The following is a 114,461-nucleotide window of genomic DNA, read 5'->3' as shown; positions in this document are numbered from 1 at the left end:
GCATGCAGGCGGCGGCGTCTTCATCGCGCTCCATCTTGCCGCCCAGCCCGTTGTACTTGCCCAGGTGCAGGTCACCGGGGCGGGCGTTGCGGTGGATCATCAGCACTTGCTTGCCGTCGGCGGACAGCACGTAGCCCAGGGTGGCCACGATGGGGGTATAGGGCATTTCGCACAGGCTCGGGGGAACACAGACCCCCGATTATGCGTGATCCGCCAGAGGGCGGCTCAGGGCACCAGGGTGGTGCGACGGGCATCCGCGGGTGCCGCCACCGCGCCATCGCGGCGCAGGGTCGCCACGCCGTGGCCGCGTTCGGCCAGGTATTCCAGCCATTTGCCGAGGAAGGTGTTCATCCGCATGCGGTGGCTGATCAGCTCGGCCGGCGGCGGGTACATGCCCATCACGTCCTGCCAGCGGCGGCCCACGTAGCAATGGGTGGTCTCGGCCTGGCGGGCATCACGGTACAGGCGCACATAGGCCGACGGATCCGGCTGCCCGGTGACCGGGTCGGCGAAGTCGTAGGTCAGCCGCAGCTCGACCGTGTAGCGGTGGCACTCGATCACGTCCAGGCGCACATCCAGCCCATCGCCGATCGAAGAGACATAGCTGCCGGGGACGAGCTCGGCGGGCGCGAACAGGCGCACCAGGTGCTGATAGTTTTCGGCGTACAGACCCATCAGCCAGCTCAGGCGGCTGAGCCGGGGAATGCGTTCGATACGGGGCGATGCCTGGGCCATGGGTCGATCCTACACGTTGATCTCCCAACGTGGGGGCGGCGGCAGCCCGGCCAAAGGGGCCGTTCCTTCGCGTATCGACCAACGGTCGATACCTACCGCGGTCGGCCGCGCCCCATCCCGGGTAGGCCACGACCGTTGGTCGTGGCGCGCGGCCCAAGGCACGAAGGTCAGTACATCTCGCGCTGCAGCCCCAGCGTTCCCAGCACCTTGCTCGAGATTTCCTCGATCGATGTGTGGGTGGTGCTCAGGGTCGGGATCCGCTCCATCCGGAACATGGTCTCGGCCGCGGCCACTTCGCGGCGGCAGGTCTCCAGGTTGGCGTAGCGCGAATTAGGGCGGCGCTCCTGGCGGATCTGCTGCAGGCGGTCCGGGTCGATGGTCAGGCCGAACAGCTTCTTGCGGTACGGACGCAGCCGGGGCGGCAGCCGGTCCTGCTCCAGATCCTCGTCGGTCAGCGGGTAGTTGGCCGCACGGACCCCGTAATGCAGGGCCAGGTAGATGCAGGTGGGGGTCTTGCCGGCCCGCGACACGGCCACGAGGATCACGTCGGCATCGTCGTAATTGATGGCGATGCCGTCGTCATGGGTCAGCGCGAAGTTCATCGCGTTGATGCGGCGGTGGTAGGTCTCGAAGTCGACCATGCCGTGCGCCTGGCCGACCCGGGAATGCCGGTTGACCGCCAGTTCGCGCTCCAGCGGCTCGATGAAGGGGGCGAACACGTCCAGCATCAACCCGCCGCTTTCGGCCAGGATGATGCTCAGCCCGCTGTCCACGCAGGAACTGACCACGATGGGCCGAACCTGGTACCGCTCCCCCGCTGCACGGATCCTTTCACAGGCTTCCCGCGCTTTTTCCGGATCATCGATGAACGACATTCGGTCGGTGATGAAGCTGAACCCGGAGAACTGGGTCAGGAGGCTATGCCCAATGGTTTCAGCGGTGATACCGGTTCCATCGGACACGTAGAACACCGGACGGATCGTCGACATACGGCTTTTACCCCCTCCGAAGCTTAAAAAGGCTGTCGATACAAGCTTGTGCCGACAGCGGTCTGCCCGGCATCATATCGGCTTCTTCCTACGGACGTGGCCATCCAGCCCGCCTCGGGCGATGGCCAAACGGAGCATCGCGCTTGAACGAGAACATCCTGTGGTTGCACGAACTGCGCCTGGCCGATCTGGCCCGCGTAGGCGGCAAGAATTCGTCGCTTGGCGAAATGATCGGCAATCTGGCCGGTCTGGGGGTGTCTGTCCCCGGCGGTTACGCAACCACCTCTGAAGCCTTCAAGGACTTCATCGCCCACAACGATCTGTCCAAGCGCATCTTCGACAAGCTGGCCACGCTGGACGTGGAAGATGTCGGTGCCCTGACGATCGCCGGCAAGGAAATCCGCGGCTGGGTGATCGATGCCCCGCTCCACCCGGCGCTGGACCAGGACATCCGCACCGCCTACGCCAAGCTGTGCAGCGAAAACGGCGGCGGCGACGTCGCGGTCGCGGTGCGTTCCTCGGCCACCGCCGAAGATCTGCCCGATGCGTCCTTCGCCGGCCAGCAGGAGACCTTCCTCAACGTGACCGGCGCCGACGATGTCGTGCTCAAGGTCAAGGAAGTGTTCGCCTCGCTCTACAACGACCGCGCGATCGCCTACCGCGTCCACCACGGCTTCAAGCACGAGGACGTGTTCCTGTCCGCCGGCGTGCAGCTGATGGTGCGCTCGGGCGTCGGTTCCTCCGGCGTGCTGTTCACCCTGGACACCGAGTCCGGCTTCCGCGACGTGGTGTTCGTCACCTCCTCGTTCGGCCTGGGCGAAATGGTCGTGCAGGGTGCGGTCAACCCGGACGAGTTCTACGTTTACAAGCCCACCCTGAGCGCGGGCAAGCCGGCGATCCTGCGCCGTTCGCTCGGCAGCAAGGCCATCCGCATGGTGTATTCGGATGTCCCCGGTGAGCGCGTGCGCATCGAAGACACCCCGGCCGACCTGCGCAACACCTTCTCGATCAGCGATGAGGACGTGCAGGAACTGTCCAAGCAGGCGCTGGTGATCGAAAAGCATTACGGCCGCCCGATGGATATCGAGTGGGCCAAGGACGGCGTCAGCGGCAAGCTGTTCATCGTGCAGGCGCGCCCGGAGACGGTGAAGTCGCGTGGCCATGCCACCCAGATCGAGCGTTTCGCGCTGAACCAGAAGGACGGCAAGGTGCTGGCCGAAGGCCGCGCCGTCGGTGCCAAGATCGGTGCCGGTACCGCCCGCGTGGTGCGTACCCTGGACGACATGGCCCGCGTGCAGCCCGGCGACGTGCTGATCGCCGACATGACCGATCCCGATTGGGAGCCGGTGATGAAGCGCGCCTCGGCCATCGTGACCAACCGCGGCGGCCGTACCTGCCACGCGGCGATCATCGCGCGTGAGCTGGGCGTGCCGGCCGTGGTCGGCTCGGGCAACGCGACCCAGCTGATCCAGGATGGCCAGGAAGTGACCGTCAGCTGCGCCGAGGGCGATACCGGCTTCATCTACGACGGCATCCTCGAATTCGAGCGCACCACCACGGACCTCGGCAACATGCCGCCGGCGCCGCTGAAGATCATGATGAACGTGGCCAACCCGGAACGTGCCTTCGACTTCGGCCAGCTGCCGAACGCCGGCATCGGCCTGGCCCGTCTGGAAATGATCATCGCCAGCCACATCGGCATCCACCCGAACGCGCTGCTGGAGTACGACCGCCAGGACGCGGCGACCAAGAAGAAGATCGACGAGAAGATCGCCGGTTACGCCGATCCGGTCAGCTTCTACGTCGGTCGCCTGGCCGAAGGCATCGCCACGCTGACTGCGTCGGTCGCCCCGAACCCGGTGATCGTGCGTCTGTCGGACTTCAAGTCCAACGAGTACGCCAACCTGATCGGCGGCAGCAACTACGAGCCGCACGAAGAGAACCCGATGATCGGCTTCCGCGGCGCCAGCCGTTACGTCGACCCGAGCTTCTCGGCCGCCTTCGCCCTGGAGTGCCAGGCCGTGCTGCGCGTCCGCAACGAGATGGGCCTGGACAACCTGTGGGTCATGATCCCGTTCGTGCGCACCCTGGAAGAAGGCCGCAAGGTCGTCGAGGTGCTGGAACAGAATGGCCTGAAGCAGGGCGAGAATGGCCTGAAGATCATCATGATGTGCGAAGTGCCGTCCAACGCACTGCTCGCCGATGAGTTCCTGGAGATCTTCGACGGCTTCTCGATCGGCTCCAACGACCTGACCCAGCTGACCCTGGGCCTGGACCGCGATTCCTCGATCGTCGCGCACCTGTTCGACGAGCGGAACCCGGCGGTGAAGAAGCTGTTGTCGATGGCGATCAAGTCCGCGCGCGCCAAGGGCAAGTACGTCGGCATCTGCGGCCAGGGCCCGTCCGATCATCCGGATCTGGCCGAATGGCTGATGCAGGAAGGCATCGAATCGGTGTCGCTGAACCCGGACACCGTGGTGGATACCTGGCTGCGCCTGGCCAAGCTCAAAGCCAAGGGTTGATCCCTTCGGCAATGCGATGAAGAACAAAACCCCGCGCAAGCGGGGTTTTGTTTTTGAGACGAGGCATTCGGTCCCAGAGGTAGAGCCACGCCATGCGTGGCTGCTTTTCGTTGGACCGCCATTCGGTGGGCATCCAATGGACGGAAGGTCCGCGCTGCCACGCATGGCGTGGCACTACCGTCAGGCTTCGCGCGTTGCCACGCTTGGGCGTGGCGGCAAGGACCGTCAGGCTTCGGCGGTCTCGGCCACCTCGGCCACCGGGTAATCGGTGAACCCTTCCGCTCCACCCCCGAAGAACGTCGCCTTGTCCGACGGGTTCAACGGCAGGCCCTGCCGCAGGCGCTCCGGCAGGTCCGGGTTGGCGATGAACGGCCGGCCGAACGCGATCAAGTCGGCCCAGCCCTTGGCCAGTGCTTCCTCCGCACGCGCCACCGTGTACTTGCCGGCATAGATCAGCGTGCCGCGATAGATCATGCGCAGCGCCTCCTTGAAGGCCACCGGCATCACCGGCGCGTCCTCCCAGTCGGCTTCGGCGATATGCAGGTAGCCCACGCCGATCTGGTCCAGCAGGTGCGCGGCGGCCAGGTAGGTGGCCTGCGGGGTGTCGTCCACCGCGCCCTGCAGCGTGGTCAGCGGGGCCAGGCGCACGCCGACGCGCTCGGCACCGATCTCCGCAGCCACCGCTTCGGTTACCTCGCGCAGGAAGCGCAGGCGGTTCTGCAGCGAGCCACCGTAGCCATCCGTGCGCTGATTGGCCTGGGAGTCGATGAACTGGTTGATCAGGTAGCCGTTGGCGCCATGCAGTTCGATGCCATCGAAGCCTGCCGCGATCGCATTGCGCGCGGCCGCCGCGTATTCGCGCACGATCCCGGCGATCTCATCGATGGCCAATGCGCGCGGCATCGAGTGCTGCACCATCTCGCCGACGCCGCTCTGCGGGCCGCGCCCTTCCGGATCGACGAACACCTTGACGCCCTCGGCCAGCAGCGCCGAGGAGGATACCGGCGCAGTGCCCCCTGGCTGCAGGGCCACATGCGAGACGCGGCCGACATGCCAGAGCTGGGCGACGATCCGGCCACCCGCAGCGTGGACCGCGTCGGTGACGCCGCGCCAGCCGGCGATCTGGGCCTCGTCATGGATGCCCGGGGTCCAGGCGTAGCCCTGGCCCTGCTGGCTGATCTGGGTACCTTCGCTGACGATCAGGCCGGCCGAGGCGCGCTGGGCGTAGTACTCGGCCATCAACGGCGTGGCAACGTTGCCCGCACCGGCCCGCGAACGGGTCATCGGCGGCATCACGATACGGTTGGGCAGCGTCAGCGCGCCACGGGTGTAGGGGGAGAACAGCATGGGAATCCTTGATCGGGGGGGCGCCGCCGAAGCGGTGATGCCGACAAGGATGGGCACCGCACCGCCCGCTCAACAGCCCTGCGGCGGCAAAACAGTTGTGCCGCCCGTGCAACGATCGATCAGGTACGCTCGGCCGCCAGCATCGAGTAGGCGGCCCGCACGGTATCGTAGCCGTAGGTACGTTCCAGCCGGCGCACGATGAAGTGCCCGCGCGCCACGTCCTGGTAGTAGTCGGTGAACATGGTGTTGAGCGTTGCACCGGCCACCGCCCCCACGATCGGCACCGCCTGCGCGGCGAACTTCTCGGTGACCACCACCCCGAAGCGCGCGGCGACCTTCTCCACGAGCTTGGCCAGCCACTTGCCGGCCTCCTTCGGGGTCAGCCCGATCATCACCGGGCTGCCGCCGACCGCGCGCCCGGCCAGCTCGGCGGAGAGGTGGCGCATCACTTCGGCGGTGAAGCCACGGGTGATGTAGTAGCCGGTCTCGCTGGCGTCGTCCTTGCCCGAATTGCCACCCAGCGCGAACACCTCCAGGCAGGCGTGCCGGGTGCTCATGTCACGCAGGTCGAAGCCCTCGCTGCGGGCGACGTCGGCCACCGAGCGCATCATGATGGTGGTCGACACCGGCAGTTCGATGAACAGCGTGGTGAACCCGAACGCGCCGCCGACCGCACCGGAGGTGGCCGCGGCCAGTTTGTGCCAACGGGTGGAGGCCGCCTTGCCGGGCGTGTTGTCCATCGTCCACAACGCGGCCTGCGCGGATTTGAACAACGCCGCCTCGACCGCACCATGGATGCGGCGCGATACCGAATCAGGCAGCCGCTTGACCGCGAACTCCAACGGCGAGCCGATCAGGTTCGCCATCTTGGCGGTCAGCGTGGGCGATTCAAGCAGGTCCACCGCACGCTGCAGGTCGCGCCAATCCTGCGAGGTCGGCAGGATCGAGGACGACAGCGGCGGCGGTTGCGGCGAGGTGATGGCGTTCATGGCCGCGATCATAGCGCCGCCGATGTCTACCGCTTGTTGCCTCGCCTGCCGGTGGCTGAATGCCCCGGTGGGCTCAGGCCGGCAGGCCCGACAGCGCGCCCATGAACTGCCGGTAGTGGCGCAGCTCCGCGATGGAATCGTGCACGTCGCTCAGCGCGGTATGGCTGGCGGTCTTGCCGACGCCGGCGGCGACGCCCGGGGCCCAGCGCTTGGCCAGTTCCTTGATCGTGGAAACGTCCAGGTTCCGGTAGTGGAAGTACTTCTCCAGGCGCGGCATTTCACGGTGCAGGAAGCGACGGTCCTGGCAGATCGAATTGCCGCACATCGGCGAGGCACCCGCCTTGATCCACTGCTGCAGGAACGCGATGGTCTGCGCCTCGGCCTGGCCCAGCGTCACGCTGCTGTCGACCACACGCTGCCACAGCCCGGATCGGCGGTGCTGGTTGCGGTTCCATTCGTCCATGGCCTCCAGCCGCTCCACCGGATGATGGATCGCGAACTCCGGACCTTCGGCCAGCACGTTCAACTGCGCATCGGTGACCACCGTGGCGATCTCGATGATGGCATCGTTGTCGGTGTCCAGACCGGTCATTTCCAGATCGATCCAGATCAGTCGCTCGCCTTCTGCGCCGTTGTCCGCCATGTGTTCGCCTTGTGCTGGGTCGCTGCCTGCGCCGCGACCGGGAATGGATAAGGCCCACATGATACCGCCAACCCGTCACGACCCTGTCGCTGCGGCGCCCTTATTCCAGCAGCAGCGGCGGCTTGCCACGCTTGGCGCGGAAGTAGTTGGTCAAGCGGGTGCTGGCGTCCTTGGCCAGCACGCCGCCGTGGAGCTCGACACGGTGGTTGTGCCGCGGGTCGCCGATCAGGTCGAACACGCTGCCGCAGGCACCGGTCTTGGGGTCGGTCGCCGCATACACCAGCCGCGCCACGCGTGCGTGCACGATCGCCATGGCGCACATCGCACACGGCTCCAGGGTGACGTACAGCGTGCTGCCGACCAGCCGGTGGTTGGCCAGCGCCCTGCCCGCCTGCCGCATCGCCACGATCTCGGCGTGCGCGCTGGGGTCGTGGTCGGCGATATTGAGGTTCCAGCCTTCACCGAGCACGGCGCCGTCGGCACCGACCAGCACCGCGCCGACCGGAATCTCGTTGAACTCACGCTCGGCACGCTCGGCCAGGCCCAGTGCATGGCGCATCCAGTGCTCGTCCTGGTCGTGCACCGGCACGCCCAGCGGGGGCGGCGGCGCGAGGCGCTCAACCATGGCCGTTGGCCTTGCGCACGAATGCCTCGAACGCAGCCAGGGTGGCCTCGCTGACGTGGTGCTCGATGCCTTCGGCGTCGCGGCGCGCCGAGTCGGCGTCCACGCCCAGTGCCAGCAGGAACTGCTCCACGGTCTGGTGGCGGGCACGCATCTCCACCGCCAGCTGCTCGCCGGCCGGGGTCAGGAACACGCCACGGTACGGTCGCTGGATCGCCCATCCCTCCTTGACCAGTCGCTTGAGCGCCTTGGCGACCGTCGGCTGCGCCACCCCGAGCCGGCTGGCGATGTCCACCTGGCGGGCCTCACGGCCATCGGCGATCAGGTCCGCGATCAGCTCCACATAATCCTCGACCAGCTCGGACCGGCGCGCCTCGCGCACCTGCACGAAGCCCTCGACGTGCACCTGGGCATCGATCAGGGGCGTGGTGGCTTTACGGCTCGACGACGGCATGGTGGCTCCAGCAATGGCCGGTGGCGAAGGGCTGCGGCGCCCGGACAGTTTACCTCACGGGGGTTTGCGACTGGCCGGGCGGTCCGGCGACTGCGGAGCGCCCCCGATCGTGTTTGACAAATGATTTTTGTTGCCGGATATATACCGCACCTACTCAGCCATGGACCCGGCCGAAGGCCAAGGAGCAGCATGGACGCATCCGCACTACGGAAGTACGGCCCCCTCGCTCTGATCGTCGTCCTCGCCGCGTTGATGACCACGCTGGCCGTGCAGAACCGCCAGCTCCGCCAGCAGCAGGCCGTGCTGGTGAGCAAGGTCGAACAGATTTCCAAAGCCGTGCACGGCCTGCCCGAAGGCGCCCGGCCGGAAGCATTCGACGCCACCGCACTCGACGGCCAGGCACTGACCTTGGCCGGCCCCGCCAGCGGCCGCCAGATCCTCTACTTCTTCTCCCCTGCCTGCAGGTTCTGCCTCGCCTCGGTACCGCAGATCCAGGCGCTGGACGCCGCCGGCCGGAACAACGGCAACCGCGCCTTCGAAATGGTCGGCGTCAGCCTGCCGCCCCATGAAACCGCCGCGGACTACGCACGCCAGCATGGCTTCGACTTCCCGGTGGTGAACGATACCGATGACCGGATCACACAGCGCTATAGCGCCACGATGGTGCCGATGGTGGTGGTGATCCAGGACGGCAAAGTGATCTATCGGTACGTGGGCCAGCTCAAGGACAGCTCGGTCAATGCCATCACCGGCGCCTTCGTGGTGAACGCCGCGCGCAGTGCGATGCCGCCGCCGCCGGCAGGCTGACCCCCCAGGCGCCACCCGTGCGCGCCGCACCCAGGTCTCTCCGCACCCGTCCGTGGGCGCGGATCGGCAGTTGCATCGGTTTTCCTTCCCATCCAGGAGTTGAACGATGACCTCGAAACACACGCTGTCCCTGCTTGGCGGCCTCGCCGTCGCCGGCATGCTCGCCTTCGCTTCCGCCCAGGCCTTCGCGACCTCCGCCTCGCCCGCCACGCTGTCGGGCTGCAAGGCCGCGCCGCACTGCGACTACGGCGCCAATCCGGACGGCACCTGCTGCCCGCTTACGGATCCGCCGGCCCGGTAAACCGCTTCGCGCACCACCCGTTGCATCCGTCCCATCCACTCAAGGAGAAGCACCATGAAGTCGAAGAAACTCGTCTCGGTCTTTGGTGGTATCGCCGTTGTCTGCGCATTGGCGTTCGCCTCCAGCCAAGCGCTGGCCACCTCCAGCCAGCCCACGCCATTGGCGGGATGTGCCGAGCAGCCGAACTGCACGTATGGCGGGCACGGCGTGCACCTCTGCTGCGATCCGCTGTAAAAAGCACTCGACCATCCCGGCACAGTGCCGGGATGGTTCCGCCGCGATCAGCGCGGCCGTCGCTGCAGCAGGGTTTCAAACAGGACCGTGCCGTCCTGGTTCGCGGCCACCAGCGTGCCGCCATGCGCGCGCGCGAACTCGCTGGCGATGAACAATCCCAGCCCCAGCCCGCGGCTGTCGTGGAAACTGGCCTTGAACGGCTCGAACAGGCGCGGCAGCAACGCCTCGGGAATCTGCCCGGCATTGCGCACCTGCAGGCGCAGCGGCGCGCTGCGCTCACCCTCCAGGCGAACCAGCACGGGCGCATCGCCGCCATGCAGCACTGCATTCCCGATCAGGTTGGACAACAACTGCGCCAGCCGATCCGGATCGCCCTGCAAGTGGGCATCGCCCTGGACCTGCAGCTCGATGCTCGCCTGCGGATGCGCGCGCCCGATCTCGGCCACGACCGTTGCGGCCACGTCGGCCAGATCGCACTCGGTGCTGTACAGGCGCAACCCGCCGGTACGGATCTTCGAGAAATCCAGCAGCTGCTCCACCATCCGGGCCATGCGCTGGGCACTGTTCTCCAAGTGACCGAGCGTGCGCTGCACCTGGCTGTCGTCCGGCAGGTCCAGCGCCAGCTTGTCGGCGCACAGCAGGATCGAGGCCAGCGGCGTGCGCAGATCGTGCGTGAGCACCGCCATCATCGTTTCGTTGAGCGTGAGCGCATGCTCCAGCGCCTCGTTGCGCGTCTTGAGCAGCTGCTTCTGCTGGTAGAGCTCGATGAACACATTGACCTTGCTCATGATCACCTGCGGCTCGATCGGCTTGTGCAGGAAATCGACCGCCCCGGTCTCGTAGCCCTTGAACGCGCGCACGGGGTCGTTCGGCGAGGCAGTCAGGAAGATGATCGGCACATTGCGGCTGCGCTGCGAGCCGCGCATCAGTTCGGCGAGCGAAAAGCCGTCGATCTCCGGCATGTGCACGTCCAGCAGCGCCAGCGCCACCTCATGCTCGAGCAGTAGTTCCAGCGCCTCGGCACCGGAGGGGGCACACAGGATCTCCAGGCCCGGGCGACGCAGCAGCGCTTCCATCGCGACCAGGTTCTGCGGAATGTCATCGACAATCAGCAGCTTCACGCAATCGGTGGTGGCAGTCGACCCGGCGGGCTCGATCAGGTTCATCGGGTAAGACCTTTCATACGCGTGCAGATGGAGGTGAGCGGGAGTACCGCATCGGCACCGGCGTGCGCCAGGGCCGAAGCGGGCATCATCGAGGAATAGGCCTCCTCAGGGCATTGGATCCAGGCTTCGCCGCCGGCGTGGCGCACGGCGGCAACACCGTCACTGCCGTCGGTACTGGCACCGGTCAGCAGGATCGCCAGCACGCCATCGCCGAACACATCGGCGGCGCTTTCGAACAGGGGATCGATTGCGGGGCGGGAGAACAGCACCGGCGGATCGACCGACAGCGCCAGCGTGGCGCGGTCCTCGACCAGCAGATGGTAGTCCGGCGGCGCGAACGTCACCGTTCCGGGCTGCAGGGGTTGTTTGTCCTCGGCTTCGCGCACCGGCAACGGGCAGCCGGCGTCGAGCAGGTCGGCGATGCGGCTGGGGCGGTCGCGCGGCAGATGCAGCACCACCAGCACCGGCAGCGCCAGCGCGGACGGCAGCGATGACAGCAGGGCCTGCAGCGCACTGACGCCGCCGGCCGACGCACCGACGACCACCAGATCGAACCGGCTGCGTTGCGATGCCGCGATCATCAGGCCAGCTTCCGGTAAAGGCGCTGTTCGCGCGCACAGGCTTCGAACAGGTCCGCGTGCGCGCCGAACTGCAGCGACTCCTTGCTGCCCAGGCCCAGGAAGCCCCGGTGCACCAGCGCCTCATGGAACAGGCCGATGGCACGGTCCTGCAGCGGCCGCTGGAAATAGATGAGCACGTTGCGGCAGGACACCAGGTGCACTTCCGAGAACACGGTATCGGTCGCCAGGCTGTGGTCGGCGAACACGATGTTGCGCTTCAGGCGACGGTCGAACACCACGCTGCCGTAGCCGCTGCTGTAGTAATCCGAGAGCGACCCGGTGCCGCCGGCGGCGAGGTAGTTGCGGCTGAACTGCGCCAGCCGGTCCAGCGCGAAGGCGCCGGACTCGGCCGCCTGCAGCGCTTCGGGGTTGATGTCGGTGGCGTAGATGATCGCGCGGTCGAGCAGGCCTTCCTCATGCAGCAGGATCGCCAGCGACCAGACCTCCTCGCCGGTACTGCAGCCGGCGATCCACAGTTTGATCGATGGATACGTGCGCAGCACCGGTACCGCATGCTCGCGCAGCACCCGGAAATACGGCGGGTCGCGGAACATCTCCGAGACCTGCACGGTGAAGTACTGCATCGCCTGGGCGAACGTGTCCGGCTCGTGCAGCAGCCGGTGCTGCAGCGCGCCCATGGTCGGGCAGTCGAAGCGCGCCATGGCATGCCGCATCCGCCGCCGCAGCGACGCCAGCGCGTAGTCACGGAAGTCGTAGTGGTAGCGCTGGTAGACCGCCTCGAGCAACAGCTTCAGCTCCAGGTCGAACAACTCCGTTTCATTCATCGGCGCGAGCACCACACGCGGCACAGCGAGACCAGCTTGTCCACGTCGATCGGCTTGGCGATGTAGTCGTTGGCACCAGCCTGCAGGCAATGCTCGCGGTCATCGGGCATCGCCTTGGCGGTCAGCGCGATGATCGGCAGGTCGCGCCAGCGGTTGTCCGCGCGGATCTCGCGCATGGCGGTCAGCCCGTCCATTTCCGGCATCATGATGTCCATCAGCACCAGGTCGATCTCCGGGCGCAGCTTCTCCAGCGCCTCGCGACCGTTGCGGGCGATGTCGAGGGTGACGCCGAGCGGCTCGAGCACGCTGGACAGCGCGAAGATGTTGCGCACGTCGTCCTCGGCCAGCAGCACGGTGCGGCCATCGAGCACCGCATCGCGGCGGCGCGCCTCGCGCAGCAGGCGCTGCTGGTCGGTCGGCAGCGAGGCCTCGACACTGTGCAGGAACAGGGTCACTTCATCGAGCAGGCGCTCGGGCGAGCGCGCGCCCTTGATGATGATGCTCTTGGAATAGCGGCGCAGGCGCTGCTCTTCATCGCGGGTCAGCGCGCGGCCGGTGTAGACGATCACCGGCGGGAACGCCACGGCCTCGTTGCCGGCCATGCGCTCGAGCAGGTCGTAGCCGGTGCCGTCGGGCAGCGCCAGGTCGGTGACCATGCAGTCGAAGGTCGATCCGGCCAGCTCGGCCATCGCCTCGGTGATGGTGCCCACCGCGGTGATCTCGAGCTGGTCGCGGCCGAGCAGCAACTGCAGGTTGGAGCGCAGCTCGCTGTCGTCTTCGACGATCAGCAGGCGGCGCATGTCGCGCTGGCTGGTGGCCTCCAGCTGCTGGATCGCCCCGACCAGGCGCTCACGCGTGGCCGGCTTGATCACATAGCCGATCGCGCCCAGCTCCATCGCCACCTGCGAACGCTCCAGCCCGGACACCACGTGCACCGGGATGTGGCGCGTGGCCGGGTCGCGCTTGAGGCGCTCCAGCACGCTGAGCCCGGAGACGTCGGGCAGGCCGATATCGAGAAGAATGCCGTTGGGCCGCAGTTCGGTTGCCAGGGCCAGCGCCTCCTCGGCGGTGCCGGCGACCACACAGTCGAAGTCCAGTTCATGCGCCATCGACACCAGCGCGCTGGCGAAGGTCGCATCGTCTTCGACCACCAGGATCATCCGGCCCGCGCGGCTGCGACGGCCGCGGTCATCGATCACCTTTGCCGCAGGCGCCGGCGGCGGCGTCGACCCGGCATGCGCACGGCCGAGCGGCGCGGCGGCAGGCAGCGCCGGCGCCGCGACGGCCGCGGGGCGGACGTCATGCACGACGTGCTGGGCACTGCCGGTGCCGCCGCCAGCCAGCAGCGGCAGTTCGAGGGTGAAGCAGCTGCCGCGGCCCGGCTCGCTGGAGACGGAGATGCTGCCCCCCATCCGGGCGGCCAGATCGCGCGAGATCGACAGGCCCAGCCCGGTGCCACCATAACGGCGGCGGGTACTGCCATCGGCCTGGCGGAACGCTTCGAAGATCACCGCCGTCTGCTCTTCGGGAATGCCGATGCCGGTATCGGACACGGCGAACTGGATCCGCCCTGCGCCGGCACTGCGGACCTTCAGCGACACGCTGCCGTGCTCGGTGAACTTGATCGCGTTGGCCAGCAGGTTCTTCAGGATCTGCTGCAGGCGCTGGCTGTCGGCCAGCAACTGGGTCGGCGCATCCGGCGCGGCGCTGATCTCCAGGCTCAGGCCCTTCTGCACCGCCATCGGCTCGAAGGTCTCCTTCAACCGCTGCAACACGCTGGAAACGGCCAGGTTCTCTTCGACCAGCTCGACGTGGCCGGCTTCGATCCGCGACAGGTCCAGGATGTCGTTGATGAGCGACAGCAGGTCGTTGTTGGAGGAGTGGATCGCCTGGGCGTACTTGACCTGCTCGGCGGTCAGCGTGCCGTCCTTGTTGTCGGCCAGCAGCTTGGCCAGGATCAGCGCGCTGTTGAGCGGCGTACGCAGCTCGTGGGACATGTTGGCCAGGAATTCGGACTTGTAGCGCGAGCTGGCTTCCAGCTCGTTGCTGTTCTGCACCAGCTGCGCCTGCGCCAGCAGCAGGGCCTGCTGGCGCGACTCCAGCTCGTGGGTGCGCTCTTCAAGCTGCACATTGGTCTGCTCCAGCTCGGCCTGCTGCTGCTCCAGGTTGGCCTGGGAATGCAGCAGGCTGCGGCTCTGTTCCTCCAGCTCCTCGTTGGCCACGCGCAGCTCTTCCTGCTGGGTCTGCAGCTCTTCGCTCTGGCGCTGGGTTTCCTCCAGCAGTTCCACCAGCTGGGCATTGAGCAGCGACGCGCGCAGCGCGATGCCGATCGGCTCGGCGCACTGCAGCAGCAGCGCCATCTCCAGGCCGCGTGCGGGCGATACGCCGGCACGGCCCAGCTCGATCACGCCGATCACCACGCCATCGGCGAGGATCGGTCCCAGCAGGCGCTGGTGCACGGTAGTGCGGCCCAGCGGGGTGTCGATATCCAGCGGGCTGTCGCTGTCCTCCAGCCGGCGGGCACGGCCCTCACGGATGATCTCGCCCCATTGCCCGGCATTCGCCGGCAGCGTCTCCGGCAGCTGCGACGGCAGCGCGGCGCCACCGACCAGCACCAGCCGCTCGCCCTGCAGGCGGTACATCGCGCCGACATCGGCATTGAGCTGCGCGCACAGGGCGCGCATGGCTGCTTCGGCCAGTTCACGCGGAGTGGGATCCCCTTGCAGGCTGGTGCCGACCACGTTCTCGCCGGCCTGCAGCCACAGCGCGTCGGCCGCTTCACGGCGGGCGCCGATGGCCTTCATCACGGTCAGCGCCATCATCAGGAAGGCGACGCCGCCAATGCTGCGGTTGACGAAGGAAAACGCCGAATTGCTGCTGGCCGGCGCAACGTTGTAGCCGACCGCCAACAGGATGCAGGACCCGATCGCCACCAGCAGGGGCACTTCCATGCGGCGCTGGAACAGCGTGATGCCGACCGCCATGAAGTAGGTCAGCCAGACAGCATAGCCCAGCGGCACCACCATCTCCGTGCCCAGCGTGGCCGCCATCAAGGCGGCCGACGCAAGCCAGATCCAACGGTCACGGGCGGTAGGCGCAGAATTCATGCCGTGTTCCAGCTCAGCTAAAAAGGGGGCTGATGGTACCTGAGCGGTAAACGGCTGTTAAGCGCCAGAAGTCAGCGCGTTTGGCGCACGTTCTTGACACGTTCTTCACACCATGGCCCCTACGGTTCGGTCCCTTATCGGGGAGTCGATAACCGTCGTGGTCCAGGCCGTATCCAGCGTTGCACCGCTCGCCGACGAAAGCCGGCAGCTGAAGCTGTTGATCGACAACGTGAGCGATCACGCGATCTATCTGCTGGATACCCAGGGCAACATCTGCAGCTGGAACCGCGGCTGTGAACGGGTCAAGGGCTATGCCGCCGAAGCGGTGATCGGCAAGCACGTCGGCCTGTTCTATACCCCCGAAGACCAGCAGCTGGGCGTGCCCCAGCAGGCGCTGGAATACGCCCGCGACCATGGCCGCTTCGTCGGCGAAGGCTGGCGCGTGCGCCGCGACGGCGAGCGGTTCCGGGCCGGCGAAGTGATCGAGCCGGTGCGCGAGGACGGCTGCCTGCTCGGCTTCGTCAAGGTCACCCAGGATGTCACCGAGCGCTACCAGGCCCAGCGCCTGCTGCAGGATGCGCAGCGCGCGCACGTGCAGCAGCGCCAGCTGGACAATGTCGGCCGGCTGACCCGGGGCCTGGCCCATGAATTCAACAACCTGCTGACCACCATCGGCAACGCGCTGGACCTGATCGCCCTGCGCCCCGGCGCCGACGGGCGCACCCAGGAGCTGGTGGACCTCGCCCAGGCCGCTGCCGACCGCGGCTCGCTGCTGACCCGCCAGCTGCTCGCGTTCTCCTCGGATCAGACCCTGGTGCGCGAGCCGGTGGTGGTGCAGGAGTTCCTGCGCGATGCCCTGCCCGTGCTGCGCCGCGCCTGCCCGGCTGGCATCGAGGTGCACCTCGATCTGACCCCGGATCTGCCCCCGATCGTCACCGATGGCGTACAGTTGCACAGCGCCGTGTTGAATCTGGTGCTCAATAGTGGCGAAGCGATGCCCCAGGGCGGCACGGTCACGATCACGGCCGAGGTCGAACAACGACTGGCACCGGATCTGTCCCAGCCCATGCGCCGCCACTATGTGGCCATCTCGGTGACCGACCAGGGCGATGGCATGCCCCCGGACATCGCCGCGCGCGCCAGCGAGCCGTTCTTCACCACCAAGGAAATCGGCAAGGGCAGCGGGCTGGGCCTGAGCCAGGTGTTCGGCTTCGTTTCCCAGTGCGACGGCTTCGTCGACGTACAAACCGCCCCCGGCCGGGGTACCACCGTCCGCCTGTTGTTACCTGTCATTGAGGAAGTCGAGCATGTCTGAGCCCCTACGCGTATTGATGGTCGAAGACCAGCAGGACCTGCGTGAACTGATCGGCCAGGCGCTGCAGGACTTCGGCATCGAAATCCACACCGCCGACGACGGCCCGGCCGCGCTGCGCCTGATGCAGGATCCCGGCGGGTTCGATGTGGTGTTCAGCGACATCAGCATGCCCAACGGCATGAGCGGCGTGGAGCTGAGCGAACATGTGGCCGACGTGCTGCCCAAGGCGCGCATCATCCTGGCCTCCGGTTACGCACGCTCGCAGCTGCCGCCGCTGCCCGAGCATGTCGAATTCCTGCCCAAGCCGTATCGCCTGCGCCAGCTGGTGACGTTGCTCCAGTCTCCCGTCACGCCCTGCTGAGCCGGCACTCCGCCGCCAGCGTGAACGCTTCATCCGCGGCGCCCCTGCTTCACATCGATGCCGCAACCCACCCCGGATAGTGAGGGTGAAGTCGGGACAGGGTGCGGTACATGCAGGACAGAGCTGAGGATCTGGATCGGATCGCGTTGATCGAAGCACTCAACGTGATGGACCCTGCGTTGGGGACGGCGCTGGACCCTATCACCGAACTGGTGGCCTTTACCTTCGGCGTTCCGATCGCGCTGGTGTCCATCTTCGATGCCGTCCACCAGCACATCATCTCGCGCGTCGGTCTGGCGCTGACCCGCCACGAACGGCATTCCTCGATCTGCGCGCTGGCGTTGGGTGCCCCCGACGTGGTCCAGCTGGCCGACCTGCGCCTGGACCCGCGCTTTGCCGACAACGCGCTGGTGACCGGCCCCGAACAACTGCGTTTCTACGCGGGCGCCCCACTGATCACCAAGGCCGGCATCACGCTCGGCACGCTGTGCATCATGGGCCGCGAGCCGCGCCGGCTGTCCGCGGAAGAGCAGCTGCAGCTGCAGACGCTGTCACGCGTGGTGATCGCGCAGATGGAACTGAAGATGTCGCTGGGCCGCCGCGAGCAGGTCAGCGGCCTGCCCAACCGGCAGCAGTTCCAGGCCGACCTCAACGCCCTGTCCCGTGGCGGCGAGGCGCGCGCGTTCACGGCAGTGCTGCTGGATGTGTTCGATCTGCAGAGCGCCAACGATGCCGGCCAGGCGCTGGGCATGAAGCCGGTGGAAACCCTGCTCCGCCAGGCGGCGCTGCGCGTGCAGGACGTGCTGCGCGATATCGCGCAGGTGTATCACGTAGGCGTGACCCGGTTTGCTTTCCTGCTGCCGGAGCAATCGCATGACCAGACCGAGGCCCTGCTTGATCGCCTGCGCGTGCGCACGCGCCGGCCGCTGATGGCCGGCAGCATTCCGATGTCCCCGCAGTTCCACGCCGGGGTCTGCGACTTCCGCGCCGTTCCGGAACAGACGGCCGATCTGATCCGCAAGTGTCTGGTCGCCATGCATCACGCCCTGCAGACCGACGCCTGCCTGTGCTGGTACTCGCAGGAACGCGACGATGCACTGCGCCGTCGCTACCGATTGGCCTCGGACGCCGGGCGCGGCCTGGCCCAGCACCAGTTCAGCTTGGTCTACCAGCCTCGATTCAATCTGATCGACGGGCTGCCGGTCTCGGCCGAAGCCCTGCTGCGCTGGACCCACCCGATGCTCGGTCCGGTCAGTCCGGGCGAATTCATTCCGGTCCTGGAGCGGACCGCGCTGATGCCCGCAATCAGCCGCTGGGTCATCGATCACGCCCTGGCCCAAGCCGCGCAATGGCAGCAGAGCGTGCCGGGGTTCAGCCTGTCGCTCAATCTCTCGCCGCGCGACTTCGACGACCAGTGTGTGTGGAGCGTGCTGTCCGAACGTTTGGACGCGCATGGGCTGCCGCCCGGCCTGGTCGAGATCGAAATCACCGAGGGGCAGTGGCTCAACCACCATCCCGCGGCGCTGCCCCAGCTGCGGGCAATGGCCGCCGCCGGCGTGCGCATCGCCATCGATGATTTCGGCAGCGGCTACAGCAACTTCGGCTACCTCAGCGAGGTGCCGATCAGCCATATCAAGATCGACCAGACGCTGGTCACCGGACTGGCGCGTTCGCGTACCGCGCGGCTGAAGGTCGAGGCCATCATCAAGCTGTCCCGGCAGCTGGGGTACCGCACGGTGGCCGAGGGCGTGGAGAGCGAGGCCGAACTGTCCCTGCTGCGTCTGTGGGGCTGCGATGAAGCGCAGGGCTATCACCTCGCTCGGCCGATGCATCCTGACGCGGTGCTGCAGCTGGTCAGCGCCTGCCGCGCCGGTCCGCTGCCGGATGCGGGCTGACACCGCGGCGACGCGACGCAGTCTGCAGCACGGGCGATAATGCCCGCCCGTCCCACCAACTGCCGACCATGTCCGATCTCGCCCCGCTGCCCATCCTGCCGCTCGGCCATTACCGCCACTTCAAGGGCGGCAACTACGAGGTGCTCGGCGTCGTGCGCCACAGCGAAACGCTGGCACCGATGGTGCTGTATCGGCCGCTGGACGCGGACATCGGACTGTGGGTCCGCCCGTTCGAGATGTTCGTCGCGCAGGTGGAGGTGGAGGGCCAGTGGCGGGCGCGCTTTGCGCGCGTCGAATCCGGGACTTAAGGTGCTCCGCACGCCCAAGTATTCCAGCCCTTGTCCTCCACATATTTGAGGGTCATGAGACCTGTGCTTCCATCGCGTTGGCGAAACAGGCAGAAACGCGCCGAGTGAAACTGCGTAGGGTCTCTCCCCTGCGTGCGCCTGATGTTCATGAAAACTTCGTATGGCACCCCAACGCGCAGTGGCCGCACCGGTTCCTGCGCTGCATTGCCCTGCGCATCGCCGTAGCGCAGGCAGCCAGCGGGATCCAGGGACCGTAGGGCACGCCCCGGATAGTCATCCAGCCAGATTGGCACGGACTTCGAACGCTCCGACTCGTAAATACTGACCGATTGGAGATCGACCACCCCCTTCAGTCGCCGCAGCTCTCCGCGTGGCAACCCGAAGCATACAGTTCCCTCCATCCACCGCACTTCGAGCTCGCCCCTTCGGGATACCGCCTCCGCGGAACCGTTTGTTAGAAGTGCCACTAAAGTCAGCAGGGCGACCACGACACGCGGCGCGGTGCAGAAGGATGGACGCGACATGGCCGACGCTGTTCGAGAGGGTCCGCCAAGTCTAGCCAGACGTGTCCGCATTCGGCCTACGCCGTCATGCGGCGTCGGAGATGACCCATATGATTCAGCTGGCCACGACGCGTCGCGCGTCGACCAGTGCACGCAGGCGCGCGGTCACCGCGCGGAACGGCTCCGGCAGCCTCGCCGCCTCCAGGGCATCGACCTGGCCCGACAGCAGCGACAGCGCCTCGCTCACGCTGACCACGTCCTGCCCAGCGTCCACGGCAGCCTCCGGCACCTCCAGATGCGCGCCGATGACGCCCGCCAGGACCTCGAACGCTTTCACCGTAGCTGCGTCGAGCTTGGATGGTTGCGGGTCCAGCGCGCACAGGGTGCCGTGGAAGCCACCGTCGCGGCGGAACATCGGCACCGAGATGTAACTCTCGAATCCGTACAGCGCAGGCGTGGGATGGCGGGAGAACACCGGGTGGGTGCTGGCCTGGTCGAACTGGACCAGATGGCGATGCTCGCGGATCTCATCGCAGATGGTGGTTTCCAGCACCAGGTCGTCGCCCGGCCGCAGGCCGAAATCCAGGCGATCATGCACGGCGCAGGCGGTCCAGCGATCCGCGGTCACCCGCGCCACCGCGACGAAGCGCATGCCGGTCATCGCACTGGCCAGCTCCAGGATGCCCGGCACGGCCGGCATCGCCAGCAGCGCCGCGATATCGTCCAGGCGTGGATCCGTCGAGACCGTCGGTTCCACCACTGGCGCGGAACCCGGACCGCCGTCCTCCAGCGGGTTCTCCATGGCCGCCAGGCGGCGGTCCAGCGCCTTGGCGTTGACCTCGTTGAAGAGGCCGCGCACGGCCGCCGACAACGCGCGCGCGTCCTTGATGATGCCGACGAAATGGATGCCCTGCCCGACCAGGCGGATCTGCTCGACGCCATGGTCCACGCGCAGGGAGGGCCACGCCTGGCGGTGCAGGATGCGCATCCAGTCGCTGGGCGGCGTTTCATCGAGAAGTGCGGTCACGATCACCCGCGAAGGCGCCGATCCGACCGGGAGACCGGGCAGATCAAAGCCGATGAGCGCTGGAAAGCCCGTACTGGTAGACATCACAACCCCTATTCGGCTTGGCGCAGCCATCGACAGGTGGTGGCTTTGAAGCGAAATTGTCGCACGAATGAGCGAGACTGGCCGTGAGCGGACGCTGCTCCGCAAGCCGGAACGCGCCCACAGCGGCAGCGGCTATCATTCGGACGCCGCTCGTCGTGATTGATGTGTTGATCGCTTCGCCGACGGGCGCAGGATGCACCCTCTGCCAAGAACAAGGAACGTACTTCATGGGATCAACGGGTCAGGGTTTTTCAGTGTTGGTCGGGATCCTCTGGGCGCTGCTCGGACTGCTGTGGATTTTCGTCCCCTTTGCCATCTTCGGGATCAAGGGTCTACTCAAGCAGATCGTGGCCGAACAACGGCGGACCAACGAGATTCTCAGCCGCGTCCACGGCGATCGCCTGCCGCGGGCGTCCCCCGAACCCCAGCCGTTCCGGGTCGGGCCGTATCCGTAAGGGTCCGCCGTCTGCTGCTGGCGTTGATGGGCTGCCGTGCGGGGTAATGCCGGCCTTGCGAACAAGGCCGTCAAATTCTCGACGCATTTCGCGCATTTTGAACAAATCCACCCTCGCTCCCCCCCTATACTCGGGCCTCGTCACCATGGAACGGAGACTTGATGTCCCCCTGCTCCCTGCAGACTCCCGACACGCCCGGCCTGATCGTACGCACGGCCCCGGCGGCGGCGTCGCCTCTCGCCATGCGAACCGTCCCCCTGTACGCGGGCATCGCCGGACAGACGGATTCCCCCGACGCTGGCACAACGGCTCCCTGCGCGTTGCCGCCTGCTCTGTGCGGCGTCCCCGCACCGTCCCACCCGCATTCCCCCCCTGTCAAACGGAGACCGGCCTTGCACCGTGTCCTCAAGATCTGCCTTGTCACCCTTCTGATCACCGCCTGCAGCCGTACGGAGAACACCATGAGCCAAGACCTTTCCACCGCCGCCGCCGAGGCCGATGTCGAAAACGGCGGACGCGGTCTCGCCAAGCTCAATCCACAACCGCGCCAGGCCTATGACGTGGTCCTCAAGCTGCACAACGCCCCGGGCCCGTTCGAACGCATCGAAGGCGTCGCGCAGTACGACGTCACCAACGAAGCAGAGTGCGGTCGCATCAACCCGGAAACCGGCACCGCCGGGCGCATCACCAGCCAGGAGCCGCTCGCGCTCAAGCGCGTCGCCGACGATGAGTACCACGGCACCGTTTACCTCGACCGGATGCTGGACGAGGACTACTACGGGCGTGGCGTATGCCACTGGAAATTCAGCGGCACGGGTGCCCTGCTCAAGGCCACCGGTGCGCATGAGGAAACCCGTTTCCTCACCTTCATCGATGCCGACCGGTTCACTGCGGGCGATACGCTGACTCGTCACTACCCGGCCAGGGACTATCCGCGCGCCTCGCCCGTGGAAGGTCCATCGGGCATCACCTCGATCGAAGACTATCCGGCCAGGGGCAATGAAGATCCCACCGTATTCGTGCCGGAACTGCGCGAGGCGTTGTTCTCGATCTCGTTGTCCGCCAAAGAGGCCAAACAATGACTATTCCCAGCCAGGATTACGCGGCGATCTCCGATGACGCGTACAAGGATCGAGCGGTAGGACGTCGCGCACCTGGCGAGGAAGAGCCGGTCACGCTCAACGGTCACCGGTACGTGGTGCTTGAACATGTCAACAACACCCGCAACGGCTATCAAGGCACGGTCTACCAGCGTGTAGACACCAATGAGATCGTGGTATCGCACCGCGGCACCGAGCAGATCCTGCTTGATGCCGTACTCACCGATGGCACGATGGTCACCGGGCGCACCAATCTGCAGGCCAAGGATGCGATCGCACTGACCGAGAGGGCCATGGAATATGCGATCAAACAGGGCAAGGACGTTGGGCACGCCCCGGAAGTGACCGTCACCGGCCACTCGCTGGGCGGCACCCTGGCCCAGATCAGTGCGCACCACTTCGATCTCAAAGGCGAAACCTTCAATGCCTTCGGCGCGGCCAGCCTGAACTACCGGATTCCCGAAGGTGGCAACAGGATGATCAACCATGTCATGGCCGCCGATCCGGTCAGCGCCGCATCGCCGCATTACGGCCAGGTCCGCATCTACGCCAGCCCCCAGGAAATCAAGACCCTGGAGGCCTCCGGCTTCAGCAACAGCAGGTACAACGCGCTGATCCCCGATCGCCCCGTGATCGCCGCCGCCGCATCGCTGGGCTCGCACAAACTGGGCAACTTCCTCGACAGCGGCTCGGTGCTGGGTTCCGAGCAGGCCAAGACCCTGGCCAACACCAATGCCCGAATGATCGACGAATATCGCGACGACATCGGAGAACGCCGTGCTGCGACGACCGTCATCTCGCGCGGCACGGTCGGTGGCGCGGTAGACCTGATCGACACCCTGCGCGGCCCGCTGCCGGCCGGTGAACCGGCCCGGCGCGAGGCCGAGAAACACCAGAACAGCCACACCAGTCTGCGCATGGACGATGCCCGCCATCCGGGCCATCCCCTGTTCAACGACGCACAGCGCGGCGTCTACGCCCAGGACACCCGCGTGGGCCGCACTCCGGATCAGTCCAGCGACCAGCTCGCCGGCAGCCTGGCTGCGCAGATGCACGCCGCCGGCGGCAAGCGCATCGACACGGTGGTGATGAGCAACGACGCGGCCAACACCTTCGCCGTACAGGGCAACCAGAACGACCCGGCCCACCTGCGCGTTACCGTCGACACCATGCTGGCCATGAACACGCCCCTGGAACAGAGCAGCCGCAAGGTGGAAGAACAGGCCAGCAGCCAGCGCCAGCAACAGGAGCGCAACCAGGAACAGGTCCAGAGCAACAGCCGCACCATGATGGGGTGAGGCCGCGCCACGGCACGACCGTAACAGCCATCGCCGGGACGGGATGGCTGTTGTTGTTTGGGCAACGGCCATTGCAACCTGCAGGCTGCCGGAATCGACATCTGTCGCAAGCACGGCGCACACCCCACAAACGACAGAGAGATTGCTGCCGTGCGGAGTGATGCCTCCGATCGCCACATTTCCGGCGCATTTTGCGCATTCTGAACAAGTCCGTCCCCACTCCGCTCCTATACTCGGGTGATCGTCACCATGGAACGGAGACTTGATGTCCCCCTGCTCCCTGCCTACCCGTAACAGGCTCTGCCTGATCTCCCGCATGGACGCGTTGGCGATGCAGCGTGCCGCTTCACTGGCCCGGGCTCCGGGCGCGCTGCAGCCTGCTCCGCGCGGCACGCCGCTGACCACATCCTTGACCGATATCGGAGAAGCACCATGACCCGCTCCGCCCAGCAATACGGCCAATCCAACACCACCGCACCACCCCACACGTGTTTCCCCACCGTCAAACGGAGACCGGCCTTGCACCGTGTCCTCAAGATCTGCCTTGCCACCCTTCTGATTACCGCCTGCAGCCGTACGGAGAACACGATGAGCCAAGACCTTTCCACCGACGCCGCTGAGGCCGATGTCGAAAACGGCGGACGCGGTCTCGCCAAGCTCAATCCACAGCCGCGCCAGGCCTTTGAGGTGGTCCTCAAACTGCACAACGCGCCGGGCCCGTTCGAACGCATCGAAGCCGTCGCGCAGTACGACGTCGCCAACGAGGCAGAGTGCGGCCGCATCAATCCGGCCACCGGCACCGCCGGGCGCATCACCAGTCAGGAACCGGTCGCGCTCAAGCGCGTCGCCGACGATGAGTACCACGGCACCGTTTACCTCGACCGGATGCTGGACGAGGATTACTACGGGCGCGGCGTATGCCGGTGGAAATTCAGCGGTACTGGTGCCCTGCTCAAGGCCACCGGTGCGCATGAGGAAACCCGTTTTCTCACCTTCATCAATGCCGACCGATTCACTACGGGCGATACGCTTACCCGCCACTACCTGAAAATGGACTATCCGCGCGTGGGAATCGTGCAGGGGCCGCATGGCCCGACCGCGCTTGAAGACTATCCGGCTAGTGGTGATGAAGACCCCAACAGCTACAAAGCAGAACTGCGTGACGCACTGTTCTCCATCTCGTTGTCCGCCAAAAAGGCCCGACAATGAGCATCCCCAGCCAGGATTACGCGGCACTTTCCGATGACACGTACAAGGATCGAGCGGTAGGACGTCGCGCACCTGGCGAAGAAGAGGCGGTCACGCTCAACGGCCACCAGTACAAAGTGCTGGAGCATGTCAACAACACCCGCAACGGCTACCAAGGCACGGTCTACCAGCGCGTGGACACCAAGGAAATCGTGGTATCGCACCGCGGCACCGAGCAGATCATGCTCGATGCCGTGCTCACCGATGGCACGATGGTCACCGGGCGCACCAACCTGCAGGCCAAGGATGCGATCGCACTGACCGAGAGCGCAATGATGATTGCCGAGCGTTACGCTGTTGGCCACGACCGTAAACCCGAGGTCACCGTCACCGGCCATTCGCTGGGCGGCACCCTGGCCCAGATCAGCGCGCACCACTTCGACCTCAAGGGCGAAACCTTCAATGCCTTCGGCGCCGCCAGCCAGAGCTACCGCATCCCCGAAGGTGGCAACAGCATGGTCAACCACGTCATGGCCGCCGATCCGGTCAGCGCGGCATCACCGCATTACGGCCAGGTACGCATTTACGCCAGCGCCCAGGAAATCAAGACCCTGGAGGACTCCGGCTTCAGCAACAGCAAGTACAACACGCTGATTCCCGACCGCCCGGTGATCGCCGCCGCCGCATCGCTGGGCTCGCACAAACTGGGCAACTTCCTCGACAGCGGCTCGGTCCTGGGCTCGGAGCAGGCCAAGACCCTGGCCAACACCAATGCCCGCATGATCGACGAGTACCGCGACGACATCGGCGAACGCGGCAGCGCGGCCACCGTCATCTCGCGCGGCACGGTCGGTGGCGCGGTAGACCTGATCGACAACCTGCGCGGCACCCTGCCGGCCGGTGAACCGGCCCGGCGCGAGGCCGGGAAGCACGCCAGAGAAAGCGAAAAGGACAAGGACAAGGACAAGGACAAGGACAAGGACAAGGACGTCAGTCTGCGCCCGGAGGACGCCGGGCATATCAGCTCGCTGCGCATCGACCAGGCCGGCCACCCCGGCAATCCTCTGTTCAACGATGCACAGCGTGGCGTACATGCGCAGGACGCCCGCGTGGGCCGCACCCCGGATCAGTCCAGCGACCAGCTCGCCGGCAGCCTGGCTGCGCAGATGCACGCCGCAGGCGGCAAGCGTATCGATCATGTGCTGATGAGCAACGACGCGTCCAATACTTTTGCTGTGCAGGGCAAGATCGACGATCCCGCCCACCTCCGCGTCACGGTAGGTACGATGCTGGCCATGAACACGCCGCTGGAGCAGAGCAGCCGCAAGGTGGAAGAACAGGCCGCCAGCCAGCGCCAGGAACAGGACCGCAACCAAGAACAGGTTCAGAGCAGCAGCCGCACCATGATGGGGTGAGGCTAAGGCACGGCATAACCGCAACATCCATCGCCATGACGGGAAGATGTGAAATCCTTAGGGTGTAATGCCCGTCGCACCCGGCGGGCCAGGTGCGGCCCGCGCTGGAACAGAAGCTTGTGGAGCGGAACAGCAGATGATCAAAGGTTCCAACCAGCTGAGCAGCGCCTTGGCAACCTGATGGAGAAACAGCAGGCTCCGCCAGCAACCGACTGCGGTCAACGGAAGGACTTGAACTCGGACATACTGCACGCTGAATAAGCAATGGTACAAGTCTGACCACCGTCAGTCGCTCGGCATTGCTCAAGCGCCATCGTTTTGGCCTTCTCGACAGTCTGCGCAGAAACAGCCATTGACTTGCCACCTCCATCGGCAATCTGGCGAGCGTCCGGATCAGCGATAGCAACACACTGGTTGTAATACGCCAAACGCAGCTTGCAATTCTTACCTCCAACTTTCCTGCATTCGGCCTCTGCGGCGGAAACTGCCTGGCGCTTTGTCTTCATCGACACCGAAGCACCTGTTGCTAGGTTCTCAGCATCTTCCACAATGGCACCCCAACGAGTCTCCCATTTTCCCGTAGGTACAGGTGCCGGCATTCCAGCCGCCGCCCCCTCCGCGCCGGGAATTGGCGCGCAGCCTGGAGCCCTGTCATCCCCGATAGGATACTGGCCCGGCGGGCATCGCCCTTCAGCAAAACCAATCACGGGCACCAGCACCAACATAACAGCAAGTATTAGTTTGCTCATCGCTACTCCACGCCTTAGTACGAATGGCACTTCAGGACAGCCATCAATTACCGATCAGCATTTCCGAACTTTCCAGAAACCTCACCACCAGAATTCTGTGAAGTTTGCGAAACTGTCCGTCCGACGTGCTGCGGGGTTGCGGAAGCAGCGGAGTTGTTGCCTGGATTGCTCGCCTGCGGCGGTGTATACGAACCCGGCGGCTGACCTTGTGGGCCAGGCTGAGCTGCTGCGGAACCGCCTATCTGCGAATATGCCATGAAACCGCCCAACGTCCCCTGGAAGAACATCGCCGCCCTTGGGGGCGCAGTCAGGATCAAAGTCGTGAGAATCAAACCCATGCCACCCTGCTGGATCGCCTGGCTGGTCATGCCGTCGCTGGAGGCACCCCACAACAGATACTTGTTCACCAGCGCGGTGGTCCAGAACGCGGCAGACACACGAATCACCATGTCCAGTGCGATGGACACCATCGCAGCCAGCACGGCCATGGAGAACATCGTGCCGATACCGTAGAACAGCCATCGCTGGAACAGCTGATTGGGCACCCCGACTTGCATCCACCCAAGTACTCCATCGATCTACTTCTCAAGCAGATCATCCCTGCCGGTTACCACCGTCGAAATCACACCTTCAGGGTGTCAGCCGAAAAAACTCTTGCTGGGTGCTAAACCAAATACGTCGAACGCGCAGCCATCTCAATCCTTATTCCGCCCCAGCCAGCTACCATTTCCGAGGCAGAATGGGCAGCACTTAGAAGCAAAACCAATTACTAGAATGATTTGAATTCGGACATACTGCATGCAGCGTAAACAATATCACACCCCCCTCCCGCTGCCCGGTTACCGACCACGCACTTTTCCAGGGCTTTGGAGCTTGCGAGCTCCACATTCTGTGCCCGGAAGGCAACAGATTCACCGGACACACCGCCTTCCTTATTAGCCGGATCCGCTAGGGCCACGCATTGATTATTGTAAACAATGCGGACTTCACACTTTTCGCCACCCCCTTTTTTGCACTGCTCCATCGCTACCGCAATAGCGTCCTGTTTACTTACCCTCGACTCGGACACCCCCGTTGCTCCCGCAACCTTTCGGGCATTCGCACTGACGTCCTCTGCAATAGCTCCCCAGCGCTTCTCCCATTTTCCGGTTGGCACAGGAGAAGATGCTTCTCCTCCACCCGCTGTCGGAATTGGGGCGCAGCCAGGGGCTCTGTCGTCACCGATTGGGTACTGGCCAGGAGGACACCTACCTTCAGCAAATGAAGAAAGGGAAGTCAGACTCAGCGCAAGGGCAAGCAACACTCTCATGGCGTCAATTCTCAAAATTGGAAAATTCACAGCATGGCCAGACATCACTCAGTTGATTGGAGCATTGCCGTACTTTCCGGGGGTACTCATCTCCCTGGCGAAGACTGTGCTGAACCAAGCACCGTTCGACCTTCCTGTATCGATGGTGCGTTGCTCGGCGCCTGGCTTGCGTTACCACTCTGCGCCCGTGCCCATTCCGACGAACCACAGCCCGGGTCACCACCAGCGCCCCACTGCGTCCGCGGCACCTCTCATGCAATCACATGGGGCATGCACGCATCTGCTGAGTAGGTCCAGTAACCGGCAGCCAAATACACGGTGAAACGCACTCCGCCCGTCTTTCGCGTTTACTTGGATCAAAAGCTCTCGAAAAGCGGCTTAGTGCAAGCACTGTACAGTTTGTTGCATCCTGTACTACCACGAGTGGTGCAGTCCTTCATTGCCAACTGAGTAGCGACCTGCTCGGTTTCCGCACTAGAGATCACAGAGCCTCCTCGCTCAGATGTAGCTGGCGAGATCAACGCAATGCATTGGTTTTTGTAGGCCCGAGCTACTTCGCAATCACGACCGCCAATCTTAACGCATTGAGATACTGCTTCCTTGGCTGCATCAGACTTTGAGAGCTTCTCAATTGCCACACCCACTTCGCCTGTTGAGGACGTTGCAATTGCCCCCCACGTCTTGATCCAACGCCCTGTTGGTCGAGCCTCCTGGGCATCGCCGCCACCACTGGCGATAGGCGCGCAACCCCCAACACCTTGTCCACCAATGGGATACGAGCCAGGAGGACAACGCCCTTCTGCGCTCGCGACAAATGGGAAGGCACCCAATGATGCAACGCAAACAATTGCGAACACCCGCATGACTTTCTGCAGCATTGCAACACTATAGGGACGTTGAATCATAGGAATACACCTTACTTAACTTTGTTTGCTAGGCCATAACGACCCGGATCAACTTCAGACTGACCTGAGGATGCCCCCTGACCCGACACTCGCGAGGATACATCTGCCTGTGTTGTCGTAGTCTGGGCCGCACTGGCACTCGGCGCCGGCGGTGTATACGAACCCGGCGGCTGCCCTTGCGGGCCCGGCTGCGCTCCAGCGGCCGAGCCACCTATCTGCGAATATGCCATGAAGCTACCCAACGTCCCCTGGAAGAACATCGCCGCCATTGGGGGCGCAGTCAGGATCAAAGTCGTGAGAATCAAACCCATGCCGCCCTGCTGCATCGCTTGGCTGGTCATGCCGTCGCTGGAGGCACCCCACAACAGATACTTGTTCACCAGCGCGGTGGTCCAGAACGCGGCAGACACACGGATCACCATGTCCAGTGCGATGGACACCATCGCAGCCAGCACGGCCATGGAGAACATCGTGCCGATACCGTAGAACAGCCATCGCTGGAACAGCTGTTTGGTCTGGTCGAACAGCAGACACAGGATGAACAATGGGCCCATGCCGATGAACAACGCCATCGCCACCTCATAAAGCAGCAGCATCGAGCCGGCGGTCACTGCCGGCCCGCCGGTACCGAGGCCGATGAACCACAGCGCCCGCGTCTTGTCAGACTGCAGTCCCGGATCGTCCAGCACCTTGATGCCATCGATGCTCGACAGTGCGACCTGCATCCAGGCCAGGCTCTTGTCGATCTGGTCTTCGGGCTTCTGATCCTTGCCGGTCACAACATGGGTGATCAAGCCTTTCATGTCGTCAGTCAGGAACTTCTGCACGCTGCTGCCGAACATCGCCATGCTGGTGGCAACCGTGACGATCAGCGCGGCGCGCGCCATGTTGGTGACCAGCACCATCATCGAATCGCGGCTGCGGCCGGTGACGATCCGATAGCCTTGGATCAAGACCCAGAGTGTCATCAGCACCAGGGCGATACCCCCGACCCAGGTCATCATGCGACCCATCAGATCAATGCCGAAGCCATTGATGCGTTCGCGCAGGTAATCCAGGATCAGCTTGAAGAAGACAAAATCGCCGATGGACTGGACACGCACTGCGTAGCCCAGCAGATCCTGCAATCCGCCCGAAAAATCAAAGTTGGCAATCGACCTGAGCGTCATTTCCACAATCCCTTGGTAATTCCGTTACTGCATGAGCCGTCGCAGAGCATCGCAACGTCCGTGTACGTTCGTGGCTGCTTACTTGACGCTGAGCGCCGCCTTCAGCGAGGCAGTCTTGACCAGGTCGCTCGCGAACTTCATCCCGGCCGTATCGCCCTTCAGCGCTGCCTGAGCGACAATCTTCTGATTGGCTTCCATCACCTCAATATACGCGTCGTACGCCTGCATCCGCGCCTGCCAGGACTGGGACTGCACTGCGAGTTCGTTTGCCGTTCGCATCGAATCGCTGTCAACCGCCGCCACGTTGCCGGCCAGGCTGCTGACCTTGCGCAGCGAATTGATCGCCTCCATCAGCTGATCCATCTGCGGGATCGTCTGCTGGATGAAGGTCACGGAATCGTTGTACTTGCGGTTCTGCATCATCCTGATGTTGACGCAGATCTGACGTTGCTGCGCCTTGACGTCGCCGGTGGGGTTGAACACGAAGTATGAGAACAGACTGTCCACACTCATATCCGTGACCGGGCCACAGGACTGCTGGACCATGTAATCCGAGGGCACCGGCGTGAGGATCGCGCCGGGCGGCAGCCCGAACGACTTGAAGATGCCCTGGGCCTTGATGATGGAGTCGGAGACCTCTTTGAGCACCTTCATCCAGCGCGTGTTGTCCTTGACGTACTCGCCGGCCGTCTGCAGGCGGTCCAGCATCTTCTCGAACCAGTTCGCGCCGTCATACACCAGCACGCCACTGGCGGTCGCGGTGGTACCTGCGCCCAGCGAGAGCACGACACCCAGCGCCAGGGCGGCAAGGCGTGCACGGCCTGGGCCGCGGCGGCTGTTTCGGGTCTTCAGTGCGTTGTTCATCGTCGTCTCCATGGTCTGTTCATTACAGGACGTGGGCAGCAGGCTGCTTCAGGTCACTGCATCCTTGCTCGGCGTGGATTGCCGCGATCCCTTGCGCTTCTTGTAGAACTCGCCCAACCACTGCTCCGGGGTCAGCTCGGCCTGCGGCACCTTCTCGCGCTGCGCCGCATCCTGCAGCACGCGGTGCATGACCTCGATATTGTCGGTAGAGGCCGAAATAACCGACAGGATGTCGTCCATGCCGCGCAGGTTGAGCTGGCACACATTGGCCGCATGCCCCTGCTTGACCAGGAAACAACGCGACCGCTCGTCGAGCGCCGTCACCACCTTGAACTCCGCTTCGGTCAACTTCAGGCCGTCGATGTAATCGGAGCGGCTGGCGTTGGGGTTGGGCAGCAGGATCAGCGTGGCGGTCTGCTCGATCAGCGCCGCGGCGATATCGCTCTTCAGCGCATCCTCCGGGCTCTGGGTGGCGAAGATACCCATGCCGTTCTGCTTACGGATCGTCTTCTGCTTGTTCTTGGCGAATTCCTTCAGGCCACCCTCGCCGTCCAGGATCTTCCAGAACTCGTCCATCACATAGATCAGCGGGCGGCCGTCGATCAGTGACTCCAGCCGGTGCAGCAGATAGTTGATCACCGGCACCCGCACTTCGGGGTTGTCGATGATGTCGGTGTAATCAAAGCCGATGATGTTGGCCCGGCTCAGATCCACCGTGTCGACGGGGTTGTCGAACACCCAGCCCAGCGAGTTGCCCGCTGTCCAGCGCCGCAGCCGCGCGTACAGGCCGTCATCGCCCATGTTGGGCAGGCTCTTCTGGAAGTTGGTCATGCTGCGCAGGTGCATCGGCGTGTCGAGCATGTTCTCGACGGCGCGGAAGATGTCCTCTTCCTCGCGCGCACTGTATTCACGCTTGCCAGCCAGCACCTTGATCAGGTCTGCCAGGAACTGCACGTTGCTTTCGCTGTTCTCGCACTGGAACGGGTTGAAGCCGGTCGCCTGGCCATTGTCCAGCGCCAGGTAATTGCCGCCGCAGGCGCGCACGAAGATCTCCGCGCCGCGGTCTTTGTCGAAGAAGAAGATGGTCGGCGACGGCTCGTACTTCTGCACCTGGCTTAGCAGGAAGTTGATCAGTGCCGTCTTGCCGGTACCGGACTTGCCGATCACCATGGTGTTGGCGATGGCCTTTTCGCCCAGCGAGTTCTCCGCCGGGTGGGTGGCGTGGAAGTTGAAATAATACGGCTGCCCGTTGGTGGTCTGCAGGGTGGTGACGCAGTCGCCCCAGGGATTGTTGTGCTGTTTGCCGGTCGCGAAGTTGTGCAGCGGCGACAGGCCCAGGAAGTTCAGCGAACTGACATTGGCCAGCCGGGTGCGGTAGCGCCAGTTCGCCGGAAGCTGCGAATAGAACGCCGACGTCACCGCCAGATCTTCCTTGGTCGACACGAATCCCGCATTGGACAACTCTGCACGGGTCGCTGCGATGTTGTGCGAAAGCTTCTCCTGGGTGTCGGCATACACCGCCATGATGAAGTGGTACTCACCGAGCACGAAGTTGCCAGAAGACAGCTGATCCATCGCCTGGTCGAGCTCGACGATCTGGCTCACGGCCTTGTCGCCGGAGGAAATCATCATGCCCTTCGTCCGGTCCAGAACCTTGAGCGCGTCCTGCCGCCCCATCGGGCTGAACGAATGGGTGATGACGTACTCGAAATCCAGGTACTTCAGCCCGTTGAGCACGCCCGGGTAGGTGCCTTCTGCGTACTCCTTGATGTTGAGGATACCGCCGAAGTGGTTGACGCCGTTGGGCGTGGTGACCACGAAATCACCGGTCTTGGCTGAGAACATGTGTCGGCTGACTGCCAGGTAGTCCTTGACCGGGGCCGAAAGCACCGGCACCGGCTCGTCGATGCGGTTGAGCAGGTAGCCAAAGAATTCCAGCGTCTCGGAGAAGACCTGCCCGTTCTTGGCTTCATACATGCCCATGCGGTACGGCGCGTAATCACGGATCACGGCCTCCACGTTGCCGGCCATTTCCAGCAGCGTTGCCACGGCCTGGTCCTGCTCGGCCTGCAGCTTGGACACGTTCGCCGACTTGTCCATCATCCGCTTGCCGGCGACCACCGGGCGGTACAGCATGGTCAGGTACAGCTCGTTCTGCATGATGCGCTGGGCCGAGAGCATGTCCATGTAATGATCAGACACGTCCTGGTTGAAGCGTTGACTGAACTGGCTGCGGGCTTTGAGCTGGCGACGGCGCCGAATGTCGTGGACCCAGAAAGCCACGTTGACGAAATCCGGGGCGCGCAGCGTCTGCAGCAGCCGGTTGAAGGTGTTGTGCTTGTGTTCCAGCTCCCAATCTTCGCGCCCGACGAAGGGCAAGCCTTCCAAGTGCCAGGTCAGCAGGAAGTCCCCGCCCGTGGTCTTGACGACCGTCGGCGCCACATGGCTCGACAGGGGAATGAACTCGCTGATTGAAGTATCGGGGCTGAACATGACGGCTTCCATTGGGGTACTACGGGGATGCTGCGGGTCCTGCAACGGGCAGACGATCGGTTGATCGCCTGCCCGGCCTGTTGCCTGCCACCTCAGACCGACGGCGGCGGTTTGTCTCGATAGTGATTGGGCGTGAACACCCACATGCCATCGTGTTCCTGCAGGTTGCGCGCCTTGAACTTGAAGTGCAGGCGCAATCCGATCAACCGGAAGATCATTTCATCGCGCTTGGCCATGTGCCGCATGATGAAAATCGCGATCGGAATGGTTACCAGCAACCGCAGGTCGAAGTACATGCTGAGCAGCAGCAGCCCGCCGGCAACCAGGAAGAAAGGCACATACGGCACACCCAAGAACATGGGCGGGCGCGTACAGCCGCGGAACAGGACGTTCTTATGCACTGTAGTACTGGAACGCGTTGTACACCGCCGCAGCGGCGCCGCCACCGCAGCTCGACGTGGACTCATTGCCCAGCAGCATCTTGGCGATCTGGCCGGCAGCACCAATCAGCAGGCCACCGATGAGGATCGGAGCTACGTCGCCGATGCGCTTGTGCGCGAAGGCGATCTGGTAACCGGCAAAGATCACCGCGATGGTGACCACGGCGATGGAGGCGATGTTCAGCAGGCCGTTGATGTTGCTGAAGAAGCCGCAGACTTTTTGGTCGGTGCCGCCAAAGCTGGTGGCTTGGGCGAACACATCAGGCACGAACATGGCACCGGCGAATGCAGCGGCCATCAGCATGCTCTTCAGCGTGCGCTGGGCGTTGGCGAGATCGAGATTGGTACGCTTCATTGGTGGTTTCCTTGTTGATGGTCTAGCAACTTGATCGGCCACACCAGTTGGCTGGCCGTGCGACGACTTCGTCAGAACACGAAGGCTGCATCCCCTGCGGGAATGTGCGGTACGGGCAAAGGCGCAGACGGGGCCGCCTGCGCAGGCATTGCCTGGGGTGAATTTCGCTCGCTCCACGGACGCAGCAGCACCGGTCCTCCGGCTTGCTGCACTGCTGGCATGGGCGCCTCGGGAACCGGAACCGGCATCGGCGCCTCCTGCCGGGGCGGCATCGCACGGTCCAACGCGCCCATGACCACGCGCGACAGCGCCGCGTCGGCGGTGCGTGTCAGATCGCTACGCAGCATGGCACCGGTCGATGGATAGACCTCGTAGGCGCGGGCCGGATCCAGGGCCGCCTGCGCGTAGGCTTGCGCGGCGGGCACCGTATCCACGATCCGCGCGTTGACCACCGCCGCACGCGGCGAGATGGTGGGCGGACGTTGCGACACTTCGACCGGACGACGCTGTGAACGGCTCACGACCTCGATCGGCGCTACGCCGTCGTTGGAAGCGAGCATCGAACCGCGCTGCCGCGCAATGGAGGCAAACACCTTCTGGACATAGCCGTGGCGGAAACCCGTCGTGAAGTTGCCGGAGTAGTAGCAGCTGAACGACTTGCCCCAGTCATTGCCCGAGCGCCCGTAGCACTCGGCAAGGATGCGTGAGCCAGCCTGCAGATTGGGGCACTGCTGGAACGCCTTCTCATACGAATCCAGTCCGTATTTTTCCAGGTTGTAGCGATTCACCTGGGCCAGGCCGATGGAGAAGTTGTAGCCTTTCTGCTCCAGCATGCGCACGGTGGCCAACGCCTCATCGAGCCTTTTGGGCTGACGAACCAGCGCGCCGCCGACGACGCCGATGGCGTACGGGTTGCGCGAGGACTCCACGCTGATCACGTGCTGCATCACATCCATGGGCACTGCCATCTCGGGACAGGCCAGGACTTCCATTCCAGGCAACATCAGTTCCACCTCCCTGCGCACGCGGGCCTGCTTGGCACCCGCGCACCGTAAAAGTGCGAGGCTTCGGCCTGCGTGAAGATCCCATTCAAATTTGTGTAATGCATCGGCATCCCATCACCCCGCCTGCGCAAGCGCGCGTTCTGGACTGAAATCGATGCCGGTGATGTAACGGTTGCCGGCATGCGCCTTGATGTGGACCACGATGTCGATCGTCATCATCAACAACCGCTTGATCACTGCGAACTCCAGGCCGGAGCCCTCGCTGGACGCCTTCACCATCAGCGCCAACTGGTCCCAGGTCTGTTCCGGGCTGCCGGCGTGGCAACTGGTGATCGAGCCGGGGTGGCCGGAAGCGCAGTTTCGAATGAAGTAGAACGCCTCATCGCCGCGAAGTTCGGCCAGGATGATGCGTTCCGGCTTCATGCGCAGACACGCTTCCATGCAGCTTTTCGCGGTGACATTGCTCGCGCTCTGCCCACCCTTGGAATACAGCAGGTGCACCGCGTTGGGCTGGCTGATGAACAGTTCGCGCGCATCTTCGATCGTGACCAGGCGTTCGCTGGCCGGGATGTGGTTCACCAGCGACTTCATGAACGTGGTCTTGCCGCTGCCGGTCGCGCCGGACACCACGATGTTCTTCCGGTAGATCACCGCGCGACGGAAAAACTCGGCGTAGTTTCGCGACTGGCGCAGCTCCACCAGTTCACTGTCGTGCTCGCTGAGCCCGGCGCCCTGCTCCAGGATCTGGTTGAAGAAGCCGTCTTCCTGGTACTGCTCCAGCGTTTTGGTGTGCTTGGACGGCAAACGGATGGTGATGGACACCTTGCCGGCGTCGCAGGCCGGCGGGATCACGAACTGGGCGCGCTGCCCGGTCGGGAACGTCAGCGAGACCACCGGATCGGCATCGGTGATGCGTTGGCCGGTATTGGACTCGTTCACCACCGCCGTGCAGAACTGCCGCGCCCGCTCGAAGGTGAGCGACGGCACTTCCACCCGCTGCCAGCCGTCGCGGGTTTCCAGGTACACCTCGCCGGGACGGTTGATGCAGATTTCCGTCACATCCGGCGATGCCATGTACTGATGGATTCCCAGCACCTCGTACTGGTACCTCAGGAACTCACTGGAGACATCGGCGACAGGGGCCACTTCGGCGTCCATGGTTGATCCAGGCGGTCAGCGGCGCTGCGGCAGCACGTCGCTGAAATCGACGTCCTTGGCCACATAGACACTGACCACGGTGCCCTGATTGATGGTGACGGTGGGCGGGCGACGCTCGCTCAACGCCTCGTTGGCCAGCCGCTCCATGCTGCGTGCGGTGGCGCTTTCATACGGGGACTGCACAGCCAGTCCACTACCGGTAATGGTTGTGGTTTCCGGGCCGTTCTCGGCGGCGGCATATTTGAAAGCGTCGGCGATCAGGCTGATCATCAACGCCGAGCCGATCCGGCTGCCCCAGTGCGCGGAATAGTCACCCGGATGGCCTGCGCCACCGAGCTGGTCGATACCCGGGCTGGACATGGCCACATCGATGCCGTTCGGCGTAGTGATGCGATCCCAGACCACCGCGATGCGGCGACCTTCCGGCCCCTTGTTGTAGGCACCGTAAATCTTCGAGCCCTTGGGCAGCAGCAGGCTACGTCCGTTGATCGAGTACACCGGCTCGGTCAGCAGGCAGGAGGTGAATCCGGCCACGTCGGTGATGATCCGCGTTTCCAGAACACAGCGCAGGTAGGTGCCGCGCACCAGCAGCGCATCCGGACTGCGGATGAAGGATGCACTGGAAACGTCTTCGACATCGGGGCCACGACGGGTCTTCTGCGCCGGGGGCTGCGCGTTGTTGTTGTTCATCTGCGCGATCATGGCGCGGGTGTATTCGTCCGTGGTGCTGCTGCCAACGCCACCTTCAGCGCCCTGCTCACCCGACACGCTGCCGGTGGCGCCAATGCGGCGGTCCAGCAGCGTCGGCCCACGGTTGAAGTCCTGCGCCGAATTGTCGCCGAAGGACGAGCTGGAGCGCGTCGGCACCTCCGGCGGCGGCAGCGGCGGAATCATCGGGATCGGCTCGGCCAAGCTTGGCGGCGGCACCGACGGCGGCGCGGCGGTCGGCAGCTCGGGCGTGGTGACACGCGCGGTTTCATTGAGCTTGGGCGGGGTATCCGAATCGTCCTGGCCCTTACGCAGCAGCAGGAAGCCCATCGCGATCACAAGCACCAGAATCGCACCAAGGAACAGCAGGGCCTTGCGGTTCAAGCGTTGTTCTTCGGCCGAACGCAGGCGCGGGGCGCCCGCGTCCAGATTCGGCACCTGCTCGGCCTGCGCCTGGCCGTAATAGGGATTGTTCGGGGTTTCATCCGGCCCGCGACGTGCGTTGAATCCGCCATCGTCCGCGCCGTTGTTGGGCTCGTTGCCGGGAGTGTTTTGCTGGCTCATTTCTTCACGTTCCTTCGCAGGCCGACGACGTTGTCACCGTGGCGGATGACCAGGTAGGGATAGGTGCCATGCACGATCAGCGAATTGCCTTCCACCGTCGTGTTGACCACGAAATCCTCACCGTATTCGGACTCACGACCGAACACCGCCGGGAAGATGCCGGTCTTGTACTCCGGCGAGGCCGGCAGCTTCAGATAGGTGAAACGGCCGTCATCGTAGGCATTGACCGGAATCAGCCAACCCATCTTCTTGGCCCTGCGGGTCGAGTAGGAGTAGTCGAAGTTGTACTGGCGATCCTTGGCCAGTTCCGAACTCAGCAGCGGCTTGACCTCTTCCTCCACCGCCTGCTGCGCCGTACCGAACTCGGTATCGCTGGGGTAGCTGAAGGCGATCTTGTACTGCACGCCCGCACGACGGGCCTGTTCCAGTTGGCGCCAGTCAGTGGCGACCACCTTCAGTTCGAAGATGTAAGAGTGGGTTTCCGTGCGCACCATCATGTTGGTGTCGACGTCGACGTTCTTGGGCTTGAGATAGAACACGTTCTCACGACGGGTCAGCTCCCAGCCATTGCTGAAGCCGGTGCTGTAATCGAGGATCTTCTCGTTCGGGCTCAGTTCGATCTGGGTGGTAAGGCCCAGACCGGTACGAACCGGGTAGATGCGGTCCTTCTCATATTCGTATTGATCCACCGCCTGCGCCGCAACGGGCGCAGAGAACGCCGACAACATCGGCAACAGAACCAAGGCGGTCCCCCAAAGCTTGCTACTACTCATCGGTTGCTTGCTCCCTCAGCAGTTCCGGTGGAAACACGTTGGCCCGGCACCTGTGCCGGTTGCCGCGGCGCGACTTGTCCTGGTATCGCCTGGCCCGGCACGAGCTGCCCGGGTACACCTTGTTGCATCGGCTGCGCCGGAATCTGCTGCGCCGGAACCACCTGGCCGGGCACGACCTGCCCAGGCATCATCTGGCCCGGCGCTGCCGGCAACGGAGCGGCCATGGGTTGCCCTGTCACCGGATCGATCATATTTGCCGCAGCAGGATTGTTCGGGTCGTAGACGCTGGCGGCTTGTGCAGCCTGAGCCGCCTGAGCCGCCTGGCTGCTCATCGCAGCATCGTCGGGCACCGGCACGCCGCGCGCGTAGTCGTTGTCGACGCGGTATTCGGTGACCTGGAAGGCCAGCGGGTTGAGCACCCGGTCCTGCTCGGACAACGCCAGATCGTTGCGATACTCGAACCGCATCGTGACCAGCTGGTTGTCCAGGAACTGCATGGCGCCCGTGGTCTTGTCGAGCAGGCTGCGCTGGATGCGGACCGAGGCGCCCCGGAAGCTGCCGTTGGGTTCGGCACCCAGCGGCGTTATGCTCAGAATCTTGACCCGTATAGCCTTGCTCGTGCCATACACGAATACCGGGTTCTGCGGGTTATTGGTGGCGTAGCGCTGGCGCTGGGTGGCCGCGACCTGCTCCGAGGACATGGTGAAAACCAGCTCCCAGTCGCGCAGCCCCATCACCGCCGAGTCGAAAGACTCACGCGCCAGGACGTACTGCGCCACGTTGCTACGGTTCACGGCCTCGTTGGCCGTGATGGTCTCACCCCGGAAGGTACCACTCAGCCGCGCCACGGTCGCCGTACCGGTATAGGCATCGGCCATCACCAGGAACGGCACCTTCTCCTTCAGCGGCAGCATGTAGTAGTAGCCGCCGGCCAGGGCCAGCGACATCACCAGCGAGGCCGTGGCCACCCACCATGCGCGGCGCTCGCTGCGGCGTGCCATGTCGGCCACCGTCAGCTCGTAGCTCACCGCTTTGGCGACCGCCTGGTCGACCTTCTGGCTACTGCCTGTTTCCTTCTTTCGGAACATGGGTTCATCCGTACTACTGGAACGTCAATGGGCGCGGCACCCCTGCGCGGTACGCGGGGAGCATCACGTTTACCGATACTCGACCCGCGTCAGCTACCGCTGGACGCGTCGGCCGCAGCCGCTGAAACGGTGGGCGACGCAGCGGCCTGCACGACAATCTGGTTGCCGACGATGGACACCGACACCCCCTGCGCCGCATAGGCGGAGCTGAGGTCGACCATCGCCTGCTGTGGATTGGTGGTCCCGATGCCGGAGACGGCACCGTAGAGCGTGTAGTCCGAGCTGATCCGGTAATCCAGGGTCATGCCCGAATCCTTGGCCCAGCGTTCCAGCATCGTCTTCAGCGTGCCGTCCATGGGCGTGGCCTGGTACACGTAACTGGTGTACAGCGGAATTTCCATGGTGGTGCTGGCGAAGCGGTTGACCGGCTTCCAGCGGCCGCCGATGTCCGGGGCCGGCTTGGTGGCGCAGCCGGCCAGCATCAATGCGGCAGCGGCGGCGATGAATCCCTGTGACAGATACGCTTGCTTCATACGGACTTCCCTATGACGTACGTAACGCGGCTTGATTCGATTGACTGGCAGCAACTCACTGGACCGGGTGGAAGACCCGGACGCAGTCGGCTATGGCAGATGGAGTGGTGAAACATCCTGGACTACTGCGATCGGTCCCCGCCCGCTTGTGCAGCCCGTGGCTGCACGTACCGATGTGCAGGCGCCCCGGGCGTACTGCCCGGCCCCATCGCCCCACATCCACATCACTTCAACAATGCCGTCCATGACGTCCCTGCAACGATTCGATGCTCTGCTTCCGCGTCGCATGCCAGACAAGAATTGACGACGAAAGCAGCTCACCATCATGAACACGATGCCACAGGCGAGCGTCAATTCCGCGTCAAATCACGAGCAAAAAAACGTTTTCAAACATCGATTCTTTGATGTGCATCACACAATTGGTGCCAAGCAGATCAGATATTGAGGTTCGGAACGGACGTCTTCGGCAGCAGGCGCGAGGTGAAATAACGATCCTTGTAGTACTTGATCTTCTCGCATTTCACCGGGTGCGGGATGCCCTCGTACAGGAACACCTCGTGATCGTTGCCCATCGCCTTGAGCTCCTGCGGCAGCATCAGCGCGCGTCGCTCCTCGGTGAAACTATGGGTCTTCTCGCGGGCGTGGGTGACGTTCTTCCTGCGGATGGTCGTGTAGCCGAGCATCTCGGAGTAGTCGTTGGCGTCCTGCTGCTCCCGCGGCGCGTACAGGATCTGCAGGGCGTGGTTGGTGATGATGGTGCGCGACACATCCCGGCCATAGGTGGCATCGAGCTGGGCCATGCTCTGGATGATCGGCAGCAGACGCACGTTGTAGCCGGCCATGTAGGACACCGCCGAGGCGATGATGTCGACCTTGCCGATCGCAGTGAATTCATCCATCAACAGCAGGCACTGGTACTTCAGGTCCGGGTTGGACTTGGGCAGTTCCTTGGTGTTGAGGTTGATGATCTGGCTGAAGAACAGGTTGATGATCAGGCGGCTTTCGGCCAGCTTGTTGGGCTGGATGCCGATATAGATGGTCATCTTCTTCTTGCGCAGGTCGGTCAGCAGGAAGTCGTTGCCGCTGGTAGCCTTGTCCAGCACCGGGTTGATCCAGGCGTTCAGTGGTTCCTTGAAGGTGCCCATGATCGAAGCGAAGGTCTCATCGGCCTGGGACAGCAGGTTGGCGAATGCCGACTTGGCGTTGCCACTCAGGTAGGTCTGGCTGGCCAGGCGTTGCAGGTACTTCCTCAGGTCGCTGCCATCGCCGGTGGACAGGCGGAACAGCGCGCCCAGGGTGGGCATGTCCTGCGCCTCGCCCGGGAAGCCGTTGCTGCGCGCATCGTCGCGGTTCTCGAACAGGTACAGGCTGAAGGCCATGAACGCGTTGCGCGCCTGGCTGACCCAGAATTTCTGATCGTCCGATCCGTCCGGATACAGCATCGCGGCGATGCTCATCAGCTCGGAAACGCGGAAGGCCGGGTCGTCGGAAACATAGCTGAGCGGGTTCCAGCGATGGGTACGGCGGTCTTCGGCGAAAGGATTGAACAGGAACACCTCCTGGCCCTGGCTGGCACGCCAGCCGCTGGTCAGGTCGAAGTTTTCCTGCTTGATGTCCAGCACGACCACCGATTCGTCGTACTCGAGCAGGTTGGGGATGACCACGCCCACGCCCTTGCCCGAGCGGGTCGGGGCGGCCAGGATCACGAACTGCTGGCCACTCAGGCGCACCAGCTTCCCGCCGAAGCGGCCCACAACGATGCCGTTGCCGGTCTTCTTGAACAGCCCGTGCCTGGCCAGATCCGCAGCCTGGGCAAAGCGCGCGTCACCGTGCAGCGAGGTCTTCTTCGACCGGAACATCAGGAACATCGCCACCAGGGACAGCAGCAGCGGAAGCCCGAAACCGACCACGCCGGCCAGCTTGATCTTGGTGACGTACGGCGCCACGACCGGCTGATCCAGTGCCTGCAGGTACTGCAGATAGGTGTTCCACTTGAACAGCCCGGTATCCAGGCCCAGCAACAACAAGGTGAGATACCCGGCAAGGCAGTAGCCGGCAATCACGGTCAACAAGATGACGACGGCGGGAACAACAATCTTCTGCGTGGACAAACCCTATCCTCCATGACGCGCCCCACAGGGCGCTACGGCCTGCGCCGGCGCCTGGGTCGCACCGTACGCGTTTCTTTCACATCGTCCTGCGTACGCGTCCCGTCGTCGCGTCCCCACAGCAACGACCCTTCGCTGCGCGCCTGTTTCCAGCGACAGCAGCGGGGGGTGATCCTTGCCGTTCGGACGTGAACACGGCGTAGCCGGACCCATCGCCCGGACTGTACACGGGCGGATATGTCAGGGCTACCCTGCATCATGGGGCTGCGCCGACAGGGCCTGCGGGAGATCACGGCCTTCACGCACCACAGCATCCCAGCGCAGGGGTCGGCAGCATGTTGCGCTGCAGCAGTACAATAGGCGGCCGCCTTCTGGTCACGTCCTGCCCGCATGAGCTCCTCCCCCGTTTCCCTGGCCGCCCGGCTCTCGCCGCGCGAGCGCACCCTGATCCTGCTGGCTTTGTCGCTGGGCGGCTTTGCCATCGGCACCAGCGAGTTCGCCAGCATGGGGCTGATGCTGGAGATCAGCCGTGGGCTGTCGATCAGCGAGACCCAGGTCGGCCACTTGATCAGCGCCTACGCCATCGGCGTGGTGGTCGGTGCGCCGGTGCTGGCCTTCGCCGGTGCCGGTTTCGCCCGGCGCAGCCTGCTGCTCGCCCTGATGGGCTTCTACGCGATCGGCAACCTGGCCAGCGCACTGGCGCCGAACTACGGCACGATGCTGCTCGCGCGCTTCGTCGCCGGCCTGCCGCATGGCGCCTACTTCGGCGTGGCGATGCTGGTGGCCGCCGCGATCAGTCCGCCCGCCCAGCGCGGCGCGGCGGTATCGAAGGTGCTGCTCGGCCTCTCGGTCGCGATCCTGGTCGGCAATCCGCTGACCACCTGGCTCGGCCAGCAAGTCAGCTGGCGCACCGCGTTCGCCCTGGTCAGCGTGCTGGCGATCGCCACCGTGGCGATGATCGCGCGCTTCCTGCTGCCCGATCCGGATGAAGTCCGGACCTCGCCGATGCGCGAGCTGCGCGCCTTCAACCGCACCCAGGTGTGGCTGGCACTGGCGATCGGCTCGGTCGGCTTTGCCGGCATGTTCTGCGTGTTCACCTACCTCGCCCCGACCCTGGTGCAGGTCACCGGCCTGGCCGAATCGTGGATGCCACTGGCCGTGGGCATCTTCGGCATCGGCGCGATCATCGGCAACGTGGCCGGGGGCTGGCTGGTGGACCGCTTCCAGTTCCGCGCCGCAGCGGTGGTGCTGGTCTGGTCGATCATCGTGCTGCTGGCCTTCCCGATCGCCGCGCAGTCGGTGTGGAGCGTGTTCCCGATGATCATCGCAGTCGGCACCATGGGTGCGCTGGCGGCCGTATTGCAGACCCGCCTGATGGATGTCGCCGGTGAAGCGCAGACGCTGGCCGCGGCCTCCAACCATGCGGCCTTCAATACCGCCAATGCGCTCGGCCCGTGGTTCGGTGGCATGGCCATCGGCGCCGGCTTCAGCCCTGCCGTGACCGGCTACGTCGGTGCGGCGACCGCGCTGGGTGGCCTGCTGCTGTGGGGCGTGGCGATGCTGGTGGACCGCCGCTCGCGCAGCGCGCCGGTACTGCAGCAGTAAGCTGCGCGGGGATTTTTTTTATTTCCCCTATCATGGGTGTCCGATAACACTGCGCCACTCGTGCTGTGCCGGCCACGGCCGCCACGAGGGCCGCACCTGGATACACCGATGACGTACGAATGGGCCCCGAGCCACTGGGGTCAACGCCTGACGCGATCGCCGCACTGGCAACTGCGCCTGGCAGACGAACAGCTGGTCCTGACCGTCGACGGTCAGGTCTATCACGCGCCGCTGGACGCGCTGCAGGTGCACCCGCGCCTGCCCTGGGCGCGCCTCACCCTGCATCGCGAGGGCCACGCCCCGTTGACGCTCGGCGGCCTGTCCGCGGCGTCCGCGCGCGGCTTGGTGGCGGCACTGGACGCGCGGCGTGGAACCCAGCGCCAGCGTGACCATGTCGCCCTGTTCGGACAGGCCCACGCCGCGATCCAGCACTGGCTCACGCAGGTGCAGACCGCCACCGATCTGGCCGACGACGAGTCGTTGTGGCTGACCCACGAGCAGCAGCAGGCCCTGCTGCAGGCGCGCCCCACCCTGCCACTCGAAGAGGAGGCGCTGTGGGCGGTGTTCGATGACGCCGGGCTGCGCAGCGAACTGGACGGCGACCCCTCGGCCATCGAAGAAGCGCTGATGCTGTGGCTGGCCGACTGGCCGGCGCTGTGGGCGCGTCGCAATGACGCACATCTGGTGCGCGAGCGGATCGCCAGCCGCCCGCTGCTGGACCGTGTCGAAAGCCGCCCCCTCACCGATGAGCAGGCCCGCGCGGTGATCTGCTTCGACAACCGCGTCCAGGTGGTGGCCGCGGCCGGCTCGGGCAAGACCTCGACCATGGTGGCCAAGGCGGCCTACGCCATCGAACGTGGTCTGGTCGCACCCGAACGCATCGTCATGCTCGCCTTCAACAAGGACGCCGCGGCCGAACTGCAGGCGCGTGCCGACCGGGCCTTCGCGCGCGTCGGCCTGGACGGGGTGCGGGTGGAAGCGCGCACGTTCCATGCGCTGGGCCGGCACATCATCGCCCAGGCAACCGGGCGGATGCCGCAGGTGCCGGACTGGGCGGTCGACGCGACGCAGGGCTTCCATCGGCTGGCCGAGATCATCGACGCGCTGAAAGACCGCTCCCTGCGTTTCCGCACGCAGTGGGACATGTTCCGGTTGGTGTTCGGCCGCGATCTGCCCGTCATCGGCGGTGCGCCGGACGCCGAGGAATGGGACAAGGACGGCCAGGGGTACGTGCGGACGCTGCGCGGCGAGCGCGCGCGCAGCATCGAGGAGTGCGTGATCGCCGACTGGCTGTTCTACAGCGGCGTGGACTACGTTTATGCGCGACGCGATACATTCGATGCCGGAACGGACGAGTACCGCCAGTACCGCCCGGATTTCCACTATCCAGGCATTGCGCTGCATCACGATCACCTCGCCCCGGACGTTCACGGCCGTGCGCCGGCGCATCACGAGGGCCGCCAAGGCGTCCGTCACGGCACCGAGCGGATCGAAACCACCTCCCACCAGCTGCGTACCGGCGAACTGTTCGTGCGGCTGGGCGAGGCGCTGTCACGGCGTGGTGTCGTGCTCGATCCGAATCCGGACCGCGTGCTGCCCGAAGGCGGTGCGTCGCCGATGCCGGATACGGAACTGATCGGCCTGGTGCGCACCTTCATCAGCCACGCCAAGAGCAACGGGCTGGGCATGCAGGACATGGTCGAGCGCCTGCGCCGCCTGCCCGACGATCATTTCAAGCACCGTTACCGCCTCTTCCTCGAACTGGTCCTTCCGATCCTGGAGGGCTGGGACGATGCGCTGGTCGCCGAAGGCGGCATCGACTTCGAGGACATGCTCAACCAGGCCGCCGAACACCTCGAACAGGGGCGTTACGTGGCCCTGTTCGACCTGGTGATGGCCGACGAATTCCAGGATGCCTCGCGGGCCCGCGCGCGGCTGTGCCGTGCGCTGGTGCAGGCACCGGGCAGGCATCTGTTCGCGGTCGGCGATGACTGGCAGTCGATCAACCGGTTCGCCGGTGCCGACGTGTCGGTCATGACGGGTTTCGTGGCGTGGTTCGGACAGGGCCAGGTGCTCAAGCTCGAGCAGACCTTCCGCTGCCCGCAGGCGCTGTGTGATGTCTCCAGTGCCTTCGTGTCACGCAATCCGGCGCAGATCCCCAAGGACGTCCACTCGGTCACGCCCGCGTATGGCGCGGTGCTGCAGGCCTTCCAGGTGGCCTCGCGCGACCGGCTGGCCGGCGCGGTCGAGCAGTATCTGCAGCAGCTGCACCAGCAGTTGCTGAGCGGCCAGGTACCGCCGGGCCGCGACGGCAAGGTCAGCGTCTTCGTGCTCGGCCGCTACAACGCCGACCGCGCCCTGCTGCCGGCCACCTGGCGCGCACGCCATGGGCAGCTCATGGAGGTCAGCTTCCTCACTGCGCACCGCTCCAAGGGTGCCGAGGCGGACTACGTGATCCTGCCCGGCATGCTGGATCGCCGCTTCCCCAATACCCGCGCCGATGACCCGGTCCTGACCCTGGCGATGCCGGACAGCGATCCCTATCCGCTCGGCGAGGAGCGCCGCCTGTTCTATGTCGCGCTGACGCGTGCGCGCCGCTCGGTGGCGATGTTCACCGTGCAGGGCCGCCGCTCCGCCTTCCTGACCGAGCTGGTCAATGACGGTGCGGTGCGGGTGACCTCGATGGCCGGTGAGACGATCCACGAGCAGGCATGCCCGGCCTGCAGGGTGGGCGTGATCGTGGCGCGCAGCGGGCCGTATGGGGCGTTCCAGTCGTGCTCGGGGTATCCGCGCTGCGAGTACAAACCGCCCAGAACAGCCGACCATGCCGGCCTGCGTACGGTCGCGGGGGCCTGAGCGCTGCGCCTGCGCCGCTCAGCCGGGCGCAGCGGCCAGTGCGGCATCGATCTGCGCAAGCAGGGCACGTCGTTCCGGCACGCCCGGCATCACCCGCACCAGATTGCGGACCATCCGCTGGTCCTGCTGCCTGCCAAGCTGATCACCCAGCGCATGCAGGGCGCGCGCCTGGTGGCCCGGTCCTTTCCGTTTGATCGAGGCCGCAAGCGCATTGTCCAGCGCGGGCAGCGCCTCCAACTGCATCCGCAGGCGACGCACTCTGCGGCGCCAGCGATGCAGGTCCTCCGGATCCCCGGTACGGGCGGCGCGCTTCTCCGCCTTGGCGGTACGACGTTCGCTGCGCGCCAGACCCTTGCGGAGATCACGTGCTCTCAGCGCCTCCCATGGCTGCGCCTGGAGGTCACCCGCGATACGCACCAGTGCCGCCTGACGGCGTGCGAACGCCGGGTCCCGCGCCAGCGCCCGGGCGAGAAGTACGTCGCGCCGCGCCGTCAGCCGCCTGCACACGTCCTCCCACGGCCGGGCGGGATGCTGCGCGGCGAGGTGCTGGCAGGTCTCCACCACCACATGGGCATCGCGCAATGCCGACAATCCCTGCCCGAGCCGGCGCAGCGCCGCGTCAGTCCGGCCGGTCTCAAGTTGGCTGCTCGCCAGTACCGCGAGCAGCGCGCGAAGGCGGCGTATCGTCTTGCGTGCACGATGCACGGCGTCGTGGACATCCGGCTGGAGCGCCAGCGCATCGGCGATGGCCCTGCACTCACGGTCTGCCAGTGCGCGGGCGGCAGGGCCGATGGCGGGTGGCGACATGGCGGTTTCCCCCGGAGGCGTCGGGGGATTGTACCCATGCCGGCAGGCCGCCGGCTCAGGCCGGGTTGAACATCTCCCGCACGCCCCGAAGCAGCTCGTTCACGCTGAACGGCTTGGGCAGCAATGACATGCCCTGTCCCAGGAACTCATTGCGGACGGCTGCACTCTCCGTGTAGCCGGTCACGAACAGCACCGGCAGCTGGGGCCGCAGCACGCGTGCCGCATCGGCGAGATCCCGGCCGTTCATGCCCGGCAGGCCGACATCGGACAGCAGCAGGTCCAGCTCGCGGTCCGAATGCAGCTCCAACAGGGCCTGCTGTGCGTTGATGGCTTCGACGACCTGATACCCGGCCTCGACCAGCATCTCGCGCACCATCATGCGCACCGAGTCGGTATCGTCGACCAGCAGGATGCGCTCGGCGCTGCCGCGCGGCAGCTGTGCCGGTGCGACAGGTGCCTGGTCCGCAGGCTGGAGATGCCCCTCGGGCAGCAGGAGTTCGATCTCGGTGCCTTCGCCACGCTCGCTGGCGATGCGCGCGCTGCCGCCCGACTGGCGTGCGAATCCGTAGGTCATCGACAGCCCCAGCCCGGTGCCCTCGCCCTGCGGCTTGGTGGTGAAGAACGGCTCGAACACCTTGGTCAGCAGCTCTGCGGGTATGCCCACGCCGTTGTCGAGCACGGTCACCGTAACGTAGTGACCCGGCGCCAGCTCATGGTCCCGCTCAATCTCGACACGCCCGGCGCGGATGCGGATCAGGCCTTGGCCGGCCAGCGCGTCGCGGGCATTGATGACCAGGTTGAGGATCACGTTCTCGAACTGGTTCGGGTCGGCGACCGCGATCAGCGGTTCAAGACCCAGCTCCAGCTCGAGTTCGATGTTCTCACCGATCGATCGCTGCAGCATGTCTTCCAGCGAGCGCACCCGCGACACGACATCGAAGGTCTGCGGATCGAGCGGTTGCTTGCGGGCGAACGCCAGCATGCGCTGGGTCAGAGCGGCTGCACGGTGCGCCGAGCCCGTGGCGATCTCGACATACCGGGAAGCCTTGTCCCATTTGCCGCTCGACGCGGCGATCTCGATCATGTCCAGCCCGGAAATGATCGTGGTCAGCAGATTGTTGAAATCGTGCGCGATGCCGCCGGTAAGCTGGCCCAGCGCATCCATTTTCTGCGCCTGCATCAACTCGATTTCGGTGCGCTCGCGCTCGGCGATCTGGAAGGCGAGCTCGGAGGTCGCACTTTCCAGTTCCTGCCGCTGCTCGTTCGCACGCGCATGCTGTTCGGTCGTGTCCTCGATATGTACGAGTCCCTGCCCGGCGGCCTGGTACGGCGTCACCCGCCATTCGGTCATGCGGATGGATCCGCCGACCCGAAGGCTGAAGGTGCCCTGCCAGCGCTCGCCTTCGGCCAATGCCACTTTCAACGCACTGAGGGGAACGACCTGATCCTGCAGCAGCTGATCGAGCTGACCCGGCCCAGACTGCTGACCCAGCAGGCGGGTAAAGGCATCGTTGGCATCGTGGGCGTTGAGCGATGCATCCAAGACCGCGATCGGGGCATTGATGTGACGGTAGATCTCCCGGAAGCGCGCTTCGGTCTCGCGCAACGCCTCTTCAGCGCGGCGGGCGCGCAGCAGGCTGCGCAGCGTCGCCAGCAGCACATCCGGATCGACCGGATGGATCAGATAGCCATCGGCACCGGCGTTCAGGCCGGTGATCATGTCGCCGGTGGCGATCGACGCCGCGGAGACATGCACTACGGGCAGCAACTGCAGCCGGGGGTCTTCGCGCAGCTGGCGCACCACATCGAAGCCGCTCATGTCCGGCAGGTTCACATCCAGCACCAGCGCGCCGAAATCATGCTCGGCCAGTCGCGCCAGGCCCTCACCGCCGGTACCGGCTTCCTCGACATGGAACCCGTGGTGCTCCAGCACGCGGCGCACCGCGTAACGGGTCGCCACGTTGTCATCCACCACCAGGATGCGATCAGGAATCGGCATTCACGGCCTCCGTGGCCAGGGTCAGCGGCAGCACCACGTAGAAATTCGAGCCTGTCCCGATCTCGCTCTCGACGCCGACATGGCCACCGAGCAGCTCGGCGAAGCGTTTGCACAGCGACAGACCGAGGCCGGTCCCGCGCAGGCGCTTCTGCAGCGGGGTATCGACCTGCACGAAATCCTCGAACAGGGTCGACTGCAGCTCCGCCGGGATGCCGATGCCGGTATCGCGGACACTGAAGCGCACCGCGTTCTCACCCTCCAGCTGGGTCGATACCACCACCTGGCCGCTGGGCGTGAACTTCAGCGCATTGGAAATGAAGTTGCGCAGGATCTGCGCCAGCTTCTTGTCATCGGTGTACAGCATCGGCATCACCGGCGGATCCTCGAACAGCAGGTCCACCTGGTTGCCTTCCACCAAGGGACGGAACATGCCGCGCAGCGCCGAGAACAGGTCCATCAGGTCGAACCAGGCCGGCGAAATCGTGATCCGCCCCGCCTCGATCTTGGCCAGGTCCAGCAGGTCGTCCACCATCTCGCGCAGTTCGCTGGTCGAGGTACTGATGAAGCGCACCTGCCGGCGCTGCTCCTCGGTCAGCGGCCCGTCCATGCCATCCTCCAACAGCCGCGTCATGCTCAGGATCGAGCCCAACGGCGTGCGGAACTCATGGCTCATGTAGGACAGGAACCGGCTCTTCAGCTCGGACACCTCGCGCAGCTGCTCGGCCTGCTCGTCCAGCTCGGCATAGAGCGCCAACACACCCTGGTTGGTTTCATCCAGTTCAGCGCGCAGCGCATCGGCCTCCAGGCGCAGCCGTTGCAGCTCCTGATCGTGGGGGGTGGCGCTCAATGCAGGTCTCCAAGACGCAGGGCAACGATGCCGGCGTCATCCCGGCCACGATCGAAATCACGGTGCAGCACCGCCACGATCAAGGCCGGGTGGCGGTGGAACAGGCCGGGGTAGTCGCGCAGGCTCCAGCGCGCCTGCAGTCCATCACTGTGCATGACCAGCAGCGTGCCTGCCGCCGCGTGAAAATGGAATGGTTGTGCCTTGCGGTACTGCACCCCGACGATACCCGGGTGTGATGCCAACCCACGCGAACCGGTGGGCTCGCACAGACTGGCGGCAATGTTGCCGATGCCGGCGAACTCCACCTGGGCACTCGCCAGGTCCACGCAGGCCACCGCCGCCGCACCGCCGCGGGTGCCCGACATGCCGGCATGCAGGACGCCGATCAACCCCGGCGCGCCAACCGCAGACGACTCGGCGACGGCATTCACACCCGACTGAGCTGCGTCGGCGGCGGGCAATCCATGCCCCAGCCCATCGATCACGGTGACCGCCACGGTCTGTCCGTCCGCACGGATATGCCACGCATCGCCGCAGGCCAGCTCGTGCCGCATCGGAATGCGCAGCGCACCGTAGGCCACGTCGATATCGCGGGGCGCACGACTGGCGTAGATCCGCGCCACGACCACCGCGCCTTTGCCGTCGGACCAGGCGTCCAGCACGGTGGCCTGGCGCTGGATCGCACCCAGCCCCAGCCCTTGCGTGCCGCCGGTCGAGTAGCCGTCCGGCAGACACTCGGCCAGGGAGAAGCCCGGACCGGTGTCCACGGTGCACAGCTCCACACCCTTGCCGCCGCGGCCACAGACCTCGGACAGGTACATGCGTCCACCGCGCCCATGCTTGAGCACATTGGTCGCCATCTCCGTGGCCACCAACGCCGCGCGGCCGGCATCCATTTCATCCAGGCCGATCAGATCGGCCAGCGCCAGCGCTTCGCGCCGGGCCTGCCCGACCTGTGAGGTTTCCTCGACCACCACGATCCGCGTCACCCGGCCGCCGAAGTTCAGCTCCATTTGGTGATCGTGATACGGGTGCCCTGCCCCGGTGCACTCTCCAGTTCGAACTCATCCACCAGCCGGCGCGAACCGGACAGGCCCAGGCCCATGCCGGAGCCGGACGACCAGCCGTCGGTCAGGGCCTGTGCGACATCCGGAATGCCCGGGCCGTTGTCGGCGAAGACCAGCCGTACGCCCTTGCGCAGTCCCTTCTCGACCACGTCCCAGTCCATGGTCCCACCGCCACCGTAGATGACGGCATTGCGGGCCAGTTCACTGGCGGCGGTCACCAGCTTGGTCTGGTCGATCAAGCGCAGCTTGCACGCCACGCAGATCTGACGTGCGGCCTGGCGGGCCAGCACCACATCCTGCTCGATGCGGATCGGCAGCGAACCACTGGACGCCGTCATGAGCTGGCTTCGTCGTCGTCGGTGCGCTGCAGCAGCTTCATGCCCCGCTCCACATTGAGCGCGGTGCGTACGCCACTGAGCGTGAGGCCCAGCTCGACCAGCGTGATCGCGACCGCAGGCTGCATGCCGACCACCACCGTGGTGGCGTCCATGATCCGGGCCAGCGACGAAATGGTGGCGATCATGCGGCCGATGAACGAATCGACGATGTCCAGTGCGGAAATGTCGATCAGCACACCGCGCGCCGAGGTGCTGCGGATCTTCTCGGTGAGGTCGTCCTGCAGGGTCAGCGCCAGCTGGTCATGCATGTCCACCTGGATGGTCACCAGCAGCAGATCGCCCATCTGCAGGATCGGAATACGCTCCATCTCAGCGGGCGGTCCGGGTGACGGTCTGGCCAGTGCGCTTGAGCGCCAGCGCCAGTGCGTCGGCCAGATTGGCCTTGGTCACGATGCCATTGAGGTCCAGTCCCAGGTGCACGATGGTCTGGGCGATCTGCGGGCGCACGCCGCTGATGATCGCATCGGCGCCCATCAGGCGGATGGCGGTGACGGTCTTCAGCAGATGCTGGGCCACCAGCGTGTCCACGGTCGGGACGCCGGTGATATCGATGATGGCGATTTCAGACCCGGTATCCACGATGCGCTGCAGCAGCGACTCCATCACTACCTGGGTGCGCTGCGAATCCAGCGTGCCGATCATCGGCAGCGCCAGCACGCCCTCCCACAGCTTCACCACCGGCGTGGACAGCTCGAGCATTTCTTCCTGCTGGCGCTGGATCACGTCTTCGCGGGTTTTCTGGAACGCGGTAACCGTGTACAGCCCCAGCTGATCGATCAGTTCGGAGATCGCCCACAGCTGGTCGCCCAGCAGTGCCGGATCATTCGCGTAGCCCTGCTGGATCACCTCGAACAGCGGGCGCTTCAGCGAGAAGATGAAGCTGGCGGTTTCCGAGGAATTGAATCCCTTCAGCACGCGCTCGCGCGACAGCTCCTCCAGCAAACGGCGGACGTCCTGCCACTCTGCCCGCGCGACGGAGCTGACGTCCGTGGCCGACAGTGCGTCCAGGAACAGGCGCCAGAACTCGCGGACCTGGGTGTCCAGCTCACGGGCAGAAAGCCGGCCGTCCTGGGCGCGGCCGGCATCGGTGAGAGTGCCGACCCACGCGGCCAACAAGGGCTCCTGGTGGCTGCGGATGAGATCGATCGTGCGCTGCTGCAAAGCCGCCATGGAAAAGGTCCTGAAAAAAGGGGAAAACCCGCGGGTGGGCCTGCGACCAATCACCGATATGAATGGGGGTCGCAATCGTCAAAGCTTAAATGAATTCAGGAAGATTGGGCATGACGATGGATGCCAGCGGCGTGAAGGTTCCCTGCACTTCCCTGACTCGTTCAGATACTGCCAGTGCGTCACGCGCGCAGCAGCATCGCAACGGCACGCCGCCACAACGCATCAGGCCGCCCGAAGGCGGCCTGATGGTGGAGCGGTCAGCGCAGCAGCGCGAACAGGAGCAGCAGCGGAATCGGAATGCCGAGCATCCACAGCAGAATGTACTTCATGGTGTTTCCTCCCTTGAGGTGGTCAGGATCACAGGTCGCGGCGACGGCCGCCCCAGGTGGCACTCAGGCTGGCGATGAAGGCACCGATCAGCAGCGTGATGAACAACCACAGCGCGGCGTAGGCGGTGGCCTTGCGGGCATCGTCTGCCGCCTGCTTGGCCTGCTCCTTGGCGCTATCCAGCGCAGCGCGCAGGCGGGTCTGGACATCGGTCACGCGGGCCTGTGCCTCGGCCTGGCTCATGCCGGTCTGCGCCGCCACCAGTTGGCCCAGGTACTGCGTATCGGCCGGATCCATGGTGTCGGACTTCAGGCTGTTGACGATGATGCGGTTGACCTCGGTACGGACCTCACGGCTGTCCGGGCGACGGTCTGCACCCGGCATCGGGCGCGGCGGCGGAACAGCGCCGTTCGCGGGCGGTGCGGGCGGTGCCGCCGAATCGAGCGGACCCGCCGGCGGCGCGGGCTGCGCAGCGGTCGGGCTCGCACGGAACAGCGAATCCACCCAGTACTGCACGTCACCCTGGTCGTTGCCCATCGCCGCCGAACCTGCACCGGCTGCGGCAATACCGCCTGCCGTCGAGGCGGCGGCACCGGCAGTGGCACCGGCAACCTTGGCACCCGCGCCGAGGATGCCGCCGATGGCCGAGGTCAGCAGCGCGGCAGTGAGCAGCGTGGCCACCGCCCACGAGACGAAACCATGCGCGGTGTCGCGGAAGTACGTCTCATCGCCGTGGATGTTGCTCCACTTCGTGCGCAGGCGCCCCGCCAGATAGCCACCCAGACCGGACGAGGCGATGGCGGTAAAGGTCAACCAGGCGATGCTGGACCAGCCGAACGTCTCGGCCGTCACACCCTCGAACGACCACGGCGACACCGATGAAAGGCCCAGGCCTACACCGAGTATCACCAGAATCAGCGAGAGCGCCGCGGCGGCGATCGCACCGGCCAGGATGGCACCCCATGACACAGCGCTGTCGCGCGGAAGATCCACCACCGGCGGTGGGGTGACCACGGCCACGGTCGCGGCAGCGACGGGCTCCGGGTGGGCGTAATCGCCTCGGGTATTCATAGCGTATGGCACTCCTTTTCATGCGCTGCGGACGCAGCTCGCATCGGCAGGCTGCGCTTGCGGTCGTGAAATACGCGAGACGCTGAAAACAAGACGGTGTGGACGCGATGGCATCATCGCGGCACCCACCCGCTGCTCAGACGCGACGGCCCAACAGCATGAAAACCCCGAACACTCCGCCCAAGGCCCCGACAATGGCCAGCGATATGGACGGCTCACGCAATCGCAGCGCCATGACAATGCACACTGCTGCCAGCGCGACGATCAAGGCACCGATGGCGCGGGCACGTACGGACCCATAAAACCAGGTGCGCCGGATCGGCTCCGTCAGCGCTGGCTGCTGTCGATGCCAGGTGTCCAGTGCGTGCTGGAACTCGCGCAGCAGCCGGTCGCGACTCTGCAGGTCCGCCGCGCTCACCATCAGTGTCGCTCTGCCCGGCCGCACCAGGGTGAGGTAGTCGTCAGTTCCCCAGCGGGACAACTCGGCAAAGGGCACGGCGTCGCGCCGGGAGAACATCAGGCCGTCGGGCATCACCATCACCTCGTTGCGGGTGGGAAATCCCTGGAAGGCGAGCAAGGGCGGAATCACCAGGCACAGCAGGGCGACCACGATCGCGACGCCGACCGGTCCCCGATTGAGCACGATGAACATGAAACTGCCGGCGGCCAGTGCGAAGGCCAATGGCACAGCCAATTGATGCCAGCGGGTATAGACCGAGACCTGGATTCCCTGCAGGGGTTTCATATCGGGTTCCCTCCTCCATCGGCGTTCAGCGCCGGCAATAAGCGGCGTGCACGCGTCCATGCGCCCGGTGAGTGGGCGCTTCCTGCCCCATGGTCTCCGATGTCGGCGCCAGCGGCAAACCGGCGCTGATATCAAAACGGTTATCAGCCTGCCATCGTCGCGCCGCAGAATATGGTGATGAGAAGGTGTTCCAAGCCGCGCTGAACTTTTACGACATTCACGTGGCAATAATCCTGTCACGCCATGGATGGCTCAGGACCGGCCAGGGATGGCCATCAGCGGATGCAGTGGAACGGGGGCTGCATCGCCGGCGACTTGGCGCGACCAAGGGGATTATCTGGAAGCACACTCATGAAACTGGCATTATCCTGTCGCGTCGTCGCGGCCCTGTTCCTGGCCTCAAGCCTGTCTTTCGCCGGTTCCGCGCCTGCCGCGGCCAAGGCGCCATTTCCTGCCGAAGGCGTGTGGCGCGGCGAATTCAATATCGATGGCGATCCCATTCCCTTCAACTTCGAAGTAAAGGGCAAGCGTGCGCAGGACGCGACCTTCACCCTGCTCAACGGCTCGCGCACGGACAGGTTCAAGGTCACCCCGCGCGACGACGGGACGTTCTCGGTGCGGATGAACACCTACGACGCCGTGCTGGAAGGCAAGGTCTCCGCGGATGGAAAGCACCTCGTCGGACAGTACAAGGACCTGGTGCCCAGCCGCAACGGTGCGCGCAACCTCGCCTTCACCGCCGAACAGGGCGCGGCGTGGCGCTTCGTCAAACCCGGCCAGGACGAGGCGCCGGCGGCGGACCTCAGCGGCAAGTGGGCCGTGCAGACCATCGACAAGGCCGCCCGCCAGGACAAGCGCAATCAGGTGGCGCTGCTCAAGCAGGAAGGCAACCGCCTCTCCGGCGTGTTCATGACCGTGGTCGGCGATACCCGCGAGCTGGAAGGCACCGTGCAGGGCAACCGCTTCTACCTGTCCGGTTTCAGTGGGCCCAGTCCGCTGCTGATCCGCGGCACGATCGATGAAGACGGCAACATACAGGGCGCGTTCGGCAGCGGCATCTACAACGTGGTCAAGTTCGAGGCCGAGAAGAGCGACAAGGTGGAGCTGCCCGATCCGTACAAGCTCACCTTCCTCAAGGATGGCCAGGACCGCATTGATTTCAGCTTCCCGGATCTGCAGGGCAGACAGGTCTCGCTGCAGGACGACAAGTACCGCGGCAAGGTGGTGATCGTCGAAGTGATCGGCACCTGGTGCCCGAACTGCACCGACCAGACCTACTTCCTGGCACCGTGGTTCAAGCAGAACCAGCACCGCGGCGTGGAGGCGGTGGCAGTGGCCTTCGAGCAGGAAGACAACTTCGACTACTTCAAGAAGACCCTGACCACGTTCAAGGACTACTTCGACATCCGCTACGACATCGTGTTCGGCGGCATCGCCGACAAGAAGGTAGCCACCGAGAAGCTGAAGGGCCTGAACTACATGGCCGCCTTCCCCACCACCATCATCATCGGCCGCGACGGCAAGGTCCGCGAAATCTATACCGGCTACACCGGCACGGTCACGGGCGAGTATCACCAGGACTACGTGACCCGCTTCAACAGCCTGCTCGATGGGCTGATCGCCGAACCGGATCCGTATGCAGCCAGCGCGGCCGCAACGGCTGCTCCCGCGACGACAGCGTCAGTGGCCGTCGCCCCGTAATTCCCGGCGGCGGCCAGCACTCCGGGTCGCCGTCCCCTCCCTGCGATGCACGTCCCGCACGGCCTCTTCGCGACGCCGCGGGCGACTGCGCGCCACTTCCCAGAGAACCGCCCATGCGTACTGCCCTGCTGTTGACCCTGCTCACCGCCGCCACCGCGCCCGCCGTGGCGATCGCCGCACCGGTGAGCTACCAGCTCGACCCGACCCACACCGATGTGCTGTTCACCTGGAACCACAACGGCTTTTCCTTCCCGACCGGCCGCGCGGCAATCAGCAGCGGCACCCTCATCTACGACGCGGCAAAGCCCACGGCATCGCAGGTGCAGGTGGAACTGCCCCTGGCCGAGCTGGTCACCCACGTCCCGAAGCTCGACGAGATCGTCAAGAGTGACAAGCTGTTCGACGTCGCGAAGTTCCCGCAGGCCAGCTTCCGCAGCACCTCCGTCGCCGCGCAGGGCACCGGTCGGCTGAAGATCAGCGGCGAGCTGACCCTGCACGGGGTCACACGCCCGGTCGTGCTCGATGCCACCCTCAACAAGGTCGGCGAGCATCCCAGCCGCAAGGTGCCCACGATCGGCTTCAATGCCACTGCGGTCATCCGCCGCAGCGAGTTCGGCCTGGACGCCTTCCTGCCCAACATCGCCGACGAAGTGCAGCTGCGCATCACCACCGAGGCACAGGGGGCCAAGGAGTGAATCGCAGCCTCCTCGCCATCGCCACGGCGTTGCTGCTGACCAGCGTCAGCGCCGTTGCCGCCGACATACCGAAGGTGGTGCTCGATCCCCGGCTGGAAGGGCGTGCCGACGGTACCCGCGAGCTGGTCATCGATGCACGCATCGCGCCCGGCTGGATCCTGTATGCGTCGGATTTCGAGCAGCCGCAGATCGGCCCGCGCGCGGCGCGGATCACGCTGGCGGATGGGACACACGCGGAGGGGGGCCTGCGTTCGGTCGACGCCCGCGAAGGCCACGGCCGCAGCTTCGCCGGCGACTATCGGTATACCTACTTCAGCCAGCGCGGGCAGCTGCGCCTGCCCATCGCCGCAGGCAGCACCCCCGTGAGCGGCACCCTGCGCGCGCAGGTGTGCTTCGAGGAAAGCGGGCTGTGCGAGCTGGTCCAGCAGGAGATCGCCGCGCGTTGAGCGCGGCATCGCCATGCCCCGCCCTGTCCGCTCCCTCCCGCTGCTGGCCGCGCTGATCGGCAGTGCCGCACTGGCGCCGGTGTTTTCCGCCGATGCACCGACCTATGACGGTGATCTCAGCGACAACACGCGCGCCCAGCTCGGCCGCCAGCTGTTCTTCGATCCCATCCTGTCGCGCGACCGCACGGTGTCGTGCGCCAGCTGCCACCAGCCGGCGCGCGCGTTCGCCGATGACCGCGCGCTCAGCCTCGGGGTGGAGGGCCGGCTGGGCACGCGCAACACCCCCAGCGTCATGAACAGCGCCGGGCGGACGCGTTTCTTCTGGGATGGGCGCAGCGAAACCCTGGAAGAACAGGCGCTCGCGCCGATCGCCAATCCGCTGGAGATGGACCTGCCGGTGGATGAGGCGATCAGCCGCCTGCTTGCCGACCCGGCCTGGGTCGCCCGCTTCCAGGACGCCTACAACGCGCCCCCCAGCCCGCGCACGCTGGGCCGGGCACTGGGCGCCTACCAGAAGACCCTCAACACCGTGGACAGCCCTTATGACCGCTATGCCCTCGGCCAGGAGGATGCGATCAGCGATGCGGCGAAGCGCGGCCGCCTGCTGTTCATCACCAAGGCCCAGTGCGTGAGCTGCCACGCCGGCGAAGACTTCACCTCGGACCGCTTCAAGAACATCGGCATCTACAACGGCCGTACGTTCAACGACGAAGGACGCGGGGGCATCACCGGCGATCCCGCGCAGAAAGGCGAATTCAAGGTGCCTGGCCTGCGCAACGTGGCCCTGACCGCCCCCTACATGCACAACGGCATGTTCAAGACGCTGCGCGAGGTGATCGTCTACTACGACGATCCCGCCAAGGTGATCCCCGATTCGATCGGCCGCGACGCGCAGCTGCGCGACCCGCTGCACCTGACCGAAGCGGAGATCGACGACATCGAGCAGTTCCTGCACTCCCTCACCGACGACCGCTTCGCGTCCCGAACGGCGTCCTCGACGGCTACCCCGCCATGACCTCTCCCCACCGCCGGTTCGGCACCTTGATCGCCTTCGCGCTGCTGGCTGCCCTGGCACTCGCGTGCAACGCCGCGCCGCTGCCCACCGAGCCACCCGCCGGCAAGCCCGCCCCCGCACTGCAGTGGAACGACCTCGACGGCGGCCAGGCCACCCTCGCGCAATGGCGCGGCCGTCCCGTCCTGCTCAACTACTGGGCCAGCTGGTGCGGGCCGTGCCTGAAAGAACTGCCTGACCTGCAGCGCTTCTCGCAGGCGCAGGCCGTCTTGCCGAACGGCGTGCACGTGGTCGGCGTCGCGCTGGACGACATCGAGGCCGCCAGGGCCCTGCGCGACCAGCTTGATCTCACCTACCCGCAGCTGGTGGAGAGTGACGGCCCGCCCGGCACCGCAGCCGGCTTCGGCAACCGGATCGGCACGCTGCCGTTTTCCGTGTTGATCGACGCACACGGCACGGTGCTGCAGGTCCACAACGGCCCCCTGCACCCCGCCGATCTCACCCGCTGGGCGGCTGCGGCGGGTGTAGCGCCGTGATCCGCACCCGCTGCACGGCCGCCGCGGCGGAGCGCTGTTGTCCGGGTCCGTTGCGCCAACGCACCTGCTGAGGCGGCCCTGCGGCCGCCGCCTGCCTGTCCGCCGCATGCCCTGCCGCATCGGCCCACCTATCTCCGGGGATCCTCCATGCTGTCCACGCACCATCGCCTGCCGTTGGTTGTCGCCGTCCTGTCCGTGCTCTTCCTGCCCGTCGCCGCACGCGGCGCGCCCGAGGCGGAGGCCGCCGCCAGTACCAGCACCGCCACCCTGGATACCGTCACGGTGACCGGCACCCGTGCACAGGGCCGCACCGTGCGCGAAAGCGCCGCGCCGATCGATGTACTGTCGGCCGAGGACATCCGCGCCGCCAACGCCACCAGCCTGCTGGACGTGCTCAACACCACCGTGCCGAGTTTCAACCTGCCGCTGGAAACCGGCGATCTCAACAGCATGGTGCGCGCCGGGCAGCTGCGGGGGCTGAACTCCAGCCACGTGCTGGTACTGGTGGACGGCAAGCGCCGCCATGCCACCGCACTGCTGGGCGCCGGGGGCTTCGGTGGCGCTGCGCCTGCCGATCTCGCGCTGATCCCCACCGGCGCGATCGAGCGCATCGAGGTGCTGCGCGACGGCGCCTCGGCGATCTACGGCTCGGACGCCATCGCCGGCGTGATCAACATCGTGACCCACAAAGGCGCGCGCGGCGGCAACGTGTCCTACCGCGATGGCACCTATTTCGCCGGGGATGGCCGTTCGCGCGTGGTGCAGGCCGATGCCGGGTTCGGCATCGGTGACGGCGGGTTCCTGCACCTGGCCGCGCAGCTGGACGACCAGGAAGCCACCGACTACACCAGTCCGGCCCGCGACACCTTCCTGTACTACTTCCCGCGAGATGCCGCCGGCAATGCGATCCGGCCCGGCGGCAACCAGGCCAGCAACCCGACCCTGCCGCCCGGTGCCACGCCGGATCCGCGCGAGGCCACCCGCGACAACAACGCCTGGCGCAACCGCGGCATCCGTGCCTTCCGGACCCAGGCCGCCACCGCCAATGCCAGCCTTCCCCTGGCTGCGACGGTGGACGCCTACGGACTGCTGACCCTCGCCCAGCGCGACGCATGGGCACCGCAGAACTTCCGCCAGCCGCTGCGCAACGAAGTGGTGCGCGCCATCGATCCGGATGGCTTCGCACCGACCGAGCACATCGACGAGAAGGATGGCGCCCTGACCCTTGGCGTGCGCGGCCAGCTCGGTGACTGGGACTGGGACCTGAGCAGTGGCTACGGCCGCGATGCGATGGACATCAACCTGCATGACAGCATCAACCCGACCTACGGACTGGACAGCCAGACCGATTTCTACATCGGCGACCTGCGCTACAGCGCCTGGACGCACAACCTGGACGTGCGCCGCCTGCTGCAGACCGGCTGGCTGAGCGCGCCCCTGGAGCTCAGCGCGGGCGCGGAGTACCGCGACGAGCGTTACCGGATCAGCGCCGGCGATGTGCAGTCCTACACGCATGGTGGCCACCGTGTCCTGGACGGACCTTACGCCGGCACCGTGCTGGGCATCGGCCTGGGCGGATCGCAGGCCCTGCCGGGCTATCGGCCGGAGGACGCGGTCGATGTCAGCCGCAACAGCGGCGCGGTGTATGTCGGCGTCGCCGCCGACCTGGGGTCGCGCTGGCGCATCGATCTGGCGGGTCGCCACGAACGCTATTCGGATTTCGGCAGCGAGACCACCGGCCGCCTGTCCACCCGCTTCGCGCTCCACCCCCGGTTCGCCCTGCGCGGGACGATCAGCAACGGCTTCCAGGCACCGTCACTGGCCGCACAGGCCTACCGCAACACCTCCAACGGCAATTTCTACACGGACCACATCCTGCAGGCGGGCTCGCCGCAGGCCATCGCCCTGGGTGCGCAGCCGCTGCGCCCGGAAACATCGCGCAGCCTGAGCCTGGGCATCGTCGCCGAGCCCTGGGCAGGCGCCTCGCTCACGGTGGATGCCTATCGCATCGATGTGGACGACCGCATCGCGCTGTCCACCACGTTCCGCGAAGGGCTGTACCCGGGCTCCGGCGCACTGGTCACCTCGGTCGGGCTCGGCGCCCAGGATGGGGTGCGTTACTTCATCAATGCCGCCGATACCCGCACCGAAGGCGTCGAGGCAACGCTGGAAGGCCGCTGGGATCTCGGCCGCGCCGGTGCGCTGCGCTGGACCCTGGCCAGCAGCCATACCCGCGCGGAAATCACCGGTCTGGCGCCCACGCCCGCGGTGCTGGCGGCCTTCAATGTGCCCGTCTTCAGTACCGGCTCGCAGAACGAACTGCTGTACAAGGCACCGAAGTCCCGCCAGGTGCTTGCCCTGGACTGGTCCCTCGGCCGCTACCGGGTGGGCGTGCGCCAGAGCCGTTATGGCGACATCCAGCGCTATGGCTCGCCCACGTCGGTCGCCACCAGCGGTCCGTATGCGGGCCAGGCCGAGATCGCCTACGACATCGGTGGGCTGTGGATCACCGATCTGCAGCTCGGTGCCACCCTCCCCGGCGGCTGGGACGTGGCCTTGAATGCCAACAACGTGTTCGACCGCAAGGTCACGAAAGTGCCGGCGCCGCTGCTGGCGGCGAACGAGTACTACCGCTACGCCAATGGCGGCCCGATCGACGGCTCCGGCGGGCTGTGGTCGGCGACCGTGCGCTACCGCTGGGACTGAGCGCGCGACAAGGCAAGGAACGCCGTCGCATCCTCACAGATCGGGATCAACGCCTATGCAAAAATAAGGGAACTGTGGCACACCGCGTCGCAGTGGACGGTGTGAGCTCCTGACGACCAGGCGACGCCGGGCCATTCGGGCGGTGGTCACCACTGGCAACGAGCAGGAGTCAATGAATGTCCTCGAGGAATTCCGGCGCAAGCGCCTTGGAGCTGTCCAGCTGCGCGCGTGAGCCGATCCGTACCCCCGGCGCGATCCAGCCTTACGGATTGATCCTGGTCCTCGATCACCTGACATTGACGGTCAACGCCCGTGCAGTCGCGCAACCGGACCTCATCGAGGCGCTCGGCGACCCCTTGGGGCACTCTCTGGAGGCGGTGCTCGGCGGTACCCTGGCCCACTGCAGGCCGCTGCTGGAAGCGCTGGAGCAAGGCGCTTCGCATTTTCTGGGAACGCACCAGGTGGGCACCGCGGGCCATCACCACACCGTGGCGCACCGGATCGGCGATGAGATCATCATCGAACTGGAAGCGCCGGTGCCGGGTGAGCCGGGCTCGCTGGAAGACCTGTACCCCTCGATCCGCCGCTTCATGGCCGCCATCGAGCGTGCGCCCACCACCCAGGCGCTGTGCGAGCTCGCCGCCGAGCACATCCGCGCCTTGACCGGCTTCGATCGCACGATGCTCTACCAGTTCGACCCGGACTGGAACGGCGCGGTGGTGGCCGAAGACCGCAATACCGTACTGCCCTCCTACCTCGACCTGCGCTTCCCGGAATCGGACATCCCCGCGCAGGCACGCGAGTTGTACCGGCAGAACCGGGTGCGGCTCATCGCCGACAGCCACTACACCCCCGTGCCGCTGGTGCGCCTGCCGGCCAGCGCCGACGCGCCGCCCACGGACCTGGGCCCGGCGATGCTGCGCAGTGTCTCGCCGGTGCACCTGCAGTACATGCGCAACATGGGGACCGGTGCGTCGATGTCGGTCTCGGTGCTGTGCGAGGGCGAGCTGTGGGGCCTGATCTCCTGCCACAACCAGGTCGCGCGCCGGGTGCCCTACCACGTGCGCACGGCCTGCGAGTTCATCGGCCAGATCCTGTCGCTGCAGATTGCGCTGAAGCAGCGCGCGGTGCTGATCGAAGAACGGGTCGCGCGCCGGGCGATCCAGGTCCGGCTGCTCGGGCGCATGGCCGGCGATACCGACTTCATGGCCGCGCTCGGGCGCGACCAGCACAGCCTGCTCGCGCTGACCCACTCCACGGGCGCGGCGATCGTGCACCGTGGGGAATGCATCCTGCACGGCGACTGCCCGAGCCAGCGCCAGGTGATGCAGCTGGTCCAGTGGCTGACGGCGCAGCAGATCGAGGGCGATATCTTCTGCACCGATACGCTGCCGCAGCGATGGAAAGAGGCAGAGGCCTTCGCCGGCGTCGCCAGTGGCGTGCTGGCCATCTCCATCTCGCAGCTCCACGACAGCTTCGTGATCTGGTTCCGGCCGGAGGTGGTCCGCACCGTGCGCTGGGGCGGCGATCCGCGCAAGGAAGAGACCGGTCAGCCCCTGTCGCCGCGGACCTCCTTCGAGGGCTGGAAGCAGACCGTGCGCGAGCAGTCGCTGCCCTGGAACGAGGTGGACCGCGATGCCTCGCTGGAGCTGCGCGCCGCGATCGTGGACATCGTGCTGCGCAAGGCCGAGGAAATGGCCGCGTTGAACGAGCAGCTGCTGCGCAGCAACAAGGAGCTCGAAGCATTCTCCTATTCGGTCAGCCATGACCTGCGCGCGCCGTTCCGCCACATCGTGGGCTACTCGGAACTGCTGTGGTCCTCGGCCGGCGAGAGATTGAACGATTCAGAAAAGAGATTCCTCGAGACCATCGTGGAGTCGGCAAAATCGGCCGGAACGCTGGTGGATGACCTGCTCAGCTTTTCGCAGATGGGCCGCTCGACCATGGGCCAGATCGCGATGGAGATGACGGCCCTGGTGGATGACGTGCGCCACAAGCTCGACATGGAATACACCGGCCGCGCCATCGACTGGCAGATCGCACCACTGCCCAAGGTGCTGGCCGACCCCGGCATGCTGCGGCTGGTCTGGCAGAACCTGCTGGCCAACGCGATCAAGTTCACCCGCGACACGCCCGAGCCCCGCATCGGGATCGGACACGAACGCACGGACACCGAGGATGTCTTCTTCGTGAAGGACAACGGCTGCGGATTCGACATGCGCTACGTGGACAAGCTGTTCGGGGTGTTCCAGCGGCTGCACCACGTCGATGAGTACGAAGGCACCGGCATCGGCCTGGCCAACGTCCACCGCATCATCACCCGCCATGGCGGCCGCACCTGGGCCCAGGGCCAGGTTGGCGCCGGCGCGACCTTCTTTTTCACCATTCCCTTTGCTGCTGGAGACCACCTATGAGAGATCTGCGACCGATCCTGCTCGTAGAAGACAACCCGAAAGACGCCGAACTGACGATGGCGGCGCTTGCGCGCTGCCAGCTGCTCAACGACGTGACCCATGTGCGCGACGGCGTGGAAGCGCTGGAGTATCTGCGCTGCCAGGGACGTTACGAAGGGGCCATGCACGGCGGGCCCGTGGTCGTGCTGCTGGACCTCAAGCTGCCCAAGCTCAACGGCCTGGAAGTGCTGAAGGAAATCCGCACCGACCGCGCCCTGAGCAGCACCCCGGTGGTGATGCTGACCTCCTCGCGGGAGGAGCAGGACCTGATCCGCAGCTACGAACTGGGCGTCAACGCCTTCGTGGTCAAACCGGTGGATTTCAAGGAATTCCTGGAGGCGATCCAGGGGCTGGGCATGTTCTGGGGCATCACCAACCAGCCGCCGCCGAACGGCACGCTGTTCGGCGGGAAGAGCAGACACGATGGCTGAGGCTGCCACAACAGGGACCATCAGCATCCTGATGGTCGAAGACAGCGCACTGGATGCAGAGCTGATCAGCGCGCAGCTGCGGCGCGCCGGCCTGCCGTTTACGGCCGAGCGCACCTGGTCGCACCAGGGCATGCTCGACGCCCTGGCCACGGCCTCCTTCGATGTGATCCTGGCCGACCACGTGCTGCCGGGCTTCGATGGCGACGCGGCCCTCACGCTTGCCAGCGAGATCGCGCCCGAGACGCCCTTCATCTTCGTCTCCGGCACGCTCACCGAAGAGCTGGCGGTGCAGGCGCTCAAGCGCGGCGCGCGCGATTACGTGGTCAAGTCGCGCCTGCAGCGGCTCCCCGATGCGGTCGTCCGGGCCATCCAGGAGGCGCAGGAGCGCCGCCGGCTGCTGCGCGTGGAAGCCGAGCTGCGTGACAGCCACCAGCGGCTGAAACTGATCACCGATTCCCTGCCGGCACTGATCGCCTACTTCGGCCACGACCACCGCTACCGCTTCGCCAACAATGCCTACTTCGAGTGGCACGGGCTGACCCCGGACACCGTGGTCGGCCGGCATACGCGCGAGATCATCGGCGAGGACAGCTTCAACGGCATCCAGCAGCATCTCGATCGCGTACTGGCCGGTGAGAAGGTGAGCTTCGACATGCTGTCGCTGCGCAGCAACGGCGCCCCCCGCCATGCACAGGTGGACTGCGTGCCCGAGCTGGGCCCCGACGGGTCGGTGGTGGGTTACTACGCCATGGCCCGCGACATCAGCGAGCTCAAGCAGGCGCAGGCCTTGTTGAAGGCCAGCAACGAATCGCTGGAGCGCCAGGTGGATGAGCGGACCTCGGCCCTGCACCGCAGCGAAAGCCGGTTGCAGGCCCTGTTCGAATCCAGCTTCCAGCACCAGAACCTGCTGACGCTCGATGGCTACATCATCGACACCAATTCCGCCTCGCTGGCCGCCATCCTGGCCGACAAGCAGGACGTGCGCGGCAACCTCTACTGCGAATCCGCGTGGTTCGCCGACACGCCCGGCGTGCCGGGCGTGGTCTGCACCGCCATCCTGGAGGCCGCGGCCGGCACCGCCTCCCGCCATGAGCTGGAGCTGCGCCTGCCGACCGGCAAGCGCACGTTCGACTTCTCGTTCCGGCCCCTGTTCGATCATCAGGCGCGGATCACCGCCGTCGTCTCCGAGGCCGTCGAAACCACCGCGCGCCGTCAGGCCGAGGAAGCGCTCCGGCACAGCCAGAAGATCGAGGCGGTAGGCCAGCTGACGGGCGGCATCGCGCATGACTTCAACAACATCCTGACCGTGATCGCCGGCAACATCGAATACGCCAAGATGCTGACCGACCGGCTCGGCGACACGGCGGGCAATTCCTCGCGCGCGCTCGACAACGCCATGAAGGGCGTCATGCGCGCGGCCAACGTCACCCAGCGCCTGCTCGCGTTCTCGCGCCGCCAGCCGCTGAAGAACATGCCGGTCGATCTGAACGAAGAGATGCGCGGCATGCAGGACATGCTCAAGCGGTCGCTGGGCGAACTGGTGCAGATCGACATGCTGCACAGCCCGGACATCTGGTGCGTGGAGATCGATCCGAGCCAGCTTGAGGCGTCGATCCTCAACCTCGCGGTCAACGCACGCGATGCCATGCCCGAGGGCGGTCGCCTGACGATCGAGGTCGACAACATCCACCTGGACAAGGATTACGCGGCACAGCATCCCGATGTTCCCCCCGGCCAGTACGCCATGATCCGCGTGCGCGACACCGGCCAGGGCATGTCGCCGGAGGTGATGGCGCGCGTGTTCGAGCCGTTCTTCACCACCAAGGAGGTGGGCCGCGGCACCGGGTTGGGCCTGTCGATGGTGTACGGCTTCGCCAAGCAGTCGGGCGGGCACGTCCTGCTGGATTCCGTCGAAGGCACCGGTACCACGATCACGCTGCTGTTCCCGCGTTCTGCGGCCGCCCTGCCCAGTACCCGCATGGCCGACGCCCAGGCGCTGGACGCCTTCGAGGTCGAGGAGGAAACGACGGTCCTGGTCGCCGAGGACAACGATGATGTCCGTGCCTATACCGTGGATACCCTGCGCCAGCTGGGCTATCGCGTGCTCGAAGCCCATGACGGCCCGTCCGCGCTGCGCTTGCTGGACCGGACCGACGTGCGCGTGGACCTGCTGTTCTCCGACATCGTGATGCCGGGCATGTCCGGCTGGGCGCTGGCCAAGGAAGCGCTGGCCCGCAAGCCCGGCCTGCGGGTGCTGTTCACCTCGGGGTATCCGCGCGATATCGACGCCAGCGGCACGGTCGGCCGCAGCATCGCCCTGCTGGCCAAACCGTTCACCCGCAGCGACCTGGCGCACTCCATCCGCACCTCGCTGCAGGATGAAAGCGCCGCCCACAGCGGTGCCGCGTTGAACTGAGGCCCCGAGCCAGGCGGGAACCCTGACAGGCGCTCCCGGCCGTCATGACGCCGGGCAGGCGTGCGATGCACGGCCGGCTAACACGCACGGGCGCTAAGGTGGAGATCCGCACAGGTGGCTGCACGCCACGAGGATCTCCACCCGCAATGAGTGCTGCCCGTACCCACCCGCGATGCCGCGTCCTGCTGGTTGAAGACGACGCACCGATCCGGGAGATGACCAAGGACATCCTCAGCGACGACGGCTTCGATGTCCTCGACGTCGCCGACGCCGAGACCGCGCTGGGGTGCCTCAAGCGCGACGGCCCGTTCGATCTGCTGGTATCGGACGTCGGCCTGCCCGGCATGGATGGCCGCGACCTGGCCACCATCGCCACCACGCTGCACCCGGCCATGCCCATCCTGCTGGTCACCGGCTACGCCGGGGCTGCGGGTGCCCGTCCCGATTTCCGCAGCGACGACATCAAACTGCTGCGCAAGCCCTTCACGCTCAAGCAGCTGGTGAGTTCGGTGCGGTCGCTGCTCTGAGCGCAGCGGGCGCGGTCGGCCGCGTGCACGCGCCCGGGACGCGCCGTTGGCGATGATGCGCGCACCCTCCCCGCTCCCGCCGACCGCCATGGCCAAGCCGACTGGCTCCCGTCTCGTCATCTATGCCGCCCTCGCCGGCAACCTCGCCATCGCCATCGCCAAGTTCGTCGCTGCCGGCATCTCCGGCAGTTCGGCCATGCTCAGCGAGGGCGTCCACTCCCTGGTGGACACCATCAACGAGCTGCTGCTGTTGTATGGCCTGCGCCGCGCGGAGCAGAAGCCGGACACCCTGCATCCCTTCGGCTACGGGCGCGAGTTGTACTTCTGGAGCTTCATCGTGGCGCTGCTGGTGTTCGCGGCCGGCGCCGGTGTATCGGCGTACGAAGGCATCCAGCACATCCGCAATCCCGAGCCGGCCACCAACCATCTGATCAGCTACATCGTGCTCGGCGTCTCGATCGTGTTCGAGGGCACCTCGTGGTGGATCGCGCTGCGCGAGTTCCGCGCCACCAAGGGTTCGCTGGGCTACTTCGAAGCCTTCCGCCGCAGCAAGGATCCCTCGACGTTCACCGTGCTGCTGGAAGACAGCGCCGCCCTGCTCGGCCTGGGCTTCGCGCTGGTCGGCCTGCTCGCCGCGCAGATGCTGGAGATGCCGATCCTGGATGGCGTGGCCTCGCTCTGCATCGCCGGCGTGCTGGCCGTCACCGCCTTCCTGCTCGCCCGCGAAACCAAGGGCCTGCTGGTGGGCGAGCCGGCGCACCCGAGCGTGGCCAAGCGCATCCTCGCCGTGGCCACCTCCGATGCCGATCTGCGACGCGCCAATGGCGTGACCACGATGCAGATGGGCCCGGACCAGGTCGTGGCGATGCTGAGTGCGGAATTCGAAGATGATCGCACCACGCCGCAGATCGAGGCGTGCATCACGCGGATCGAGAAGGCGGTGAAGGCCGAGTACCCCGAGCTGGTGGCGTTGTTCGTCAAGCCACAGACGCCGGAGGTGTTCCAGGCACGACGTGCGGCGCTCGGGGAGCCGCATCCCGACAACTGAGCACACTGGACACTGCACCACGCATGCGTCGATTCGCCCAAGCCATCGCGGATACCGCCTCCCTGCCAGACGGGCTTCCCGCCGCATTGGCACGCGCGCTGGCGACCGCGCCGGACCACTACAACATCGGCAAGGCCGGCATCGCGACCGTGCTCGCGCGTGACCACGATGGTTCGATCGCGGTGGCCGACATGGTGTGGGGCCTGGTGCCGCGCTGGTCCAAGGAACCGGCCACGCCCTACACGACCGTCACCGCCCGCCTGGATCGCGCGCCCCGCAGCCGCATCTACGCGCAGGCGTGGGCGCAGCGCCCGTGCGTGCTGCCCCTGAGCGGCTATTACAAATGGGACCGGCAGCGCCGACCGCCGTGGCCGCTGTTCGTGCAGCGCAGCGATGGCCTGGCCCTGCTGGCGGCGGGTCTCTGGGAGCACTGGGAAGGCGACGACGGCCAGCAGCTGGACAGCTTCACCGTATTGACCGGCCCCAACACCGCGATCCCTTCGCCACTGACCCCGGATGGACCGATCTTCATCGATGCCGGTACGGCGCTTGACTGGCTCAGCGGTGCTTTCAAAACGCCCGCGGCGTTGAGTGCCCGAGCGTCCAGGCCGGCCTTGGAGGCGTATCCCGTGAGCCGTGCCTTCCGCGATCCCGCGCGCGACGATTACACGCTGCTGGAACCTGTCGATCCGGATGCCGCAGCAGGAATCGCCGAGGCGCAGGAGTGGGACGGCGATGGAGGGGACGAGCGCGATGCGGATGAATGACGTGCAGCGCGCGTGAGCGTCAACCTTTCCGGCTCTTGAACGGATTCCGCGCGCGCGGCGGATTTCACCTTCGCGCCACCGCCTTCCCGTCAGGGTGGAGATGCCCAGCAACACGGGCCGTCTCTCTAACCAATCGTGGAGTCAACCATGGACAAGAATCGCACTGAAGGCGCCAAGAACCAGGTCAAGGGCACCGTAAAAGAAGTCGTGGGCAAGGTCACCGGCGACAAGACGAAGGAAGTGGAAGGCAAGATCCAGAAGGGTGTTGGCGAAGTCCAAAGCGACGTGGGCAAGGCGCGGGATGACGCTCGCCGCTGAGTCTTGACCCCACCGCTCTCTGGCCCGACCCGGGCAGAGAGCAGTGGGAGGCTAGCCGTGTGCATCGCCGGCATACGCCACCCAACCTCGGAATGACAGCGCGGCATAGAACAGACCCGGCCGCTCGAATCCCGCTTCCTCCAGCATCGCGACCTCCTGCTCCGGCGACAACGTGGGCAGCCGATTGGCGATGCTGTCGGCACGTGCAGCTGCCGTCTCTCCCAGCAGACCGCGCGCCGCTACGAACGCAGCCCAGCGCTGGAACCACCTGTGTTTCTCCAACGGATCGCTCGGCACGCTGTGGTGCGCGATGATCAATGGTGCACCTGGCTTGAGGCGACGCTTCAGTGCGCACAGCGTCTGCAGACGCTCTTCCGCTGACAGGAAATGCAGCGTCAGCAAGCAGGTGGCGCCATCGAACGCGATATCCGGCGCGCTGTCGATATAGCCTTCGATGAGGTCCACGCGGGCGGACAGCTCGACTCCCAGCGTACGCTTCGCCAGCCCTAGCATCTCGGCGGAGGGATCCACGCCGGTGAAGCACCAGCTGGGACTCGCTTCTGCGAATGCCCTCAGCTCCATGCCACCGCCCGCCCCCAGGACCAATACGCGACCCTGCGCTGGCACGTGTTCGGCCAGCAGGACGTGGGTCATCTGGTGCAGCGCGTGAACGCCGGGCACCTGGCGAACCAGATTGTCGGCGTATTGGGCGACGGCATCGGGATCAGAGAAGGACATGCGACCACCAGACCTTGGGGTCTTAAATGTAACATCCGTTGTTACATTCAAATCGTGATTTCAGACTTTTCTGACATTTTGGACCGGTGTGCCTTCAGTAGGATCAACACACTCGACGCGAGTGATGCCCGCCAGGACGGCACTGTCATTGCCGTCACGGCGGACCGGCAGTCAGATAAGGAGCGCCTGAAATGAATCGACACATCCTGCTATTGCTCGTGGGCGCCGCCCTCGTACCTGCCGCCGCGGCCAGCGACGGTCCCGTTCTGAAGGGCACGAAGGAGCTCCGCGACTACTGGATCTATGACCACGCGACGTCCCTTCCCCTCGCCGAAGCCGCCGGCATGGACATCATCGTGCCGCCTGAAATGAACAGGCAGGCCGTTCCCTGGAACAAGACCTACGCGGTCCGGATCGACAGCACGGGCACCGTCATCAGCGCGGAGTGCACGGATTGCGCGGAGAATGATCCCGTAGCACCGATCGTTGCGCGTGGCTTCTTCGTGGAGCGCTACACGCCTGCACCTGGAAACACGCAGCGTCTCCCCGTGCAGGTCCTGCTCCCCGCCGAGCTGATTCCCCCCGCCGGCTGAGCGGGTTCGAGCACCGGCTACTCCAGCAACCCCATCAGCGAGTGGTGCACCGCTACACCTGCCAGCGCGCCCTCGCCCACTGCCAACGCGATGCTGCCCGCCATCCGGGCCGCATCGCCGCAGGCAAACACGCCCGGCACCGTGGTCTGTTTGGCCGAATCGGTGGTGATGCAGCCGCCATCCTTCAATTCGCAGCCCAGCTGCCCGGCGAGATCCGTGGACAGCCGCGAATGCGGCGAGATGAAGAGCGCATCCACCTCCACCCGCCGCCCATCGGCGAGCACCACCGTGGCGGTGTCTTCCACGCGCGTCACCCGCGCCGATTCGATCACGACGCCGCACTCCTCCAGCCGTGCATGCTGCTCTGCATCGATCCTGGCGGATGCCTCGCTGCAGAACAGCGTGATCCGACCCCAGTCGCAGAGCAACAGGGCCTGGGCCGCGCCGCCATCCTTCGCGCAGCCAATCACACCGATTCGCCCTTCGAACACCTCGTAGCCGTGGCAGTACGGGCAATGAAAAACGCTCCTGCCCCAGCGTTCGCCGATGCCGTCGATGTCGGGCAGGTCGTCGGTCACCCCGTGGGCCAGGATCACTCGATCCGCCACGAAGGTCTGGCCCTCTTCGACATTGACCTGGAAGCTCCCGCCGTCATCGATCACCTGTGCCGACACCGCTGTATCGGTGAGCCACGTCAGGGTGGGATAGCGCAGCAGTTCGTCGCGGGCCTGGGAGGCAATGTCCGCCGGCGGCAGGCCTTCCCTGCCGAGGAACCCATGGGCGACGCGCGCATTCCGGTTGCGCGGTTTTCCCCCGTCGATGATCAACACCTTGCGCCGGGCGCGGACCAGCTGCAGCGCTGCGGACATGCCGGCGTAGCTGCCGCCGATGATGATCACATCCAAACGATCAGGAGCCCGATCGGCCATGGCGCTGTCCTGCGATCTCGCAGAGTGACGAATGCGCCAGAGTGCGTGAGGCGGGATCAACGCCGCGCGTACAGCGTGTGAGCCCCTGCATCACAGCGGGCCGTCGAGCCGGACACCGAGGCGCCCCTACCACCGCAGGGCAGTTCAGCAGTCACTGGAATTCACCATGCTATACAACCGGGCAAGCACCGCCTTGGGCGTCGCAGAACCTGTCCCCAAGGCAAGCGACAGCACGTATCTGCGCGATGCCGTGTCGCCGACAGGCCATTTGGATGAAGCCCGCATGACATCGATCTTTTCCACCGCACCTCTCCGCCGGCCGGGCATGACCCGCGACATCGCACTGGCACTTCTCCCGCTGAGGCGCTACAGCACGTTCTCCGGGCGCGCCAGCCGCAGGGAATTCTGGGCGTTCGCGCTGCTTGCCTTCAGCGCGCTTGGCGGTTGCTACGCCTTGATGATGTGGACCTACAGTGCCGCATGGGTCATTGCGGGCATGGTGCTGGCGGCGCTGCTGGCCCCCGTCCTGGTGATTCCCCTGATTGCCGTCACGATCCGACGGCTTCACGATATCGACGAATCCGGTTGGCTGGCGCTTCTCGTCCTTGTGCCGTTGGGCGTGTTCGTGTTCTTCCCGCTGATGCTGCTTCCTCCCACGCCGGGATCGAATCGCTTTGGCGCGCGTGACCCAGACCTCATGCAACGGGACGCATGAGCCAGGCAGCCCGGATCTCTGGTCGAACCACCCTCCCTCACTCGCCCTACATGTTAATATTTCTCATTCGCACCTAATCCCTCCCCGCGCCCGATGACCCGCCCATCGCTTCGTCTCTCTGCCCTGGGCCTGGCCCTGACCTTGGCCTGCGCTTCGGCCCATGCGGCCCCTCCCCCCTCGCCCGATGTGCGCCAGCTGGACGCCGTGCAGGTGCTCGGGCGCGCCCAGACCCTCTACCGCGTGGACGACGCCACGGTGGGCACGCGTACGGACACGCCGTTGGCGCTGGTGCCGCAGTCCATCCAGGTGGTGCCGCGTGAGCTGATTGAAGACCAGGCGGCCCGCCAGATCACTGACCTGTACCGCAGCATCAGCGGCATCAGTTTTTTCAGCTATGCGGGCGTGACCCTGCGCGGCTTCCGGCAGGAAAACGTCCTGTATGACGGCGTGCGCGGCGACCCCTATGCCGGCTTTTCGGTGCCGCAGCTGTTCAACATCGAGCGCGTGGAAGTCCTGAAGGGACCGGCCGGTGCCCTGTATGGCGGCGGCGATGCAGGAGGCGTCATCAACTACGTGACGCGCAAGCCCAAAGCCACCCCCGAGCGCCGCATTGAACTGCAGGCCGGCAACAACGATTTCCGGGCTGCGTCGATCGAGGCCACCGGGCCGATGAACACCGCTGGCAGCGTGCGCTACCGCGCCGGGCTGTACGGCGACACCGAACAGGGCGTGCGCTGGAACGCGGACAGCGAAAGCGTGATTGGTGATGCGTCGCTCGCCTTCGACGTGGGCGATACCGGCGAGTTGACCCTGCAGTTCACCGACATCACCCAGAACCTGGGCGGCAACCGCCTGCGTGGCGTGCCGGTGGACGACAACGGCAGTTTTCTGACCGACCGTCGCTGGAACCACAACGAAGCCACCGACTTTCTCGACATGCGGGCCAAGGTCGCGTTGGCGCAGTATCGCTTCTCGCCCAGCAGCAACCTCGATGTGGATGTGGGTGCACGCTGGTTCGAGAACAACGAACACCAGATCTACCACGAGCCGATGGGCCTGATCGACCGCAACCGCGACGGCGTGCCCGAATGGATGACACGCCAGCTGCGTAACCAGATCCGCGACAACGATGCATTTACCGCCAACGGCAACGCGGTGTGGCGCGTCAGCACCGGCAACATCGAGCACAAGGTGCTGTTCGGCGCCGATGTGTACCAGCAGGATGCCGACTTCACCGCGCAGACGGCCAACAGCGCCGACCTGGCGCGGGGTGCCGGCCCGGTGCCGGGCATCGACCTGTTCAACCCGGCATATGGCGCAAGTTCGTGGCGCGACTACAACCTGGCCACCCTGCCCTGGCGCAGCACGAGCACGCGTAGCAAGCGCTATGGCGGCTACCTGCAGGACGAACTGACGCTGACCCCGCGCTGGCATGTGCTGGCCGGACTGCGCTGGGATGGGTTCAAGGACGATGACCGCATTGCCGACACCCGCGTGGACGGCAACGACATCAGCTGGCGGCTGGGCAGCACGTATACCGTGCTGGAAGGCGTCAATGTCTACGCCAACATCGCCAGCGGCTTCATGCCCCAGAGCGCGGCCAACCAGAGCGCCGAGTCGGGCGGACCGTTCGATGCCGAGCGCAGCAGACAATGGGAAGTCGGTTTGAAATCCCTGCTGGCCGAGCGTGTGACCCTGAACCTGGCCGCGTACCGGATCGACCGCAGCAATATCGTGCAGGCCACCGGCGAGATCGTGGACGGCGTCAACCAACTGGCCGCCCTGGGCCTGGTGCGCAGTACCGGCATGGAGCTGGATCTGCTGGCCGATGTCACCGAACGCTGGGTACTCAACCTGACCTACGCCTACAACGATGCGCGGGTGAAGGATGCCGGCAGCAACGGCATCACCAATGCCTCCGGTGACCGCTTCGCCAATGCGCCGCAGAACAAGCTCGGCCTGTGGACACGCTACGACCTGCCGGCGATCCGTTCCGCCATCGGCTTCGGTGCCGATTACGTGGATGAGCGCGTCAGCCTGGATGGCCAACGGGTAAAGCCGTACACCGTGTTCGACATGAGCTGGAAGACGCAGTGGCAGCAGTGGCAGTTCCAGGCCAACGTCAAAAACCTGTTCGACAAGGTCTATGCAGCCAGTGGCTTCACCGAGCGCACCGGCCACTTCCCGGGTGAACCACGCCGCGTCTACGTGCAAGCTGCGTACTCCTTCTGAGCCTGCCCATGCGCCCGCCTGCGCCAATGCCCCCCAACCGCCCTGCGCGCAGTGGAAGTGGACGGCGGCTGTGGTTCGACCTGCACAGCTGGCTCGGCCTGAAACTCTGCCTGTTCATGGGCTTTGTCTGCCTTACCGGCACGCTGGCGGTATTCTCGCAGGAGATCGACTGGCTGCTGCATTCCCCCATCCGCGTCGCCGATGGTGGTGAACAAGCCGGCTGGGGGGCAGTCATCCAGGCCGCGCAGACGGCGCATCCGGACTGGGAGCTGGAAGGCATCTCCGCCGGCCACACGCGCCTGTTCGCTGCGCGCGCGCAGATGCGTCGACCCGACGGCAAGCGACGCTTTGTCTGGATCAACCCTTACACCGCGCAGGTGACCGGCGACACGGGCTGGTTCAATACGCAACGGCTGCTGCGCAACACCCATCGCCACCTGATGCTGCCAGTGGCCTGGGGCGTGCCACTGGTGGCGGCGCTGTCCATCCCGTTGCTGTTGTCGCTGTTGAGCAGCCTGTACATCTACAAGAAGTGGTGGCGCGGTTTCTTCAAACGGCCTGACGCCTCGCGACCGCGCCGCCTGTGGGGGGATGTGCATCGGTTGGCCGGGGTGTGGTCACTCTGGTTTCTGCTGCTGATCGGGTTGACCGGGGCGTGGTATCTGATCGAATCCCTCGGCGGCGATGCACCGGCCGCACCAACCATGCAATTGGCCAAGGGCGATGACCGCGTTGCCGCCGTAGACCCGGTCGCCGTAGACGCTGCCGTTCGGACCGTCCGCCAGCAATGGCCCAGCCTTCGGATCCTTGGCGCCATCCCCGCACGCGATGGCGGCAGCATCCTGTTCATGGGCGAGGCCGACGCCTGGCTGGTGCGGGAGCGGGCGAACAACATTGCCGTGGACCTGCGCACCGGGCACGTAATCGGCATGCATGACGGCCGTGCGTTGGGGGTCCATCAGCGCATCGCCGAAATGGCCGATCCCCTGCACTTCGGCAGCTTCGGTGGGTGGCCCATCCGGCTGCTGTGGTTGCTGGCCGGCACGCTGGTGACAGGGCTGTGCTTCACCGGCGTGTATCTCTACGGACTTCGCACAGTGGATTCGCTGCGATCGGCAGCTAAAAGGCGGCAGACATGAGTCAGGACAAACTGCCCGGCCCCTGGCGCGCAGCGTGGCACGGCATGGGTCGCTGGCGCTGGCCGTGGCTGGCACTGCTGCTGGTGTGGGCGGCGCTGGTGCCGCTGGAGGCAATGAAGTAGACGCGCTCCCCCGTTGAACAATGGCATGCTGGATGTTCGCGCAGGAGAGCAACGATGCGGATGACGGGAAACCTTCTTGCAGCAGGCGCTGTCACGCTGAAGGTCGGCGTGGTGTTCTGGGTGCTGGTGGCCTGGCGGACACCAGGCGGCGAGCCCTGGGACGCGCCTGCGTTCTGGACCGTCGTCTATCCCATCGCACTGGGTATCGCCGCCGTTCTAGGCGCCTGCTTTCCCCGCAAGGCATGGCTATGGGGACTGTTGCTCATGGCGCTGCAGGTGCCGGTGGTGGCCGTGGTCTCGGGCTTTGGCCCGTTGTTGCTCGCCGGCCTGGTGTACGCACTGGTACTGGCGGTGCCTGCGATGGCCATCGCGGCGGCAGCCGGGGCGTTGCGCCGCCGCCTGCATGGGAGGGTCTGAGAAGCTCAGCGCTTCGCCGGCTGCCACCCTGCTTGTAGTGCATCCGCAGGGCTGCAGAACATTCGCTCGCCGTGGCTCGGGTCGATGCTCGTGCGCTCGTAGTCCCGCTGGCCGGGCACGTGGTAGATCTTCTTGCCTTGGCGGGAGATGTTGCCCTTGATGCGGCATCCGCCCGGCGCCGGCTGCGAGGCTACCGGGGCGTGTCGTGCCGTCTGCTCACGCTTGCTGCGACGGTAGTCCGCTGGCATCTGAAACGGCCCCTGCCAGAGGTTCCGCTGGTGCTGGCGTGCGTCGGCCTCGTCTGCGATGAATGCCGTGGCGTACTGGCGATACGCGACCGCCCAACCGGAGCGCACCATCCACCGATTGACCGACGTACCTTTAACAAAGCACTCCGCCACCACCCGGCCGTAGCGGTCGGTGTCCTTGGGCTGGCAACGAACGGTTTTTTCCAGCAGATAGCCGTCCAGCGCGGCGGCTGACCGACGCCCACAGGGCCAAGTGCGCCCATCTTGGGCGGTGCATTGCTGCGCGCTTTCCGGAGCGTCGATGCCCCAGAGGCGGATGCGCTGCTTCGCCACGGTGAGAGTGTCCCCGTCCGTGACCGTCGCGCGGCCGACCAGCTCTGCTGCCACACCAGGAACCGAAGCAAAAACCAAAAGCAATACCACCAGACCTTTCACCACCATCAACAACAACATCCTTCACGTGCACGCCCGGGAGCGAGCGCCAGTTAAAACAGGGCCGAGCACTTTAGCGGAAGCAGAGACAGGACGGCCGACTACATCGACAGTCCTTCACTCCCGATGCGCATCCCTGGTGTGGCCGCCTAAATATGCAACGCCGGACCTGCCGAGAACGTCGGCGGGCTCACCCTGACCCGGAACGCGATGAGCAGGCTGGCGAGGAGCATCACCGCCGCAGCCACGGTGAGGACTGCCACGATGCCCCCCAGCCCGAACACCAGACCGCCCAAGGCGGCCCCCGCTGCGATGGAGGACTGCACGGCAGCGACCACCATCCCGCCGGCACTCTCCGCCTGGTCGGGCACTGCACGCGCGACCCAGCTCGACCAGGCAACGGGCACGCCACCGAAGGCCAGACCCCACAGCGCGACCAGGATCGACAGCCCGCCAACGCCCACCGGCAACAGGACCATGCCGAGCGCGGCTGCACCCACCAGGGCAGGCATGATCACCAACGTGACTTTCAGACTGCGCTCCATGAGCCAACCGGCCAGGAGTGTGCCGACAAAGTTCGCCACGCCGAATCCAAGCAGGATCAGCGCCAGGCCATCAGCGCTCATCTGCCCCAGACTCTCCAACGTGGGTCGGATGTAAGTGAAGAGCGAGTACTGGCCGGTGTGCGCCAGGACGCAGCCCAGCATTCCGATCGCAACGCCTGGCCGGCGCAAGAGCCCCACCACCGACTCCGGGAGTGCCGCCCTGCGCGGAGCCATTCGGGGCAGCGTGAACCACTGGAACGCAAACGTGAGTCCACCCACCGCCGTCGCCGCCCAGAAGGCGCTGCGCCAGCCCAGCAGCCCGCCGAGGTAGCTCCCCAACGGAACCGACACCACCGTGCCGACCGCAATGCCGCTGAAGATGACGGACAGCGCGCGGGGCACGCGTTGGGGCGGCACCAACCGCATGGCCACGGCCGCCGCCATGCTCCAGAAACCGCCCAGCGCGACACCCAGGAGGACGCGCATCACCAGGAGGACGCCCATGCTGGACGACAACGCCACCAAGGCGTTGGAGAGGATCATCAGAGCCGTGAAACTCAACAGCACCACGCGCCTGTCCATCGAACGGGTCAGCCGAGGCACAAGCAGGCCAGCGAACAGGGCCACAACAGCCGTGACCGTCACTGCTTGACCGGCCAGCGCCTCCGACACCCCCAGGTCCGCCGCCATCGGCGTCAACAGGCTGGCAGGCAGATACTCCGCCGTGAGCAGCCCAAAAACACCCATGGCCAGCGAAAACACGGCCACCCATGCCGATGAAGACGGCTCTTCCCGACCCCTGTCCACAGAATCAGGCGCGTTCGCGGCATCCACTACGTTATTGCTCATCACAGATCCCAGTGCATTCGTGCAGCCGAGAGTCTAGGGAGACAGGTCAGGATGATCTATGATTTTTCAGCCTGTATTTTTGATCGAAGCCCCGGACCGCCTCAGTGAGCCACGCTCCACACCCGTCCCAGTCCTCCGACCTGATCAGCGAGCTGCTGACCGGCATGCGACTGCATGGCGTTCAATACCGACGCATCCAGACCGGGCCGACCTTTGGGCTTGGATTTCCGCCGAAGCCAGGCCATGCCTACTTCCATTACCTGGCAGTGGGCAATGCGATTCTTCGTGGTGCGGACGGCAGCCAACACCTTCTCTCCGCCGGGGATGTCGTGCTTCTTCCACGTGGAGAAGGCCACGCGTTGCTGTCGGGCGAGGACCATCCCGTCCAGTGTCTGGAAACGATAGACGCCGCTCCACTGGGCGACGCGGTGAGCGGGATAGACACATGCCCGAGCACACATGCCGTGCCAAGCGCGGTGCTTTTCCACGGATGCATGGTGTTCGATCTGGGTGGCATGCAAGGGTTGAGCAAGGTGATGCCGGCGGTGATGTTGGCCGATGGCAACGCCACTCCGTTCACCGGGCTGTTGCCGATGGTCGACGCGATGAAGCGCGAGGTGTGCTCCGGACGTATTGGCTATGCGGGCATACTCGCCCGGCTGGCGGATGCCGTCGCCGCCATGATCGTCCGTGACTGGGTCGAGCGCGGTTGCGACGGCGCATCCGGCCTGGTCATCGCCATGCGCGACCCTCGTCTATCGCTGTCGTTGCTTGCCCTGCACAGAGACCCTGGGCGGGACTGGACTGTCGAAGCACTGGCTGCGGAATCCAACATCTCACGGTCTGTCTTTGCAGACCGGTTCCAGACCGTGATTGGAACCGCGCCCCTGCGATACGTGACTGAGCTGCGCATGCAATTGGCCAGTCAATGGCTGAGCCACCAAAGCCTGTCGATAGAGGTAGTGGCAGAGCGTCTTGGGTACGCGTCGCAGGCGGCTTTCAGTCGTGCGTACAAGCGCGTCATGGGGCACTCTCCTGGCGCGACTCGGCGGGGGCGCTGGTTGGCCTCGGCATAGGGGGTCGGTTTGGGGGCAGTCGCTCAAGCGGCCTGGGCGTCTTCAATGGGCGGTAGTTGGTTACTGATCGCATCGAAGCGCGCCGTCTTTGTTCGAACGCGATCAGCGGTAGTGCGTCACGCCCCCTTTTGGAGCGCTTCATGCGGAGGGCTGATCGGTGGCCCGGGATTGTTGGGTGCGTCCATGCACCCAACCCTTCCGCCCTACGCGCTCCAGGGCCAGCCATTCGGCTGTCCGGATTCGCTCCCGGCGAATCCGTCGAACCCGCGCGGCGTCGGCACCCTCTTCTCTCCGCCAGATACGCAAAACGCCCCTTTCGGGGCGCTTTGCGTATCTGGCGGAGCGAGTAGGACTAAACGTTCCGACCCCTAAACCATTGATCTTCCTAGAGAACCCAGACCAGAATATGTCCTGGTGAGTGTCCTCGAAGTCTAGTTGCCACAGGACTGCTCTGGCAAGCAAGGACTCGCCAGACGAGCGACCTTTCGGTGCAGACAGAGATGCTTCAGACGATCGATTGCCGGAACGGCGAAGCGTCCCAGGCCAATACCGAAGGCCAGCGCGGCGGAACGATACACGTCATTAAACAGCGCGGACCAGGGTCCGATATCGTCCAATAAGGCCAACCCTAGCCGCAAAAAACCCGCAAAATGCGCGTGCCTTTTAGGGTTTTGCCAGTCCGGCTGGCACCATCCAGCCTAGTCACCTGAGCTCCCAGAAGTAGCGAGCCCAGCCCCCGCAATGAGGTCAAGATGGGGTGGCTGAGCTGGGTCCGACCACTATCTCGCCCTCCTCCTTTCGGAACGGACCTGGCAGCGGTGGCATCTCACGCTTTGCTGAGCAATCAGCGTGCTCTGGGTGCCTGGCCATTTGACGCAGTCAAATGCGAGCGCGGCAGCGCTCGGCCAAACCCCAGGCAGGCCGCACGGTTTACGCGAAGCGGAAACCATAAGTGCGGTTTTGACTTCGTGCTTTGGGGATCTGAGGAGCCCCCCCGTCTTCGCCATGGAACCACTTCGAGTCCAACACACTTACGCTCAGCGCATCCCCTGGCGAACGAATCATGAATAGGCGAGAAGATGGGGGGGCTGCTTGGACTCGGTGACTCTCGCGATAGACTGAGATCAGCGTCACACGCTTCTGTCCGGCCTGCCCCAACATCAGCTGCAAGGAATGCTATGCCCGTTACAGGTGTCAAAATCAAGGGTCTGAGCTGCTTCACGAACGAATACTGTGGCTTTGATGAGTTCAAGTTGATCAACATCATCATCGGACGCAATAACACGGGAAAATCGCAGCTCTTGAAAGTGGTGCAAAGCCTCTGCTCACCGGACCGGACAAAATCGCGGCTGCCGGCGTCTTATCAGCTTAACGGAACCTACGATCAGTCCACTTTGGAGTGGATTTTTCCAGACACGGGCAGATCTAGCGCGCTTGCGGTCCCACGGTATGAGACCTACTGGACCTATCATGGGAAGCGTTTCGTTGATACACCCGTCTCTTGGATTGAAGCCGCACAAGGGCAAGTAGATCACCTTAAATACGAGGCCGCATATTCGACGACTCAACGCCGCGACATAGCTTACGAGCTCAATGAGGAAGCAAGGCTTGAGCTTGCTAAGGCGGCGAGCCGCTTGGTCTTCCCCTTCACGGGTTGTCGTTTCCGGCAAATGCTAGCGGATCGAGATATCCGGGATGAGCAGTCGGATCACGCGCTTTCGCTTGGATCCGATGGCCGAGGCGCGACGAATATCATTCGCGACCACCTCATCCGCGCCGATAGCATCATGACGACGCTTGCCATCATTCAAGGTCTGAGAAGCGCGCTCAACCTTATTTTTGGCCCGGACGGAACCTTCTCTGCCATCTCTGTGCAACAGCATCAGAACGGGGACTGGGAGATCTTTCTGGAAGAGGTGAACAAGGGGCTCATTCCATTGAGCAGCTCTGGTAGCGGGTTGAAGACCGTCATCTTGGTTTTGCTCAATCTTCTGGTCGTGCCCACTCTAGAGAAAAAGTCAGCGGGCGAGTATGTCTTCGCCTTTGAGGAGTTGGAGAACAATCTCCATCCTGCCCTGCTCCGGCGCCTCCTGAAGTACATCGAAGAATTTGCCGTCGAGAACGGATGCACCGTCTTCTTAACCACCCATTCCAGTGCAACGCTCGATCAGTTCAGTCGCTCCGATCATGCTCAATTTGTGCGCGTATCACATGACGGGACCGCTGCATCGACTCAAACGATCTCGGCGCACTTTGATCACTCTCAGGTGGTCGGTGACCTGGGCGCTCGCGCGTCTGACATTTTGCAGGCGAACGGCATCATCTGGGTCGAGGGACCGTCAGATGCCATCTATCTCAACCACTGGATCGAGACCTTCTCGAAGGGGAGTCTCTTGGAAGGCCGTGACTACGCCTGCGCCTTCTACGGCGGATCCCTCTTGGCTCGAACAAGTTTCCGTGACCCAACAACGCCTAATCCCGAAGAGCTCATCCAGCTCATACGGCTTAACCGCAATGCTGCGCTGGTGTGCGACAGCGATCGATCATCCAAGGGGGCCGCACTAAAGCCTCGCGTGCTCAAAGCGCAAGAGGAGATCGCAAAGCTGCCAGGCGGATACATGTGGGTCACGGCTGGCAAAGAGATTGAGACTTACCTGCCCGGCTCCGTGATTGGCAAAGCACTCGGCATGAAAGCTGATCCCGTTGATCCTGCGCAGTTCGAGCTCTTCTTTCCCAGCGAATCCAAGTCGAAGAAGGACGAATCTTACGTGGAAACCAAGCTCAATCGGGCCACCATCGATAAGATCTCGCTCGCCCTCGCCTCTCGAGAGCACACGACCTCAGCCAACATGGCGACGCGCTTTGACTGGCCCGAGCGCATGAAGGCGCTCGTTAGCACCATCCAGAAGTGGAACGCCTAGTCCTGCTCTTTCAGTCGCTCCAAGTGTTTCTTCATGACCCAGCCAAAAATCATCATCCCGTCATCGTCGACAGTCTGGATGAACCGCCACTTGCCAGCGGCTCGGAGCACCTGGACCTCTTCGCCGTATTGGAGGGTCTGCGTCGTTGGCCCTTGGAGCTCGGCGCGCAATGGAGCGGAACGGACGACGACCTGGCAGGTGTGATCGGCGATCTCTAAATCCAGCAGGGCTTGGTTGAGCGCAACCATTTGACGACCGTTTCGATTTTGCTCATCAAGCCTGGCGTCAAATGCCTGACCTTGCGCGTCGATCTTGGCCATGTGCTCAGCGTGGTCTTGGTTGCTTCCTATTTCGGTGTAAAGGAAGCAAGCGATTGTCAGCGCATATCCGTAGAGGACCATTCGATCCGCATGCGGCAGACCGGATGAGCGCAACGCAGCCAAACATCCAACCAACCATGAAACCAGAGATGTTGCCGTCGCCTGCATCGCAGCAGGGGGCGTTGCCATGTCTGGTGATGAGGAGGAAGTATCCTCCGACGCCTCCTGCAAAAGCTGCTCCATGCGCTCTTGCATCTCGACGCTGGACATCTCGGATAGCCAGGATTGAAACGCCGGCGATTGGCTCAGCTGCGCTGCTACGTGCAACTGCTCGCCGAACTGCTCAGCCAAGCGCCTGACAGGACCAATGCTTGACTCGAGTCGGCGCATCGCCTCGACGGCAGCGTCGCGCTGGGGCGCATACCGATCCCGCCAAGCAAGAATGCCATTTGCCGTTCGGCTTGCAGCCATCGCGAGTTCGCTGACAACCGGCTGCCAAGGCATGAGGGACTGGCGCAGTGCCATGGATGACCGCTTGGCCAATTCCGCGAACTGGCTGATCTCTCGCGTGCGCTCGGCCCATTGCTGCTGTAGGGCTGAGGAAATGCGCAGCACGTCGCTGTTGGCCAGCTCTCTCGCAATCCGGCTCGCGGGTGGCTCCATGGCCTGCATGGTTGCGAAGATGGAATGCTGCTGGGACGCCTGGAAGGCATCGATGGCCGGACTGCGATGCAACTCCTTAATAAGCCGTGTTGCCGGACTTCGGTCAATCACACGCGTGAGTCGTGCGCCGGGCATTTGGCCTGGCTGACGCGCGTCTTCCTGGTCCGAAGTCATTGGCAGCTCGCAGATAGGTTGCCCTATCTTAAAAGCAGCCTGCCCGCTCGGCCAGCTTCCGCTGCGGAGTTGGGTTCTACGCAGGCAAACCGCTACGGCTGATCCAGCGCAGTGGGCTCATTCTGAGCGTGGCGAACCCGGATCTCCTCCGCGAGTGCCCGAAGCGCTTCGGGTTCGTAGTCTTGGACAGCTTTGATCAGCTCGGCGAGTTCCGGCGTCTCGGCAACCAAATACGCCACGGACACGCCCAAGGACTGGGCGATTTTCAAGGTCGTTTCCCAGTCGGTCGCATGGACGCCGCTCTCATAGCGGCTGATGTAGGGCCCTGCCCGCTTGTCATCTAACCCCACGCTCTTCCCCAGGGCCCGCTGAGAGACGCCAGACGCTTTGCGGACCTCCTTCATGCGGGTGGCGATAAGGGTCTGGATCGAGAGGGCGAGCGCGTTCATCTGCGAATGATGAACGTCAGTTACGCCCAACGCAAAGTTACGTTGAACGCATCATACGTTTGACGTAACCTTTTTGGCAAGCCTGCTCCGGATCGGCCCTCCTCCATCGCCTGACGCTCGCTCAAGCGTGCTCGTCCATACCGGACCTTGCAGTCTCAGGCCGGGTCCCGGGACCTGCCTATCCTCATCCATCCACTTTGTGACCTCAAAGGAATGACCATGCCCAAGACCCTCCTGGCTTCGCTTGCCGCCGCCTTGCTGCTGACTGCGTGCTCTGCGGGACCGTCTGCAAACAAAGCAGAGGACGCGATGCTTGTCTTTGTGAAAGCAAATGGCTCTGACGACGCGCGCCTAACGAAATTCACAGTTGGCAAGTGCGAAAAAGGCGACGGCGGCTACAACTGCCCGGTTCAAGCGCGCGTGCCGGCCATTAATGGGCGCTTTGACGAAGACTTCAACGGTGTCTTCACCTTCGCTGAGGTCGGCGGCGCGTGGAAGGTGATCGGCGTGGTCAGTCGCACCCTTTAATTGAGCGCGACGCGCTTCGCACGGCAGCCCCGCGCCTATCACCCCAGAGCCAATCAGGAGTTCCCATGATCGTCAGCATGTTCCTTGTTTTCCTCGTCCTCGGCGCCGCCGCGCTTGTGCTTGTTGGCTTGGGCCGCAGTTTCAAACTGCGCAGCGAGCGCAGCAACTTTGAGCAAGACTACGCACGAAGCTCCTTTTCGCGCTCGAGCGCCGTCGCGCTGTCTCCTGAGCGATCCAGGATCAAGTTTCGCGCCCGCAACCAGACCAAGATCTACGCTCTTGCTGACGTGCGCGCCTGGGAAAAGCATTGGCACAACGCTAGACGCGAAGGCACGCTGACGGTGAGCGTGCGCGACGTCGACCAGCCTGTCTGGACGATCAAGTTCGGCAACGAAGCGGAGATGAATCGCTGGTATGAGCTTCTGAACCAGGCAATCAACGCCAACTGAGCGGATCAAGAAGAGGGCGGAAAGGTCCCGCCCTCCCCGCCCTCACTTGCCCAGGTGGCGCTTTACATCTTTGGTCATCACGCCCACTGCCGCCACAGCCTCTTTCAGCTTTGCCGGTGTGACGTTGAAGTGCTTGGACCAATCCCGCAGCTCCCAGGCCTCATTCACATTGATGCGAATACCATCAGGCGGACCGCGCTTGCTCAGGTCGTCTGCCATTGCCAATCCCCTCCACGCCTCGAAATGTGAGGCGCCTCACGTTCTCGCCACGCCCGGCTATTGTCCAGTCGGAACTATCCGCGCGTAGCGGTAGGCTTTTTCCTACCTCCAATCGGTCTTCTCCTTACCCAATCTGGGCATAGGGAAGCGGACGCAGATGCAGACGCCCCTAGCATCGGGGCGTGGCAGACATAAGGGCGAGCAGGCCAGGGCGCGCTCGCCTTGCCAAGGCCGAGCCCGATATCCGAGGTTCCGCCACCAATGGGCCGAGCAAGACAGCAGGTCAATAAGACCTCGCCGTGCGGAACCAACTGCCGGCTTTGGCAGATGCGTCCGCTGGGGAGGCGGCAGTTCTCGTTGTCCAAGACTGGTTAAAAAGATCGGTTTAGTGCAATGATTAATCGTCGACCTGAGTATCCGCTAGGTGAGAAGCAGACTTTAGCCTAGCGATGGTTGGGCGCGCGGTTCGCATGCGGATCCAGCGCCAAGCCACCCGGGAGGGGGAACGAAAGCCCGATGGTTGGAAGCAAGGCGGCGTTTGGCCAACCGGGACGCAAGCGTGGCTAGTGGGACGCTGAGGGCATGACCGCCCGGGGAGCAGGCCGCCCTTCAGGCCGACGTGGACGATCTAGGGTCGGCGTGGTTGAAAACCCGCCAGCGCCTGTCGAAAGGGCGCCCGGACACCAACGATCCCTTACCATTGAGCCAAGCTCAGACAATCAGTTGACCGACATGGACGAAAAGGGCAAAGAAGGTGAAGCAAATCGGCGCTCGTCGAAGCTTCAACGGCGGAAGAAGAAGTGGAAGGAGCAAATCAACAAGCCTTTCAGCAGTCTGTTCACCATTCGCGCTGACGAAGATGCAAACCCACCGGAGCTGGAGGAATATCTGCTTCGCCAACACCTGGAGAAGGGAACTAGCCATCTGCGGATGACCAGCCGTGATCTCAGGTTGGCGCTGAAGGTCTTGAGCTTGGGCGAGCTGAACCAACTTTGGAGCATGCGCGAAAAGAAGCTCAAGTATGTGGAGGACGCTGCACTTCTGTTGGCGCACATCCGGCACCGGTCCGGGATTGACCTTCAGTTGCGCCCGGCATCCGAGCTCTTCAGTCACGACGTGATCCAAGCCCTCCAGGGCGCCGTTGAGGAGAGCGGGCGATTAAGGGTGGAAAAGCCACTGCCCCCAGCTCCTGATGCTGTCGCAGCAGAGGGAAAGCGAATGGAGCAGGTCCTCCGGGTGATCCGAGAAGGCCAAGCCGAGTTTCGCAAACGCCTAGTCGCTCACTATGGATCGGTGTGCATGGTCACCGGGACCGCCCTGGCAAGCGTCATCGACGCCGCTCACATCGTCCCCTACAACGGGACTTCCACCAACGCCCTGAACAACGGTCTATTGCTACGAAAGGACATCCACGCACTGTTCGATGCAGGCCTGTTGACCATCGGGCCGGACCTGGTCGTTTACGTCAGCGCGGGGGTGGACGATCCGTTCTACCGTTCGTTGGACGGAAAGGAGCTCACGCTGGATGCCCAAGCCAAGATGTCCAAGGAGGCCCTGCGGCGACGGATGTCCGACGACGCCATGTCGGAATTATTCAATACGACTGCTGCAGCTAAAAGCTGCCCAACTCAGTGATCAAATTCCTCATCTTCGTCCGTGTCTAGCAGGGCTCCCAAGTCATCACAGCTCAAATGCTTGCACTCACCATCGACGGTCAGAACCCACTCAATAGCGCCGGGCTGGGAGATCTCGTTCGCCAGCACCCGGACCTTCATTGTGTAGACACCTGGCTCGAATGGGAGAAAGGCCAAGTCATCCCCCACCCGTCGCGTCTCTCCGGGGCGAACGGTTCCCAGTAGGGAAATGTAGACCGGCTCAGCTCCTTCCTCATCCACCTCAGTGCCGCCGTCGCCCGTAAAGGATGGCCTGAAGTTCCATTCCTCAGCCGGTAAATCAGGCAGACTGTCCGCAGTCAGCATCTTGAACGACTGGCCGTTATCGGCACTCCAAGTGATTTCAAGCTTGACGCCGGTCAAGGCGAAGTTAGAGCGATTTGTCACTGCTACGCGAATTCGTATGAGAGAGCTCTTCGCTTGGTAATACTCCGCACCTTCCCGCCAATAGCCGCTGTTCTCTTTTATGTAGTTGGGGGCAGCAAACATCGCTGACACCCGCTCACGCCGGTAATCTGGAAGATCGTCGAAAGTTAGGAACGTCCTTTTGAAGAGATCGCCCAGGGAATTGTTCTGCTCATCAAGCACCATCAGATCAAACAGCGCATCTCCCTTCGCTTGATCTGCAACCCCCATTCGGTAGATCTCACGGGGAGTGGCTACCCCAGTCGAACTTCCCCTGCGAAGGTAGACAGTGTTCGCCTCCACTCGCCCATAAGACTTGGTGACGTAGAAGGGCCGGTGCTGCTTTGGGATGCTGATAACACCAATTTGCTTGCCACTAAACATCTGTTCTTCATAATGGAAGTTCAGCTTGCTCTCGAGCTTGGCGTTGATGAACTCTTGAATCCGCGAATCATCAACAGCACCATCCGCAGGCAATCCAACAACTTCAGCGGGATACGGAGCATTTTCCTTGAAACCCAGGAGGATATAAGCCTCTCCCGATCGCTGACTGTTGGCCAGCGCTAGGATGTCTTTTAATAGCTCGGACTTGTCATCTTCCGACGCCTTTGCGAAGCGATAGCGTTCCGCCTTGTAGTCCAAGGTCGAGCTCTCACCTGCGCTCCGAAGTTCTTCCAAACGTGAATCGGGAAGCATGCGCTGTCCTCTTTACCGTTCCACCCAATCAGTAGATCTTCCCATTCTTGCTCATCCCCAAGCTCCGCACCGCCACCCGGGCGGCCTTGCGGTCCTCCGAGTGCTCGTCCTCTGGCGAGCTCACAATCAGCAGCGTCTTGTCTTTGAAGAGCGACGCGGCCGCGTAGTCAGCCAGCGCTACCATGGCGGTGGTCAGCGCAACCTCTGTTCCGGCGTCCTCCGAATCGTCAAAACCAAAAAGTTTGGCGATGTTCTCGCGAAGCTTTGGCGGGATCGTCACCATGGCCCTGTGATGGCGCAGCCCATCTTCCCGACGGCGGTAGTCGTGGAGGGTGACCGATCGGGGCATGACCATGTGAACCCGCTTGCCCCCCACTTTGCCGGCCTTCTGGCTGTCGTCGTAGTCAAAGTAGGGCTTGCGCTCCGGGTAGTCGCCCGCTCCCAGTAACAGGTGCTCCGGGATGCGGGCGATCGGAAGGGTTGCCGCTTTGCTGTTCCGGCGAGCCTTGGCATGGGTCACGTCCTTGACGTCATCCAAGGTGCGCTTGACGGCCTTCTTCGTGGCGGCCTTCTTGGCGGGAGCTTTGCCAGTGGCCATGGGTAGGTCTGGGAGGGAAACCAAGGGAAGCTCCATCATGCCGCAGCCCTCCGACCTGCACCAGCAGCCAAGGTGTCGCGCACTCGGACAGCCAGGGCGTGGATCTCCTCCTGGGCCACACGGGCCCAGCAGCCATTGGCCTCGAACACGGTCTTTCCCTATTCGTAGCAATCCTCAAACAAGGCACGATCCCGCACAAGGATGGCGCCCGACATCTTGGGGTGCTCCAAGCGGCGTCTATGGGCTGCACGCTTCTCGTTGGCCCTATTGGCGATGGGCAGGTGACGCTTTCCCCTCTTCTCCAGCACATCCACGGTTCGCAGAAAGATGAGAAAGCTGGCCCCATCGAGCAACGTGGGCACTACGTAGAGGTCAGCCTCGGGGATCACCTCGTTGTCCGGCTGGCGTGGTGGAGTGTCCGTGATCTCCACGTCGAAGCCCGGTCCAGGCGCGCGGTTTTACTGGCAAGGCCTTGGAGCAAGCGACTGGGTGGGCTTTGAATTTAAGTGCCCCTGAGGGCAAGAAGGCTGGGGGCGTCCTTTCACGTTCAAAGTGGCAAAGCTGCGGATTTCCAAAACCGGCCGGAGGCAATGCCCTCGCACCAAGGGTGCTTTTCAGAAGGCAGGTAGCTTGGCCACCTGCGGCCGCCTCTGGGCTTTTCCCTGTTTTACTTTCAAGTCAAATCCCAGCCAAGGTTTTCCACATCGCCTTGCCTTGGGCTTCGTGAAGCGACGCGTATTGCCGTGGATCCCAACTGGTTCCGGTCAAGAGCAGCCCCAGCTCGGCCACGGTGGCTTGGCAACGGTCGCCAAAAGCCAAGGCCTCATTGAAGGTCAACCCAAGCGTGTTGATGTCAAAGGCACGGGGCTCATCGTCCAACTTGCGCATTTCCAGGTGGGCGTGGTGCTTGTCCCGCAGTGTCTTGATTTTCGCTGCCACGGGATCAGCCGCAAGGATCACCATTTCATTGGAGACCTTTTCCCAGCCACTATCGAAGCGCGAGTAATTCTCGTCCCACTCGCTCTGCCTGGACCTCTCTTGGAAAACGGCTGAGTTTTCGGGCGGCAGGTCACCAATCGGTTCGTGGTGGAAGTGATCGAACATGCGCTCGTAGCGCTCCCGGTAGTGTTCCTTGATCGCGGGATCTGCTTGGAGCTTGCGCCAGAGGTTGGTCAGGCTACCGGACCGCGAATCGTTGTCCAGAAAGAGCCGTGACTGATCGCGCACCAGGTCTTGTCCAAGAAGCGGCACCAGGTGATTCCAGGCATTGGCACCCGGCGTCTTGTCCAGCTTAGCTTTCAGCCCTGCCTGAATCTCGGGGTCTTGAATGAGTGGGGACAGAATGTGCCGGCGTTCGTCGAGGATGTGGCACTCCTGCGTGAGCACGCGAACGAATCCATCGATTTGGCGAATGCGTTGTTCCAGTTCATCGGATTTCATTCCTGCTCCGCCTCCGCCGGCACCTGCTGGAACCGCACCTGCAGCCGCTTGATGAGCGCTCGGGTTTCCGCGTTCGGAGCGCGTGTGCACACCAGCACCGCCTCTCCGCTGGGCACGTGGCGGATCGCCTTCTGCTCGGCCCGGACAATGGCGCGGTATTTCACCGCTTGGTAGACGCCTCGCTGGAGCTCGTCTTCCGAGCACTTGCTGGTTTTAACTTCCACCGCCAGGCGATGCTTGCCGTTGTCGAAGTGAGCGTCCAACCGATCGCCAGAACTCAAGAGCTTCTCGTTCGTGCCAGCGGTGAAATCGCCGTAGTCCATGAACTCCTCCGGATGGTTGGCCACCCAGCGTTTAAGCGCTCGGTGTTCGGCGCTCTCGGTACCACCGCCCTGTTGGACCTTGGGCAAGGGAATGGGAGCATTGGAGGAAACCTCTGCCACCGGTCCGCTCGCCGGGGCAAGCATCGTGGCCCCAAGAGCACGGGCGACCCTGTCCCAGTCCTGATAAGTGAACACGTCTTCCATGGCCTCACGAAGGTGCACCCTGCGATTGTCTTCCGTGTCCAGCTTCTTGCCCGCGAAGTAAGCCGGCGAAATCGTTATGGCGCCCTCTCCTGGGTGCCTCGTGGCCTTGTTAACCACGATCGTGTGCAAGGGTGGGATCGGTTTGCGCCACTGCTCGCTCAACCACTGGAGCGCCTGGGCCACACCGCCAGCCACAGTCCCGTAAAGATCTTTTCGGGGTTTGATGTCGTGGCCGTAGTTGTCATGGAGCTCTTGAGCCAAGTCGCTATAAGAATGGGCCTCTCCCTCTTGGGCCCATCGGATGAGGATGGGCAGGGCATCCGGAATGACCTCGCTCCTCCACTTCGTCCGCGCGAACTCCACCATTGACCAGTCAAACTCTTCCATCCCCATACCTGCTCCTTGGTTGTTGACCCATGGTAGCGGTAGGGCTTGGACTGCGAAACGACAAGGACCGGTCTCCCCGCCCCTTTCGTGAGTCCTCGTTGGGCAGCATGATGCTGACCACAGGGTCTAGGGCGTCCCCGGGCCCACACAGTGCCTTCAAGGTGACGCCTAAATCGAGGATTCGCAGACCTCCGGTTGCAACTCTCCCCGCCAGCGATCGTTGGCGGGGGTACAGAGCAGCGCGACAATGCGTGTCCGGTCCTTTACGGCGGCCAGACCAGCTCTTCCATGCGAGCTTTCCTCTGTTGCATGTAGTGCAACATCCCGCTGGCACACTGCTCAACAACGGAGCTTTCCTCAAAGGCCCCAACCCCAACCGCGGTCAGTGCTGCAATGACGCACAAGTTGGTGGTGGCCACCGCGTTGACGGTGGTCTGAAACAAAATGGCCGCTGGCACATGTGCCCCGATCTGCCCGTTGGGGTCTTGATACATCACCCGAATGGCTTTCCCGCCATGGACCAGTCCGCAAAGAGGGTCCCACGAATTGGTCACCGTCCGAGCCAGCTTCTGAGGCTCATCGTCGTGCCCGATCCGTGCAATGGCCTGCTCCACGTCACCGGCCAGGTCTTTGAGGGCAATAGCCACCCACTTTCCTTTCTCGTTCTTCTTTCGAGGGCCGCGATCTTCCTGGAGAAAGTCCTTCAGCTGTTCGTCGTCGGCGAGAAACTGGACAAACACCGCCCGCAGGAACTGCTCAATCTGGGAGCGGTGCATCGCCAAGGCCACCGCAGGAAGATCGATGGGATGGGTCTCCAGGAGGAACAGCAACGCCCGGCCGTAGTCCATCGACGCCCTCAACAGCTGGAAGGTCACCCGGTGGCGCTCGCTGTCGGCAGGAACAGTGATACGGGCCATGCAGGACATGTTCAATTCCAGGCTCGCTTTGGCCTCTCTGGCCTCCCGTGCAATGTCTAAAGCTGTGGGATGGCGCTTGGCAGCGCGCGCGTCCAGCGCATCGCGGATCGCACCCTTCAACGAATTGTGCGTCATGTCCTTTGCCTTTCACTCGCGGATTTCAAAAGATGCCTCAGAGCTGCGGCACGATCTTCCCAGCGATCTACGTTCCAAGATGGATGGTAGACCCAAGTCATCCACGCCCATCCGTTGCCGTAATCGAGAGACCATACGTGGCGCTCCTCCAGATAGCGCCGCCTCCTGCCCTCGGAGCTGGCATGGCTCGCATGGAAGCTTGGCTGGTCCGACGGCTTCCCGTGATCGAATCTTCGCCAAGCGGTGCGCCCGAGAACGAGTATCACGTCTGGCTGGAGAATTGGTAGGACCACCTCTACCAGCACGCGCCCCCCTTGGTTGAAGTCGGTTCCAGACGGACGGTGTCCAGCTCTCGTGCCGGAAAAGCGCTGGGACAAGTTGCAAAATGCCACCTGCCGCCAAGCTTGAGCGGCATCCACGAGACTTGGGATACTTTGGCCTGTCAGTAGGCGATCCAGCTCATCAAAGAACTTGCCACCGCCTTTTCTCTCGCAAGTCTGCATGTCCCCAAATGTTTCGCGAGTGAAAGGACGAGTGATGACGGGGTCGTCGGTCCACCCAGCCTCCCGGTAGTGGGACTCGCCCAGTAGCAAGACGCTGCGCCCTTCAAATCCCTTCCAGTAGCCGCGGCCGACGTAGGGCACGAAGGCCACCTCAGCCGGCCACGCTTCCATGTTCAACTCAGCCGGAACATCCATGCCATTGACCTTCGTATGATGGTGTCAGGCTACTCCACACCGTCCTGCCACGCACTATTGCACGCCATCCCATGCCATCCCATGCCATCCCATTTTTCCGCCACATTTAGCCGACAAAAAGCTCTTGCATACCCTTCGCACGTGCTTTAACTGTATGGGCCTTCTAAGACCATGCAGGGGCTCCCATGACAACTCACCACGGCTGGCAGGCGTGCCGCGCATGCCATGCACCAGGGTTTGATGTGCGCGTGGAGGGGGACTGGCACCTCCGTGCCAATCCCGGCTACTGGGGAACCAGCGCCCCTAAAACCTTGGTCTTGGGCTTTTCCAAGGGGGCCACTCAAATTGCAGCCGCCCAACATGGGAGCTTTGACGGGGTCGCCTTCGCAGGTGCTATGCGCCCTCGCCTGGCGGCCGTGCTGCACGAGCTCGGGATTGATCTGGGTGGGCAGACGATCGACGACGCCCTGACCGCCGAGAGCCACCACATGGGCGCCGCCTCCTTGGTGCGCTGTGGGTTGTCGGTGATGGAGAAAGCCAAGCTGGTCAGCAGTGGCACCATCATGCCCAAGGCCATGCGTTCGTCATTGCCCTTGGAAGCCATGAAAACATGCGTGGCACGCCACTTGGATCCGCTTCCTGACAGTGTGGAGCGCGTGGTCTTGCTGGGGACCACCGATGCCTACGTGAAGGGGGTCAAGGCGCTCATGCGCCAACAGTTCATCGACTTCCAAGACCTCAACGACGTAGCCTTTCGCGCCCAGGGCCGGACGTGGGTGTTTGCCTCGCACCCCAGCCCAGCCAACGGCACTTTTCAAGCATGGATCTACGGTGACGCCGCCACCGAACCCGGCCGCAAGAAACAACTGGCGCTCCAAGCGCTGGGCCACAAGGCCCCAGCGCAGCACCTGCCACCCGCGCCTTGCCTGGCACCGCAACTGATCCAGCCGTCCACGCCGCCAGTGCCGATTTCGCCAGCCAAGGCGTCCAACGACGACCGTTTTGCCCGAGCCTTCCACCTGGTTCGCCACGATGGAAGGGTGATCGTCCCGGTGCGGATGAGGGACCGAGACACGGGAAACGTGGCGTTCCGGGTGGCCAAGATGGGCAACACCAAAGATGGTCAGCGCGAAATCTACGACGAAGTGGAGTTGTTGCGCTTGTGCGAGAGTGGGCAATGCCAGGTGCGCGCCCAACCGTTGGACAAGTCCACGCCGGCCAACTTTGTTCGGCCGCTGCTCAACCACCGGATCGTGAAGACCCCTGCCCATTGATCGCCGCACGGCGCGCCAAGCCTTCGTGAAGCAACAGGCGCGTTAGTTCGCTGGCGTCTAGCCCCTCCCGGGCTGCCACCTGCTCAAGCCAGTCTTTCAGCTCCCGTGGCACGCGAACGGCCATCTGCACGTAGGGTGGCCGGCTCATGAAGACAACCTCGCCAAGGTGAGCACCCACGCCAACGCCAAGCCGCTTCGTCAGTCTGAATCCAATGAACATGTTTCCCCCTTTCGTATCGTTGATCTGTGTCAGACGCACGCATCGCGAACGTCATACGTTTGGGATACTCCTGCACGAAAAATCCGCAAGGGGATCGCTTTGACTAAAGACAAGAACCGGGAGAAAAGCCCGGTTTTTAGGAAGTGAAACGAAGGAGCTTAATGTCCCTTCAGGTGAACCAGCCGCGATCGACGCGGTCCAGATCGTGGTCTTCGCCGAACGTGAGGGCAGCCTCTTTGGGCCCCAGCTCGGTGTCGGTGAGCCCGGCGTCGCCGCTGGAAGACGCTACGGCACATTGCGATACTTGCGTCACATAAGGGGGGAGCACATGGGTATCGAACGGGAGTTTCAGAGCTACGGCGCCCAACTGGTCAATCGTGCGTGGGCGGTTTCCGCGGTCACCGCTGATCCGCGAGAGGTGGTGGTGAGCCTCTGGCAACACAAGATCGTCGCGCGCGACGGACGGTGGTTCTACGATGATTCGCTCGCGCGGTGGAATGGCGGGGGCAAGAACTTGCTCAAGGAGCACCTGGACGTGGCCTACCGCGAAGGGTTGCGCTTGCGGGCCGTGGTCGCGACCCAAAACAACCGCGCCGAGCGCGAACGGAATCCAGACAAGGCCCCGCGCAACACGTTCAAGGCACGCCCCGACTGGGTTGGCCATGTGGAGCTGCTGGACGGTGACCATTTCATGCTAGCGTTCGACCACGTCGGCGAGACGGCCACTCCCCCCGCAGGGGCGAAGTATTGGCGGGTTGCCGAAGCGGTGGAAGCGATGGGGGGCGGAACGCTGGCTGAGGTGGGCGAATGGATCGAGACCCACTTCCCCTCAGACCCCATCGCCGACGTGCGGGCCAACCTGGAGCACCTGACGGTCAACTCCCCGAGCCGCCCCCACTACAACCGCGACCGATCCGACTGGCGCACCGACCAGGGCCACCCCCACGACCGGTTGTTCAAAATCTTGGACGCCGGTCCTCCCAAGCGGGCCCGCTATGTGCGGTTCAACCCAGCCGTCCACGGCCATCTGGATCTCCGGAAAGGCGACGATGGGAAATGGGTGGCCGTGCCCTTGCTCCAGGACGAGCAAACGCGTGCGGAAGCGCAAGGCCAGGCCGACGCGTTCGAGCATGCACCTCCGATCGACAATGAGCACGACGCCCGGGTGTGGTCCATGCGCGGCGTTGCGCAACGCCGCGGCCAACCCTTGTTTCGCGCCCGCCTGCTTGACGCCTACGATCGCCAATGCGCCATCACGGGGTGCTCTGCCCTGCAGGTGCTGGAAGCGGCGCACGTGCTGCCCTACAGGGGAGAACACACCAACCGCATGGACAACGGCCTACTCCTTCGTGCCGATCTCCACACCCTGTTCGATTGCCAACTGCTTTGGATCACGGCCGAGAACACCGTGGCTCTCGCTCCGGCTCTCTTGGCCACCGACTACGCTTCTCTTCAAGGCCGGCCGCTTCGTCTGCCGGTGTCCAAAGGGGATCACCCCAACCCGGCTCACTTGGCCGAGCACGCGACGGCATGCAAGACCCGCCACTCGCTGCAATAGATCCAAGGCTCAGCGAAGCATGATCCGAAGACGCCGACGCGACCTGCGCCCTGCAGCACCTCCCAAACGAACCGGCCGACACACTGGTGAAACAAAGCCCTTTGTGGGGGCTCCGGTCGTCGGCCTTTGAGTGGGGATCCTCGCCCCCGTCTCCCGTTTCCGGGTGAGATGGCCTGGACGGCACCCCATGGTTACGAAAGCCTTACGGGCCGCCATCGGGGGCCATGGGTGTCGGATGTCAGACTTCTTCCCGGACCGCGTCAGATTTCTCAGCCAGCCACTGCTCCACGGTTTTGCCTTTGAGCTCGTGAGCAAAGTCGCTGGCGCACAGCATTCTCCCGTCTTGCCGCATGTTTGCAACGGCATGGGCGGCCAGAATGGAGGCGCCTTGGAGGTACTGCTTGGTGCGACCGCGCTCCCACCAGTCGTTTGGCAGCGCCTTTAGCACCCCGAGGGCTTCCTTTCCGGAAAGGTATTGCACGCAGGTCAGCATGGACCACTGAAGCCCGACTTCTTCTCGCAACCAGCGCCCGGCCGCCTTTTCGTCAAGACGCCCCTCCATGGTGTCCAAGAGTGCATGGGCGGCCGCAATGGCCTTGCCTTGTGGCGATAGCCGGCTCTTCTTCTTGGAGAACAGGCCGCGCATGATCAGGCCTTCTTGCTCGCCTTCCTTGCGACGGCTTTCTTGGCAGCCTTTCGGGCAGCCTTCTTCACCGGCTTGCCCGTCTTCTTGGCCGCCTTGGCGGGTGCCTTCTTCACCGTGCCACCGGCCAGCGGGAACTTCGCCCCGGGGTTGGCCTGAGCCCACGCCTTGCCCTCGGCGGACTTGGCCCATGCGGTGAAGGCTTTGGGGGCCAATCCCCGACCGGCCCAGGTCTCACCGGTTGGGAGGCGATACTTCGGCGCGACCTTGCCCAGCTTGCGGCCCTTTCGGGGTCCCGGGGCAGCCTCGGCGGCACGCGCCGGCTTGGCGTCGATCGTCTCCCCGATGAGCTTGGCCACCTGCCGCCGCTGGGCCGGACTGAGGACCTTCGCATACTTCTGCAGGACCGCCAGGGCTTTGGGCACCTCGCCGTCGCGCTTCTCGACCAGCTTCTTCTGGGCTTCGAGCTGTTTGATTTCGGCGTTGAGGGATTTCAGGGTGGTCAGGGCCAAGAGAGGGCTCCTTTAGGGAATTCAAAGGTTATAGCCCATCCCCCTGAAGTCTTCCATCCTAAGCACCAGCTCTCGACGCCTCTCGCTCCTTGAGCGAACAACGGGTCAAAGAGCCGGCACAAGTGCCACGTAGATCTTCGTTCCCTTCGGCAGGGAGGCACGCACCTTGCCGACCATCGGGCTTTCCTTCAAGTCAAACCAGGGGTCCATATAGCCCCACGGAGCCTTGAGGAGGTAATGATAGTCGCGGTAGCGCACCCTGCTGTGGATGCACAAAATGGCGCCATCTGGAAGCGGCACGGTGGGATTCCAGTCAGCAACTAGCTTCACTCCCCTCTTGAAGAGAGCATTAACTATCTCATCGATTTCAAATCCACTGGGCTCTTCCGATACTGGCCGCCCCTTTTCCTTCTCCAACCATCTCTTTGCTCGCGCATAGGGGACGCCCATGAGGGAGGCCACGCAAGCGGCTGCGCAGCCCCACGGATCTTCCTGGGACACCTCTTGGTATTGATGCATGTCCGTTGAGTCCTTAAGGGAACAACCCGAAGTCAGCGCGCGTCCTTTTCAGCCACAATGGTCCACACCACGCTCGCCATACCCGGCTTGGATGGATCGAGCGAGCTTTGCGGAAACACGGAGATCACCCGCCAACCGTTCGCGTAGAGCTGCGCGACGGTCACCGCTCCGGTCGTCTTGCAGCGGAACACGGTGGCGTCCTCAAAAGGCTTCATGATGCCAGCAGGTGTGTTCTGGCTATCTGCCAAGCACACCTCCCCTTGCCCCGCCCAAGCCGACCCGCAAACGGCCAGCAGAGCGCCAGCCAACCACATGCTCTTCCTTTGCATATGCGTCCCCTGTAGGCCGCCGAAGTACGCGGCCTCGACACGTTAAACTATTTTTTGGACATACAGGGTTGCACATGGCGATTTAGTGGTGGAAAGATGGGTTACGATGCCGGCATGCCGGTGTCCGACCACATCGCCTTTCCTCTGCTTCGCATCTTTGGCCGTCTAGAGGCCAAGCTGAAGCACCGCCCCCGATTCATCCGCCAAGGGCAACGCGATGCCATGGTGGATTGGCGGGCGGTCAACGCCGTTGTTTCCGCATTGCCGCCCGCCGCGTTCGTGGAGCGGGTGGAGGACGAAACCCGGAACAAGATTCTTGCCGAGGAGCGCGACCGGCCCAAGGTCCAAGTAGTCGTGGAGGTGGACGGCCTGCGGCGGGCGCGTTTCCACGAGCGTCCCTTGGACCCGCCCGACCACTATCCGTCGGATGCCATTGCCCTGGTAGAGGCAGCCCGACGCGTGCGCAACAACCTCTTTCACGGCGGCAAGGAAGAGCCGGGTGATCAGCCATTCGACGGCGATGACAACGAATGGGGCCGCGCCGCCCTGGACGTGGCCAAGATCCTATTGGATCTGGTGGAACATGACGCGTTTGGGCCAGCCGTGCCTTGAGAACCCGCTGCATGTGGAACCGCGCCGCAAACGCCCATGAACCTAACGGACCAGGCCAACGCGTTCGGCCGCGGCATGATCAGCTGATCAAGATGCGCTAATGCGAGCTTTGCGGTAGATTTTGCAGATTGGCAACAGGGGAAAATATGGATATTCAAACCTTCGCTGCAATGGCGGTCGCGGCCGTGCTTGGCGGCATAGTTGTGTGGGGCATCACCAGCCGACGCCACCCTGTGGTGAACGAGCAGTTGAAAGGACAACGGGATGCAGTCTCGCCCGAATCCAAACTGCACGAACCCAGCCTGAGCCTTCCCGGGCCCTCGCCCTCACCTGCACCCACGTCGTTAATCGTCCAGAACCAGCAGGGTGAAAGAGCCCTCGCTGTGACGGAGCTACCGCTGGCCTTGTTTGACAAAGTCTCCGGCAAGAGCCGCAAGCCCCCCAAAGCGGTGGGCCGCTTGAACGCCCTTCTCCAAGCAGCTCCCACGAGTGCATTGGCCGTCCAAGGCGTCCCAGAGAACGTATTTGAGGTAGCGATCAACGGTCCTCTACTCAACGCCAAAGATTCGGCGGGCAATGTCATCGAAGGGACCTATCGAGCGATGACCAACGGCGGAAGCGGTGGCATCAAGGAACATGGGTTGTTGACCAAGCCCGAGAGTTTGAGCAACGCCATGAACGCAGCCGCGATTTGGCAGGTCGCTTCCGTCGTAGTCGCCCAAAAGCATTTGGCCGATATCAGTGAAAAACTGGACGGTATCCTGACCACCATCGGCCGAGTGGAGGGCAAGCTGGATGCTCAGCGCCGCGGTGTCTTGATGGGTGCCATGGATACGCTGAGGGAGGTATCCGTGCCCATCTTGCAGGGTGAGCACACCCCTCACAATCGGCAGACCCTTGAAGACCAGTATCAAAAGATGATGGATAAGAAGCACGAGATCCATCAACTGCTAAGGGAACGCATCCAAGCCTTGACCGACCTTCAGGACACCCAGGCGTTTGGCGCCTCAGACTTTCCCCAGAAAATTCGCGAGGAAATGAGCGAGATCGAAACATTGTTCCAAGAGGCCTTGGTTTGCTCTCGCGTCCGATTCCAAGCATGGTCACTGCTAACCGCACTTCCTGGGGAAGCGCTGCTGAAGCAGGAACGGTATCGCACTGTCCAGCAGGATTTCGATCAGGCCCTTTCACCCCAAGGACTCCGGGCATTGTTCGAGCAGAACATCGCTGATCTGATCATGCGCGTTGACTCCAAGATGGTCTTCAAAACAACGCTGGCCGCCCACCGGACGGAGCTCACCAAAGAGCTCCGCTCAACCCTTCACTCACTGGATCAAGATATCCGGGCAGAGCGCTCGATCATTGCTCAAGGGGAAGCGCTATTGAGCGATGCCACCCAGCCCACCCGCGTTCTGGTCAAAACCCAGGGCACCCGGGTAATTGCGTTCAAGCACCTGCCTGCCAACAGCACGCCGGAGTTGCTCGAGCACGACATGCAACCGTCGGTTTTCCCGGCACACCTACTACAGACGAGCGATGACCCCGTGCTCGTTGAAAGGCGTTGATCAGCGATCGGTGGACGTCGGTTTCGCCTTGACCTGCCGATCCCGGTAGGTCTCGGTGACGAAGTCCACGAACGCCACGGCAGACGCCACAGCCAAGCGTGCATGCCGGGGCTGCAGCCCACGGTGCTTGCCATCCTTGCCATGGCCGGTGCCGTAGAGGCGGCGAAGGTTGGCCAGGTTACCGGCGATTTGGTTCAGGTTGCTCAGGATGCGCTTGATGCACTCGGCCCCCTTGGCTTGATCATCGATCCCTTCGGGCACCAGGTCCAAGCTCTTGGCCAGTTTCTTGGCCAGGTCGTTCATGTCATCGCTCTTGCCGATCTCCACCCCCATCTTGCCCAGGATGGTCTTGCAGCACGACTCCACGAGCTCCTTGGCACTGCCGATGGCCAGCTCGGGATCTTTCTCGACCGCGTATTCCATGCGCTGTATCTGCTTGGCGATGGCGCCCGCGTCCAAGGAATCGGCCGCAGACCGTCCCCTCTCAAAGGATCGGTGACCGTTGGAGGTCAACGGGCGGGGTTCATACCGGGCCCTTCCTGCGATCCGCTCGACTTCGACCAAGTGCCAATCCGCTTGCCGCAATTGGTCGTTGAGGTGCTCAACGATGGTGGCGGCCTCCTCGCGTTCAGGCCTCACCACCGGGTGGACCATCTCCGCCAGGAACCGCAGGAAGGTATCTGCCGGACCATCGAGCAACGGGAAACGGTCGTCGTCGAAGATCCAGTAATCGTCCCAGTCGAAATTGTTGACCCGGTGCTGGTAGATGTCCCCGGCCGCGTCCTTGTAGCGCGAATCAGTAGATGGCAACCGCCGAAGCTCGTAGATGCGGCTCAGGAACTCTGTGTCGTCCAACGCGCCGAACACGTTCACCTGCTCCAATCGGAGCCCATCGAAGATGTTCCGGCGAACGGCACGGGGAATGACAACTGGAGAGGAGGAGCGCCAGTCTTCGTTTTGGCCCACGATGGGAATCAACCGGGCGGCGAAGAAGTCGTGGCCATTCGAGGGAATCGCTTCCGCCAATGCATCGGTGATCTGTTCGCAAACGTCCTTGAGCTTGGGCCGCAAACGCGCAAACTCCGGCGCCGGCACTTCCAGCAGAACGTTCCAGTAACTCGTGCCCCCGTTCCAGTTGTCAGAGGTATCGTGCTGGACCGATGCGGTGGAGGTGCGAAGAAGATCGGCCGCGTCGGTATGCCCGCTCTCTTGGAGCAGCACATAAGCGGCGCCCAAGCAACGCTCCAACACCTGGTCATCGAGAGGGCTCGTCAGCACGATCAGCTCCGGCGAACCAGCATGGCTTGGGCAGGATCGTAGACGTAGTCGGTGATGCTCCGGTCTTGGATGCGCTTGACCGCCTCGACAATCACAGGAAGCGGAACCAAGAACCACTCGCGGGGTTTCACGGGGTTGCCAAAACGATCCTCAATCGTCAGATCCAACCTCACGTCTTGGAACTGGTAGCGACCAGTAGGAGAGCGAGTGAGATAGCTTGGTAATCGCATCCGAGTTGTGCCCCGATTTGTGCCCCAAGCCGTCGTTCTAGAGCCCAAAAAATGCTGTTTCAAAACAAGCACTTATTCGGTATTGGCGGAGAGAGTGGGATCGGATCACCACCGATCTAACCGATTCTCTACGTTGCAGAAAGCCTCTTCGGCAGGTTTCCTTTCAATGTTTCCTCGATCATAGCGGCCCGGCTCGACTGCATCCAGCACTTCGGACTGCACCTGACGCGCAACTCAAGCCCTCAGCTGGCTGGCCCCGCCCCCAGGTCGAAAGCGGTCAACTTGTGGAACGGGAATGGCAACAAAAAACGGATAGGGACGGACCCGGCTGCCCTGAAGGAAGGGGAACCGTGACACGCATCCCGCTTCTTGGACGTCGGCCATAGCGTTCATGCCGTGGAAACGAAACTGTCAAAGCGCACATCTAGGGTCCGGTGGATCAGTCAGCAGATGCTGGAGTAATGGGTGAGCCAAGCGCACGGACTGCACGCACCGCACGGCGACTCCCCCATCAGAGCAGCGCAATACGTGCGCATGTCGACCGAGCATCAGCGCTACTCCACGGAGAACCAGGCCTCAGCCATCGCGGATTACGCCAAGGCGCACGGCATAGAGATCGTCCGAACCTACGAGGACGCCGGCAAGAGCGGCTTGACCCTTAAAGGGCGGCCTGGGCTTCGCACCCTTCTAGATGATGTCCAAGGGCCCGGCCTGGACTTCGAGGTCATCCTTGTCTACGACGTCAGCCGGTGGGGCCGCTTTCCCGATCCCGATGAGGCGGCCAGCTACGTCCACGCCTGCAAAAGGCGGGGTGTAGCCATCGTCTACTGCGCAGAACCCTTCCAAAACGATGGGTCCCTGCCTTCCGCCATCATGATCGGCCTCAAACGAGGCATGGCGGCCGAATACAGCCGGGAACTCTCAGTAAAGGTGTTCCGCGGGGCTTGCAATATCGTCCAACACGGCTTCCGCCAGGGCGGGACGGCCGGCTATGGCCTCCGGCGGCAGCTCCTGGACGAACAGCGCAACCCGAAAGAGCTCGTGACCCGTGGGCAGCAAAAGAGCATTCAGACCGACCGGGTGGTTCTCGTCCCAGGGCCACTTGATGAGCGTCACGTTGTTCAGCGCATCTACGACCTGTTTCTCAAAGGCAGCCCCGAACGGGTCATCGCTGCGGTCCTCAATCGAGAGAGCATCGCGTCTGAAACCGGCCGTCCATGGTCACGTGGGGTGGTCCACCAGATCCTGACCAACGAAAAGTACATTGGCAACAACGTCTACAACCGGACCTCTTTCAAGCTGAAAGCCCAGCACGTTAAGAATCCCCCAGAGGAGTGGGTGCGAAAAGCTGACGCCTTCGAAGCCATCGTTCCGCTTCAACAGTTCCTTCAGGTCAGGCAGATCATTGCCGAGCGCTCCCACCACTACGGCGATGACCAGCTTCTGTCCATGCTGCGGCAGCTGCTTTCCAAGCACGGTGCCCTTTCCGGCTTGATGATCGACGAAGAAGAGGCTCTCCCCTCCAGCTCAGCCTTCCGCTCCCGCTTCGGCAGCCTTTTGAGGGCATACAAGCTGGTGGGCTACACCCCCGCCCGTGACTACGCCTACCTGGAGATCAACCGTGCCCTGCGGGAGATGCACCCCACCATCGTTCGGCACATGAGCCGGCAGATCCAAGACGCGGGCGGGCATGTCCAGCCGCATGGCAACACCGGCCTGTTGCTGGTCAACGGCGAGTTCACTGCCTCCCTGGTCGTCGCGCCCTGCAAGCCGACCCCAGCCGGGGCCATGCGCTGGCGAATCCGCTTCGACACTGGGCTCCAGCCAGACGTGACCTTGGTCACAAGGCTCGGTCCCGACAACCGGGTGCCCTACGACTATTACGTATTCCCGTCCCTCGACTTTAGTCAGTCCGAAGAGCCGCGCCTTGCCAACAATGGGCTGTGGCTGGATCTGTATCGAACCGATGACCTCCAAAATTTCTACCACATGGCCGGCCGAGCGCCACTGAAGGAGAGCGCATGAAGAAGTCTCCGCCCTCCAACCACTCAACTTCATCGGAAGTAGTGATGTTGGAAATCGACGATATCGTCATCGCAAACCCGCGCGCCCGCAACGAGCGAGCCCACAAGGCCATTGTTCGGAGCATCGAGCAAGTCGGGCTCAAGCGCCCCATCACCGTCCGCCAGACACCAGGCGGAGCAACCGGCCAACCCTTTGCCCTGGTCTGTGGACAGGGGCGGATGGAAGCGTGCCGACTCCTAGGTCATCGGCAAATCGCGGCTTTCGTCATTGAGGTGGACGAAAGTACCGCGCACATCATGAGCATCGTGGAGAACGTCGCCCGAAGGACGCCCCGTGCTGCCGAGACCCTTGAGCATGTGCGTCTCCTCCGGGAGCGCGGCTACTCGGATTCGCAGGTCGCGGAAAAGCTAGGGTGCTCTCCGTCATGGGTTAACAACGTGACCACGCTGCTCCAGAAGGGAGAGAAGCGACTGCTGGCTGCCGCCGAAGCAGGCCACATTCCTTTGCACCTGGCGGTGGGCATCGCCAGAGCAAGCGACGCGGAGACACAGCAGCTTCTGCAGGACGCCTACGAGAGGGGGGACCTCCGGGGCAAACAGGTGTTTCGTATCCGACAAATTCTGGAACATCGAAGCCGAAGCGGTAAGCAATCCAAGAACGGGTTCGTGAAGAGCGGCCCTCGGAAGCCCATGACTCGAGAGGAGCTCGCCAAGCTGTACAAACGCGACGTGGAGGCCCATCAACGGATCCAGATGAAGTCGGAGTATGTGCAGCAGTCGTTGCTCGTTGCCAGGCAAGTGTTCAAAGAGCTTTATGCAAATGAGGAGTTCATTGCCCTTCTGCAGGCGCAGAAGCTGATGACCGTGCCCCGCCCACTTGCGGACCTTCTACCGGCGAAGGGACCACGTCGATGAGCATTAAAGGAGCTGGACTGCGGCTAGCCTTTGAGAAGAACTGCATCGACGTCGATATCGCTCTGTTGGCGGGCACGGTCTCATTGCCGTCCGGCGCCAAGGCCTCCGTGAAGTATCGCCAGATCCTAAAGTCGATCGAGACCATCGGCATCGTTGAACCCATCATCGTGACGCTGGACCGTGACCATCCAGGCCGGTTTCTTGTCCTAGACGGCCAAATGCGTTTGGAGGCGCTCAAGGACCTGGGGCAGACCAAGGCAATGTGCCTGATTTCGACAGACGACGAGGGCTATACCTACAACAAGCGCGTCAATGGTCTTTCGGTCATCCAAGCCCACAAGATGATCTTGAAGGCCGCGGAAGGCGGCGTATCGGTTGCACAGCTTGCCGAGGCGCTGGACTTGTCTGCCAACACCATAAGAGCAAAGTTCAAGCTTCTGGACGGGATCTGCCCCGAGGCCATCGTGCTATTAGCGGAGAAACCCGCCACGTCCGGCTTATTCAAGGTCCTGCGCCAGATGAAGCCGCTGCGCCAGATCGATGTAGCGCAAACCATGGTCAACCTAAACACCTACTCCACCAGGTTGGCCGTCGCCCTTTTGAGAAACAGCTCCCCTGATCAGTTGATACCGGAGGTTGCGCAACGGAGCGCTGATGCCACACCCAGCGAAGCACTGAAGCGGCTGGAGCAGGAACTGGCGGCATTGCAAGCGGACACGGAGACCCTTCAGGACGGATTCGGCCCTGCGAGCCTCCAACTTGAGATCATTAAAACGCATGTCGGAACAGCTCTTCTGAACAATGCCGCAGTTGTCAGGTGGCTAGCCAAACGCCGACCGGACCATTTGCAGCAACTACAGAAGCTATCCGAGATTAGGCAGCTTCCCAGCTAGCACTCCGCAATAAAACAAGACGTCTGTGCATCCCAGCCAAGCTTCAGATTGGGCATCCGAGCCTTCCGAGAGAGTTTTCTCGCAACGCTCGGCAAGGATTGGCACAGATACTTCCGCCTAAAAATCACAAGTGTGACCTACCGCCCGCCAAATGCTGTTGTGTAGTTGGCGTTTCGCGTTTAGATGAATAGGTCATCTTCATCTAGGAACTGCCAGCATGCCCCAAGAGACCCAACTTCGAATCGCAAGTCATATCGTCAGCGCGCTTGTCTGCCAGAACCGCGCGCGTCCATGGACGGAACGCCTGGAGGACATCCAGGAAGCACTTAACGTCTCGGCTGAGTTGATGCGCCGCTTCCACGGCTCAACTCCGCCGCGCGCCTCCGCATCCCCTCGCCCTAAGACAATGGAAGCAGTTATCCGACGTGATGTAGTGCCATCTTTGGACGAATGGCGCGCCAAGCGAAGCGCCCAGGGCGCCTCGTCCCCCAACCCGGCCAACCGGTCAGCACCGGGACCCCGCAGTCACTAACTGCCACGCCAGGTCATAACGAAAGCGCCCCTTGTTCGGGGCGCTTTGGCTTTCAGTGGAAGCGTGGGGAAGGACGCAAACCGGGCGGACTGACGGGGGAATCAATGGCGTGCAGATTCCTCACGTTTCCTGCCGAGTTGGGTTCACCCTCGGTCAACCCAACACTGGCCAGGGCCTCGCTGCAAGCTTCCAATCTCATCTGGCTCTCGAGAACCGTTGCGTCACATGCCGCCGCCTCCTCCGGCGTGGTGAGATTGCGCGCCTTCTCCAGTTCGGCCGAGCGCTTCTCCAGAGCAACCAGTCGCCGCGTCCTTCTTGCCTTCCACTCGTGCTCAGGCCATGGACAGCCGGGTCGGGGGTGGTTCGTATTGAATTCCTCCCAAGACTGCTCAGCCATGTGCACCAGCCGGATGGCGCGTCGCTCTGCCTGCTGGCGCCGGCTGTAGGCGGAGAGTCGGTGCTTCAGTTGCTTCATCGAGCGCAGCACCTCACGCAGCTTGGTCCACACGGCGCTTGAGTCCACAAAGGCGCTCACTCCTGCTGCCGCGTGCTCGACCACCCTCCGCGTCCACGTCAGAGCCGCCTCGGCGCCGGCGCTGACCAGCTCACGCCACGTCTCGACGATGCCCTGGAGAAGCTCTTGGCTCGTCACGCGCTGTGGCAACGGTGGCTGGTCAGCCGGATCTGAGCCGAACAAGCCATAGTCCCTCGCCTTCGCCAGCATCCTTGGGGACAGCTCCACCTCACCGCCGCCGTTTGCCAGATCGAATCGAAGTCGCTTGCCCTTCCGTGGGCCACTAGGCTGCTCACCATACCCCTCGGCTGCAATCCCTTGGCCTTGGAACCACGCCTCCTTGTCGAACTCTCTCGCGATCCGTTCAAATCCATGGAGGTTATCCAATGCAATTTGCTCGTTGATCTCCCCCCGCCCAGACTCCAAGCCTCGCCGCAACATGGCGGCGGCGCTCTTCCCCAAATGACGGGTGGGCTGGCGCGAGAGAACCGCTGCTGCCGCAAAGTCACCTCGGGCCAAGGCCTCTTCTGCTTGGACCTTCAAAGTTCGGTGGTCGACTCGAGCGTCAATGCCTGCCGCCTCGAGGTGCGCATTCACACTCGAGGCGACCAGGGCACGCACCCACTCAACCTCCTCCCGACCGGTGGGCCCGCCGTCCAGCTCGCGGGTCTTGTCTGTGAGGCCATCGGGGCCGATGCGACGTGTTGTGGCGAGGATATGGACGTGATGGTTAAGTCCCCCTTTGGATCCAGGGCTGTGGATGCTGGCTTGGGCAGCGAAGCCGTAACGTTCAACAAGTGCGCGAGTCACGTCAGTGGCCAGGCTAGAACGCTGATCTTCGTCCAGCTCATGCGGCAATGCGAACTCGAATTCCCTGGCGACAGTCGAGTCTTTACGCCGCTCTGCCCTCTCGGCTTCTACCCAAAGCTGGTGTGGATCCAAGGCCCACGCGGGCGACCCAACCGGCGCCATGCACCGGGTTTCGACAACGCCATCGCGGCGGCGGTAGTCGTGCCGCTGCCCGGTGCGCTCGTCGGAGAGCAGCAAGCCCGCCCTGTAGGCAGCCGCGGCAATGGACGAATGTCCCTTTGAGCGGCTGATCGTTTTGATGTTCGCGTGATAGATAGCCATATGGCGCTCCAAGAAGTGGATATGCCCGGCTCTTTATGCGCTGGCTTTCTGCTTTGGCAAGCGCGAAGCGATTGGGGTCCAAGGGGCGGCAGCCCTTTGCGCACGCGTTGCCACCGGCAACGCATAGGTGCGCTCTTGCTTCATTCTTTCAAGCTTTGTTTTTCAGATCTTTTCGATTTCGATAGAAGCTCAAATTCACGGACCCGAGAACTTGACGCGAGCCATTTCTTTGGTTGACTCGTATGCACGCAGAGGAGAAAAGCATGACCGAGCCAAACCACTACCACCAGAGAATTCAGAGAGCCACAGAACGATTAGCCCAACTCCAAGCGCGTCAACTGCTAGCAAGCCAGCGTCAGGCAGTGAAAGCGAAGGAAACGCAGCGACGCGAAGAGGCAAAGCGACGCGCTCGGGTGGCCGAACTGGTGTTCCTCGCAGGCGCTGAACCGCTCGAAGACGCGGAACTGGTCGGGGTGTTTCGGCTGCATCTTCAGAACCGAAGCCAGCTTAAACAACCAGCATCGGACATCGGTGCCGCGTGGCTAATGGCCATCTCGTTAGGTAACGAAGCTTCTACTTAAGCTGGCCGGCCTTGCCGAGCCGGCAATTGACTTTTTCAAATCGCCCAATAACTTGAATGCCAACACCGTTTCGACCACACCCCATGAATCATCAAGCTTTGAACCCATTGCGTCGCGGGCCCACAATTGTCATGTGCACTGCAACCCAGGCCGACATCCCTCAGATCAGCCGGCTAACAGCCTCGATCAGTTGCTCCCGAAAGACCCTTGCCAAAAATGGATCCAATGAAAAACGCATTGAATCGTCGTCTTGTGTGGTCAAGTCTAAGGTATAGATGTCCTCTTTGGCATCGAGATCTACAACCTTAACGAAGTCTTTGCTTGGGTTTTTAAGGCCACCTTTCGGAGGACTTGGCAATGGCGTGATGATGTAGGTCCAAATTGCGAGAAGCTTGGGGTCTGATCCTTCTGATTTCTTCGCAAGACTTTCAAGCGCGTCAATATCGGCTGAAACCCCATGCTCCTGCAGAGCGTCGCCCAGGCGCGCAATCAAGTCCAGAGCAAGGGCCTTTGATATTCCAAAAGATGATACGAACCCCTGCTCCGTTTTGAATGTCACGCCAATCGCGTGATGATCCGGCTCGCCGGCCTTCACCATTTTCAATACATCAATCACAAAGGAACGAATCACATTAACAGGGGGAAGTGCTGATGCCGTCACACTCATCTGCGAATCTCCTTCCGGTGTTGATTGCGTGATCGTAGCAGCCAAAGGAATTTCTGAACAAGGCACCACAGATGCGCGACACGATCCGCCCACATTGAAGAGCGGTCCATGCCGCTGCTGCCCGATGACGCTGAGGACTCGGGCAAGCGCAAGCAGACCCGCAGTGAATATATTCTGGCCGATATCAAGCAGGTGTGTGCTGCCGAGCACCGAAGGCCAGGTTGTCCAGGAGTCGGATGTCGAGAAGCGCCAGCGCCTACCTGAATCACTCGGTGACTTGGCGGGCTCCGGGCTCCCTCTAGGACGGATGCGGATGCGGATGCGGATGCGGAAGAGGATGACCACGCCGACATTTGATGCCCTGGGCGTGAGGCTCTAGCTGTCGCTGCCAGATGGGCTGCGCAGCGGAAGGGAATGGACCCATGTGGGAGTATCGCGCCGCTCAGCGGGGGCCTGAGGGCAACCAGCTTGTCGCGCTTGGCAGAGAACGGCTTTGAGAGGACCACCCGGTGCATTGGGGCGCATCTGGCCATTTGGTATCTTGGGCGGTCTTGGCGCCACTTACATTTAGAACCCCATGCCCCGCAAGACGTCGAACAAGCCATCTGCACCGCGGTTAGAGGCCCTCAGCGGACCGAGCCATTCGGGCGCAGCAACCGACAAGGCGCTTCTCAGTGCAGCGACCAAGGAAGCCTATAAGCGCGTCAACCTGCTCCTGAACGCTTATTTCGAGGATTTCAGTGCGGCACAGCAGCGCAAGATCCGCGAAGCAATCGGGGCGAACGCTTCTTCGACGCCGCCCAGACAGGCCAAAGTCCCCAAGGTTCAAAAGGAGGAACTGGCGCCTCGATTCTGGCTGCCCTTCAGTGGTGAGACGTGGTCCGGACGAGGTCGCCCACCCAAAGCGTTCCTCGCTTGGGAAGGAACCGTCGCCCATACCGAGTGGAAGAAGCGACACCCCGGCGAGCGATTCCCGGCGTATCCAGGCTGACTTCTGCGGGAGGGACGTCAATTGTTCTGCTTAGCGCTATTGGGAACATAGCAGCCGCTGCTTAGACCCCCGCGTCGGTGCGAACACGCCCCGTAGTCGGCGCTCTGCTGAGGTAGATCTGGCCGCGGACGCAAGGTGCTTCCCCTCCACCGAAACCACTAGCGGTCATACAGCCCTGAGCAGCTGGGTATCCCTGACATCGAGCTCCACGAAATGAGCGCAGAGGCGTAGACTCCGCTCAAACCCGGCCCTCCCATCCCCACCCCACTGTGGCCACTTACTTGACCACCTACCGACCTTCGCGCTCGGTTGGGCGCATTCAGCATCGAGTCCTGCCGGGATAGAAGACCGGGCAGCCGGTCCCAATGCTCGGCCATGATCCTCGTTAAGGACCAAGCTCATGCCAGACACTGGCCTGTTCTACCTGTTTGAAGTTTGTTGCAGCCCCACGAAGCTCCTTGGGAATGCCTTTCCCGAGGTCGAGTTCGTGCGGGCCCAATGTCACCCTTGCCGAAACATTTTCAAGGCCACCGAGCTGCCGAGCCTAGAAGCCATCGATGGCGGAGGGGCGGCCATTACATGCCCCAAATGCGGAGCAAGACAAGCGATCTCCGGAGCGCGTTTTTCGGAATACATGGAGCGGTTCCCGAGCGGCAACTGCGATACATACAGGGCCAACTCTGGGGACGCGGCCAGCCCGCCTTAAAATTGGCAATTCCATGTGCACTGGGTAGCCGTTGAACAGCCCATCACCAGTCGGGTGGTCTCTCACTGACGGCGTAGCGCATCCCCTCGGTCGATCAAGACGGGCTTGAGCTGACCGAGGCTCCTTAAGGCAAATGGATGACATGCCGCCCACGTCGTCGATTGCCAAAACGACGCCGGCCATACTTGCTGATGCAAGCTCTCAGCCCACCTTCAGGGGCTTCAAAAGGAGCAGCAGGCTGAGCGCGAACATGAAGATCGCCATGATGGTATCGAGGACCCGCCAAGCCTTGGGATTGCGAAACACTGGACGCAGCAATCGGGCGCCAAAGCCTAAGGCGCTGAACCAGGCCGTGCTGGCGCAGCATGCACCCACGGCGAAAGCCCACCGCGTCTCCACCGGGTAGCGAGTCGAAAGGCTCCCCAAGAGAACCATGGTATCCAGGTAGACGTGCGGATTGAGGAAAGTGAACGCGAGGGCGGTCAGCAACACGAGACGCCAATGCTGCTTGGCGGCGTTCGCAGGTGCTAGTTCTCCACCGCCGGTTATAGCCCGTCGAGCTGCCAAAAGCCCATAGATGGCGAGGAAGGCTGCGCCGCCAAAACGCAAAAGCTGTAAGAGCCAAGGCCATTGCTGGACCAACGCGCCGATTCCGGCCACCCCGGCGATGATGAGAACGATGTCGCCCATCATGCAGACCAGGACCACTAGCCCTACGTGCCTTTGTTGAAGCCCCTGCCGCAGGACAAACGCGTTTTGGGCTCCAATGGCGATGATAAGGCCTGCGGCGGCAATGAAGCCTGAGACGGCGGCGGAGAGAAGCATGGCGGTTGTCCGGAAAGGAAGGGCGCATCCTGCACCGCCTGGCAGAGCCAGAAAAGCTAATATTTCAGCGTCCGCAACAGAAATCCTAATGGAGCAAGCCATGGACCTGATCCACCCTCAGCTGGCCGCGTTCTCAGCTGCCTTGGCTGAAGGCAGCTTCGACGCAGCGGCTAAGAAGCTCTCCGTGACGCCCTCTGCGGTATCCCAGCGAATCAAGGCCCTGGAGGATCGACTGGGCCAAGTCCTCTTGGTGCGCCAAGGTCCTTGCCAGCCAACCCCAGCAGGACAGCGCCTGCTGCAGCGCCTTCAACCAATGAAGATTTTGGAGGCGGAGGCTTTGGCCGACCTAAATCCGGAGAAGGCTGGCCCGTTCTTCACCATTGCGGTAGCCATTGCCGTCAATGACGATTCGCTCCAAACCTGGGTGCTGGAAGCCCTATCGGTGCTTCACCAGGCGCACGGCTACCTCTTTGATGTCCGGGTCGACGATCAAGACCACACCCTATCGCTGCTTCGCGACGGCGCCGTGCTCGGTGCGGTCACTTCCCAAGCCAGCGCCTTGAAGGGCTGCAACGTCGTTTCCCTGGGCTCTATGCGTTACCGCCCGATTGCTTCGCCCCAGTTCGTGAAGACTCATTTTCCCCATGGCGTCGACGCCCTGAGTTTGGCCAAGGCGCCGATGCTGATCTTCAACCGGAAAGACGAGCTCCAATGGCGCTTCGTCAGGCGTGTGACGAAAGCGAAGATCAGTCCGCCCGTCCACTACCTGCCCTCCTCCACGGGGTTTGTCGACGCGGCCCGATTAGGTCTTGGATGGTGCTTGGCGCCCGAAGCACTCATCAAGGAGGCGGTCGCGGCAAAGCACGTCGTCATCTTGGATCAAGATCGACAAATCGACGTGCCCCTCTACTGGCAGCACTCTGCGGTGCGCTCTTCAACGCTACATGCGGTCAGCCGAGCGTTTGTCGCAGCGGCAAAAGCCCATATGAACTGAGGTGCAGGGCTCTGGCGGTGATCGATCGAGAGGGTAAATGGGTAATGACCTCCCTATTTTCGGCCTCGGCTCGCCAGTTCAAATGCTGCAGCTAGGCATCGCCTCCCGGTAACCGACGGAACAGGTCGCTCAAACCTAGGAAGCTAACAAAATAGCAATAGATTTATCTGCCATTCAGCTAAAACTAGCCTTTTGTTAGCTCGTTTAGCGTGCCTGAGAGCAATAACAGTACACTAATGACTGATTTTGCACCCGCAAATAACCTTTTAAATCAATAATTTAAGAAGGTAACGGAAATGACGGTAGTTGCGCGCGTTTTTCGGTAGGAACGCAACGCATAGAGCAATGACCAATCGGATAGGTTTTTCCTCAAATCGATTGACGATTTACTTCGATGACTTATTGGTACTTCCATTGAAATCAATGGAAGTGAAGCATGTCCGATACGAATATTCCCGCCGACCCCCGCTTCTCGAATGGCCTCATTGTTTTTGAGGGAGTCAAAGCGGGAGACTTTCATGTCGATAGGGTGACGCTCGGCTGTAGGCAGGCCGCAATCAATTTTCACGAGTGCATCGTTGCTGGCCTCGAAAATGCCGCGAACAAGCGGGCATATAAAAGCGGCTCTCGCAGGCCCCAACCTCTGCCAATGGGTTCACCGGCGAGGCCGCTGGAGACCGAAATCTCCGACTACCTGAGGGATATGGAGCGAAGGAACCTTAACCCAAAGACCGTTGAAGTAACCGCGCGCACGCTCAAATTGCTCGTGCTTACCTGCGGAAACATTTCTGCCGCCCGCATCGACTACAAAGACATCCATAAGATGTGGGAACTGTTGCGCTGGGCTCCGAAGAACGTCACCACCGATCCGCTCCTATCCAAACTCACCTTCGACGAAGTGATTGAAGCTGGAAGAAAGATGGGCACCGAGCCACTTGCCCCAGCCACCCTGGAGCGCCACCGCCGCTTCCTGGTGTCCTTCTTCAGACATCTCGAGGACTCCTTAGCCATCCCCTCATCACCGATGCGAGCGTTTAAGAAGCCGGCCGAGGACGGCATGATGCGGCCCTCGAACCCGGCTCGCTATTTTGAAGATCAAAACCTCCAGGCGATCTTCAACTGGGCGACATTCATTCCATGGGCAACGAAACCACAGCTGTGGTGGGCACCCATGATCGGGCTCTTCACCGGGGCCCGAGTCAACGAAGTATGCCAACTCAAGATCATCGACATAGTAGACCTCGCCGGACAGTGGTGCTTTTCTCTTCAAAAGACT

At 63.7% G+C, this 114,461-nt stretch carries 107 protein-coding genes and 2 pseudogenes (2 of these 109 running past the window's edge); 50 read left to right on the top strand and 59 right to left on the bottom strand.

Annotated features, from left to right (window positions below; all coding sequences use genetic code 11):
- The 3 genes from HH110_RS05005 to HH110_RS04995 all read right to left on the bottom strand — a co-directional run.
- Positions 1–166 carry the start of an 8-oxo-dGTP diphosphatase gene (locus HH110_RS05005; RefSeq protein WP_088435401.1) on the bottom strand. It extends 323 nt beyond the left edge of the window, so the window shows 166 of its 489 coding nt (coding positions 1–166); its start codon is at positions 164–166; its stop codon lies beyond the left edge, outside the window.
- Between the two features lie 59 nt (positions 167–225).
- A complete protein-coding gene (locus HH110_RS05000) occupies positions 226–735 on the bottom strand; it encodes a DUF1249 domain-containing protein (RefSeq protein WP_176988647.1) in 510 nt (169 codons plus the stop codon).
- A gap of 167 nt (positions 736–902) precedes the next feature.
- Complete coding sequence (locus HH110_RS04995; protein ID WP_019184148.1) at positions 903–1,724, bottom strand: pyruvate, water dikinase regulatory protein; 822 nt, start codon at positions 1,722–1,724, stop codon at positions 903–905.
- Positions 1,725–1,867: 143 nt separating this feature from the next.
- Here HH110_RS04995 and ppsA point away from each other — a divergent pair, with 143 nt between their 5' ends.
- On the top strand, positions 1,868–4,246 hold the full coding sequence (gene ppsA, locus HH110_RS04990; protein ID WP_176988646.1) for a phosphoenolpyruvate synthase: 2,379 nt from the start codon (positions 1,868–1,870) through the stop codon (positions 4,244–4,246).
- A gap of 225 nt (positions 4,247–4,471) precedes the next feature.
- On the opposite strand, the gene HH110_RS04985 is transcribed toward ppsA, so the two are convergent.
- From HH110_RS04985 to mntR, 5 genes are all read right to left on the bottom strand, one after another.
- A complete protein-coding gene (locus HH110_RS04985; protein ID WP_176988645.1) occupies positions 4,472–5,593 on the bottom strand; it encodes an alkene reductase in 1,122 nt (373 codons plus the stop codon).
- 119 nt (positions 5,594–5,712) lie between these two features.
- On the bottom strand, positions 5,713–6,582 hold the full coding sequence (locus HH110_RS04980; protein WP_176988644.1) for an EcsC family protein: 870 nt from the start codon (positions 6,580–6,582) through the stop codon (positions 5,713–5,715).
- 73 nt (positions 6,583–6,655) lie between these two features.
- Positions 6,656–7,225: an oligoribonuclease gene (gene orn / locus HH110_RS04975; protein ID WP_176988643.1), complete on the bottom strand. Its 570-nt coding sequence runs from the start codon at positions 7,223–7,225 to the stop codon at positions 6,656–6,658.
- Positions 7,226–7,325: 100 nt separating this feature from the next.
- Positions 7,326–7,850: a tRNA adenosine(34) deaminase TadA gene (tadA, locus tag HH110_RS04970; protein WP_176988642.1), complete on the bottom strand. Its 525-nt coding sequence runs from the start codon at positions 7,848–7,850 to the stop codon at positions 7,326–7,328.
- Complete coding sequence (mntR, locus tag HH110_RS04965; RefSeq protein WP_176988641.1) at positions 7,843–8,301, bottom strand: manganese-binding transcriptional regulator MntR; 459 nt, start codon at positions 8,299–8,301, stop codon at positions 7,843–7,845. The genes tadA and mntR overlap by 8 nt, the downstream gene beginning before the upstream one ends.
- Before the next feature lie 189 nt (positions 8,302–8,490).
- Here mntR and HH110_RS04960 point away from each other — a divergent pair, with 189 nt between their 5' ends.
- The 3 genes from HH110_RS04960 to HH110_RS04950 all read left to right on the top strand — a co-directional run bounded on the left by HH110_RS04960 (position 8,491) and on the right by HH110_RS04950 (position 9,643).
- A complete protein-coding gene (locus HH110_RS04960) occupies positions 8,491–9,108 on the top strand; it encodes a peroxiredoxin (RefSeq protein ID WP_176988640.1) in 618 nt (205 codons plus the stop codon).
- Positions 9,109–9,214: 106 nt separating this feature from the next.
- Complete coding sequence (locus HH110_RS04955) at positions 9,215–9,409, top strand: hypothetical protein (protein ID WP_176988639.1); 195 nt, start codon at positions 9,215–9,217, stop codon at positions 9,407–9,409.
- Between the two features lie 54 nt (positions 9,410–9,463).
- A complete protein-coding gene (locus HH110_RS04950; protein ID WP_176988638.1) occupies positions 9,464–9,643 on the top strand; it encodes a hypothetical protein in 180 nt (59 codons plus the stop codon).
- 47 nt (positions 9,644–9,690) lie between these two features.
- On the opposite strand, the gene HH110_RS04945 is transcribed toward HH110_RS04950, so the two are convergent.
- The 4 genes from HH110_RS04945 to HH110_RS04930 are packed head-to-tail and all read right to left on the bottom strand — an operon-like array spanning position 9,691 to position 15,321.
- Positions 9,691–10,809, bottom strand: coding sequence for a hybrid sensor histidine kinase/response regulator (locus HH110_RS04945; RefSeq protein ID WP_176988637.1), 1,119 nt, complete (start codon positions 10,807–10,809; stop codon positions 9,691–9,693).
- Positions 10,806–11,390: a chemotaxis protein CheB gene (locus tag HH110_RS04940; protein WP_176988636.1), complete on the bottom strand. Its 585-nt coding sequence runs from the start codon at positions 11,388–11,390 to the stop codon at positions 10,806–10,808. Before HH110_RS04940 ends, HH110_RS04945 begins: the two co-directional genes overlap by 4 nt.
- Positions 11,390–12,238 (bottom strand): CheR family methyltransferase, encoded by an 849-nt coding sequence (locus HH110_RS04935; RefSeq protein WP_176988635.1) that lies wholly within the window; start codon positions 12,236–12,238, stop codon positions 11,390–11,392. Before HH110_RS04935 ends, HH110_RS04940 begins: the two co-directional genes overlap by 1 nt.
- Positions 12,211–15,321: a response regulator gene (locus tag HH110_RS04930; protein WP_176988634.1), complete on the bottom strand. Its 3,111-nt coding sequence runs from the start codon at positions 15,319–15,321 to the stop codon at positions 12,211–12,213. Before HH110_RS04930 ends, HH110_RS04935 begins: the two co-directional genes overlap by 28 nt.
- Before the next feature lie 157 nt (positions 15,322–15,478).
- Here HH110_RS04930 and HH110_RS04925 point away from each other — a divergent pair, with 157 nt between their 5' ends.
- The 4 genes from HH110_RS04925 (at position 15,479) to HH110_RS04910 (ending at position 19,200) form a co-directional block, all read left to right on the top strand.
- Positions 15,479–16,636, top strand: coding sequence for an ATP-binding protein (locus HH110_RS04925; RefSeq protein WP_176988633.1), 1,158 nt, complete (start codon positions 15,479–15,481; stop codon positions 16,634–16,636).
- On the top strand, positions 16,629–16,997 hold the full coding sequence (locus HH110_RS04920) for a response regulator (RefSeq protein WP_176988632.1): 369 nt from the start codon (positions 16,629–16,631) through the stop codon (positions 16,995–16,997). Before HH110_RS04925 ends, HH110_RS04920 begins: the two co-directional genes overlap by 8 nt.
- Positions 16,998–17,107: 110 nt before the next feature.
- A complete protein-coding gene (locus tag HH110_RS04915; RefSeq protein WP_241696414.1) occupies positions 17,108–18,892 on the top strand; it encodes a bifunctional diguanylate cyclase/phosphodiesterase in 1,785 nt (594 codons plus the stop codon).
- Between the two features lie 68 nt (positions 18,893–18,960).
- Positions 18,961–19,200 carry a DUF1653 domain-containing protein gene (locus tag HH110_RS04910; protein WP_176988631.1) on the top strand — a complete coding sequence of 80 codons (240 nt, stop codon included), beginning with the start codon at positions 18,961–18,963 and terminating at the stop codon, positions 19,198–19,200.
- A gap of 618 nt (positions 19,201–19,818) precedes the next feature.
- Here HH110_RS04910 and HH110_RS04905 read toward each other — a convergent pair.
- A complete protein-coding gene (locus tag HH110_RS04905) occupies positions 19,819–20,730 on the bottom strand; it encodes a GAF domain-containing protein (RefSeq protein WP_342589219.1) in 912 nt (303 codons plus the stop codon).
- 239 nt (positions 20,731–20,969) lie between these two features.
- Here HH110_RS04905 and HH110_RS04900 point away from each other — a divergent pair, with 239 nt between their 5' ends.
- The 5 genes from HH110_RS04900 (at position 20,970) to HH110_RS04880 (ending at position 26,270) form a co-directional block, all read left to right on the top strand.
- On the top strand, positions 20,970–21,269 hold the full coding sequence (locus HH110_RS04900; protein ID WP_176988630.1) for a hypothetical protein: 300 nt from the start codon (positions 20,970–20,972) through the stop codon (positions 21,267–21,269).
- 461 nt (positions 21,270–21,730) lie between these two features.
- Complete coding sequence (locus HH110_RS04895) at positions 21,731–22,351, top strand: hypothetical protein (protein WP_241696413.1); 621 nt, start codon at positions 21,731–21,733, stop codon at positions 22,349–22,351.
- On the top strand, positions 22,348–23,667 hold the full coding sequence (locus tag HH110_RS04890; RefSeq protein ID WP_176988628.1) for an XVIPCD domain-containing protein: 1,320 nt from the start codon (positions 22,348–22,350) through the stop codon (positions 23,665–23,667). Before HH110_RS04895 ends, HH110_RS04890 begins: the two co-directional genes overlap by 4 nt.
- Positions 23,668–24,099: 432 nt before the next feature.
- Positions 24,100–24,876, top strand: a complete 777-nt coding sequence (locus HH110_RS04885; protein ID WP_342589218.1) for a hypothetical protein — start codon at positions 24,100–24,102, stop codon at positions 24,874–24,876.
- Positions 24,873–26,270 carry an XVIPCD domain-containing protein gene (locus HH110_RS04880; RefSeq protein WP_176988627.1) on the top strand — a complete coding sequence of 466 codons (1,398 nt, stop codon included), beginning with the start codon at positions 24,873–24,875 and terminating at the stop codon, positions 26,268–26,270. Before HH110_RS04885 ends, HH110_RS04880 begins: the two co-directional genes overlap by 4 nt.
- A gap of 218 nt (positions 26,271–26,488) precedes the next feature.
- Here the strand turns inward: HH110_RS04880 and HH110_RS04875 are convergent, their stop codons facing one another.
- From HH110_RS04875 to HH110_RS04800, 16 genes and pseudogenes are all read right to left on the bottom strand, one after another.
- Positions 26,489–27,019: a DUF4189 domain-containing protein gene (locus HH110_RS04875; protein WP_176988626.1), complete on the bottom strand. Its 531-nt coding sequence runs from the start codon at positions 27,017–27,019 to the stop codon at positions 26,489–26,491.
- Positions 27,020–27,204: 185 nt separating this feature from the next.
- Positions 27,205–27,651, bottom strand: a pseudogene (locus HH110_RS04870) (hypothetical protein); the annotation flags it as partial.
- Positions 27,652–27,788: 137 nt separating this feature from the next.
- Entirely contained in the window at positions 27,789–28,328 is a 540-nt protein-coding gene (locus tag HH110_RS19495; protein WP_275135239.1) for a DUF4189 domain-containing protein, read from the bottom strand.
- Positions 28,329–28,684: 356 nt separating this feature from the next.
- The gene (locus HH110_RS04860) at positions 28,685–29,191 is read right to left on the bottom strand and encodes a DUF4189 domain-containing protein (RefSeq protein WP_176989120.1); all 507 of its coding nucleotides are present in this window, start codon (positions 29,189–29,191) and stop codon (positions 28,685–28,687) included.
- A gap of 53 nt (positions 29,192–29,244) precedes the next feature.
- On the bottom strand, positions 29,245–30,402 hold the full coding sequence (locus HH110_RS04855) for a type IV secretion system protein (protein ID WP_176988623.1): 1,158 nt from the start codon (positions 30,400–30,402) through the stop codon (positions 29,245–29,247).
- A gap of 78 nt (positions 30,403–30,480) precedes the next feature.
- Positions 30,481–31,266, bottom strand: coding sequence for a hypothetical protein (locus tag HH110_RS04850; protein ID WP_241696412.1), 786 nt, complete (start codon positions 31,264–31,266; stop codon positions 30,481–30,483).
- Between the two features lie 48 nt (positions 31,267–31,314).
- The gene (locus HH110_RS04845; protein ID WP_176988621.1) at positions 31,315–33,759 is read right to left on the bottom strand and encodes a VirB4 family type IV secretion/conjugal transfer ATPase; all 2,445 of its coding nucleotides are present in this window, start codon (positions 33,757–33,759) and stop codon (positions 31,315–31,317) included.
- Between the two features lie 92 nt (positions 33,760–33,851).
- Entirely contained in the window at positions 33,852–34,160 is a 309-nt protein-coding gene (locus tag HH110_RS04840; RefSeq protein ID WP_176988620.1) for a VirB3 family type IV secretion system protein, read from the bottom strand.
- The gene (locus HH110_RS04835; protein ID WP_176988619.1) at positions 34,153–34,554 is read right to left on the bottom strand and encodes a TrbC/VirB2 family protein; all 402 of its coding nucleotides are present in this window, start codon (positions 34,552–34,554) and stop codon (positions 34,153–34,155) included. The genes HH110_RS04840 and HH110_RS04835 overlap by 8 nt, the downstream gene beginning before the upstream one ends.
- A 71-nt stretch (positions 34,555–34,625) precedes the next feature.
- Complete coding sequence (locus tag HH110_RS04830) at positions 34,626–35,546, bottom strand: lytic transglycosylase domain-containing protein (RefSeq protein WP_176989119.1); 921 nt, start codon at positions 35,544–35,546, stop codon at positions 34,626–34,628.
- 126 nt (positions 35,547–35,672) lie between these two features.
- Entirely contained in the window at positions 35,673–36,716 is a 1,044-nt protein-coding gene (gene virB11 / locus HH110_RS04825) for a P-type DNA transfer ATPase VirB11 (RefSeq protein WP_176988618.1), read from the bottom strand.
- 15 nt (positions 36,717–36,731) lie between these two features.
- Entirely contained in the window at positions 36,732–37,988 is a 1,257-nt protein-coding gene (locus HH110_RS04820) for a TrbI/VirB10 family protein (RefSeq protein WP_176988617.1), read from the bottom strand.
- Complete coding sequence (locus tag HH110_RS04815) at positions 37,985–38,761, bottom strand: TrbG/VirB9 family P-type conjugative transfer protein (RefSeq protein WP_176988616.1); 777 nt, start codon at positions 38,759–38,761, stop codon at positions 37,985–37,987. Before HH110_RS04815 ends, HH110_RS04820 begins: the two co-directional genes overlap by 4 nt.
- A complete protein-coding gene (locus HH110_RS04810; RefSeq protein WP_176988615.1) occupies positions 38,758–39,849 on the bottom strand; it encodes a virB8 family protein in 1,092 nt (363 codons plus the stop codon). The genes HH110_RS04815 and HH110_RS04810 overlap by 4 nt, the downstream gene beginning before the upstream one ends.
- An 89-nt stretch (positions 39,850–39,938) precedes the next feature.
- Positions 39,939–40,382: a hypothetical protein gene (locus tag HH110_RS04805; RefSeq protein WP_176988614.1), complete on the bottom strand. Its 444-nt coding sequence runs from the start codon at positions 40,380–40,382 to the stop codon at positions 39,939–39,941.
- Positions 40,383–40,816: 434 nt separating this feature from the next.
- Positions 40,817–42,493, bottom strand: a complete 1,677-nt coding sequence (locus HH110_RS04800; protein ID WP_176988613.1) for a type IV secretory system conjugative DNA transfer family protein — start codon at positions 42,491–42,493, stop codon at positions 40,817–40,819.
- A gap of 387 nt (positions 42,494–42,880) precedes the next feature.
- Here HH110_RS04800 and HH110_RS04795 point away from each other — a divergent pair, with 387 nt between their 5' ends.
- Positions 42,881–44,095, top strand: a complete 1,215-nt coding sequence (locus HH110_RS04795) for an MFS transporter (RefSeq protein ID WP_176988612.1) — start codon at positions 42,881–42,883, stop codon at positions 44,093–44,095.
- Between the two features lie 108 nt (positions 44,096–44,203).
- Positions 44,204–46,951: a UvrD-helicase domain-containing protein gene (locus HH110_RS04790; protein ID WP_176988611.1), complete on the top strand. Its 2,748-nt coding sequence runs from the start codon at positions 44,204–44,206 to the stop codon at positions 46,949–46,951.
- A gap of 18 nt (positions 46,952–46,969) precedes the next feature.
- On the opposite strand, the gene HH110_RS04785 is transcribed toward HH110_RS04790, so the two are convergent.
- From HH110_RS04785 to HH110_RS04745, 9 genes are all read right to left on the bottom strand, one after another.
- Positions 46,970–47,758 carry a CHAD domain-containing protein gene (locus HH110_RS04785; protein WP_176988610.1) on the bottom strand — a complete coding sequence of 263 codons (789 nt, stop codon included), beginning with the start codon at positions 47,756–47,758 and terminating at the stop codon, positions 46,970–46,972.
- Positions 47,759–47,813: 55 nt separating this feature from the next.
- Positions 47,814–49,757: a response regulator gene (locus HH110_RS04780; protein WP_176988609.1), complete on the bottom strand. Its 1,944-nt coding sequence runs from the start codon at positions 49,755–49,757 to the stop codon at positions 47,814–47,816.
- Complete coding sequence (locus HH110_RS04775; RefSeq protein WP_176988608.1) at positions 49,744–50,604, bottom strand: sensor histidine kinase KdpD; 861 nt, start codon at positions 50,602–50,604, stop codon at positions 49,744–49,746. Before HH110_RS04775 ends, HH110_RS04780 begins: the two co-directional genes overlap by 14 nt.
- On the bottom strand, positions 50,601–51,617 hold the full coding sequence (locus HH110_RS04770; RefSeq protein WP_176988607.1) for an ATP-binding protein: 1,017 nt from the start codon (positions 51,615–51,617) through the stop codon (positions 50,601–50,603). Before HH110_RS04770 ends, HH110_RS04775 begins: the two co-directional genes overlap by 4 nt.
- Positions 51,608–52,009, bottom strand: a complete 402-nt coding sequence (locus HH110_RS04765; RefSeq protein ID WP_176988606.1) for an anti-sigma regulatory factor — start codon at positions 52,007–52,009, stop codon at positions 51,608–51,610. Before HH110_RS04765 ends, HH110_RS04770 begins: the two co-directional genes overlap by 10 nt.
- A complete protein-coding gene (locus tag HH110_RS04760; protein WP_176988605.1) occupies positions 52,006–52,377 on the bottom strand; it encodes an STAS domain-containing protein in 372 nt (123 codons plus the stop codon). Before HH110_RS04760 ends, HH110_RS04765 begins: the two co-directional genes overlap by 4 nt.
- A gap of 1 nt (position 52,378) precedes the next feature.
- Entirely contained in the window at positions 52,379–53,239 is an 861-nt protein-coding gene (locus HH110_RS04755; protein ID WP_176988604.1) for an STAS domain-containing protein, read from the bottom strand.
- A 357-nt stretch (positions 53,240–53,596) separates the two neighbouring features.
- A complete protein-coding gene (locus HH110_RS04750; RefSeq protein WP_176988603.1) occupies positions 53,597–54,637 on the bottom strand; it encodes a hypothetical protein in 1,041 nt (346 codons plus the stop codon).
- 136 nt (positions 54,638–54,773) lie between these two features.
- On the bottom strand, positions 54,774–55,382 hold the full coding sequence (locus HH110_RS04745) for a hypothetical protein (RefSeq protein WP_176988602.1): 609 nt from the start codon (positions 55,380–55,382) through the stop codon (positions 54,774–54,776).
- Between the two features lie 351 nt (positions 55,383–55,733).
- On the opposite strand from HH110_RS04745, the gene HH110_RS04740 reads away from it, so the two are divergent.
- The 13 genes from HH110_RS04740 to HH110_RS04680 all read left to right on the top strand — a co-directional run bounded on the left by HH110_RS04740 (position 55,734) and on the right by HH110_RS04680 (position 70,438).
- Positions 55,734–57,083 carry a peroxiredoxin gene (locus HH110_RS04740; protein WP_176988601.1) on the top strand — a complete coding sequence of 450 codons (1,350 nt, stop codon included), beginning with the start codon at positions 55,734–55,736 and terminating at the stop codon, positions 57,081–57,083.
- Positions 57,084–57,196: 113 nt separating this feature from the next.
- The gene (locus HH110_RS04735) at positions 57,197–57,778 is read left to right on the top strand and encodes a YceI family protein (protein WP_176988600.1); all 582 of its coding nucleotides are present in this window, start codon (positions 57,197–57,199) and stop codon (positions 57,776–57,778) included.
- Positions 57,775–58,224, top strand: a complete 450-nt coding sequence (locus HH110_RS04730) for a protein-disulfide reductase DsbD domain-containing protein (protein WP_176988599.1) — start codon at positions 57,775–57,777, stop codon at positions 58,222–58,224. Before HH110_RS04735 ends, HH110_RS04730 begins: the two co-directional genes overlap by 4 nt.
- Before the next feature lie 13 nt (positions 58,225–58,237).
- Entirely contained in the window at positions 58,238–59,239 is a 1,002-nt protein-coding gene (locus tag HH110_RS04725; protein WP_176988598.1) for a cytochrome-c peroxidase, read from the top strand.
- Positions 59,236–59,772: a TlpA disulfide reductase family protein gene (locus HH110_RS04720; RefSeq protein WP_176988597.1), complete on the top strand. Its 537-nt coding sequence runs from the start codon at positions 59,236–59,238 to the stop codon at positions 59,770–59,772. Before HH110_RS04725 ends, HH110_RS04720 begins: the two co-directional genes overlap by 4 nt.
- A 147-nt stretch (positions 59,773–59,919) precedes the next feature.
- A complete protein-coding gene (locus HH110_RS04715) occupies positions 59,920–62,478 on the top strand; it encodes a TonB-dependent siderophore receptor (RefSeq protein ID WP_176988596.1) in 2,559 nt (852 codons plus the stop codon).
- A gap of 176 nt (positions 62,479–62,654) precedes the next feature.
- Positions 62,655–64,892, top strand: coding sequence for an ATP-binding protein (locus tag HH110_RS04710; protein WP_176988595.1), 2,238 nt, complete (start codon positions 62,655–62,657; stop codon positions 64,890–64,892).
- A complete protein-coding gene (locus HH110_RS04705; RefSeq protein ID WP_176988594.1) occupies positions 64,889–65,362 on the top strand; it encodes a response regulator in 474 nt (157 codons plus the stop codon). The genes HH110_RS04710 and HH110_RS04705 overlap by 4 nt, the downstream gene beginning before the upstream one ends.
- Entirely contained in the window at positions 65,355–67,778 is a 2,424-nt protein-coding gene (locus tag HH110_RS04700; RefSeq protein WP_176988593.1) for a hybrid sensor histidine kinase/response regulator, read from the top strand. The genes HH110_RS04705 and HH110_RS04700 overlap by 8 nt, the downstream gene beginning before the upstream one ends.
- Before the next feature lie 146 nt (positions 67,779–67,924).
- Positions 67,925–68,305 carry a response regulator gene (locus HH110_RS04695; protein ID WP_176988592.1) on the top strand — a complete coding sequence of 127 codons (381 nt, stop codon included), beginning with the start codon at positions 67,925–67,927 and terminating at the stop codon, positions 68,303–68,305.
- 88 nt (positions 68,306–68,393) lie between these two features.
- Positions 68,394–69,353 (top strand): cation diffusion facilitator family transporter, encoded by a 960-nt coding sequence (locus HH110_RS04690; protein ID WP_176988591.1) that lies wholly within the window; start codon positions 68,394–68,396, stop codon positions 69,351–69,353.
- Positions 69,354–69,376: 23 nt separating this feature from the next.
- On the top strand, positions 69,377–70,120 hold the full coding sequence (locus HH110_RS04685; RefSeq protein ID WP_176988590.1) for an SOS response-associated peptidase: 744 nt from the start codon (positions 69,377–69,379) through the stop codon (positions 70,118–70,120).
- Positions 70,121–70,267: 147 nt separating this feature from the next.
- Positions 70,268–70,438, top strand: a complete 171-nt coding sequence (locus tag HH110_RS04680) for a CsbD family protein (protein ID WP_019184192.1) — start codon at positions 70,268–70,270, stop codon at positions 70,436–70,438.
- A gap of 51 nt (positions 70,439–70,489) precedes the next feature.
- Here the strand turns inward: HH110_RS04680 and HH110_RS04675 are convergent, their stop codons facing one another.
- Positions 70,490–71,176 (bottom strand): class I SAM-dependent methyltransferase, encoded by a 687-nt coding sequence (locus HH110_RS04675; protein ID WP_176988589.1) that lies wholly within the window; start codon positions 71,174–71,176, stop codon positions 70,490–70,492.
- 191 nt (positions 71,177–71,367) lie between these two features.
- On the opposite strand from HH110_RS04675, the gene HH110_RS04670 reads away from it, so the two are divergent.
- Positions 71,368–71,769: a hypothetical protein gene (locus tag HH110_RS04670; RefSeq protein ID WP_176988588.1), complete on the top strand. Its 402-nt coding sequence runs from the start codon at positions 71,368–71,370 to the stop codon at positions 71,767–71,769.
- 17 nt (positions 71,770–71,786) lie between these two features.
- Here HH110_RS04670 and HH110_RS04665 read toward each other — a convergent pair whose 3' ends face one another.
- On the bottom strand, positions 71,787–72,668 hold the full coding sequence (locus HH110_RS04665; RefSeq protein WP_342589217.1) for an NAD(P)/FAD-dependent oxidoreductase: 882 nt from the start codon (positions 72,666–72,668) through the stop codon (positions 71,787–71,789).
- Positions 72,669–72,864: 196 nt separating this feature from the next.
- Here HH110_RS04665 and HH110_RS04660 point away from each other — a divergent pair, with 196 nt between their 5' ends.
- The 5 genes from HH110_RS04660 to HH110_RS04645 all read left to right on the top strand — a co-directional run bounded on the left by HH110_RS04660 (position 72,865) and on the right by HH110_RS04645 (position 77,323).
- Positions 72,865–73,413 (top strand): DUF805 domain-containing protein, encoded by a 549-nt coding sequence (locus tag HH110_RS04660; RefSeq protein ID WP_241696410.1) that lies wholly within the window; start codon positions 72,865–72,867, stop codon positions 73,411–73,413.
- A gap of 93 nt (positions 73,414–73,506) precedes the next feature.
- On the top strand, positions 73,507–75,645 hold the full coding sequence (locus tag HH110_RS04655; RefSeq protein ID WP_176988587.1) for a TonB-dependent siderophore receptor: 2,139 nt from the start codon (positions 73,507–73,509) through the stop codon (positions 75,643–75,645).
- Between the two features lie 26 nt (positions 75,646–75,671).
- Positions 75,672–76,784 carry a PepSY domain-containing protein gene (locus HH110_RS04650; RefSeq protein WP_241696409.1) on the top strand — a complete coding sequence of 371 codons (1,113 nt, stop codon included), beginning with the start codon at positions 75,672–75,674 and terminating at the stop codon, positions 76,782–76,784.
- Positions 76,781–76,906, top strand: coding sequence for a hypothetical protein (locus HH110_RS19490; RefSeq protein ID WP_275134968.1), 126 nt, complete (start codon positions 76,781–76,783; stop codon positions 76,904–76,906). Before HH110_RS04650 ends, HH110_RS19490 begins: the two co-directional genes overlap by 4 nt.
- 54 nt (positions 76,907–76,960) lie before the next feature.
- Positions 76,961–77,323 carry a hypothetical protein gene (locus HH110_RS04645; protein WP_176988585.1) on the top strand — a complete coding sequence of 121 codons (363 nt, stop codon included), beginning with the start codon at positions 76,961–76,963 and terminating at the stop codon, positions 77,321–77,323.
- 5 nt (positions 77,324–77,328) lie between these two features.
- Here HH110_RS04645 and HH110_RS04640 read toward each other — a convergent pair whose 3' ends face one another.
- Complete coding sequence (locus HH110_RS04640; RefSeq protein ID WP_176988584.1) at positions 77,329–78,024, bottom strand: thermonuclease family protein; 696 nt, start codon at positions 78,022–78,024, stop codon at positions 77,329–77,331.
- A 128-nt stretch (positions 78,025–78,152) separates the two neighbouring features.
- A complete protein-coding gene (locus HH110_RS04635; protein ID WP_176988583.1) occupies positions 78,153–79,397 on the bottom strand; it encodes an MFS transporter in 1,245 nt (414 codons plus the stop codon).
- Positions 79,398–79,501: 104 nt separating this feature from the next.
- Between HH110_RS04635 and HH110_RS04630 the strand changes: the two genes are divergently transcribed.
- Both HH110_RS04630 and HH110_RS04625 read left to right on the top strand, forming a co-directional pair.
- Complete coding sequence (locus tag HH110_RS04630) at positions 79,502–80,473, top strand: cupin domain-containing protein (RefSeq protein ID WP_176988582.1); 972 nt, start codon at positions 79,502–79,504, stop codon at positions 80,471–80,473.
- Positions 80,474–81,726: 1,253 nt separating this feature from the next.
- Positions 81,727–83,394 carry an AAA family ATPase gene (locus HH110_RS04625; RefSeq protein ID WP_176988581.1) on the top strand — a complete coding sequence of 556 codons (1,668 nt, stop codon included), beginning with the start codon at positions 81,727–81,729 and terminating at the stop codon, positions 83,392–83,394.
- Here HH110_RS04625 and HH110_RS04620 read toward each other — a convergent pair.
- Positions 83,391–84,551, bottom strand: a complete 1,161-nt coding sequence (locus HH110_RS04620) for a hypothetical protein (RefSeq protein WP_176988580.1) — start codon at positions 84,549–84,551, stop codon at positions 83,391–83,393. The genes HH110_RS04625 and HH110_RS04620 overlap by 4 nt on opposite strands.
- 92 nt (positions 84,552–84,643) lie before the next feature.
- Entirely contained in the window at positions 84,644–85,000 is a 357-nt protein-coding gene (locus HH110_RS04615; protein ID WP_176988579.1) for a helix-turn-helix domain-containing protein, read from the bottom strand.
- Positions 85,001–85,219: 219 nt separating this feature from the next.
- On the opposite strand from HH110_RS04615, the gene HH110_RS04610 reads away from it, so the two are divergent.
- Both HH110_RS04610 and HH110_RS04605 read left to right on the top strand, forming a co-directional pair.
- Positions 85,220–85,528: a hypothetical protein gene (locus HH110_RS04610; RefSeq protein ID WP_176988578.1), complete on the top strand. Its 309-nt coding sequence runs from the start codon at positions 85,220–85,222 to the stop codon at positions 85,526–85,528.
- A 65-nt stretch (positions 85,529–85,593) separates the two neighbouring features.
- Complete coding sequence (locus HH110_RS04605; RefSeq protein WP_176988577.1) at positions 85,594–85,977, top strand: hypothetical protein; 384 nt, start codon at positions 85,594–85,596, stop codon at positions 85,975–85,977.
- A 42-nt stretch (positions 85,978–86,019) separates the two neighbouring features.
- Here the strand turns inward: HH110_RS04605 and HH110_RS04600 are convergent, their stop codons facing one another.
- Positions 86,020–86,196 (bottom strand): DUF3606 domain-containing protein, encoded by a 177-nt coding sequence (locus HH110_RS04600; protein ID WP_004149767.1) that lies wholly within the window; start codon positions 86,194–86,196, stop codon positions 86,020–86,022.
- A gap of 732 nt (positions 86,197–86,928) precedes the next feature.
- On the opposite strand from HH110_RS04600, the gene HH110_RS04595 reads away from it, so the two are divergent.
- Positions 86,929–87,831, top strand: a complete 903-nt coding sequence (locus HH110_RS04595; RefSeq protein WP_241696449.1) for an HNH endonuclease — start codon at positions 86,929–86,931, stop codon at positions 87,829–87,831.
- Here the strand turns inward: HH110_RS04595 and HH110_RS04590 are convergent.
- The 5 genes from HH110_RS04590 to HH110_RS04570 form a co-directional block, all read right to left on the bottom strand.
- Positions 87,825–88,970, bottom strand: coding sequence for a helix-turn-helix domain-containing protein (locus tag HH110_RS04590; protein ID WP_176988575.1), 1,146 nt, complete (start codon positions 88,968–88,970; stop codon positions 87,825–87,827). The two genes, HH110_RS04595 and HH110_RS04590, sit on opposite strands and share 7 nt — an antisense overlap.
- A 28-nt stretch (positions 88,971–88,998) precedes the next feature.
- Positions 88,999–89,568: a hypothetical protein gene (locus HH110_RS04585; protein WP_241696408.1), complete on the bottom strand. Its 570-nt coding sequence runs from the start codon at positions 89,566–89,568 to the stop codon at positions 88,999–89,001.
- Between the two features lie 678 nt (positions 89,569–90,246).
- Complete coding sequence (locus tag HH110_RS04580; RefSeq protein WP_176988573.1) at positions 90,247–91,008, bottom strand: hypothetical protein; 762 nt, start codon at positions 91,006–91,008, stop codon at positions 90,247–90,249.
- Positions 91,005–91,922, bottom strand: a complete 918-nt coding sequence (locus HH110_RS04575) for a hypothetical protein (RefSeq protein WP_176988572.1) — start codon at positions 91,920–91,922, stop codon at positions 91,005–91,007. Before HH110_RS04575 ends, HH110_RS04580 begins: the two co-directional genes overlap by 4 nt.
- Positions 91,923–92,185: 263 nt before the next feature.
- Complete coding sequence (locus HH110_RS04570; RefSeq protein ID WP_176988571.1) at positions 92,186–92,974, bottom strand: hypothetical protein; 789 nt, start codon at positions 92,972–92,974, stop codon at positions 92,186–92,188.
- 883 nt (positions 92,975–93,857) lie between these two features.
- Between HH110_RS04570 and HH110_RS04565 the strand changes: the two genes are divergently transcribed.
- Together HH110_RS04565 and HH110_RS19370 are read left to right on the top strand one after the other, a co-directional pair.
- A complete protein-coding gene (locus tag HH110_RS04565; protein ID WP_176988570.1) occupies positions 93,858–94,946 on the top strand; it encodes a hypothetical protein in 1,089 nt (362 codons plus the stop codon).
- Between the two features lie 548 nt (positions 94,947–95,494).
- The gene (locus HH110_RS19370) at positions 95,495–96,724 is read left to right on the top strand and encodes an HNH endonuclease (protein WP_241696407.1); all 1,230 of its coding nucleotides are present in this window, start codon (positions 95,495–95,497) and stop codon (positions 96,722–96,724) included.
- A gap of 238 nt (positions 96,725–96,962) precedes the next feature.
- On the opposite strand, the gene HH110_RS04555 is transcribed toward HH110_RS19370, so the two are convergent.
- From HH110_RS04555 to HH110_RS04540, 4 genes are all read right to left on the bottom strand, one after another.
- Positions 96,963–97,370 (bottom strand): hypothetical protein, encoded by a 408-nt coding sequence (locus HH110_RS04555; protein WP_176988569.1) that lies wholly within the window; start codon positions 97,368–97,370, stop codon positions 96,963–96,965.
- Between the two features lie 2 nt (positions 97,371–97,372).
- The gene (locus HH110_RS04550) at positions 97,373–97,879 is read right to left on the bottom strand and encodes an H-NS family nucleoid-associated regulatory protein (RefSeq protein ID WP_176988568.1); all 507 of its coding nucleotides are present in this window, start codon (positions 97,877–97,879) and stop codon (positions 97,373–97,375) included.
- Positions 97,880–97,984: 105 nt separating this feature from the next.
- A complete protein-coding gene (locus HH110_RS04545; protein ID WP_176988567.1) occupies positions 97,985–98,398 on the bottom strand; it encodes a hypothetical protein in 414 nt (137 codons plus the stop codon).
- 32 nt (positions 98,399–98,430) lie between these two features.
- Complete coding sequence (locus tag HH110_RS04540) at positions 98,431–98,646, bottom strand: hypothetical protein (protein WP_176988566.1); 216 nt, start codon at positions 98,644–98,646, stop codon at positions 98,431–98,433.
- Between the two features lie 177 nt (positions 98,647–98,823).
- Between HH110_RS04540 and HH110_RS04535 the strand changes: the two genes are divergently transcribed.
- Positions 98,824–99,339: a hypothetical protein gene (locus HH110_RS04535; protein WP_176988565.1), complete on the top strand. Its 516-nt coding sequence runs from the start codon at positions 98,824–98,826 to the stop codon at positions 99,337–99,339.
- 146 nt (positions 99,340–99,485) lie between these two features.
- Positions 99,486–100,904, top strand: coding sequence for a hypothetical protein (locus HH110_RS04530; RefSeq protein ID WP_176988564.1), 1,419 nt, complete (start codon positions 99,486–99,488; stop codon positions 100,902–100,904).
- Here HH110_RS04530 and HH110_RS04525 read toward each other — a convergent pair whose 3' ends face one another.
- Positions 100,905–102,182, bottom strand: coding sequence for an abortive infection family protein (locus HH110_RS04525; protein WP_342589216.1), 1,278 nt, complete (start codon positions 102,180–102,182; stop codon positions 100,905–100,907). It lies immediately after the preceding gene.
- A gap of 2 nt (positions 102,183–102,184) precedes the next feature.
- Positions 102,185–102,352: pseudogene (locus HH110_RS04520) on the bottom strand (GIY-YIG nuclease family protein); the annotation flags it as partial.
- A 525-nt stretch (positions 102,353–102,877) separates the two neighbouring features.
- Here HH110_RS04520 and HH110_RS04515 point away from each other — a divergent pair.
- From HH110_RS04515 to HH110_RS04505, 3 genes are read left to right on the top strand one after another with little or no spacing between them, the layout of a single operon-like run.
- Positions 102,878–104,437: a recombinase family protein gene (locus HH110_RS04515; RefSeq protein WP_342589215.1), complete on the top strand. Its 1,560-nt coding sequence runs from the start codon at positions 102,878–102,880 to the stop codon at positions 104,435–104,437.
- On the top strand, positions 104,434–105,351 hold the full coding sequence (locus HH110_RS04510) for a plasmid partitioning protein RepB C-terminal domain-containing protein (RefSeq protein ID WP_176988562.1): 918 nt from the start codon (positions 104,434–104,436) through the stop codon (positions 105,349–105,351). Before HH110_RS04515 ends, HH110_RS04510 begins: the two co-directional genes overlap by 4 nt.
- Positions 105,348–106,244 carry a plasmid partitioning protein RepB C-terminal domain-containing protein gene (locus HH110_RS04505; RefSeq protein ID WP_176988561.1) on the top strand — a complete coding sequence of 299 codons (897 nt, stop codon included), beginning with the start codon at positions 105,348–105,350 and terminating at the stop codon, positions 106,242–106,244. Before HH110_RS04510 ends, HH110_RS04505 begins: the two co-directional genes overlap by 4 nt.
- Positions 106,245–106,828: 584 nt before the next feature.
- Here the strand turns inward: HH110_RS04505 and mobQ are convergent.
- Entirely contained in the window at positions 106,829–108,421 is a 1,593-nt protein-coding gene (gene mobQ, locus HH110_RS04500; RefSeq protein ID WP_176988560.1) for a MobQ family relaxase, read from the bottom strand.
- 263 nt (positions 108,422–108,684) lie between these two features.
- Between mobQ and HH110_RS04495 the strand changes: the two genes are divergently transcribed.
- On the top strand, positions 108,685–109,002 hold the full coding sequence (locus HH110_RS04495) for a hypothetical protein (RefSeq protein WP_176988559.1): 318 nt from the start codon (positions 108,685–108,687) through the stop codon (positions 109,000–109,002).
- A gap of 160 nt (positions 109,003–109,162) precedes the next feature.
- On the opposite strand, the gene HH110_RS04490 is transcribed toward HH110_RS04495, so the two are convergent.
- Positions 109,163–110,014 carry a hypothetical protein gene (locus HH110_RS04490; RefSeq protein ID WP_176988558.1) on the bottom strand — a complete coding sequence of 284 codons (852 nt, stop codon included), beginning with the start codon at positions 110,012–110,014 and terminating at the stop codon, positions 109,163–109,165.
- 232 nt (positions 110,015–110,246) lie between these two features.
- Between HH110_RS04490 and HH110_RS04485 the strand changes: the two genes are divergently transcribed.
- Positions 110,247–110,660, top strand: coding sequence for an H-NS family nucleoid-associated regulatory protein (locus HH110_RS04485; RefSeq protein WP_176988557.1), 414 nt, complete (start codon positions 110,247–110,249; stop codon positions 110,658–110,660).
- A 907-nt stretch (positions 110,661–111,567) separates the two neighbouring features.
- On the opposite strand, the gene HH110_RS04480 is transcribed toward HH110_RS04485, so the two are convergent.
- Complete coding sequence (locus HH110_RS04480) at positions 111,568–112,191, bottom strand: LysE/ArgO family amino acid transporter (RefSeq protein ID WP_176988556.1); 624 nt, start codon at positions 112,189–112,191, stop codon at positions 111,568–111,570.
- Positions 112,192–112,291: 100 nt separating this feature from the next.
- Here HH110_RS04480 and HH110_RS04475 point away from each other — a divergent pair, with 100 nt between their 5' ends.
- Positions 112,292–113,185, top strand: coding sequence for a LysR family transcriptional regulator ArgP (locus HH110_RS04475; protein ID WP_176988555.1), 894 nt, complete (start codon positions 112,292–112,294; stop codon positions 113,183–113,185).
- A 436-nt stretch (positions 113,186–113,621) separates the two neighbouring features.
- Positions 113,622–114,461: the 5' portion of a site-specific integrase gene (locus HH110_RS04470; RefSeq protein ID WP_176988554.1), read on the top strand. 552 nt of this gene lie beyond the right edge of the window; only the first 840 of its 1,392 coding nucleotides appear in the window; its start codon is at positions 113,622–113,624; its stop codon lies beyond the right edge, outside the window.

This window comes from Stenotrophomonas sp. SAM-B (assembly GCF_013387485.1).
Classification (GTDB): domain Bacteria; phylum Pseudomonadota; class Gammaproteobacteria; order Xanthomonadales; family Xanthomonadaceae; genus Stenotrophomonas; species Stenotrophomonas maltophilia_AA.
The sequence above is the reverse complement of the archived record's forward strand: the minus strand, read 5'-3'. Positions and strand labels throughout refer to the sequence as shown.

Excerpts from the sequence above, each read along its gene's own strand:
- HH110_RS04780 (WP_176988609.1), bottom strand. The coding sequence starts at position 49,757 with ATGCCGATTCCTGATCGCATCCTGGTGGTGGATGACAACGTGGCGACC.
- HH110_RS04485 (WP_176988557.1), top strand. The coding sequence starts at position 110,247 with ATGCCCCGCAAGACGTCGAACAAGCCATCTGCACCGCGGTTAGAGGCC.
- HH110_RS04605 (WP_176988577.1), top strand. The coding sequence starts at position 85,594 with ATGATCGTCAGCATGTTCCTTGTTTTCCTCGTCCTCGGCGCCGCCGCG.
- HH110_RS04600 (WP_004149767.1), bottom strand. The coding sequence starts at position 86,196 with ATGGCAGACGACCTGAGCAAGCGCGGTCCGCCTGATGGTATTCGCATC.
- HH110_RS04910 (WP_176988631.1), top strand. The coding sequence starts at position 18,961 with ATGTCCGATCTCGCCCCGCTGCCCATCCTGCCGCTCGGCCATTACCGC.
- HH110_RS04795 (WP_176988612.1), top strand. The coding sequence starts at position 42,881 with ATGAGCTCCTCCCCCGTTTCCCTGGCCGCCCGGCTCTCGCCGCGCGAG.
- HH110_RS04620 (WP_176988580.1), bottom strand. The coding sequence starts at position 84,551 with ATGACTTCGGACCAGGAAGACGCGCGTCAGCCAGGCCAAATGCCCGGC.
- tadA (WP_176988642.1), bottom strand. The coding sequence starts at position 7,850 with ATGGTTGAGCGCCTCGCGCCGCCGCCCCCGCTGGGCGTGCCGGTGCAC.
- HH110_RS04685 (WP_176988590.1), top strand. The coding sequence starts at position 69,377 with ATGCGTCGATTCGCCCAAGCCATCGCGGATACCGCCTCCCTGCCAGAC.
- HH110_RS04770 (WP_176988607.1), bottom strand. The coding sequence starts at position 51,617 with ATGGAGCTGAACTTCGGCGGCCGGGTGACGCGGATCGTGGTGGTCGAG.
- HH110_RS04585 (WP_241696408.1), bottom strand. The coding sequence starts at position 89,568 with ATGGCCACTGGCAAAGCTCCCGCCAAGAAGGCCGCCACGAAGAAGGCC.
- HH110_RS04740 (WP_176988601.1), top strand. The coding sequence starts at position 55,734 with ATGAAACTGGCATTATCCTGTCGCGTCGTCGCGGCCCTGTTCCTGGCC.
- HH110_RS04860 (WP_176989120.1), bottom strand. The coding sequence starts at position 29,191 with ATGCGGGTGTTCGCAATTGTTTGCGTTGCATCATTGGGTGCCTTCCCA.
- HH110_RS04855 (WP_176988623.1), bottom strand. The coding sequence starts at position 30,402 with ATGACGCTCAGGTCGATTGCCAACTTTGATTTTTCGGGCGGATTGCAG.
- HH110_RS04915 (WP_241696414.1), top strand. The coding sequence starts at position 17,108 with ATGCAGGACAGAGCTGAGGATCTGGATCGGATCGCGTTGATCGAAGCA.
- orn (WP_176988643.1), bottom strand. The coding sequence starts at position 7,225 with ATGGCGGACAACGGCGCAGAAGGCGAGCGACTGATCTGGATCGATCTG.
- HH110_RS04815 (WP_176988616.1), bottom strand. The coding sequence starts at position 38,761 with ATGAGTAGTAGCAAGCTTTGGGGGACCGCCTTGGTTCTGTTGCCGATG.
- HH110_RS04710 (WP_176988595.1), top strand. The coding sequence starts at position 62,655 with ATGTCCTCGAGGAATTCCGGCGCAAGCGCCTTGGAGCTGTCCAGCTGC.
- HH110_RS19490 (WP_275134968.1), top strand. The coding sequence starts at position 76,781 with ATGAGTCAGGACAAACTGCCCGGCCCCTGGCGCGCAGCGTGGCACGGC.
- HH110_RS04760 (WP_176988605.1), bottom strand. The coding sequence starts at position 52,377 with ATGGAGCGTATTCCGATCCTGCAGATGGGCGATCTGCTGCTGGTGACC.
- virB11 (WP_176988618.1), bottom strand. The coding sequence starts at position 36,716 with ATGGACGCCGAAGTGGCCCCTGTCGCCGATGTCTCCAGTGAGTTCCTG.
- HH110_RS04805 (WP_176988614.1), bottom strand. The coding sequence starts at position 40,382 with ATGAAGCAAGCGTATCTGTCACAGGGATTCATCGCCGCCGCTGCCGCA.
- HH110_RS04565 (WP_176988570.1), top strand. The coding sequence starts at position 93,858 with ATGACAACTCACCACGGCTGGCAGGCGTGCCGCGCATGCCATGCACCA.
- HH110_RS04950 (WP_176988638.1), top strand. The coding sequence starts at position 9,464 with ATGAAGTCGAAGAAACTCGTCTCGGTCTTTGGTGGTATCGCCGTTGTC.
- HH110_RS04580 (WP_176988573.1), bottom strand. The coding sequence starts at position 91,008 with ATGAAATCCGATGAACTGGAACAACGCATTCGCCAAATCGATGGATTC.
- HH110_RS04650 (WP_241696409.1), top strand. The coding sequence starts at position 75,672 with ATGCCCCCCAACCGCCCTGCGCGCAGTGGAAGTGGACGGCGGCTGTGG.
- HH110_RS04845 (WP_176988621.1), bottom strand. The coding sequence starts at position 33,759 with ATGTTCAGCCCCGATACTTCAATCAGCGAGTTCATTCCCCTGTCGAGC.
- HH110_RS04570 (WP_176988571.1), bottom strand. The coding sequence starts at position 92,974 with ATGACGCACAATTCGTTGAAGGGTGCGATCCGCGATGCGCTGGACGCG.
- HH110_RS04885 (WP_342589218.1), top strand. The coding sequence starts at position 24,100 with ATGACCCGCTCCGCCCAGCAATACGGCCAATCCAACACCACCGCACCA.
- HH110_RS04610 (WP_176988578.1), top strand. The coding sequence starts at position 85,220 with ATGCCCAAGACCCTCCTGGCTTCGCTTGCCGCCGCCTTGCTGCTGACT.
- HH110_RS04680 (WP_019184192.1), top strand. The coding sequence starts at position 70,268 with ATGGACAAGAATCGCACTGAAGGCGCCAAGAACCAGGTCAAGGGCACC.
- HH110_RS04940 (WP_176988636.1), bottom strand. The coding sequence starts at position 11,390 with ATGATCGCGGCATCGCAACGCAGCCGGTTCGATCTGGTGGTCGTCGGT.
- HH110_RS04695 (WP_176988592.1), top strand. The coding sequence starts at position 67,925 with ATGAGTGCTGCCCGTACCCACCCGCGATGCCGCGTCCTGCTGGTTGAA.
- HH110_RS04735 (WP_176988600.1), top strand. The coding sequence starts at position 57,197 with ATGCGTACTGCCCTGCTGTTGACCCTGCTCACCGCCGCCACCGCGCCC.
- HH110_RS04880 (WP_176988627.1), top strand. The coding sequence starts at position 24,873 with ATGAGCATCCCCAGCCAGGATTACGCGGCACTTTCCGATGACACGTAC.
- HH110_RS04675 (WP_176988589.1), bottom strand. The coding sequence starts at position 71,176 with ATGTCCTTCTCTGATCCCGATGCCGTCGCCCAATACGCCGACAATCTG.
- mobQ (WP_176988560.1), bottom strand. The coding sequence starts at position 108,421 with ATGGCTATCTATCACGCGAACATCAAAACGATCAGCCGCTCAAAGGGA.
- HH110_RS04980 (WP_176988644.1), bottom strand. The coding sequence starts at position 6,582 with ATGAACGCCATCACCTCGCCGCAACCGCCGCCGCTGTCGTCCTCGATC.
- HH110_RS04535 (WP_176988565.1), top strand. The coding sequence starts at position 98,824 with ATGGGTTACGATGCCGGCATGCCGGTGTCCGACCACATCGCCTTTCCT.
- HH110_RS04530 (WP_176988564.1), top strand. The coding sequence starts at position 99,486 with ATGGATATTCAAACCTTCGCTGCAATGGCGGTCGCGGCCGTGCTTGGC.
- HH110_RS04955 (WP_176988639.1), top strand. The coding sequence starts at position 9,215 with ATGACCTCGAAACACACGCTGTCCCTGCTTGGCGGCCTCGCCGTCGCC.
- HH110_RS04660 (WP_241696410.1), top strand. The coding sequence starts at position 72,865 with ATGCTATACAACCGGGCAAGCACCGCCTTGGGCGTCGCAGAACCTGTC.
- HH110_RS04995 (WP_019184148.1), bottom strand. The coding sequence starts at position 1,724 with ATGTCGACGATCCGTCCGGTGTTCTACGTGTCCGATGGAACCGGTATC.
- HH110_RS04820 (WP_176988617.1), bottom strand. The coding sequence starts at position 37,988 with ATGAGCCAGCAAAACACTCCCGGCAACGAGCCCAACAACGGCGCGGAC.
- HH110_RS04475 (WP_176988555.1), top strand. The coding sequence starts at position 112,292 with ATGGACCTGATCCACCCTCAGCTGGCCGCGTTCTCAGCTGCCTTGGCT.
- HH110_RS04945 (WP_176988637.1), bottom strand. The coding sequence starts at position 10,809 with ATGAACCTGATCGAGCCCGCCGGGTCGACTGCCACCACCGATTGCGTG.
- HH110_RS04930 (WP_176988634.1), bottom strand. The coding sequence starts at position 15,321 with ATGAATTCTGCGCCTACCGCCCGTGACCGTTGGATCTGGCTTGCGTCG.
- HH110_RS04480 (WP_176988556.1), bottom strand. The coding sequence starts at position 112,191 with ATGCTTCTCTCCGCCGCCGTCTCAGGCTTCATTGCCGCCGCAGGCCTT.
- HH110_RS04590 (WP_176988575.1), bottom strand. The coding sequence starts at position 88,970 with ATGCTTCCCGATTCACGTTTGGAAGAACTTCGGAGCGCAGGTGAGAGC.
- HH110_RS04640 (WP_176988584.1), bottom strand. The coding sequence starts at position 78,024 with ATGTTGTTGTTGATGGTGGTGAAAGGTCTGGTGGTATTGCTTTTGGTT.
- HH110_RS04615 (WP_176988579.1), bottom strand. The coding sequence starts at position 85,000 with ATGAACGCGCTCGCCCTCTCGATCCAGACCCTTATCGCCACCCGCATG.
- HH110_RS04750 (WP_176988603.1), bottom strand. The coding sequence starts at position 54,637 with ATGAATACCCGAGGCGATTACGCCCACCCGGAGCCCGTCGCTGCCGCG.
- HH110_RS04655 (WP_176988587.1), top strand. The coding sequence starts at position 73,507 with ATGACCCGCCCATCGCTTCGTCTCTCTGCCCTGGGCCTGGCCCTGACC.
- HH110_RS04505 (WP_176988561.1), top strand. The coding sequence starts at position 105,348 with ATGAGCATTAAAGGAGCTGGACTGCGGCTAGCCTTTGAGAAGAACTGC.
- HH110_RS04830 (WP_176989119.1), bottom strand. The coding sequence starts at position 35,546 with ATGGAAGTCCTGGCCTGTCCCGAGATGGCAGTGCCCATGGATGTGATG.
- HH110_RS19495 (WP_275135239.1), bottom strand. The coding sequence starts at position 28,328 with ATGAGAGTGTTGCTTGCCCTTGCGCTGAGTCTGACTTCCCTTTCTTCA.
- HH110_RS04670 (WP_176988588.1), top strand. The coding sequence starts at position 71,368 with ATGAATCGACACATCCTGCTATTGCTCGTGGGCGCCGCCCTCGTACCT.
- HH110_RS04985 (WP_176988645.1), bottom strand. The coding sequence starts at position 5,593 with ATGCTGTTCTCCCCCTACACCCGTGGCGCGCTGACGCTGCCCAACCGT.
- HH110_RS04875 (WP_176988626.1), bottom strand. The coding sequence starts at position 27,019 with ATGAGCAAACTAATACTTGCTGTTATGTTGGTGCTGGTGCCCGTGATT.
- HH110_RS04705 (WP_176988594.1), top strand. The coding sequence starts at position 64,889 with ATGAGAGATCTGCGACCGATCCTGCTCGTAGAAGACAACCCGAAAGAC.
- HH110_RS04890 (WP_176988628.1), top strand. The coding sequence starts at position 22,348 with ATGACTATTCCCAGCCAGGATTACGCGGCGATCTCCGATGACGCGTAC.
- HH110_RS04920 (WP_176988632.1), top strand. The coding sequence starts at position 16,629 with ATGTCTGAGCCCCTACGCGTATTGATGGTCGAAGACCAGCAGGACCTG.
- HH110_RS04495 (WP_176988559.1), top strand. The coding sequence starts at position 108,685 with ATGACCGAGCCAAACCACTACCACCAGAGAATTCAGAGAGCCACAGAA.
- HH110_RS04785 (WP_176988610.1), bottom strand. The coding sequence starts at position 47,758 with ATGTCGCCACCCGCCATCGGCCCTGCCGCCCGCGCACTGGCAGACCGT.
- HH110_RS04755 (WP_176988604.1), bottom strand. The coding sequence starts at position 53,239 with ATGGCGGCTTTGCAGCAGCGCACGATCGATCTCATCCGCAGCCACCAG.
- HH110_RS04895 (WP_241696413.1), top strand. The coding sequence starts at position 21,731 with ATGAGCCAAGACCTTTCCACCGCCGCCGCCGAGGCCGATGTCGAAAAC.
- HH110_RS04810 (WP_176988615.1), bottom strand. The coding sequence starts at position 39,849 with ATGTTCCGAAAGAAGGAAACAGGCAGTAGCCAGAAGGTCGACCAGGCG.
- HH110_RS04595 (WP_241696449.1), top strand. The coding sequence starts at position 86,929 with ATGGACGAAAAGGGCAAAGAAGGTGAAGCAAATCGGCGCTCGTCGAAG.
- HH110_RS04510 (WP_176988562.1), top strand. The coding sequence starts at position 104,434 with ATGAAGAAGTCTCCGCCCTCCAACCACTCAACTTCATCGGAAGTAGTG.
- HH110_RS04850 (WP_241696412.1), bottom strand. The coding sequence starts at position 31,266 with ATGAACAACGCACTGAAGACCCGAAACAGCCGCCGCGGCCCAGGCCGT.
- HH110_RS04725 (WP_176988598.1), top strand. The coding sequence starts at position 58,238 with ATGCCCCGCCCTGTCCGCTCCCTCCCGCTGCTGGCCGCGCTGATCGGC.
- HH110_RS04645 (WP_176988585.1), top strand. The coding sequence starts at position 76,961 with ATGCGGATGACGGGAAACCTTCTTGCAGCAGGCGCTGTCACGCTGAAG.
- HH110_RS04690 (WP_176988591.1), top strand. The coding sequence starts at position 68,394 with ATGGCCAAGCCGACTGGCTCCCGTCTCGTCATCTATGCCGCCCTCGCC.
- HH110_RS04765 (WP_176988606.1), bottom strand. The coding sequence starts at position 52,009 with ATGACGGCGTCCAGTGGTTCGCTGCCGATCCGCATCGAGCAGGATGTG.
- HH110_RS04635 (WP_176988583.1), bottom strand. The coding sequence starts at position 79,397 with ATGAGCAATAACGTAGTGGATGCCGCGAACGCGCCTGATTCTGTGGAC.
- HH110_RS04835 (WP_176988619.1), bottom strand. The coding sequence starts at position 34,554 with ATGAAGCGTACCAATCTCGATCTCGCCAACGCCCAGCGCACGCTGAAG.
- HH110_RS04790 (WP_176988611.1), top strand. The coding sequence starts at position 44,204 with ATGACGTACGAATGGGCCCCGAGCCACTGGGGTCAACGCCTGACGCGA.
- HH110_RS04700 (WP_176988593.1), top strand. The coding sequence starts at position 65,355 with ATGGCTGAGGCTGCCACAACAGGGACCATCAGCATCCTGATGGTCGAA.
- HH110_RS04555 (WP_176988569.1), bottom strand. The coding sequence starts at position 97,370 with ATGCGCGGCCTGTTCTCCAAGAAGAAGAGCCGGCTATCGCCACAAGGC.
- HH110_RS04575 (WP_176988572.1), bottom strand. The coding sequence starts at position 91,922 with ATGGAAGAGTTTGACTGGTCAATGGTGGAGTTCGCGCGGACGAAGTGG.
- HH110_RS04960 (WP_176988640.1), top strand. The coding sequence starts at position 8,491 with ATGGACGCATCCGCACTACGGAAGTACGGCCCCCTCGCTCTGATCGTC.
- HH110_RS19370 (WP_241696407.1), top strand. The coding sequence starts at position 95,495 with ATGGGTATCGAACGGGAGTTTCAGAGCTACGGCGCCCAACTGGTCAAT.
- HH110_RS05000 (WP_176988647.1), bottom strand. The coding sequence starts at position 735 with ATGGCCCAGGCATCGCCCCGTATCGAACGCATTCCCCGGCTCAGCCGC.
- HH110_RS04715 (WP_176988596.1), top strand. The coding sequence starts at position 59,920 with ATGCTGTCCACGCACCATCGCCTGCCGTTGGTTGTCGCCGTCCTGTCC.
- HH110_RS04745 (WP_176988602.1), bottom strand. The coding sequence starts at position 55,382 with ATGAAACCCCTGCAGGGAATCCAGGTCTCGGTCTATACCCGCTGGCAT.
- HH110_RS04720 (WP_176988597.1), top strand. The coding sequence starts at position 59,236 with ATGACCTCTCCCCACCGCCGGTTCGGCACCTTGATCGCCTTCGCGCTG.
- HH110_RS04545 (WP_176988567.1), bottom strand. The coding sequence starts at position 98,398 with ATGCATCAATACCAAGAGGTGTCCCAGGAAGATCCGTGGGGCTGCGCA.
- mntR (WP_176988641.1), bottom strand. The coding sequence starts at position 8,301 with ATGCCGTCGTCGAGCCGTAAAGCCACCACGCCCCTGATCGATGCCCAG.